This window comes from Candidatus Avedoeria danica (assembly GCA_016703025.1).
Lineage (GTDB): Bacteria > Chloroflexota > Anaerolineae > Epilineales > Epilineaceae > Avedoeria > Avedoeria danica.
In genome coordinates this window covers 115344-230686 of sequence record JADJCV010000001.1, presented here as the reverse complement: position 1 = coordinate 230686, position 115343 = coordinate 115344, and the positions used below count along the sequence as shown (strand labels likewise).

The following is a 115343-nucleotide window of genomic DNA, read 5'->3' as shown; positions in this document are numbered from 1 at the left end:
ACTATCCCTCTACTAAAGAAGTATTGGGTAGAATCATCTGGGATCTACTCACGCCAAGTGTCTCCCGGAAGTATTCGCATTGCAAGGATCGGCCATCGGCTGCATACCGAACCAAAAATAGTGACCACCGAGTGGTATCCGAAGCGATGCGCAATGGTTCGCGCGCTCGTGATGAACGTAATCTCTGTCGGCGTGGGCGCTTTTGATTACGCAGCGCAAGCCAATCTCCATACGCCGGATCACGACGGCGGAGGGCGTCCGGAAAGTTGTGTAACCGGAAGGTGGCGTAAGGTCGGAGGGAGAACGGTCTCCGGACGATGGCGAACCGGGCCAGGGCGCAAGAGCGCCCGGGCCCGGCTCCCCACCGCCCGGACTCTGGTGTAGGCTGGAGGTCCAGCAACGACCGGGGTCAGGGCGGCTTGAACCGTGAGCCGGCCGCGCAAGCGGCACAAGAAAGGACTCCCTTCGTGAGTGAAAAGACCCGACGCGAGAGCGTGGCGCAGGCCCGGGCCGCGCGGTTGGCCGAGGCCGTCGTGGAGGCGACGGCCGGGCGGCCGGGGGTGTCGATGCCGTCGGCGGAACGCGTGATGGCCGAGTTGGCAACGGCCAAGTCGGTCAACGACTTCTACGGCAAGGACGGGATCTTCGCCCGGCTGTTCGCCAAGACCATCGAGGAGATGCTCGAAGGCGAGATCACTGCGCATCTGGGCTACGAAGCGCACGAGGTCGTCGGCCGGAACTCCGGCAACAGCCGAAACGGGCGCTATCGACGCACGCTCAAGACCGAGGGCGGCGAGCAGACGATTGCGGTGCCCCGGGATCGCAACGGCTCCTTCGAGCCGCAGATCATCGGACCCTACCAGCGGCAGACCAACGAGATCGAGGAGAAGATCCTGGCGCTCTACGCCCGCGGCCAGTCGGTGCGGGACATCCAGGACGTGCTTGAGGAGCTTTACGGCATCGACGTCGCCCCGGCGACCATCAGCGCCGTCACGGACAAGATCATGCCGCTGGTGACCGCCTGGCAGACCCGGCCGCTGTCCCCGGTCTACCCCATCGTGTTCCTTGACGGGCTGCACATCAAGCTGCGCCGCGAGAACAACCGAGTCGAGACCGTCGTCGTCTACATCGTCTTTGCGATCGATACCGAAGGCCATCGCGACGTCCTGGGACATTGGGTCAGCGACGGCGCCGAGGGCGCCAACTTCTGGCTGTCGGTCCTCACCGACCTCCAGAGCCGGGGCGTCGAGGACATCCTCATCGCCTCTATCGACGGGCTGGTCGGCTTCGACGAGGCCATCCGGGCCATCTTTCCCAAGGTCTGCCTTCAGCGTTGCGTGATCCACCAGATTCGGGCCAGCCTCCGCTACGTCACTTGGAAGGATTACAAGGCCTTCATCGCCGATCTAAAGACGGTCTACCGAGCCCAACTCGGGACGAAGCAGAGCGCCAACTCTTACGCTCGAAGAGGTCTGGGGCAAGCGCTATCCCGCAGCCGTGCGCTCTTGGCTCACCCATTGGGACGACCTGGCCACCTTCTTCGACTTCCCGGCCGAGATCCGCAAACTCATCTACACGACCAACCGCATCGAGGCGTACAATCGCCAACTGCGAAAGGTGATCAAGACCAAAGGCTCCTTCCCGACCGCCGATGCCGCCAAGAAGCTCCTCTACCTGGCCCACGTGAACATCTCCAAACGCTGGACTGGAGCCATCCAAGGCTGGCCTCTCGTCCTCAATCAGCTCGCCATCCGCTTCGATGACCGCCTTCCCCTCTGACCTGTAGCCGGCTGGTTACACAAGATTCCGAATGCTCCCCGACGGCGTCAGAGAACTCATCGACGCTATAGACGCTATGTTTAAGAAGCGTGACTGGTCGTGTACTGACACCGCGTAAGCGGGCAGTATCCCCGCCTCCCTGCACGTCGAACATCGGTTCGCCTCTGCTTCCCACCCATGCGCTCCTACGTCCCGCATCCTTCCCATCCGCGGCGGCGTCCACGCCGACGACTTGGCCAGGTCGATCGTGCTGGACCACGTGACCTGCGTCGTCGACACGACTGTCGGCTGGCGGGAGCCGTGGCCGGAATGCGCATCAGAGGCAACTTGACAAGATGGCGCGGTTACCTGATGCTGCGGGCACAATGGTGTTGTCGACGCGTCGAACCTGTCCGTCGGCCGGCGGCAGTGAAGTTCTATTCGCGAGTGCCGATTGGATGTTAACGAGTGGCACTTGTCATTGGTCGCCACGGCCACAGTCACAGCCTTGGACAGACTCACGCCGCAAGCCTGATGCGCTCAGACCTGGGCCGGGGCTGAGCCGGCAGGTCGAGGTGCTCGAGAAGCCACTCGAACAAGTTGTTGGGCGACTGGCCGAAGAATCGCTCGGCGGCGGTGCTGCCGTCCGGGCGCCGGGCGTAGAAGTTGTGGATCGTGGTCAGCGCTTTCAGGCGCGGTTTGGAGAGGCGGTGGAGACCGTGGTGGTAGCGGTCGAGGTGGCCGTTTCGCCCCTCGACGCAGGCCGAGGAGCGGACGAACAGGGCGACCTGGGCGGCGGCGACGTGTTCAACGTGCTGTCGAACAGCCGGATCCAAAGCCATGAACGGACTTCCCGGTGTTCGAGCCTTGGCCAGGAGGGCTTGACTCACCGCGGTGATGGATGCGCGATCCGCCGCGGTGCGCGCGCGAGCGGCGGCGCGGGCCAGGTAGAGGCTGGGCAGGAGTTCAGTGCGCACGGCGTCCAGCACAGCAGGCGCCAGGGCCAGCCCTTCAAGGGCGCGCTCCAACTGTCCGTGGAAGAAGGCGACCGCTGCGACGAACTTGGGCAGTACGCGGCGGGCTTTGGCGATGCGTTCTCGGCAGCGCTCGGGGAGGTTGGCGCGCCCTGCGACGTCGTCGATCGTCGTGAAGGCGGTGGTGAACGCGTCGCGGATCATGTCCGCCGTTCGGAGCGCGCCGGTCGCCAGATCGTATGGATGGTAGGCGCCGCTCAGGCCGCGAACGGCAGCCTTGACGTCGTCCCTGTCGTTGCAGACCGTTTCGTAGGCAGTGCGCGGGGCGTCTTCGGCCGCCTGCGCGGCGGCGATGTAGCGGTCGTAGTTCATCGGCCGGCCGGGGCCCCGGGGACCTTTTTCGTAGTCCGCCTTGTTCGCGCGCCAGCGCGCCGTGTACGCCTCGGCCGCCTCGAGCACCTCCAGCGGCCGGTCCAATCGAGCAGCCAGCGGGCGGCTGGTCGCCTTGAACAGGTCGCGCTGCACGTGGAACAGGTCCGGTCCGTAGCCCACCCCCAGGCCGTCGCGGGCATGCGCGATCAGGCCCTTGGCCTCGTCGCCGACCACCTGAACCACGGTGACGGGCAGCCCGGTGAGCGCGTCCGCCAGCGCCTTCGTCCACGTCGCTCCGTCGCGCCGATCGCTGTACTGCTCCACGAGGATCAGCCCGCTGTCCGCATCGATCGCCACCAAGCACGTCTCGGGATGGAACGTCTCGTCCTCGCACACGACGATCATCCTCGGCGCCATGGCGGCCCCGAGTCGACGTCGTTCGGCGTCCGCGTACGCCCCCAAGAGCTCCGTCATCCGCGTCATCACTCGGTACTGGCTCCCGTGCGAGGCCCCGACAAAACGGTCCAACTCGCTGAGTTCCAAGAACTCGCCCACCCGATCGGCGCCGCAGCCGCCTGCCTGCACGAACACCAGATGGGCCGCCGTGACGATCCGGTGCAGCAACGCCAACCCCTCCGGGCTGACGAAGTAGTCCCGCGACGCCGGCGACGCGTCGATCCCCGCCTTCTGCCCCAACCAGTGGTACAGCGTGCTACTTGCCACCCCAGCCTCGGCCGCCGTGGCCCGCACCCCCCGACCCCTCGCCCGCCCTGTTTCGGCACTCTCGACAAGAGCCACCATCCGCGCCCGCTGGCGGTTCGGTGTCACTGGCGCCCGACTCTCGGCGGCGGTATCCTGTCCGGACACGGCTCGGCTCCCGGTTTTGGCAAGTCTGCAAACTCACCATACCGGCCCGAGCCGTGCTTGTCTATGCCCTCTGAGTTGCCCCTACGCTTCCGCCGTGTCCAAGGCTATGACTGTGGCCGGTCGCCACCTATGTTGACAGATGTACACTGTACGGAGTCGTGTGATGAGCGCACGGTTCTTCCGCCGCACCTTGATGGGGCTGTATGGCGCCCGTCTGCCTGGCCATTGCGAGGATGGCTCAGAACTCATTTCAGAAACCTTCTGAGGCACCAGGAGATCAAGGCTGCAGCCAGAACCCGCGGTAGTTCGCGAGCTTGCGTTCGAAGCGGATCAGGGAGTCGCCGGTGGTTGTCCATCCAGGCGTTGGCTCGTTCGACCTTCCACCTCTCACCGATGTTGGGTCCGACGACGGGCGGGCGGCCGATCCGCGGGCGCCAATGAGCAGGCCGTCGCGTCACCGGGATGGTCGGCTTGATCCCCTGTGGCGGAGCGACTGCCGAAACGGTCGGCTGTCATAGGCCTTGTCGGCGATCAGCTCGGCCACTCGGCTCCTCGGGCGACCGCGACCTGGCCTTGGAACGCGAATCGAGCTCAGCGTTGCTTCGACCATCGTCATCTCGTGTGGCGTCGCGCTGGCCACATGGAGCCCGATCGGCAGACCATTGCCCTCGGTGACGATCATGATTCTGCTGCCCTTGCCGATCTTCGTTGGGCCGACGCCGTCCCCCCCTTTTTGGCCGCTACGAAGCTGCCGTCGAGGATTCCTTTGGACCAGTCCAGCGTCCCCTGCTCATCGAGCATGCCAAGGAGTGATCGCCAGACTCGCTCCAGTGTCCCGTCCTCGGACCACTGGGCGTGGCGGCGCCAAGCTAGTTGCGTACGCCCCGTACTCTCTGGGCATGTCCATCCAAGCGCACCCCGTGTTCAGCACGTACAGCACACCGTTCAAGACGCGGCGGTTGTCGACGGGCGGCCGTCCTGTCCGCTTGCGCGGTCGCGCGACCAGCGGTCCCAGCACTTCCCACTTCTTATCGGTCGGCTCGTGTCGGCTCCTGTCGACATTTCTAGCCAGCCCTGCCTGCGGTTGTAGAAATGAGTTCTGAGTCATTCGTCAGGTGCACGACGTGTCCATCTGAGCGATTGGCCGTGCATCCACCTACCGCGTCGTCGCGCCGTACGGCAGGTACGTCGGGCGCATCGCGCGCCCACTGCGGGGTGCTCTAGGCGGAGCGTAGTGGTTGGTTGTAGGCACGTCTAGCCTCAGTGCGCGGCGGTCTGACTGAGAGCGTGGATCAAGGGTCGCCTCGAGCGTGAGTCTTCGCCTCATGGTCGCTCGTACAATTGTCCACATGTGTGCCATCAGGGTCACTTCGCGTGCACGCCAGTTCCGCCTATTGCATCGACAAGGATGGTTTGGTACGGTTGAGCCGATTCGATCACCGTTTGGTCGCAGTCAGAAAGTGAAGTTGCCGTCTCTCAAGCGAGGTCACGAGTAATGTCACTGGACACCGCGTCACAGCTTCTCAGGATGCCCCAGCGCGCTGACAGTCTCGTTCAGGCCACTACGATTCTTAAGGCGGCATTGCGCGAGTGTTCGGAGGAGGAATCGCCTAGCATACACGTAGCGATTCTAGTGGCGCGCATCAACTCGGAATTTGCGATTAACGCTCCGACGCCAAGTGAGCGAAGGACGTGGTGGTTGAAGGCGGTTGATACCCTATCGCAGGCTATTCAACTGAACATCCATTTTGAACTCGTGTCACAGTTTGCCGACACCGTTGTCGATGCATATTATGATAGTTATGCCGATATTGCAGCCTCGGTGCTGCGCACTCAACTTGCGCGCGCCAGCAGGCAAATCCATGAAATGCTTGGTCCTTCACATGTATTAAGCGATATACAGCAATCCGCACTACTGTCCAAGCTAGCCTTAGTACTGCGCGTTAAGGCAATTTCGCAGCTCTCTTTTGGGGATCGTCATGAGCCTCTTGAGCGAGCGCTGCGAACAGCTGAGAAGGCAGTTAGTCTCGATCCGAGTAATCCGGGTGCAAGGCTCGAATTCGCGAACTGCTATTGGGGACTTACCAGGTACGCAGCATCTGACACTGACTATATGCAACAAGTGTCGTTGTCTGAGGAACAATATCTGGAAGCTGTTAAGACAACCAGAAACGAAATGGCAGATCTGTCGTTAGCACGATTCTATCGTCTGACCTTTCAAACATCCAAGGCGTGCGATACCTATGCCGCGACTCGCAGCTATATATCAAATCGCCGTCTATTACTTCGAGAAGCACACATATTCGCAGAAGCATCCCAGAATCTATGGTATAGGGACTATCCAGAATCCTACTTGAACCCGTACTTGGTAGACGCTATCCGTGATACGCAGTCGGCTATCGATAGTGGATTCGGGTATGCGCGCCACATCGTCAATCTGGCTGTGTTATATGCAATGACCGGTGATATGGACGGAAGTCAGACAATTCTAGCCTCGGGAGCTGGGGCTGGAACGGTTCCCTCGACTGGAACTCACTTGCGCGCTTGGTTACAGATGATGTATTGCAGGCAAATGGCGACGACCTCGCAAACACGTGGATTAGCATTGGGACTAACGGATCCTATGGTTCTGAATCGACTGGGAACTTACATGATTGATTTCCAGGCAAAGCCGGATGTTGCGTTGGCATTCTATAATGCCGCAGAGAGACTAGCTCCTAAGAGTGCAATCATACTCACCAATAAGGCTCGGCTCTTGATCAGTGCAGGAGATCGTTCACGCGTAGACGAGGTCGAAAGGCTTCTTCAGCGCGCAAGTAGCTATGCAGATCGGCGCTTCACATGGTGGCGTGCGTACAGGAACACGGTAGCGGAATGGAGAGGCAGGTCACCACGACCCAAGGCCGGCCGTGCAAGCGTCGATCTGGGTTCGTCTTTCTTGACACGGCGCGCCGCGTTCCACCGGATTGAAGCACTTGCAAGCCCCAACGATCGCGGGCTCCAGTTTGAGCGATTTGTCGCAGCGATAATAAAGACGTCCTTCACCACGTCCAGTGGATCACATACGATCCCCGGCGCGCAGCATGACGCCTTCTTCATGCATCAGGATAAGCCATTTCTCGTCGAGGTCAAGTGGGAGTCTTCTCCAGTCGATCCTGGCACAATGAGAGAATTCATCGGTGGGTTGGATGTAGTTGGACTTAACGGAGTATTCATCTCAATGCGAGGATTTGGGGTGGAGGCAGTCAATTCTGTTAAGAAGCAGATGACCAATCGCTGCATTCTTCTAATCGATGGCGAAGAGATGAGACAGGTCGTCGAAGGTGCGATTCCCTTCAATCAGCTAGTCGACTTCAAGTACTTCCACTTCTATCGAAATAGAGATCCCTATCGAAAGCTGCCTGTAGAAAAACGAACGCTTGATGCCATGCCAAATGGTGGAAGACCGACTGACTTGCCCGCATAAGTCAGAACTCATTTCAGAGTAACCGTTCAGCCGGTTGCCCTGACCGCGTGACAGAACGTATGGTCAGCATCCGGCGGGGGTGGTAGCGGGGATCCAAGTAAAGACTCCAAAGAGCCGGAACGGGATGCCATAGGGGGCGACGGGATCGGGATCAGGGCGCGGATCAAGGCGCAAGCGAAGCCGGAGGCGGCGACCTTGGGCGAGGCAACGCTGGAAGCTACGCAAGCCGATCTGGAAGTAGCTCAGACCGCGCTCGTCGTGCGGATCGAGCACGAGACGGCGGCCATCGTCCGCCAGGAGGGTGCCCTCGGTGAGAGCGTACAAGGTCGCGGTCGCCATGACGAGGGTGAGCCGGTCGGTGTGGATGGGTTCGGTGAGTGGCGAGTCCTCCCAGTTCCAGCCACCCGATTTGTCGTCACGGATGCTCTGTCCGATGCGCATGCGACAGCGGTAATTGGCCAGGGCGGCACAGCAATCGGCTCGGTCGCTGGCAATGTACCACGGCTCGGTGGCAGGTGCCGGAGCCTGTGTGATGTGGATGTGCAGCGGCCCGACGCGTTCGCCACCGTCGCCGAGCAACCGCACATCGGCCAGATGCAGCAGCGTCTCGGGACGCGGTCGCCAGGCGTCGAGCCGGCGTCAACTGCCGTCGGGCAAGAGCACGACACTGTCGGCCTTGAGCCGCAGCAAGTAGTGCCAGCCAGAGGCCGTGCACCACTTCATGAGCCGACGATGCCCGAAGCCGCGATCACCGAGCAGTGTGGTGCTGCAGGTCGCTGGCAACAGAGCGCGCGCCTCCTCAAGCACGGCGACGTACCAGGCGTAGCGGACGCTGTGGCTGTGCGTGTCGAACGTCCGCCAGCACAACAGGAAGGCCCGCCCACGGAAGCACACCGACACTCGGCAGACCACCCACGCGCCGTTCGGATTCGTCCCGTCGAAGATCAACAGGATCTCCTTGCCGGCCCAACCGGCCAAGACGGCCCGGATGAACGGCCGGTAGTAGGCCGCCACATCCACCTGCGGATTGTTCAGCCATCGCAACAGGCGCCGCAGCTTGCTCTTGGCATTGGCCGGACCCGCGATGACCGTCAGCCACTGACTCAACAACGGACTCCAACAGATCAACAGCGCCGCCACCGCCCACGCGAACACCCGCAACCGGCGGATGTCCTCCGCGGATTCCCTTGGCGTACCACCTTGAGGACCTTAGAATGGGCAATCAGGCTGGTGGACATTGTTTCTCTCCGTCGGGTTGGTTCTTGGTCGAACCGTTACTCTACAGAGAGCGGACCGTGTCCGCCAGCCTAGCTCATATGTTCTGTCGCGCGGTCGGGTTTCGTTAGAGAAAGGTCTAGACACTCTTGCCAGGCGGCGGTGATACACTGCTGTAATGTGGAAGCGCGGGTTGACCGCACTCGGCTCGATCTTCGGGATCTTTCTGCTCCACTACGCGGCCACGATGGCGGCCATGTGGACGCAGTGGGTCCCGTGCGCGGAATATGGGATGTTTCCGGACGATCCCCGCTACTGGTGCCCCATATGGATGAGGATAAGCAGCGCTCTCCTCCTCGTGCTCCTCCAACCTATGTACGCGTGGAAGCCCATCCGCCGGGCGGTCTCGAACTACAGTGAGCCGCTTGGTATGGTGGCCAACAGCCTATTCTGTGCGGTGGCCATATACGGACTGCTCCTGCTAGCTGGCCGCATCCGTGCTCGGCGGAGGGCGCGGCTTGCCGATAGGGCCTTAATGCCCCCGTGACCGAACTGACCCATTACCCAAGCATCGGATCTTCGTGTGGCTACAGCACGAGGTGCTTGCAAATGATGCCACAATCGTATTTGCGCGTGACGACGACTATATGTTCGGTATGTTGCATTCTAGGTCACACGAGGTCTGGGCGCGCCGACTTGGTACGCAACTCCGTGAAGCGGAAAGCGGGGGCCGATACACACCTGACCTGCCCCCTTCGTTTAGTCCACTCATTATGAGAGTCCGGCGCTCGGATAGGACAGCAGGGCGAATGCCGCCGGCGACTGGTGTCCCAGCGCACTGTGCGGCCTGATGGTATTGTAGTCATGGCGCCATTCGGCGATGACGGCTCTGGCGTCGGCAAGGCTGGTGAACCAGTTCTGGTTGAGGCACTCGTCGCGGAACTTGCCGTTGAAGCTCTCGATGTGGGCGTTCTCGACCGGCTTGCCCGGTGTGATGAAGTCGAGCGTCACCTTGTGGCCGTAGGCCCAGGCGTCGAGTGCTTTGCCGGCGAACTCTGGTCCGTTGTCGACGCGGATCGAGTCGGGCACACCTCGCTCGGCAACGACGGCATCAAGAACGCGTGTAACGCGTTCGCCGGGCAGAGACGTGTCGACCTCGATGGCGAGGCACTCGCGGGTGAAGATGTCCAGCACGTTGAGCGTTCGGAACGCTCGGCCGCTGGAAAGCGTGTCGCGCACGAAGTCCATGGTCCACGTCTGTCCGGGTCGCGACGGCAAGATCTGCGGTTGTCTTGGAAGGGCCACCCGCTTGCGCTTTCGGCGCCGTACGGCCAAGTCTGCCTCTCTGTACAATCTGTACACGCGCTTGTGGTTTACCGCTCCAACCTCACGCTTGAGCAGAAGATGAAGCCGCCGATAGCCGAACCTCGGGCGCTCAAGCGCGATAGCGTGCAGCCGATCCCTCAAGGCATGATCAGTGGTCTTCCGCCCTCTGTACCGGACCGACGCACGACAGGCAGCGATCAACCGGCATGCCCGTCGCTCGGAGATGCCGTGCGTCTCAGCCGCGTAGCCTGCGGCGGTCCGGCGGGCCGCAGGCGTTACCATTTTTTTGTGGCAAGATCCTTGAGCACCGCGTTGTCCAGCGACAGGTCGGCCACTAACTGCTTGAGTCGGCGGTTCTCGTCCTCAAGCTGCCTTATCCGTCGCAGTTCGCTGGCGTCGAGCCCGCCGTACTTGGCCTTCCAGCGGTAGTACGTGCCGCCGCTGATCCCGTGCTGACGACAGACGTCGCCCACCTTCTGGCCGGCATCCGCCAGCTTGAGGATCCCGACGATCTGCTCCTCTGTGAACCGGCTCTTGCGCATGGTCCGCCTCCTTCACACCTTCAGTGTAGCCGGAGACTCTCATTATGGCTGGACTAGGTTCCGGGGAGCACGTCACACCCACCACCACCTTCGAAACCTTCCCCTTCCCTTGGCCCCCCTCCACCGAACCCCCCAACGACCCCCGCGTCATCGCCATCGCCGCTGCCGCCCGCGACCTCGTCGAACAGCGCGACCGCTGGCTCAACCCTGAGGGTGCGACGGAGGCGGAGCTGAAGAAGCGGACGCTCACGAACCTGTACAATCAGCGACCGATGTGGCTGGAGTTGGCGCATCGGCGGTTGGATGAGGCGGTGTTGGACGCGTATGGGTGGCCGCGGGACCTTGGGGACGAGGGGTGTTGGAGCGGTTGTTGAACCTCAACCTGGAACGGGCGGGGCGGCAGTAGGACTCGATTCGGAAGGTGACCGCTGCGTCACCCGCGCGCGGAAGGAATCGGACCATGACCACGCAACAACCGCACCGCATCAACCCCGACCCGGCGCGTCTCGCTACCGTGGCCGTACTGGCGCTCACCGTCATTGCCGTGTTCGGCGCCAACCAGTCAAGCCGCGCACAGCAGTCCGACATCCCCGTGCTTCCCGTCCCGGCCTACGGACAGGGGAGCAGCCCGTGGGGCAGCGAACCGGTAGGGGGTCCGGGAGGATGCCTCTCCATGTGGATGGCCGGCTGCTTCTATACGTCTCGGGCAATGGTCTTCAGCTACTACGATGGCGCGAAGCCCTCCAATCAAACGCCAGGCCACGTGAGCCGATGCTACGGCCAATGCGCTGCACCTTTCAGAGGATGCGAGCCACCAGGCGTGAAGTTCGCGGTGGCCAGTGGAGACGCAAAGGTCTGGTTGTCTTACAAGGATGCCCCCGATCCTGGCGACGTCGATGCGCGCACCTTCTGGGCCATGGTCGAATCCGAGCTCCGGGCACGCCGTCCGGTAATCCTCTCCTACACAGAGCCACAGTCGTCGTCCGGGCAGCACATGGTGGTGCTAACAGGGCGCACGGACGGCAAATGGATCATCAATGATCCGATGGCCAATGATCGCAACGGCGGGACGGTCGCATGGGCCACCAACACACGAGGCGAGTTGTGCAAGGTGGACGGCCTGAGCGACTGCCGCTCGGTGCGATTCATGGTGCCCGTGCAGGGTCCAGTGCCTGCTGGTGGCGATTGGTCACCCGTCCTGCGGGTGACACTTCCCCATGTCGAATCGACGCGGTATCCCCTCGAAGCGGATGTCTTGGTCATCAACGGCGCCGAGCGCGTCGCCCGCTTCAAAGGTCGCGTGGCGATCGCGGCGAACGGCTCGTCGACACCCGTCACCCTGACCGGTGCGCCGGACGGAACGTACGATCTGTACGTACGCATCCCAGGCTTTCTGTCGCACCACGCCACCTTCACGATCCCGCTGCCCCAAGGCTACATCGACGTGTCGCCATCGTTCGTGCCGGGCGACATCGTTCGGGACGACGTCATCAACGCGCTCGACATGTCCGTGCTGATCAGCGACTACTACTCCGATGCCGAGCGCTCGGACCTCAACGGTGACGGCAGCGTCAACGGCATCGACTATGCGATGCTTGAGGACACCTACGGCAGTTCGGGTGCCCTGCGCAACCTGCGCTATGGCCGCCCGGCCGAGCTCGATGCCGAGACCGCTGCACCGGCAAGCGATGCACAGGGGCGCGCATGGCTCGAGGCGGACCGGACGGATGTTTCCGTCGGCCAGGAGGTCAACGTACACGTGTACGCCGACCCGGCCGGGGAAGAAGCGCTCGCGGCCGACCTCATCCTGGGCTTCGACCCCGGGGCACTCGCGTACGTCAAGACGACACCCGGACCCGACTTCGTACAGGTGCAGGTCGCTCCGCCTACCGATGGCGGCCGCGGCCGCCTGGCGCTTCGCGCTTATGGCGACGTCGGCTCCGTACCGCTCGGCGCGCCGGCGCGGATCGCCACGCTCACTTTCAATGTCCTGCGCGGCGTCGAGGCCTCCACGATCGCCCTCGAACACAGCGCAGGCCGCACCACCGACAGCAACCTGGCATCCGCCGACGGCGTCGATCTCCTGGCCCAGGCAACCGGCGTGACCCTCCGGCTGCGCGGCGAACCACGGCCCGCGGCCAGCGTGGCGTTCCTGTGGCCCCTGCCCAACAAGCGAATGCTTGCGACGGAGCACACCTTCGCCGTCACGGCCGAGGACGGGTTCGGGGATATCGAGCGCGTCGAATTCGTGGTGCGTCACAACCGTGGTGCGCAGGAACTCAGCACGGACTGGGATGGCTCCGACGGCTGGACGGCACGCTGGAACCCGGTGCAGTACGAGGACGGTGACGGGCCAGCCGGAAGCCCATGGCTCCCCGAGCGGTTCCAGATCGATGCCCGTGCGTACGTGCGCGCGCAAACGATCCCAGCCGTCATCCGCAGCCCCTTGTACGAGTTCGCGTATCCCCAGTACGCCCTCGACAGCATCATCGTGGCGATCAACCCCGGCGCCGACATCGGAACCGTGGTCACCCGCCACGGAGGCACGCCCGACGACGCCAAATCGATCTTCGGTGCCGCGAACACCTTCACGGTCATGATCCCCCAGGTTATCGACTGGGAGGCCATCGAGCCGCTCGTGCGGGCGTACAACGACGATCCGGATGTGGACTACGCGGAGGTCAACGGGATCTTCAACACCTCGGAGGGCGCAGCGGCGGACCTCCTGCGCCGGGGAGCGTTACTGGCGCCGGGATGGAATCTGATCGCATTGCCCGCGGATGCCCGCCCAAGCGACGTCGCCGAACGCCTCGCCGCTTCCGGCGGGGCGCTGGATCGCGCCTACCTCTATGCCCCGCTGAGCGCCGACGGGCCGTGGCTTCGCGTTCTCTCCGGGACGGACGCGCCGTGGTCCGAACTGCCGGCCAGCCGCATCTCCGCCGCCTGGGTGCATGCACGTTACGCTGCGAACGCCGCACTTCCGGCCAGCACCGCAGCCGCCGTTCCGCTCCAACGCGGATGGAACCTCTGGGGATTCAACGGCCCAAGCCCTGTCACTCCAGCGACCGCTCTGCAGAGTATCGCCGGGCGCTACGATCGCGTCGTCGGCCTGATGAGTTCGTGGCCCGACGCGCCGTGGCTGACGCACGATCCGCGCCAATCTGCGTCCGACACGTTGCGCCACCTCATGCCCGGCCGCGCCTACTGGCTGCACGCCACGGACGACGTCACGCTGCCGAACGTGTCGATCGGCTCGATCGGCTCGATCGGCTCGATCGAAGTCGGCGACGCTCCCTTCGCCCTGGATCAAGCCGCAGGCGACGCCGCCCCCGCGCTTCCCATGACGCTCATCGGCGAGCTCTCGCTCCCGAGCGATGGGCCGTCGGGAAGCGCGCCGAACGAAGTCAGAGCGATGTTCGGCGGCCGCATGATCGCACGCAGCGCCGTCGTGCGACGAGGCAGTCGCGCCGAATTCGCGCTGGACATCCCGTCCCTCGCCGATCCATCGGAAGCTTCGCCGCTGACGGACGGTGACTTGGTGACGATCGACGCGGGCGTGTCGTTCGAGGCGCTCCGCCTCCGCTGGCGGAGCGGCAGCTTGGGCCGCGTCATGCTGGCACCCGCCCGCACGGCTCCTCTCACCCCAGCGCCGATGGCGACGGCCACCGTGCCGTCAACACGTCCGAACAACCGCTTGCACTTTCCGGTTGCGCTACGTGGAGAGCGTCTCACCGGGTTCGTCTATTTCGGAGCTGGAACAAGCCTCATGCTTCCACCGGAAGGCATCGCTACCGGCAACATCGCCCTTGACGGCATTCCCCTCTACGATACCGACCCCGACACGGAGGTCGCCCTGCTGTGCAGCCGACCGGAAGGTTGCGCGGTCCGCTTCGAAGGCGCCGGCAGGGTGCGCTACGACACCGGGATGGACGAGCTCTTGGGGCAACTCCTCGATGTGTCCGGCTGCCGATCCGTTTGCCGACGCATCCGCGCCGTCGAGGCACTGCCTGACGGACGCGCCATCGAAGAGTGGATTCCACCCGATTTCCCAAACGCCACGCCCAGGCCGCTCGTGACCCCCTCGCCGATCGCATCCGCTATGCCGCCCGCGACACCGATACCGGTCGCGACCCACCTTCCGCCGCTGTCCTTACGAGGCTCGTTGCCGACGATACGCGCGGATTGCGTGGCACACGATGATCGGTTCGCCTACGTGGGCGACTCCGGGCAGGTGTCGGTCGTAGATGTCACGTCCGCCGAAGCGCCCGTCGTGGTCCAGACGATTCCCGGCATCGGCTGCCCCTTGGCCGTTGCGAACACGCATCTGCTGGGCGCATCCGGGCGGGCGGTGCGCGTCGTCGACGTCTCGGACCTTCCGGCCGCCTATGCCGACTTGGGAATCCGACACAGCCAGGGCCTGATATCGATCTACGGCCTTTCGGCTATCGGCGTCAGCGGATCGAAGATCATCGCCTCCGAAGGCCGCAACGTTATCCGCGTGTTCGAGCGAAGCGATCCGCTCCTGACGCAGCCCTCGGGTCATACGGTGACGGGCTTCGTGAGGGAGGCCTTGTGGATGGAGCAGGCCGCCGGATTCGTGGTGGCCAACATGGACAAGGGGCTGGCCTACGTCAACGCGTCCGGCGACGTGCACACGCAGGACGTGCCGGGCACCCCGCTGGGGCTTTGCACCGACGATGGCTTCGTGGCGGATGACTCCTCGTCGTTCTACGTCGCCTCCGCCAATTACGGTGTCCTTCGCATGGTACAAGAAGCCGTGGCTGGGCAGCTCGATACCCCGGGCAGCCCGCAGGCCATCGACTGTTCTTCTGGCCGCGTCTACGTCGTCGATCGCCGGACGGACGGTCCCAGCGGCGTACTGATTCTCGACGCAGACCTCAATTCGCTGGCATCCACAACAACGGACGGAGACGCCCAAGACATCGCCGCCTTCAATGGTGTGATCCTTCTGGCCGATGGCGAAAGCGGGCTCAAAGTACTATCTGACGTTGAGGAATAATGGGGATTGCGTGCACGAATGTACCGCAACTCGAGAGCCCAAATGAACGCATTCTATCCGTCTGCGTGCCTGATCTTCATGAGATGCGCGGTGCTTCAGCGGGAGATAATGACTGCGCTCACAACGATGGGCCACGCCATCCTTGATCCCACCTCAATCCACGGATGGTCCAACGCCAGACCACAAGTGATCCAGCCCCGGATCACCCATGATCCCGCCCCGGATCACCCGTGATCTAACGCCCAACCATGCATGGTCCGGCGCCCGCCCCCACCCCCGCCCAACGAAAACGGCGGCGGCCCCATCGGACCACCGCCGCCCCATCACCCGCCGCCGACCGCCTGCGCTACACCGTCACCGCCACCACCTCGCGCCGCGCAAACGGCCGCAACGACTGCGCCAACGCCCAGACGAGCGGCGCATAGATCGCGAACATCAGCATCCAGCCAAGGACCGCTCGCCACAGATCGATGTCGTCGACCAGCTGGCGGAGCACGAACAGCGTCGGCACGATGGCCAACGCGGCCAGCGCGAACCGCACGGCGCGGTGCAGGTCCGTGCGGCCGAGGGCGAGGGCGGCCAGCAGCAGGTACGGCAGCATCGGTGCCCCGGCGGCCAACCCCATCGGGATGGTGGCGACGATCGAGAGGACGCGCATTGCGATCTGCCGGCCCATGGGCCAGGCGGAGCGCCGTGCGATCGCCGCCACGGCCTGGCCAAGGCCGAACACGGCGAAGATCCCGATGATGCCCAGCGTCCCGCCCCACGTGACCTCATGCTCCGCCGAGATCACGCGCATCCACACGCGCGCCACGACGCCCCAGATCGCCCCCGCCAGCGCACCCGCCAGGATCGCCGCCCGACGGTCTGCCGGGAGGACGAAGCGGGAAAGGACTGGGGCGATCGTGCTGAGGGAGGAAGGTGGGTACAACATCGCTCTCGGACGGTAGCGCCCTCGCGGAGCGCGGTCAATGCGCACAGCATACCCGCAGATCGGCCGCCCGGACCGCCGCGACACCGCCGCGCGGCCGTCGCGCAACCGTCGACGGGCGGGCCAGCGACCGGCGCTCGTCGGGCGCGGGACCGCCGCCGGTCCCTCACGGCCCCGCCCCACATCCGCTCCCCCTTGCTAGCCGTTGCTCGCCGCCGCTCGGTCTTTAAGATTGCTTATGTCTTGACATTGCCCTTCCGCTGTGTTACTCTAGCCCGCGGTAACCCGCAGATCGCCTCCGCCGCCGTCCCGCCGTGTCGCGGGCCCCACCACGGACCCGGGTCGAGGCGCAGAAAACAACACGCGACCGAAGGAGGTTCCGAGATGACCACGTTCGTGCGTGCCTTGGCACGCGTACGTGCCCTGACGCTGGTCGGGGTGGCAACGATGGCTGGAGCGGCGATCATCGGCCATGCCGGCACCGTGCAGGCCAGTGGTCTGCAGACGGCCCTGCAGCAGGGGACGACGGTGGCGGTTTCGCCGGCCGTCGCATCCGTAGGGTGCGGTGAGACCGTGACGGTCGACATCCAGATCAACTCCGTCACCGGCCTGTATGGCCTCGACTTCAAGCTGAGCTACGACCCCGCCGTCGTCGAGGTTGTCGACGCGAACGCGGCGGCGCCCGGCGTCCAGATCCAGTCCGGGCCGTTCCCGGACGTGACCGCTGGTCAGGGCCTCATCCAGGTGAACAACGTGGATATCGCCGGCGGCGTCATCAGCTACGCCGCCAGCCTGATCAACCCGACCCCGGCCGTCGACGGCAGCGGCGTCGCCGCGCAGGTGACGTTCCGCGGTCTGGCGGCCGGCAGCTCGCCGCTCAGCTTCGTCTCCGTCCTGCTGAGCGATCGACAGGCCAGCCCGATCACCGTCACCCCGGTGGACGGCACCGTGCGCGTCACGTGCACCGGCACCCCGCGCCCGACCGCCACGCGCCCCTCCGGCACGGCACCGCGCCCGACGGCTACCCGCCCCGGCGGCGGCCCGACGGCCGTGCCGTCGACGGACAAGTGCTACCACGTCGTCGCCAAGGGCGAGACGATGTACGGCATCGCGGCGCAGTACGGCACGACGGTTGCCGCGCTGCAGCAGTTGAACGGCATCGCCAACCCCCACTGGATCGTCGCCGGCAGCCGCCTCAAGGTCCCGTGCGGCAGCGGCCCGTGGCCGACGACGGTCCCCGGCGCCACGGCGGTACCGGGCGGTCATCCGGGCGGCGGGAATTGCTTCCGCTACGTCGTGAGGCTGGGCGACACGCTCTACCGCATCGCGGCCACCAACAATGACACGGTGTACGGCATCGCCTCGCGCAACGGCATCGCCAACCCGGACCGCATCCGCGCCGGCCAGTCGATCTCCGTCTGCCCGAGCGGCGGCGGTTCGTACCCGCCGCCCCCGACGGGGCAGTGCAAGCAGCAGCACTACGTGAAGCCTGGCGAGACGCTCTCGGGCATCGCGTGGATGTACGGCCTGAGCACGTACGTCCTCCAGCAGGCGAACGGCCTGTCGAACCCGAACCTGATCTACGCCGGCCAGACGCTCTGCATCCCGTAGGCTGACCAGCCCACGGTCTCATCTGCAGCAGTGCGGCCGCGGATGGGGAGCAGGCGGCTGCGTGATCGCCCAATGTGAGTAGACTTGCGGGGGTCGCCTTCGGGCGGCCCCCGTTCGCGTTTGGTGGAGATCGCGAACATCGTCGACCCACCGAAGGGCGGCCACAAGGGCCGCCCCTACACGGAACGACTGGACCGTGCACCGCCACTATCCCAGGAGCACCCCGCCATGACCCCCGTGGCCATCGACCTCGCCACCGGCGCCGCGCTGGCCGCGGTCGGGGCGTTCGCGGCGTATCAGATCCGTCTGCTGACCGCCGGCGGGGCCGTCGGCGCGACCGTGATCGGGGCGCTGACGTTTGGCCTCGGCGGCTGGGAATGGGCGCTGCTCCTCGTGATCTTCTTCGCCGTCTCCAGCGCCGTCACGCAGTGGCAAGCCGACGAAAAGGCCGAGGCCGGCCGCACGTTCGCCAAGGGCGGGCGGCGCGATCTCGGCCAGGTCCTGGCCAACGGCGGGCTGCCCGCGCTCCTGGCGATCCTCCACTGGCGCTGGCCCGACGCCTGGCTGTTCGCCGCCTACACCGGCGCCCTCGCCGTCGCCACCGCGGATACATGGGCCACCGAGGTCGGGCTGCTGGCCGAGGCGCCGCCCCGGCTCGTCACGTCGGGCCGGATCGTGCGCCCCGGCACATCCGGCGGCGTGACCGTCCTCGGCACCGTCGCCGCCGTCGTCGGCGCGGCGGTCGTCGGCCTGTCGGCGGCCGCCCTCTACAGCCTGCGCGACGTCGTCACGTTCGGCGGGCTGGGCATGTGGAGCGCCGACGGCCTGCCTCTTCTGCCGATCGGCGCGCTGGCCGGGCTCGTCGGGACGGCCGTCGACAGCCTTCTGGGCGCCACGCTGCAGGCGCAATACCGATCCGGGGGCGATCGGGGGGGCCGTGGGGACGTCATCGCGGATCACGACGACGGTGTGCCGCACGGCGGCACCGCCCCGTCCCCACACGGCGACACGGAGCGCTCCATTGGCCTCGACGGGACGCGGAACGAACTCGTGCGCGGATGGCGGTGGATGACGAACGACGGGGTGAACGCGGTGGCGGTGGCGGTGGGGGCGGGGGTGGCTTGGGTGTTGGTAAGCGGAGTGTAAGCGTAGGTCGTCGTCGACGCGGCTGCGGCCGAGTCCTGGCGCACTCACGGATTCGGCCTGGCCGCTCGCTACCCATGCGACGGCGAACGCATGCAGTCACCCTTGAAACGAAAGCGAATGGCCCCGCCCGTGGAGCGGGCGGGGCCATTGCGTGGTGCCGCGGGGCGATGCGCCTACGGGCAGGTCGTGCAGCACACGGTGTAATCCACGTGCTTCGGGCCGGCGCCGGGATAGCCGCCCGTGAGGTTGATCCAGCGCAGCGTGAACGTCGACGGCGGGCGCGCCGTCAGGCAGTCCAGCGATAGCTGCCACTTTTGGGTCGACCACGGAACCACCCGCTGCATCGCGTGGACTCCGGTGGGTAGGACGACCCACATGTTGGCGATCTGTCCGTCGCAGGCATCGACCGTGACGTCGAGACTGTAGAGCGCCCCCGCGTTGGGATCGCACGCCAGTGCCGGCAACGTGCCCGCCACCGTCCACTCGCACCACGATGAAGCGCAGGAGTTCGTCGGCGTGCACGCCCGGTCGGCCGAGATCGTCGCGCACGACGGTGGCGGGGGCGTGGTCGGTACCGGGGTGGTCGGTACCGGTGTCGTTGGCACCGCGGTGGTGGGCGCCGGCGTCGTCGGGCACGGGGAGCATGTGCAGTGTCGGGCGGCGATGTCCGCGAACTTGTCCGCGATGCCCTGCACGGTGTTGGACGCAAACGCGTAGTCCGAGGGCCGCGTCGACAGCGACTGCATCATCGCAACGCCGCCGCCGCCGGTGCCGTTCGAGCCGTAGGCCACGGTGTAGATCCGCGTGCCGCTCGCCTTGATCGCATCGGCGGCCTGAAGGAGGGCGGCCGGATCGCCGTTGTGCTCACCGTCGCTGAGCAGGATGATGACCGGCAGCGCCGTCCGGTTCCCCTGGCTGTCCTTGCGGCCGTTCGTATCCAGCTCGTCCTGCGCGGCCTCGAGGCCGACAACGAGATCCGTGCCGAGGCCGGTGCCGCGGCCGATGTTCCCGAGCAGCGCATCGAGCTGCGAGCGCGGATCGATCAAGTGCACCTGATCCACCACGGCATCGTCGAACGTCACCACGGCCGCACGATTCAAGCTGTCCGTTTCACCCACGTTCAGCTGGTCGAGGAGGTCGATGCCCGACTGCCCGATCAGGTCGAGATCGGCGGTGCTCATCGACAGCGACACATCGATCACGAGCACGAGGTCGAGCGCGCACGGCTTGACGAGGCGCGTCGTCTCGGTGTCGGACCGCTCCTCACCGCCGTCCCAATTCACGTAGGCGGTGTTGAATATGTCCAGCCCGTCACCCTCCGGCAGCGGCGGATCGCTGACGGGGACGACATCATCTTTCACCTGGACGTCGATCGTGATCAACAGCGATCGACCGCCCTTGATCTCGGCAAACGAGCACGAGATCGACGGGGTCCCGATGTCGATCGCACAGATCGCGCTTGGATCCGTCGTCGTCATGCCGATGTACGTGAGCTGGGACGGGAGGACATCGTTCACCGTGACGTTGCGGGCGTCCTCGGTGCCGTTGTTCGTCACCTTGATCTTGTAGCTGAACTCTTCGCCTTCGGCCACGGGGTCGAACAGGTCCGACTTGTCGATCGCCAGGTTGGCTTCGCTCGGCTGTTCGAACACCGTGAACACATGGTCCTCGACCTCGCCGGACAGCACGGTGATGCACTCCGGATCGCGCGCGCTGCTCACCGTCTCGTCCGGGGCGACGAACCGGAAGCGCGCGTACGTCGGGCCGACGACGGCATCGCACGGCACGGTGATGTCCAACACATGCTCGCCCGCAGTGAGCGCCTGGTTGAGCACCACGCGCTCGGGCGAGGCGTTCGCAAACGTGGTGTCGCCGTTGAAGTTGAACCAGGCCGAGAGTGTGCCCGCGCTAGCGGCGATCACCTTGACCTTGCCGGGCTGCCCGCCGTTCTTGCAGGCCTTGATGAGGGGCTCCTCGAGCTCGACCCCATCCTCGTCGTCCGTCGCCATCAAGTCGTCGCCGTCGGCGCCGGCGTTCGGGTGGGCGAACGGCTCGGTGTCCACCGGCCCGTTGCCCAGGTGGAGGTTGCCGACGACGTGGTGGCGCGGACCGCCCTGCCACCAAACCGCGTTGTTGCTCACCGGGCTGTCGGCGAAGTCCCATGCGCTGCCGGCAACGAGCGGCGTCTCGCGCTCGGCGTGGTTGTTCGGCAGGTAGTTCTCGGACTCGGCGATCGAGACGTCGGCGATCGACCGCATGCTGTTGCAGCCCAGCTTTCCGGTGAGGTTCAGCACAACGTTGTACCGGATCTGCGGCATCGGCAGCGGTGATGGCAGGTCGGAAAGCGCACACGTGAGGATGCGCGTGGTGGTGTTCATCGTGCAGGCGACCGTCGCGCCCGTCGGCCCTGACGTGAGGGCGGCGCTCACGAACTCCGCGCCCGGCTGAAGCTGCTGCCGGACCACGACGTTCGTCGCCGCGGCATAGCCCTTGTTGTCCACCAGCATGCCGTAGGTAAACGGCTGGCCGACGATCGCCGGGTCCCGGCTGACCGACTCGAAGTAGACGCCCACGTCCGGGCGGGCCTCGATGATGTCGATGCTGTGGTCCTCGACCTCGCCGTCCTCGGCCGGCGTCGCCGGATCGTTCAGCGGCTGGCTGGACAACCGGATTCGCATGTAGCTGAACTTGAAGTTGGGATCCTGCCAATCGTGGCAACCGGACGGATCGGTGCGGCACTCGGCCGGGTCGTAGGTGATGGCCGCATCGCTCGGCACGGTGAAGGTGAAGCCGGACCTGCCGCCTGTCGTCGGGACGTTGTTGGCCACGCGCTCTGAGCCGTTGTCCCACGTGCCGTCCAGGTTGAAGTCGATCCAGGCGTTGAGGAGGCCGGAGCCTTGCACATACGTCTCGTACGTGTTCTCGCGGCCGCGAATCACGACGTGGTGGTTGACACCGGGCGGTGGGTATGCGAACGGCACGGCGTCTTCGTCGCTCACGACGTTACCTGGGGCGTTGGGGTCCGGAATGCCCACCTTGTCGTCACCGACCGCCAGCTTGCCATCAAGACCGGTCCGAACGATCGACCCCACATCCTCGGTGTCGACGCGCGTGGCAAGCGTCAGTGTCGGCTGCAAGGTTGCTCCGGAGGCGTAGACCTTGTGCTCGGTCTGAGGAAAGGACAGCGGTGCGTCGCCGTGATCGAGGCCGATCGTCACCGACGAGCCGCCGCCGCTCCCGCCACCTTCCGAGAACATCCCGGCATCCCAGCGCGCGCTGTGCCACTCCGGAGCGCCGCTGGAGAGATAGAACGTCGGCGTCCGTCCGGTCGAGGGATCGGGGTCGCTGTCCAACAAGTCGTCCGCGGCGTCCTTGGGCGACAGCATGTAGCCGGCCGGGCGCGTGAACTGCAGGTAGTACGTGCCGACGGAGGCATCCAGCCAATAGTTGCCGTCCGCGTTCGTCCGACACTGTCCGGCCTGCTGCGTGCCCTGGCCTGTGCGGAAGAGCTTGACGGTGACGTTGGGCAACCCGACCTCGCCCGCGTCCTGAATGCCGTCCTGATCCTGATCGAGCCAGACCCGGTCGCCGATGATGTAGTGTCGGCCGCCGCCGAACGCGCACACCGGAATCTGAGCACGGGTGACTTGGGTCTGCCAGTTTGCGCCGGCAAGGCTGAGGACGAGTGCGGCGGCAAGTGCCAGACCGCGCGGTGGGCAACGATGGAGCAACCCCCTCAGAAGGGGTGGCCCAGCGATACCCTTGGACAATCGATCGTTCCTGAAAAAGCCGAACATGTGAACCTCCGTCATGGTCGTTTCTCGGCCGCCGTAAGGCGCCAGGGCACGCGGGCGAGGTAGGCGGCGGGACCACCAGCCATCGTCCTTCGGTCCTGGTTTGTGGTGTGTAATGCGATCAGCGGCTGCACGCGCTGTCCGTTGACAACGCGGCACCAGACTACGGCCCGGGGCGTTGCCGGACCGTCACTCGCGCGTTACAGCGCCGTTACATGCCCTGTGAGCGTCCGCCATTCGTGCCAGGCAGGGCCTTCGAGCATCGCACAACAGAAGGGCAGCCGGATCGAGCGATCCGGCTGCCCAGTGACCTACGCCGCGTAAACGCGCGCCGATCGCGCGTTGTGCGTCCGAAGGGGCTACGGTGAGAGGCTTGGGCAGGACAAGGCCTCATCACAGCAGCGGAACTCGACGACCATGCTCTCGATCTGCCACGCCACCGCCGGATCGTCGATACGCGCCGTCCACTACGTCACGCCCAGGTCACAGTCGGTGGTGATCGACCAGTAGTGCCCTGTAGAGTCGTACGTGAGATCCAACGTGACACCTGGCCCGCCGGGCACTTCGCCATCCACGACGAGTGTGCCTGGGGCGGTGCTGCAGTTCAGGAACGGATGACTTGGACAGGTCGCGTTGACGCGAATGAACGCGCGGAACGACGTGCAGTCACCCAGGATCTCTGTGCGCACCGGTACCGTGACGCAGTTTGGGCTCACGCAGGGCGACTGGCCGTGGGTGCTCGACGAGCTGATGGCGCAGCACGCTGCCTGCGTGGGCAGCGGCGGAGCCTCCTGGACACACATCGCGATGGCCTCCGGCGACAGCGGCTCCGGCTCCGGCGTCACTTCGACGACCGGGTTTTCGGGGCACGTCTCCAACGGCGCCGCGATCTTGTCCGCGGAGCAACAGTGCGCGCGCGCCTCCCCTTCCGGGCTGTGCACGCATTCTGGTCCGGACCGTGTCGGAATCGGGGGAGACACCTGGGGCGTGCGCCCGGCATTGCCGATCCACGTCCTCGCACGCCGCCGCGTTGTCGGTCAGCGACCAGTTGACCGCCTCGATGATGTTGCAGGCGGAACCGGGATCGTTGAGATAGCCGAGGTTCGTCGTCATGACGAATTCATGCCCCGTCTGTTCGCGAACGATCGTTCCGTCGACGGTGAAGTCGCCGACGATCTTGCATGGATCGAGCGTGACCGAGCCATCCTCGTCAACGACTGCCGGCTCGAACATGACCATGCACCCACCGTTCGTCGACTCCGAGGCTCCGACGCCGGTCTGTCCGGGCAGTCGATGGCGCATCGGCATCATGAAGTCGGTAGGCTGGGATCCCGGGTGACTGGCGAAGAAATTGCGGATGGCGTTGGCCTGGCACGGTACGCATTCCATCTGCGATGTGTCCAGCAGGACCTGGAACATGTCCTTCCCGCCGCGCGGCTCCGTGTTGCCCCACAGGAGCAGATCACGGTCGTCGCGGCCGATGGACAACAACTGGGGTCTCCGCCAGCTGCAGGTCGGGTCGCCACACGTCCATAGCCAGTAGTAGTCGACGCACTCGGTCTCGCCGCCGACCGTGCGTGTCAACGGGAAGCCGCCCGGCGCTCCGGGCTGGTTGTACAGGGACACGCCACGAAACGCGCAGTACTGGGGATCCGACCACCAATTCAGCGCCCGGAAGCCGGGTCGCTGCCCATAGTCCAGCGGATACCATTGTCGCCAGTCCAGCGTGCCGGTCTGCTCACAGGACGGCGGTTCTGCGGTTGCGGGGGGTGGCGCCGGCGTGCACGTGTTGCAGGTTGGGGTGGCCAGGGGTGAGCAGCAGCACTCGGGATCGACCGAAGCCTCGTACACAGCAACCCTCACCTGGCCCTTGAACGCCTCGACCCGCCACGCCGTGCAAGGCGTCTCGTTCTCGCACGTGGACGTGCCCTCCCACCAGAAACCCGGCGGGTTCCCGTTTGGATCCGGCTGGAGCTGGTAACTCTCACCCGATGTCACGCACGTCACACGAACGGACGTCGCGTCAACGTCACAGACCTTGGCCGTGAACCTAAGGCGTCGCTGGTCTGCATCACACTCGAGCGCGCACAGCGCGGGCATCGCGACCACGACGCCTGACGTCGATTGACATCCGCTCTGGATGTGGCCTCGGCACGCATCCGCCACCGTCGGCGGAGGTGTGGGCGGTGAACAGCAGCACTGGGCAAACACCTCGGCGGACAACACCGGAACATTGGGTATCTGCCCGTCGATGATGATGAACCACTGGCTGCAGCTCTCGGCGCCGCATTCGGTGACGCCCTCCCAGTATTGGTTGTCTGAACTGAACAAATGGACGGGCGGCCCGCCGTTCGCACAGTAGGCCGTAACGCCCGGCACCGGGAAACAGGTCTCGACGATAAACGTGTACCGTACGCCTCCCGCCCCGCACGTCGGACACGAGGACAGGTCGAGCACGATCGGCGATGAAACCCCCATGCAACCGCCGTCGTATCGTGCGCTGCACGGCTGCTCGCCGGAAACGATGTGTTGTTTTGATCCCTCCGCCCAATAGCCGGCGAGTCCGGCGACAATGGTCAGCGTGACGATCAGCGTCTGCACGCGTTGGGCGATCGTCGAGCGGTGTGGCATGACTTACCTCCCATGCAAGTGGCGTTGAAGCTACGGTGTCGCACGTGACACAGGGTGGACACGAGACCTCAGGATCGCCGAGCAGATCGTGGCGGCGAGCGTGCACGCCTGGGTGCAGGAGGCGCCGGTGTGAGCAGGGAGACGAGATGGTTCATGGCGTGCAGTCGACTCGCGGAACGCGGCGGCAGACAGGGCCGCCGTATGCCGCCAGTATCTCGATGCGCCGTTGTGCTCGCGTTACACTGCGTGATACCACTTTGTGCGATCGCGCTCGTCGGCACCCACGCCATGTCATGGCGTGTGCACCCTAGTACTCCACCACTGTGGATTCTAGGGGTTCCCTACTCTGGTGGCCGCCACGAGCATGTTCAGTGGTGGAGTACTAGTACCCTGCCCCTGCAGGATCTCTGGCCGTCGCGGCGGTCGTGGCAGCGGGTCTCTTCAAAGCAAAGTGCCTTGCGCTACTGACTGAATCCGTTCCCATCAGCATCCGCAACTCGCCGACGTCAGCCGAATCACGCATCCGAGTGTGTAGAGCGCAATGGGTCACAGTCCCTGACCCATTGGCACCCGCAGCCCCTCCACTCCCGCCGTCTCCACCGCCTCGGCATACCCCGCATCCGCGTGCCGCAGCACCCCGAGCGCCGGATCGTTCGTCAGCACGTTCCGCAGCCGCACCGCCGCCTCGGCCGTCCCATCGGCCACCGTCACCTGCCCGCTGTGCTGGCTGAAGCCGATGCCGACGCCGCCGCCGTGGTGGAAGCTGACCCACGTCGCGCCGCTGGCCACGGCCGTCATCGCGTTCAGCAGCGGCCAGTCGCTGACGGCGTCCGTGCCGTCCAGCATCGCCTCGGTCTCGCGGCGCGGGCTGGCCACCGAGCCGGTGTCGAGGTGGTCGCGGCCGATGACGATGGGCGCACGCAATCGACCATCCGCGACGGCGGCGTTGAACGCGAGGCCCGCCTTGGCGCGCTCACCCTGGCCGAGCCAGCAGATACGCGCCGGCAGTCCCTGGAACGCGATCCGCTCGCGGGCCAGCTTGAGCCAGCGCTGCAGGCCCTCGTCGTCCGGGAAGAGGTCGGCGACGATGGCGTCCGTCGTGTAGATGTCCTCCGGATCGCCGGACAGCGCGACCCAGCGGAACGGGCCACGGCCGCGGCAGAACTGCGGGCGGATGAACGCCGGGACGAAGCCCGGGAAGCTAAACGCATCCGCCACGCCGGCGTCGAACGCACGCTGGCGCAGGTTGTTGCCGTAGTCGAAGACGATGGCTCCCGCGGCCTGGAACCCCAGCATCGCCCGGACGTGCTCCGCCATGCTGGCCATCGACTCGCGCTCGTAGCCGGCAGGGTCATCGCGCCGCAGCGCGTCCGCGTGCTCGACGCTCAGGTGGTGCGGGACGTACATCGACACGTCGTGCGCCGGCGTCTGATCCGTCACGATGTCGATCTTCACGCCCGACCGCAGGATCGTGTGCAGCGCCTCGCACGCGTTGCCGAGCAGGCCGATGGACAGCGCCTGCCCCGCGTCGCGCGCCCGCTGCGCCTGGTCAAGCGCGTCCTCGACATCGGCCGTCCAGACATCCAGGTAGCGCGTCTCGATCCGCCGCTCGATCCGGTGCCGGTCCACCTCGACGACGATCGCCACGCCGTCGTTCATCGTCACCGCCAGCGGCTGCGCACCGCCCATCCCGCCCAGGCCCGCCGTGAGCGTGATCGTCCCCTTGAGCGACCCGCCGAAGTGCTGCCGCCCGCACTCGGCCAGCGTCTCGTACGTCCCCTGGACGATCCCCTGCGTGCCGATATAGATCCACGACCCTGCCGTCATCTGCCCGTACATCATCAGCCCGCGCGCGGCGAGGTCGTCGAAGTGCGCCTGCGTCGCCCAGTGCGGCACCAAGTTCGAGTTCGCGATGAGGACCCGCGGGGCATCCCGGTGCGTCGTCAGGACGCCGACGGGCTTGCCGGACTGGACGAGCAGCGTCTCGTCGTCGCCCAGCCGCTCGAGCTCACGGACGATCGCGTCGAACGCCTCCCACGACCGCGCCGCCTGCCCGCGGCCGCCGTAGACCACGAGGCGGTCCGGGTCCTCGGCCACCTCGGGGTCGAGGTTGTTCATGAGCATGCGCAGCGCGGCTTCCTGGAGCCAGCCGCGGCAGCGGAGGGTGGTGCCGCGGGGGGGCGCGGACGGGGCGGGGGGTGGGACATGGGCGGACTCCCGGTGGGGCGAAGGAATCGCGATGGTAATCCCAATTCCACGCGCGCGCCATCGCGCTGTTCGGCGGCCGTGGGCCGGCCGTCAGTTGGGGCTCGTCGGCCGGACCGTCCGTCAGGCGGCGGCATAAAGACGGACGGCTACTCGGCCGACGCCACCTCGACCCGACCGAGCATCGCCGTGCCGTGGACGATCAGGTCAACCGACGCCTCGCCCCCTGCACCGGTCGCCGCGCCCGCGGCATCTCCTCCGTACGCGCCGTCGTCACCCCGCCCATCCCACGCCTTCCCGAGCACCGGCAACACCCGCAGGTCCACCACCCAGTCGTCCGGAACCGTGAACGCCGCACGGCCGGCGATAACAAGCACGTCCACGACGATCGGCTCCGTCCCCTCGCCGCTTCGCGGAAGTCGAACCGGCAGTCGCCCGCGATCGCGATCACCTCGCCCGTCCGAAGGTGCTGGCCCGTCGTCCGGCGGTGGACCTGCGACAGGAACGCGAACGCACCGACGTGTTCGGCGGCGGTCGTCGGAGCGTCGTAGCCGTCCGCACCGCCGGCCTTCCGTCGCAGCTCGGTGGTGCGATGGAACATCCACGCGCCCAGCAGGATCAGGATCACCGGCCAGGCGTCCCAGAAGGAGTAGGACCACCAGCCGATCGCATTGAACAGCAGCCAGATGCCGGCGACGGCCAGGATGATCCCGGTCGCGCGGCTGTCGGTGCCGGGCTGGAGCCAGACGACGACGCCGAGGAGGATCACCGCCACGGGCCACATCGCCCAGCCCGAGCGGGCGTCCAGCAGGCCGAGGCCGTCGGCGAGGAAGATGGCGCCGCCGAAGAACGCCAGGACGCCGAGGAGGAGCGCGGGGGGGACGAGCGGCTTCGCGTCGGCGGCCATCGTGGCCTCGCGCGCTTCGGCGGCCATCACGAATCCCCCTGCGCCGGCGACGTCGACACCCGCCAGGGCGCACCGTCGCCGCGCCGGCCGTCGACGATCGCCTGGAAGATCAGCGCCAAGCCGACGAGCGTCACGAGCAGCGGCCACGAGTTCAGGAAATCGAACCGCCAGATCCCATAGGCGCTGATCGCCGACCAGATGCCGATCACGAGGACGAAGATGCTCGGCGATCGACCGTCGTACGGGGCAAAGAGGTCGCGAAACCCGTAGCCGATGACGACGATCGTGAGCAGGCGCGCCACGTCCGCCGGCGCCAGGATGAACCCGGCCACGCCGAGCACGATGAGCACCAGGGCGCCGGTCTCGCTGCCGATGCCGCGAAAGCTTGTGGACATGCCCGCCCCCTATTCGTCAGCCGGCGGTTCGGCGACAGCCGGCTCGGCAGCCGGCGGGTTCGGACCGCACAGCACTTCCAACTCGATGATCTTGCGCCGCTGACCGTCATCGTAGGCCCCGCCGATGATCCCGTTGCCCCGCGGACCGGCCTCGAAGCGATGGCCGTCGTTCGAGTTCCCGGTGACGCGCGTGTCGAACTTGAAGAGGCCGCGCATCTTGTCCGTCCGGTAGCCGACCTTGTCCACGTCGAACGCGCGACTGCCCGTGTAGAACACCTCCGGCCGCTCGGCCAGCGGCGAGAGCAGCGCGTAGAGGGTCGGGACCGCCCCGTTGTGCAGGAACGGCGGCGACGCCCAGATGCCGTTCAGCGGGCGTGCGGCGTAGCGCGCCGCCACGATCGCGCCCGGCGAGAGGTAGCCGTTCCAGAAGTCACGGTCGATCTTGCCGTCCTTGAGGAGCCCGTCGATGGGGCTCCCGTCGGCATCTCGGAGAGTCCGCGGCAGCGTGTCGGCGTAGGCCGCCACGCCCTCGGCCGCGATCCGCGCATCGGCCCAGTCGTAGTAGCCTTCGCTGATGGCGATCGTCACCTTCTGCAGCCCGACGCCGGCCGGCATGACCCGCTCGGGGTACTGGCGCTTCTCCACCGGAACGTCGCGCGTCGACTCGGCGCTGAACTTCGGGATCTTGGGCAGGAGGATGTGCTTCGTGTCGACGATGTTGCGGGCGAAGTTCGCCGCTTGCCCGGGGTCGGTGCCGATCGTGCCGAGATCCACGGTCCCAAGGCTCAGGAACCACTCCTGCTGCGGCCACGGCCCGGCCGCCAGGTCCTCGATCATGCCGTCCGCGTTGTTGGAGACCCAGTTGCCCGACCCGCCAGAGTCCGGTCGCGTTCCGTCCTCGCGCAGCGGGGGCAGAAGGTCGGATCGGGGCACCAGCTTGCCCGCCGCGTCGCGCTCGACGAGTTCCGCGATCGGTGGCATGTGGCAATGGGCGCACCGCTGCTCGTAGAGCGCCTTGCCGTCGCGCGCGTCCGGCCATTCGATCGAGCCGAACAACGCCTCCGGCCAGATCGGCGAGCGCAACCCGCTGAAGTAGTCGTCCTGTTCGCCGCGCAACAGGCGCTCGATGGCGAACAGCCCCGGGACGTCGACCGTTGACTGGACCTCGAACAGCCCCTCGTCCCCGGACTCGCCGGGCGCCACCTCCCAGAGCTCGTCCGTCGGCGCAAAGTGGACCTTGGCCCGCACGCCCAGCGCCTCGCCGATGTTGCGCGTCATCGGCTGCTCGATCGAGCCGTTGAACTGGGACCAGTCGAAGTACGGGGCGTCCCACAGCGCCGGGAACTTCACCGGCGCGCTGCCGACGACGAGGTTGTCGTCGATCCCCATCTCCGTGCCGAACGTGATGTTCGCGATGCGGGCCAGCGCGTCGGTGCGGCCGAACCCGCCCGGATAGTCGTCGTACAGCCCCTTGCGGGACGCCGTGATCTGCTCAGCGAACTTCTCCTTGATCCAGACGCCGAGGTCGTCGCGCAACGCGTCCCGCTTGTCGTCGAACGTGACGTCGTAGGCTTCGAGCTCCGCTTTGTAGCGCTCGAACTGCTCCTTGAAGTCCGGGCTGCCCGCTGCGGGCGGCTGCGGCTTGCCGAGGACGCGGTCCGCGAAGCGGGTCATCCGAAACGGCAGTCGCTCCGTCAGCAGCACCGCCATGCCGAGGGCGCTCTGGAAGTTCGTCGGGTCCATCAGGCTCGTGCCGCCGTCGATCCGGATCGCGTTGCCCGCGTGGTGCAGCTCGCCGGTGTGACAGGCGGCGCACGTCAAGCCGGCCGTGTCCCGATCGAGGATGCCCGGCAGCGAGAGCGCCTCTACGTCCAGCAGCGTGCGAGAAAAGCCGACCGGCAGGCCGCAGGTGTAGTCGACGTCGTTCGGATCGGCGCTCGGCGTGCAGTCCTTCGGCAGTTCGGGGCGGCCCGGGACCGGCCGGCCGGGCAGGAAGCCGAACTTCCCGACGTAGTCGTCGTCCAGAAACAGGCCGACCTCGCCGACGAACTTGATCTCCGGCTGCTCGAGCGCCATCAGCCACGGGTAAGGCATGAGGACCGAGCCCTGCGAATCGTGGTAGTACAGCATCCGCTCGTCGGGTGTCCAACTCTGGTCCAGAGCGGTCAGCTGGCGACCGTTGTCCTCGGGCAGCTGGGCCGGCGGCAGCGCACAGCCCCCAAGCGCGAACCCGAGAGCGGCGAGGATGCCGACCGCACCGATCGCCTTAGACGTCGTCTTGGAGGTCGTCTTGGAGGTCGTCTTGAAGAGATCCACGCTCATGCTCCCGCCGCCCCCGTGACCGCTGCCTCAGGCAGGTTCAACTTTTCGCGCACGTCCTTTTCCAGGTCCTTCTTGATCCGCTGCGCCTGCACCACGTGCTCGGTGATCAAGCCGAGCACGAGAACGGCGCCGCCCAGCTGCGGCTGGCCGTGTCGCACGAGCAGCAGCCAGAGGATCCCGGCCCCGCCTTCCACCAGCGTGATGAACAGGGCGTTCGGCGACGGGATGTACTCGCCGATCGGCCGGCGCGCGATCAGCGCGAAGTCCCAGGCGTGTTGCAGTTGCTCACCGATCAACAGGACCGCGAAGGACCACGGCCAGCCATACGCGTCGTAGACGAGCACGAACGTGACCCAGATCGTGATCTCGGTCGCACAGATGAGCAACAGCTTCCCGAGAATGTAGGCCTTCGACGGCGGCTTGACGTCTTCTGCGGCCGTTCCGGCGGCGGCGGCGCCGTACTTGAGCTCCATCTTGTGGCGAAAGTAGTTCGCCCACTTCATGACGGCGACACGCTCGGTGATGAACCCGGCCAGCAGGATGACGCAGGCCAGGACTGCGCTGCTCCGGTCGCCCTTGTCCCAGTAGTGAAGCCAGAAATAGAGCCCGATGAACTCGCCGGCGGTGGCGATGAGGTAGGGGAGCCGGTCCTTGACGAAAGTGTCCGGCGGGACTTTCCCGGTGGGCTGCGGCACGGACAAGGCTTCTGTCACTTGGGATCTCCTGGCGGCGGACGGAGAAGGGCACGGACGTTCAAGGCGATTGACGTTGAATCGCCACCAATCGCGGTGAATCACGTTGACTCACCGGCGGCGGAATCTATACCCTTTCGTGCGCCTGCGCCAGCCACACAATCGTAGAATCGGAGACCGCCGCGCAACCGTTGCGCGCTATGATTGCGGCGGCATTCGCGCCTGCATACCACCTGCATACCAGATGAATGGGCGATTCGCCTGATGTTTCTCTGATCGATGTCCACCTCCCACTGGCACGCCAACCTCACCCCACCCGTCGCCCCGCTGGCCGCACTCCCCGGCCACACCGATGTCCTCGTCATCGGCGCCGGCCTCACCGGCACGTGGCTCGCCCTCGCCCTCGCGGAGTCCGGCCGCCCGCCCCTCGTCCTCGAGCGCACGCACTTGGCCGCCGGCGCCTCGGGCCGCAACGGCGGACTGCTCCTGCCCGGCACGGCCGAGCTCTACCCCGCCCTCGTCGCCCGCCACGGCCCCGCCGCCGCCCGCACGCTCTGGGCGTGGGCCGTCGCCGGCGCCGCCGACGTCGTGGCCACGATCCACCGCTACGGCATCGACTGCGATTGGCGGCCGGAGGGCGCGCTGCACGCGGCGGTGAGCGAGGCGGAGGCGGCGCACCTGCGCCACGGCGCCGCGATGCTCGCCGCCGACGGCTTCCCGGGCGAGTGGCTTGCCGCAAGCGATGTCGCCGCCTGGCTCGACGTCCCGCGCCCGGACGACTTCTTCGGCGCCCTCCACCTCCCCGACGGCGGCGCGTTCCACTCCGGCCGCCTCGTCGCCGGCCTCGTCGCGGCGGCCGCATCGCGCGGCGCGAAGTTTGTCGAGGGCGTAGATGTCCGCGGCATCGAAGGCCATACCCTCCAAGGCTCCGACGACAACCACCGCCCCGGTTCACCGATCACCGTCCACACCGACCGCGGCCCGATCACCGCCGAGGTCGTCATCGTCGCCACGAACGCATGGCTGCCCGAGTTGCTGCCGCACCTGCGCGACGCCGTCGTGCCCGTCCGCGGCCAAGTCCTGTCCTCGTCGCCCCTCCCGACGCGCGCCATCCGCGGCGCCTGGAGCCTGAACGACGGTTACGAGTACCTCCAGCAGCTCTCGGACGGCCGCCTCGTCTTCGGCGGGATGCGCTGGGCCGCCCCGGACCGCGAGGTCGGCTCGCCTCACATCGTCCCAACCGTCAACGACGCGATCCACGCCGGCCTCGACCGCTGGCTGGCCGACCACTTCCCGTCGCTCCCGATCACGGTCGAGCGCCGCTGGGCCGGGCCGATGTGCTGGACGGCCGACCGGCTGCCACTCGTCGGGCCGATCTCGCCGCGTCGCGACCGGGCGGGCAACGACGATGACCACGCCGCGGACCCGATGTCCGCCCGCCTCTGGGTCGCCGGCGCCTACAGCGGGCACGGCGTCCCGGTGGCGCCGGCGGCGGCCCGGCTCGTGGCAGCGGGGTTGACGGGGGGCGGCGGCATCGGCGAGGTGGCGGACCGGGTGGATCCGAGCCGGGCGCTGGAAAGGCCGGTGGGGGTGCGAGCGCCGTAGGCACGCCGCGCCGTAGGCACGCCGATCCAGCCCCACGAATCGGTGCACGGTCAAGCCGCGGGCAGGTCGCGCGGCCAAAGCGGAATCTGGCAGCGCATCCGGCACGCCGCGGCTGAACTTTCTTGACACCTGCAAGGAGTCGTGCGAAATTGCCGGCCCGGCCCGGCCCGGCCCGGTCCGGCCCGGCCAGAGGGCCCTCGGATCAGGCGGGGATACAAATCACGTTCGGTCAACGCGCATGAGGAGCACGCTATGGGAGTGGGTCTGCCGCAGGGGCAAGTGGGGCCGCCGCCCCAGCGTCGGAACAACTTGATTATCGTGCTGCTGCTCTTGCTGCTGCTGCTCGGCGGCGCCGGCGCGGCGTGGTTCGTGCTGCGCGGCGACGGCTCCGGCTCCGGCTGGCGCTGGCCGAGGGCGAGGTCTTCATGGAGCCCGCGGCCGCCGTCGGCCCGGATCCCTTCAGCGCGCAGCCGTTGGCGCCGCCGCCGGATCCCTTGATCGCGCAGCCCGCCATCCAGGCGCCGACGCGCATCGCGGCGCCGCAGCAGGCGGCCATTCAGGCCAGCAGCGGCGCCCAGCCCGGCCTCTACGGCGGCACCCAAAGCGACAAGGCCTGCAACCAGGCGCAGATGATCGCCTTCCTCGGGGCCAACCCCGACAAGGCCGCCGCCTGGGTCGCCGCGCAGAACGCCGACCCGTCGCTGCGCTGGTCCGGGCCGTCCGGGTCCACTGCGCTCACCGTCGCGGACATCCCCGCTTACATCGGCGCCCTCACGCCGCTGGTGCTCATCGCCGACACGCGCGTGACGAACCACGGCTACGTCGCCGCGAAGGCCACGCCGCGCCAGTCGGTCATGCAGAAGGGCTCGGCGGTCCTCGTCGACACCTACGGCGTGCCCCGGGCGCGCTGCTACTGCGGCAACCCGCTCCTCCCGCCCGTGCCCGCCAAGGTACAGGTGACGTACGTCGGGAGCTCCTGGCCCGGCTTCGACCCCGGTGCCGTGGGCGTCGTGAGCCCGGCGCCGCAGCCGGTCAAGCAGTTCGAGGTCCGCATGCCCGACGGCACTCTGAAGACGATCACCGTGGGCGCGCCCGCGCCCGCGGCTTCCCCCGTCGCCGGCGCGACCGGCACCAGCTCCTCGCCGACCGCCGCCCAGCCGACCCTGGCGACCACCGCCATCGCGACCACCACCGCGCTGGTGCCTGCCACGGCCACCGTGTTGGTGCCTGCAACGGCAACCGTGTTGGTGCCCGCAACGGCGACCGTGTTGGTGCCCGCAACGGCGACGGTGCCGGCCGCGTCGGCGGCGCCCACCTCCGCGCCAGTGCCCGCAACGGCGACGCCCTGTACGGGCACCGCCAACACCGGTGGCGCTACGACCACCATCCAGTTCGTCAACAACCGGAGCGAGCCGGTTGAGTTGTACTACATCTCAGATGCTGCCTCCGGCTGCCGCGAAGACCTTGCGGGCTATACGCTGCAGCCCGGCGACGTGGACTCCGGCACCGTCAACCCCGGGGACCTCTTCCGCGCGAAGACCCTCGCGGGGGTGACCGTGGCCGAGTATCGCGTGCCCGACGGAGGCGGCACGTTCGACATCCGCTGAGCGCTCGCTCGATCGCTTGGCAGCGGGTTGGAGGAGACACGACTTCGGTCCCAACGCGGAGGAGATACGCGACGCATGGATTCGACCCAGACGCCCAACCCGGGCCAGCCTTCCGGCCCGCCGCCCGGCTCGTGGGGCCCACCACCGCGCCAGTCCAGCAATTGGCCTGTGGTGCTGCTGGCCGGCATCTTGATGCTGGTTCTCGGCGGCGGCGGCATGTGGTTCTTCCTTCAGCGCGGCGGCAGCGATGTGCCGGCGGCGGCACCGGAAGCGGCCGCGCCGGCCGTCGCGCCGACCCAGGCCGCGCCGGCGGCGGCCACCGCGCCGACGGGCTACCAGGGACAGCTCGTGATGGACCCGCTCCGGCGAATCTCCATGGCCGCTCCGCCCGCGGGCTGGCAGTTCGAGAGCGATCACGGGGCGAATGGGTCCTTCGCATTCGAGCTCTTGCGGCTTGCGCCGGACCTCGCCGTCGGCAAGCAGGAAGGAACCTCTGCCCAAGCCTACTTCGTCGCGGGTCAGTACTGGCCGACCAAGAGCGGAGGAGCGCTGGATCTGCCGGCGATCTGGGACAGCCTCAAGCCAACGGACTGCGCGACGGTCGAGAGCCCAGAACCGCACAGCCATCCGCGTCATGGCTCGGGCCAGGTCCGCCGCAGCTCCGGTTGCGGCGTGGCGAGCATCGAGCGCCGGGAGTACATCTTCCCGCAAGCTGCGGGGACGGCCGTCTACCACATCGCGGAAATCACCAGCGAAGCGGATCGCGCGTACTCCGCCACGGTGCTGGACACGCTCGAGGTCAAGCCTCCCCCGCCGTTCCCGGCGGCCGTCACGGATTGCTCGCCGGATACCGGCTCGACCACGCTCCCGTTCGTCTTGGTCAACCAAACGGCGGCACCGGTTCTGGTGTACTGGGTGGGCTATGACTGCGCGCTCGAGCTGTACGGCATCGTCGAAGCCGGCGAGACGTTGGACGACTGGACCGCGTACGTCCAGCACCGCTGGCTGGCGACCTCGTTCGATGGGGCGACCCTCGCCACGCATGTGATTCCCGCCGGAGGCGGCACCTGGACCATCGGCCCGTAAGGAACGTAGCGCCGGAACCCGCCCGGCGCTACGTCGAGGACGTGGCGGACACCACCAGCCGGAGCCCGAGGTGGTTGCGGCGGACATGAAACTCCGCCACGACACAGCGCGACGTTTCGCAGTCGACCAAGCCAATGTTCCACGCACCGGCGCCGTCGGCCAGCGCGACCGGTCAACCCCTGCTACAATCCCCCCGCAGCCCCACACGCTGCCCCCTGCCGGTCCCGCGCAGCCCGGATGCGCGCGGGGAGCGGGCTCGCCCGCCCAGGGGAAGCCGGTGCAAGTCCGGCGCTGACGCGCAACGGTAACCGCACGACCGACGACGACATCGAAACGGTCCGCGGAAGCCCGATCGCCTACCGGCAGAGGTTCCGTCCGATGGTGGGCCCCCGCGCTCGGGGCACCGGACGTGACCGCGCCCCACGCGCTCGCGCCCCTCCCGACGCCGCCCGCCCCGTCGCGTCAAACGGAGGGACCTGTGCACGTACCTCGCCGCCGCCATCCGATCCCGCAATCGATCCCGCGACGGTTCCTGCGATCGGGCCTGCGATCGGGCCTGCGACCCATCTTGCGGCCGATCGTCGTTGCCGCGACGCTCCTGTCGCTCGTGGGCATCGGACTGGGCGCGGGCGCCCCGTCGATGCTCGCCCAACCCGCCCCGTTCTTCCTCGGCACCGCCGACGTCATCGTCGACTTCGACGACGGCCGCGTCGCCGTCCACCGGATCGCGTTCGCCGAGGGTCCGACCGGCGAGGTGCTGCTGCGGAGCGCGGGCGTCGACGCCCAGCTCAGCGGCGGCGCCGTCTGCCGCATCGGCGGCGTCGGCTGCCCGCTGTCCAACTGCTTCTGCGGCCCGTACTGGGCGTACCACTGGCGCGCCGACGACGGCACGTGGGCCTACGCCGCCACCGGCGCGCCCGCGCGCACCTTGAAGGCCGGCGACGTCGACGCCTGGGTTTGGCGCGGCGCCCGCGCGCCCATCACGGCCACGGCGCAGCAGCGTACGGTCTGGCTCGGCGCCCGCTGGCTGGGCGATCAGCAGCTCCCCAACGGCGATTATCCGTCGCCCGGCCTGGCCGTGGAGGCGATTCTGGCGGCGCGGGCAGCGGGGGCGGATCCGGCGCTTTGGGTGAAGGGCGGGCGCAGCGTCGTGGACTACCTCGTCGACAACCTGTACGACTACAGCCGGCCCAGCGCCGCGCAGGCCGGCAAGGGCTTGGTGGGCATCGCCGCCGCCGGCCTCGAGACGGACGAGTTGGGCGGCTTTCATCCCGGCGCGAACCTGTCGCAGTTCTACGATCCGGCGACCGGCCGGTACGGCCTCTCGACGTGGGAGCAGGCCTGGGCGATGCTCGGCCTCGTCGCCGCCAACGGTCCGCACGGCCAGGCATCGCCGCTCGCGCGCCAGGCGCTCATCGGCGGCGCCGCCCCGACCGGCGGCTGGAGCTCCATGCTCGGCGAAGCCGAAGCGGAAACGGACGCGACCGGCCTGGCGATCCAGGCGCTCGTCGCCGCCGGCGAGCCGGTGACGTCCACGGCCATCGTGCGGGCCCTCGCCTACCTCGACACGGCCCAGCGCGCCGACGGCGGCTTCGGGCACGACGGCCACCACGAGACGACGAACGCGAACAGCACGGCCTACGCGCTGCAGGCGTTGTACGCCGCCGGCGAGGCGCCGACCGACGCGCGCTGGACGTCGACCGAAGGACACACGGCCGTCGACTACTTGATGGGCCTCCAGCGTCCCGACGGCGCCATCGAGTTCGACGCCGCGGCCGCCGGCAACGTCCTCATCGCCACCGGCCAGGCGATCCCGGCGCTCGGTGGTCGTTCGCTGGCGATCGCCGGCCGCGGTGTCGCCGCCGATCGTGCGCTTGACTGGCTGAACACTGCCCGCAGCGACGACGGCGCCTTTGCCGCCGGCGCCGCGAACCCGGGTGCGACGATCGACGCCGCCCTCGCCGCCATGGCCCACGGCGGTTGGCGCGACGGGCCGGCAGGCAGCGATGCCCGGACGGTCACCGACTACCTCGCGTCCGTCGCCGCCGACTACGGCGCCCGCGGCCCGAGCGCCGCCGGCAAGCTGCTCGCCGGCATCGCCGCCCTCGGCGCCGACCCGCGCGCCTTCGGCGGAATCGACGTCGTCGCCGTGCTCACCGCGCACCTCGACCCTGCGACCGGCGCCTTCGGCGACGGCAGCCCGTGGAACCAGGCGTGGGCGATCCTCGGCCTGTCCGCCATCGACGCCGCCGTGCCGGCCAAGGCCGTCGACGCGCTGCGCGCCGCCGCCTCGCCCGCCGGCGGCTGGGGATTCGAGTCCAAGGCCGCCACGCCCGACGCCGACTCGACCGGCCTGGCGCTCCAGGCGCTCGGCGCGGTCGGCCTGAACGCCGACGACCACGTCGTCGCAGACGGCATCGCCTTCCTCCGGAACACCCAAAACGCCACCGGCGGCTGGCCGGGCTACGGCCCGCCCGACGGCCTGAGCATCGACAGCACGTCGGCGGCGGTGCTCGGCCTCGTCGCCGTCGGCCAGTTTGTCGACCGCACCGCGTGGTACCACCCCAGCGCCGCCCACCCGCTCGGCCTCGGCCCGCTCGACGCCCTCGCCGCCCAGCCCTCGCCGTCCGGCGCCTTCCCCGGCTTCAGCGGTCCTGACGATGTCGCGGCCTCCGCCGCCGCACTGCGCGCCCTCGTCGCGCGCGTCGGGCCGCCACGGGCGCATGGGTCGATCCATCTGCCGTACGCCAGCTTGCCGCGGCGGTGAATGTGCCCGCCGACGGGGGAGCGACGGCCGGCGACAAGGGCGCACAGCCGTGCGCCCTTGTCCGCGCATCGTGTGGAAACGACGTGATCAGATGGCGGTGGATCCGCATTGTCCTGGTCGTTGGTCTCGTTGTCGGCGTCGCGCTCGACCCGCCCCCCACCACCGCCCAGCCCCCGAACCGCGCCGGCCTCGTCATCCAGCTCGGCGACGGCTCCGTCCGCACGTACTGCATCGCCTTCCCGGAGCCGACCATCACGGGCGACGCGCTCCTCCGCCGCTCCGGCCTCGAGGTGCGCGCCGACGTCAGCGCGCTCGGGACGACGGTCTGCCGGATCGACGAGACCGGCTGCGACCACCCGCGCGAGGCGTGCTGGTGCCGCTGCCGGACGCTCGGTGCCGGCTGCACGTACTGGGGCTACAACACGCTGGAGGACGATCGATGGTCCTTCAGCGTCCTCGGCGCCGCCGCCCGCGTCGTCCGCGACGGCGATGTCGACGGCTGGGCGTGGGGCCAGGGCGCGATCGTGGCCGGCGCGGCGCCGCCGGTGATGACGTTCGACGAGCTTTGTGCGTCGCCGCCCGCATCGCCGTCGATCCACCCGCCCGCCCTCGACCCCACCGCCAACCCCCCGGCCGGGGCACGGCGCGGCCGTGCCCTTCCCTCGCCAACCGGCAGCGCACCAACCCACAACATCGCACCCGCCGCCTCGAAGCCCGCCGATTCGTTCCCAACCGATGCCTCACCGAACGGCCCCGCGCCCGCTGCCGCCCGACCTCCGGCCGTCCCGCCCTCCGGCCTCGCCCCCACCGATCCCGCGCCACCGGACACCGCGCCGCGCCACAGCGCGCCCCGCGATCACGCGCCCATCAACGAGCGGCCCGCCCGCCGCCCGGCCCGGGGCATCGGACCCACCGCGCCGGCCGGCACGACGCAGCCGCCTGCCGCGCCCGCACGGACCGACGGGCGGGCCGCGGACCGCGTCGCGCTGGCGGCATATGTCGGCCTCGTCGTCGCCTTGGCCGCCACCGGACTGTGGCTGCGACGCGCGCGCTGAGCCGGGGCGCGCTGACGTCGTGCGATCCGAACGCACCGTGACCCGCCGCCTCACCGCCCTCACGATCGCGCTCGCCAGCCTCGTCGGCTGCGGTGTGCTGACGGCACCGTTGTGGCCTGGCAGCGGGGCGGTCGCGGCGCGAGCGGCCGGGGCGCCGGTGCTGTTGGGCGGCATCGTCCTGCTCTGCTTTGCCGCCGCCGCACTCGAGGCCAGCGTCGGGCTCGGGCCGAAGGCGGTGGCGATGCTCGGGGCGCTCGTGGCGTTCAACAGCGTGCTGCGGTTTGTCGAGGTCATCGTACCGGGACCGGGCGAGTTCTCGCCGATCTTCGCGCTCGTGATCCTGGCCGGCTTCGCGTACGGCGCCCGGTTCGGCTTCCTGACGGGCGCGCTGACACTCATCGTCTCGGCCCTGATCACCGGCGGCGTCGGGCCGTGGCTGCCGTATCAGATGCTCGCCGCCGGCTGGGTCGGCCTGAGCGCCGGCTGGCTGCCGGGCGCCGGCGGCGGCCGCGTGGCGCCGCGGTCCACGGTGTGGGCGCTCGCCGTCTTCGGCGCGCTGTGGGGGATCGGCTACGGCGTGATCCTGACGCTCTGGGACTGGCAGTTCCGCGAGATCGGCGCCGCCGGCCCTCCGGCCGACGCCTGGCGCCGCTTCGTCGTGTTCTACCTCGCCACCTCGCTCCCGTTCGACGCCTTCCGCGCGGCCGGCAACGCCGCCCTCGTCATCCTCGCCGGCGGACCGACGCTGACGTTGCTGGGCCGTCTCGGGCGGCCGTTCGTGGACGTGGATTTCGACCGGCCGCACCGCGACCGCGGTGGATCGTCGCGGGGCGGGGGCAAGGGCGCACAGCCGTGCGCATCCACCTTCGATCATCGCGCGGACATCGATCATCGTGCCGGCGGGGGGCCAGGTGGTGCCGTCCGTGCAGCCCACCACCACCCCCACGCCTGGCTCGCCTGGCTCGTCGCCACGCTGGCGATCGGCTCCGTGACGCGCAACCCGCTCGTGCTCGTCCTCGTTTGGCTGGCGATCGGCGTCGTGCGGGGCGCGGTGATGCGGGGTGCGGCGATGCGGGGCGGCGGGGGCAAGGCGTGGCCGGTCGGGCGATGGGCGCCGTGGATCGTCGGGAGCACGGCGGTCTACAACGCGCTGATGGCACACAGCGGCGACACCGTGCTGGCGCGCATGCCCGCTTCGTGGCCGCTCGTCGGCGGGGCGATCACGCTCGAGGCCGTTGTCCAGGGCGTCGCGAACGGGTTGGCCCTGATCGTCCTGATGGCCGCCTTCGCCGCTTTCGAGGCCGCGCTGCCGACGCGGGCGATGCTCATGCTCGTTCCGCGCGCCTTCGGTTCGCTGGCGATCGCCGTCGCCGTGTCACTGACCGGCGTGCCGTCCGTGCGGCGGCAGCTGGCCGAGGTGCGCGAGGCGCTGGCGCTCCACGGTCAGACGGCCGGCTTGCGTGGCTTCGTCGCCGCGGCCGGACCGACGCTGGCGGGCGGGCTCGAGCGGGCGGTGCGCTTGGCCGAATCCCTCACGACGCGCGGGCTCGTCGCGGCCACACCGCCCCCAACTGCTGCCCGGGCGGCCATCGGCGGCGGCTTGGCGTTGCTGGCGCTTGGCGGCACCGGACTGGCGGCAGCACCCGGCGTGCTCTGGGCGGCGACGGCCATCGCGGGCGCCGCCGCCGTCACGATCGGCCTGCATGCGGCCGGGCGGGCGCACCATCGGACGGCGTGGCGACCGGTGCCGTGGCGGGCCGGCGACACGGCGCTCGTCGCGGCCGGCGCGGCCGTCCTCGGCCTGGCGATCTGGCCGGCAGCGCGCGCCACGCTGGCCTACTCGCCCTACCCGCGCGTCGGCTGGCCGCCCCTCGACCTCGCCGTCGTCTCCGGCTGCGCGCTGTTGGCGCTGCCGGCGTGGCGGTTGGTGCGGGGGTCGGATCGCATGGCCGACCGAGCACCGGCCGGGACGGCCGAGACAGACGGGCCTGTTGCGCCGTCACCGCCGGCCGCGATCCTGTGCGACGCGTTCGGCGTTCGATTCGCGCCCGAGGCGGTCCGCGATGCCGGACCGCCGGCCCTCTCCCCGCTCGACGCCTCGTTCGCCGGCGGGATCACGCTCGTCGCCGGCCCGAGCGGCGCCGGCAAGTCGACGCTGCTGCGGGCGATGTGCGGCCTCGTGCCGCACTTCACGGGCGGGCGCGTCACCGGCCGCCTGCGTGTCGGCGACCGCGATCCGGTGGCCCTCGGGCCGGTGGCGATGGGCGGCACGGTCGGCTTCGTCAGCGACACGCCCGAGGGCGCGTTCGCCCTCGACGAGGTGGCCGACGAGGTCGCGTTCGCCCTCGAGCAGCAGGGCTGGCCGACCGACCGCATCGCTGCCGCCGTCGGCGGCGCGCTGCACGCCGCCACCGTCGGGCCGCTGGCCGATCGGGCGATCGACACGCTTTCGGGCGGCGAGGCGCAGCGGGTGGCGATCGCGACGGCGCTGGCCCGATCGCCCGCCGTCCTCATCCTGGACGAGCCGACGTCCCAGCTGGACGACGGGCACGCGGCAGCCGTGCTGGCGGTGGTCCGCGCGCTGGCCGATGCGGGCGTGACCGTCGTGCTGTCCGAGCACCGCCTCGAGCGCGTCGCGCCGCTGGCCGATCGGATGTTGTGGCTGCCCGGGGGCGGCGCGGCCGGGATCGTCGGACCGCCGGCCGAGGTGCTGGCGGGGCTGGCGCTGCCGACGCCGGCGACGCGGCCGACGCGGGCCGATCGGCCCGGCGCCGCACGGGGCGGGACGGCGGACGATGCACGTCGCGACGATGTCGGTGCGGATCGCGCTCCGATGCCGGCGCTGGCCTTCGACGGCGTCGCCTTCGCTTACGGCGAAGAGCCGTTGTTCGCCGACGTCACACTGTCCGTCGCGCCGGGCGAGCTCGTGGTGCTCATGGCGCCGAGCGGCGCCGGCAAGACGACGCTCCTGCGGCTGGCGGCGGGGCTCCGTCGTCCGACCGCCGGCCGGATTCGGGTCGCCGGACGCGATGTCGCAGGCGAGCCGCCGCACGTTGTCGCGCGGCGCCTGGCCTACGTGCCGCAGGCGGCGGGGCAGCTGCTCGTCGGCAACACCGTCGGTGCGGCGATCGGGCACGCGACGGCGGTGTGGGCCGGCGGATCGGCGACGGCTGCGACCGATGACTTCTTGGACCGGCTGGCTGTCGGTCATCTCACCGCGCGGCATCCGCTCGATCTGAGCGCCGGCGAGCGCCAGCGGATCGCGCTCGCGCTCGCCCTCGCCCCTGGCCGCCCGGCCGCGGCGCTGGACGAGCCGACGCGCGGCCTGGATGCGTGGGCGTTGGTGCGGCTCGTCGATGTGCTGCAGGGATGCCGTTCGGCGGGCGTCGGCGTGCTCGTCGCGACGCACGATCGGCGGATCGTGGGGGCGGCGGATCGGGTGGTGGGGGTGGGGTGGGCGGGCGTGGGTGGGTGAAGGAAGGCGAAGGGGTCGGCGGGGCCGACGACCTGCGGGCGACGCGTTCGCGTCGGCCCTACGGGGCGGTGTCGGCGGGGGGGACTTCGTCCTTGTCCGGGGTCGGCACGATGAGGTCGCTGGTCAGGGCTTCGTCCAGCTCGGCCAAGGACGCGTAGCCGGCGGAGAGAACGGCTTGGCGGACGAGGCCGAGCGCCTCGCCGCGGAGGTGGGGAGCCAGCTGGCCGAAGTTCTGGTAGAGGCGATGGCGACCGCTGGAAGACATGAGGGTCTTGACGGCCAACTGCTTGCGGCGCGCGTTGATCTCGACGGAGACGACGCTTTCGTGACTGGCCATTGCGGCTTTGTATCCTCTGGTGGGGTTGGGAGCACGTGTTGTCGCGGGAAGCGCACTGCTTCGGGAATCGCGCGTTGCCGCGCAGCGCACGGTGTCGGGCAGCGTGGCGTGCCTAGCATCACACTGTGCCCGGCATCACACTGTGCCTGGCATCACACTGTGCCCGGCATCGCACGGCGACAGGCATTGTACCCGCAAAAGCACGCGACGGGCGGGAAGCAGAGCCTCCCGCCCGTCGCGTCTGTGGCAGGGCTACCCCAGGCGGGTCCTGGGTGTGTCAGTTGTGGAACGTCACTCGGTGGCAGCCGTCACCGGCGCCGGCACGGCGCCGGACGGGAGCTGGACCGGGCCGATCGAAGGACCGCCGACGCCGAAGCCGTCGGTGCCGGGTGCGCTCCGCCCGGCGGCGCCGCGCAGCTCGAACCCGCCGAGCGGCAACGGGGGCGGCGGCGGGGCGGGCACGGTCGGGGTCGGGGGCGTGATGCTGCCCCCGCTGCTGCCGGCGGTGTAGCGCAGGATCTCGAACTCCCGCAGGGCAACCGTCGTCGCCGGTCCGGCGGTGGCCGAGAGGAGGAGGTAGCGGGTGTTGAACGCCCGCAGGTCGATCGTCTCGTCGCCGCCCGTCGCGTTGCGGCGCTCGTACAGGCCGGCCCAGGTGGAGCCGTTCCAGGCGTAGAGAATGTATGCGGAGGCGTGCTTGCCGGCCGCCCAGCGCAGGATCACGCGGTTGATCGTCGTCGTCGTGCCGAGGTCGACGTAGATCCAGCCCGGCAGGCGGGCCGTTTCGAACTGCGTGTTCACGTCGCCGTCCACGGCGCTGGCCGCCGGGAAGCCGGGCGTCTCGTGCTCGGCCGATACCGTCTTGCCGCGCGCCACGTTCTCCCATGTCGGGCCGCTGCCACCGGCCGTCGCGCCCGGACCCTTGAAGATCCAGTCGCGCAGCTCGTAATGGCCGCCGGACAGGTACGGGTTCGCGAGGTAGAGCATGAAGTACCGGCCGCGAACGGAACCGCCGCCGCGGATCGTCCAGGTGTCGTTGCCCGTGCCGTAGTTCGTTGACCCCATCTGGCGCCAGGCATTCGCGCTGGCGATCCACTGGTAAAGCGAGTAGCCGCGGGCATGCCGCTGCGGGCCCCAGAGCGTCTGGATGCTGGCAACATCCGTGTCGGCGCCGAGGTCGACGTAGATCCACTGGATGTTCTGGGAGCGATAGAACGGATCGCTGCCCGGCTGGCTGGACCAAGGTGTGTTCGGATCCGCGTCGACGGCGTTCTCCGGCGGGAAGCCGGGCTGGGACGACGAGGCGACGATCGTCCGGCCGAACGCCAGGTTGTCGCTCCCGCTCGCGCCGCCAACGGGCGTCGCGGTCGGCACGCCGGGCAGCGGCGTGGCCGTTGGCGGCGGCACGGCGGTTGCGGTGGCCGTCGCCTGCCCGGGGACCGTCGTGCCGTTGGGACACGGGTTCGTCTGGTTCTGGATGCTGACGACGTTCAGATACGTTCCGCCGGTGCACGCCACCCGAGTCCCCGAGACCTCGACCCACTGGCCGTAGAAGGCCGCGAACGACCCGGACCCGCCCGGACCCTTGAGCTGTTCGACGACCGCGCCGGTGCAGTCCAACAGCACGGCGTCCGGGAAGCAGACACCGACGCCGGTCGTGACGATGCCGGTGGCCTGGACGGCCTGCTGCATCGGGGCGGCCATCGGCGCATTGGCCGGCGCGGCGCCGGCGGGCGGCATGGGTGCCAGTGTTGCCAGGACCAGCCCGGCTGTTGCGGCAACGGCCGCCACGAACGATACGGAATGGATGAAACGGTTGAATCGGGACACGTCGCTCTCCTCTCCCCTTCAATAGGGCCATTCGGCCCACAATGAACGCACGGCCGATACGGCCGAGTGCGTGGGGCCGATAACGACGACCGCCGGCCTGCGTTATGCAGGCCGGCGGTCAGTTTCCGGACGAATGTCGGTCGAGCGGTCAGCCGCCCAAGGGCACCAGCTTCAGGCCGATCGGCAGGAAGATCTTGTGGCCGGTCGTCGGCGTCGTCGCGGTCGGCGTCGTCGGCGTCGGGACGGGCGTCGTGGGCGAGGGCGTCGTCGGCACGGCCGTCGGGACGCCGGACGGATCGAGCGCGCCGGCGGCGATTCGGCCGATGGTGTCCGGGCTCTGGCTGGCCCGCCCCGTGGCCGGCCCGTCGATGTCATAGGTCACGAGCACGTCGCCGCTCGGCTCGAACGCCATCGCCGTGACGGACGAAACGCTCTTCACGACCGGCATGGTCTGCACCGCCCCGCCCGTCGCGGACAGCTCGGGGACGTACGAGATTCGCCGCGCGCCGAGTTCGGCGACGTACAGCCGGCCGGCCGGGCTGTAGGCGAGCGCCGTCGGCCGATCGAGGCCGGCGACGAGCTCGTTCGTCTCGTTCTCGTCCATGACGTCCCCGTCCTTGTTCACGTCCGTCAGCCGCAGGATGCGGCCGGACGGCGCCTGGAAGCCGCCGAGGAGCGAGACGTAGGCGGTGAACGGGTCGACGGGCGAGAAGGCGAGGTCGGTCGGGATCGCCTGCTGGGCGCCGTCCTCGTACGGTTCGAGAACCGCCCAGGTCGAGAGCGCGCCGGTCGTCGGGTCCAGCTTGAGGATGTCGTTCGCGCCGGCATCGATGACGAACACGGCGTCGCCGGCGGGGCTCGGGACGAGGCGCCACGGGTTGGAATCGATGCCGCCCTGCGTCGGGTCGGCACCGTCCGGGTTGTTGGCGGTCTCGTAGGCCAGCGTGTCCGCCAGCACGGTCGGGGTGCCAAGGATCAGCCCGACCTTCAGGATCTTGGCCGCCTCGGCCGGGCGGAGCTGCCCTGGGCCGCCGGACTGGGCGATCAGCAGGTTGAGCGATGTCGGCGGCGTGTTCGGATCGAGCGGCCACGGGATCGCGTGGTTCGCGCCGACGATCCCGGCGCCCGGGTCGATGGCATTCGTCATGTTGTCCGTGATCGCCAACTGCAGCGCCGGGTTGTCGAGCCCGAGCACCTGGACGCGACCGTCGCCGTTGCCGGGCGTGAACTCGCCGGGCTTCGGCGAGCCGGTGCCGCCCTCGCTGACGATGAGCACGTCCTGCTCGACGCCCTGGAAGTTCACGCTCTGGAACCACAGGCCGTGCGGGTTCTTCAGGTCGCGGATGACGGGCGTCACCGCGCTCGTCGACGGCTCGGTCGGGACCGGCGTCGTCGGCACGGCGGTCGTCGGCGACGGCGCAGGCTCCGTCGGCACGTCGCCCGCCACGACGAGCGTGCCCTCCATGCCGTTCGCGCGGTGCATCCCGACGGAGCAGTAGTAGACGTACGAGCCCGGCGTCGCCGGTGCGTCGAAGACGAGATCCTCCGTACCGGGGGCCTGGAACCGGCTCGTCTGCAGCTTGCGGCCGCCGTCGAGTTCGAAAACGATGTCGTGGAAGCCCATGTCGTTCTTGAACTCGATCGTCACCGGTTCGGACGGCTGGACGGTCACGCTGTTCGGGTCGAACTTGAAGTTCGTGCCGGTGATCGTCACTTTGCGGCGCTCGGGCGGCGCGGCGACGACGAGCGTGCCCTCCATGCCGTTCGCGCGGTGCATGCCGACCGTGCAGTAGTAGGCGTAGGTGCCCGGCGCCACGGGCGCGTCGAACTTCACGCTCTCCGTCGCGCCGGTCTGGATGCGCGCCGACTTCGCCTGCCGCCCGCCGTCCAGGTCGAAGACGATGTCGTGCGTGCCCTGCACGTTCTTGAACTGGACGTCGAGCGCCTCGCCCGGCGTCGCGGCGATCTCACTCGGCACGTACTTGTAGTTCGATCCCTCGACCGGCACGACGCGCGCCGCCTGGCCGGGGCTGCCGACGATGAGCGTGCCGGTCATGCCGAGCTGGCGGTGGTTGCCGACGTCGCAGTAGTAGTCGTACAGGCCGGGCTCCGCCGGCACGTTGAACTTGAGCTTGTGCGACACGCCGAGGGTGGCCGGCTCGGTCCCGACCGTGTTGCCGCCGCCCAAGTCGAAGCGGATCGAGTGGGCGCTCGTGAAGCCGACGCCGACGAAGGTGATGTCCAACTCCTCACCGGGATCCGCCGTGATCTCGGTCTTGTCGAACGTGTTGTCGCTGCCGGCGATCGTGATCGCGCGCTGCGGCGCCGCAAGCGCGATCGCGCCGCCGACGAGGGCGGTAGACAGGGCGAGTGCGACGGCGCCCAATCGGGTCATGCCATGCATGCAGAGGTCCTTTCATGTCGAAACAGGGCGCATTCGAATAACGGGATTCGCTGCGGTTGGGCGGGGTCGGAAGCCAGAGGATGCACGTTTGTGGTCGTTCCGACAAGCGATAATGCCCTCAAACCCGCGCCACCCGCGCCAGGATCTGGCTGACGACCTCGTAGTTGATCGTCCCGAGCCACCCCGCCACCGTCTCGGCCGAGATCGCCTCCCGACCCTGGCGACCGATGAGGACGACCTCGTCGCCCGGCCGCACGCCCGGGATGTCCGTCACGTCGATCGCCGCCTGGTCCATCGAGACTCGGCCGACGATCGGGGCCGGCGCCTCGCGGACGAGGACGTGCTGCCAGCGCGCCGGGCCGCGGCGGAAGCCGTCGGCGTAGCCGACCGGGATCGTGGCGACGCGCGACGGGCGGGCGGCCGACCACGTCCGCCCGTAGCCGACGGTTTCGCCCACGTCGAGGTCGTGGACCTGCGCGACCTGTGTCTTCCAGCGCAGCGCCGGCCGGAGCACCGGATCGCCGACCTCACTCGACGGCGTCAGGCCGTAGAGGGCGATGCCGGGTCGGACGAGGTCGAACGCCGCATCCGGGCGGCTCAGGACGGCGGCGCTGTTGGCGGCATGCACGACGGGCGGACGCAGCTCGGCGGCCTCGAGGTCGGCGACGACGGCGCGGAAGGCGGCGAGCTGCGCATCCGTGGCGGCGTGCGATGGCGGCGCGGCCTCATCGGCCACGGCCAGGTGGGTGAATAGGCCGACGACGACGACGTGCGACAGGCCGCGGAGGTCGCGCACGAAGCCGAGCACGTCGGCGGGCGCCAAGCCGAGCCGGTGGAGCCCGGTGTCGACCTTCACGTGAACCGCCACGACGCGGTCGAGGTCGCGGCCGGCGTCGTCGAGCGCGCGGGCCGTGTCGCGGTCGTAGACGGCGAGTTCGACGTCAACCGCTGCGGCGTCGCGGGCCTGCCAGGCGGGCGTCCAGCCCAGCACGAGGACGGGCGCGTCGATTCCCTCGCGCCGGAGCGCCGCCGCTTCGGCCAGGCAGGCGACGCCGAGGCTGTCCGCGCCATTGTGGAGCACGGTGCGCGCGATGCGGACGGCGCCGTGGCCGTAAGCGTCGGCCTTGATGACGGCCATCAGCCGCGCGCCGCCGGCCAGCTCCTTGAGCCGACGCGTATTGTCGGCGACGGCTCCGAGGTCGATCTCCAGCCACGTGGGTCGGTCCGGGCGGAGGACGACGATCTGGCGCCAGGCGGCATCCTGGCGGACAAGGACATCGACGGCGCGCTCGGGGTCGGCCATCAGCCCGGTGGTGACGTGCTCCATGCGCGCGACGGCGCTGCCCTTGACGAGGACGACGGTGTCGGCGTCGAGGAGCGGTTCGACCACCGCGATGGCGTCCTGGGCGCGGTACGTGACGGTGACCCGGTCGCCCGCCAGCCCGGCCGCCCGCGCCCCGGCGGCGATCCCCTCGGCCTCGGTGCCGCGCGTGACGAGGCGGTCGACGACGCGCGCGGCGTGCGCGCCGACGTCGCGATGGGCCTCCGCCGAGGCGTCGCCCAGCTCGGCCATGTCACCGAGGACGGCGACTCGCCGGCCGGCGGGCAGCGCGGCCAGCACGTCGAGCGCGGCAGCGACGGCGGCCGGGCTGGCGTTGTAGCTGTCGTCGAGGATGGTGCTGCCGGCGCGGCCGGGGAGCGGGTTCAGCCGGCCTTTCTGCGGCGGCAGCGTCGCCAGCCGCGCCACGACCTCGTCGACGGTCAGCCCGAAGCGGCGGCCGACGGCCACGCCCATGAGGGCGGCGGTGACGAAGTGGGCGCCGAGCCACGGGATGCGGGCAGGGATCGTCACGCCGTCGCCCACCTCGCGCACGACGATGTCGAACGCCGTGCCGTCGCGCGCGAGGCGGAGGTGGGTGGCCGAGACGTCGGCCGCCGGATCGCCCGCGCTGCTGACCGTGGTCACGGACGCGCGCGTCCGATCCCGCATGCGGGCCACGCGCGGGTCGTCGGCGTTCAGGATGGCCAGGCCATCGACGGGCAGCGCCTCGACGAGCATGCCCTTCTCGCGCTCGATGCCGTCGAGGTCGCCCAGGGCGTGCAGGTGCGCGGGGGCGACGCGGGTGACGAGGGCGACGGTCGGCGGGGCGATCGCGGTGAGCTCGGCGATCTCGCCGAAGCGGTCCGTCGCCATCTCGAGGACGAGGGCATCGGGGGCGCCGGCTCGGTCGTCGATCTCACCGAGGGCGATCGGGAGACCGAACATGTCGTTGAAGTTGCCCGGGTTGCGGAAGACGTAGAGGCGCCCGCCGAGGACGTGGGCGACGAGGTCCTTGGCCGACGTCTTCCCGACGCTGCCGGTGATCCCGACGACCGGCGAGCCGAGGTCCCGAACGCGCCGCGCCGCCCAGCGCTGCAGGGCCACCCGTGTGTCCGGCACGACGACGCACGTCGCGCCCCAAGATGCGACGTCGACCGGCCGTTGGCACAGGACGCCGGTCGCACCGCCGCGCAGGGCGCTCGCGATGTGGTCGTGGCCGTCGGCCTTGGCCGTCTGGACGGCGACGAACAGCTGACCCGGGCGGATGATCCGCGAGTCGTAGGCGAAGCCCGACCAAGTATCGGCGAAGACCGGTCCGGCGACGGCGGCGGCGGGGAGGGCGGCGAGGAGGTCGGGCAGGCGGACGGTCATGGGCGGCTGGCCTGAAGGTGACGCATCGCCGGACGATCGGCCTGCATCACGCCAGCGGCCCGCGCTTCGCCCCGTGCGCGGCCATCGACCGTTCGAGGATCGTCGTCAGCAGGTCGTGCGGCAGGATGCCCTCTTCGATCGGGCCGAGGAAGATCGTCGAACTCGGGCTCGATCCGGGCAGCGTGTTCGGCTCGCCGACGATGATGCGCGGTGTCGCGCCGGCGTCGATGTCGGCGTTGGTGTCGGTGTCGGTGTCGGTGTCGGTGTCGACAACATACATGTCGATGCGGGCGAAGACGCGCAGTTGGAGGGCGGTGAACGCCCGCTCGGCCGTGTCGCGCACGGCGTCGAGGACGGCGGCCGGCAGGCGCGCCGGGGTGATGTTCTCGCCGTAGCCGGGCAGGAACTTCTCTTCGATCGTCAGGAACGCGCCCTTGGCGGGCGTCTCGGTCGGCGCGAACGCGCGCGGCCGGCCGGCCGCGTCCTCGAGGACAACGACGGTGACCTCGACGCCGCTGAGGTGCTCCTCGACGAGGGCGTGCGTGTCCCAGCGGAGCGCTTCGTCGATGCTCGTGCGGAGCGCGTCGACGTCCTGCGGTACGGCGAGGGCCGTCGAGCATCCTTCGCGACTGGGCTTGACGACGCACGGGAGGCCGGGCGCGGCGGCGATGCGCGCGACGATCGCGTCGGCGTCGGCGGCCCACGCGGCGGCCGGGACGTCGACGGTGGCCGGGACGTCGATGCCGGCCTGTCGGAGCAGATCGCGCTGGACGCGCTTGTCCATCCCGAGCGCGCTGCCGAGCACGCCCGAGCCGACGTACGGCACATCGATCAGCTCGAGCAAGCCCTGGAAGCAGCCGTCCTCGCCGTACTTGCCGTGCAGTCCGATGTACACGATGTCGAAACGCTCCGCGAGCAACTCCCACGGCAGCCGCTCGGCGTCGTGCGCCAGGCGCGCATCGATGTCGGCGCACGTGTTCTGGACGACGAGCGGCAGCGGGATGGCCCAGAGGCCGCCGCGGGCATCCATATAGACGGCGGTCGGATCCCAACGAGCGCGGTCGATGGTCTGGAAGATGTGCCGACCGCTCTCGAGCGAGATCTCGCGCTCGGAGGAGCGGCCGCCGAGGACGACGGCGACGCGGGGGCGGAGAGGGAGGGCGGTCATCGGTGGGCTGGGCTCCATCGTCGGGTTCATCGACCCTTTAGATCGCGCTGGATGATAGCGACTCGCATCAACCGGATCCCAGCCGGATCCCAGCCGGATCCCATCGACCTAGAGGTCGAAGACCTGGCCCCGCGCCGGAACCTCCACCGACCGCATCCCGCGCGCCTTCAGATCGCCCGCCAGCTTGAACGCGACGTCCTCCTCGCCGTGGACGAGGAAGGTGCGCTGCAAGGTGCCGCGCGCGTGCACGCCGTCCGCCCAGGCGATCAGCTCGTCGTGGTCGGCGTGGGCGCTGTAGCCGGTGATCTTCGTGATCTCGGCGCGGACTCCGTACGGCTCGCCGAAGACGAGGACGGGGTCGACCCCGTCGAGGATCTTGCGGCCGAGCGTCTCCTGGGCCTGGAAGCCGACGAACAGCACCGTCGTCGAGCTTTGGCCGAGGTGGTTCTTGAGGTGGTGGAGGATCCGGCCGCCCTCGCACATGCCCGAGGCGGCGATGATCACGGCCGGGCCGTCCATGAAGTTCAGCGCCTTCGACTCGTCGGCCGTCCGCAGGAATCGCAGGCCCGGGAAGCCGATCGGGTCGCCGTTGCGGTCCGCGGCCAGGGCGCGGGCCATCTCGTCGTCGTAGCACTCCGGGTGGCGGCGGAGGACCTCCGTGACGTTGATCGCCAGCGGGCTGTCGACGAAGACCGGGACGCGGGGCAGCTCGCCGGCCTCGAAGATCTGGTTGAGGCGGTACAACAGCTCCTGCGTCCGCCCGACGGCGAAGGCGGGGATGAGGAGCTTGCCGCCGTCGTGGATCTTGTCGGCCACGATCCGGCGGAGCGCCTCCTTGGCCTCGCCGGTGCCCTCGTGGCGGCGGTCGCCGTACGTGCTCTCCATGATCAGGACCTCGGCGCCGTCCGGCACCTCGGGATCGGGGACGATCGGCATCCCGGTGCGCCCGATGTCTCCGCTGAAGACGAGGCGGCGGCGAACCTCGGGCGCGTGTAGGCCGAGGCCGGGCTCGGACAGGTCCAGGATCACGCTGGCGGCGCCGATGATGTGCCCCGCGAAGATGAGCCGGGCCTCGACGCCCGGGATCGGGCTGAAGGTCTGGCCGAACGGCACGGACTGCATGAGCGACAGCGTCGCCTCGACATCGTCCGATGTGTAGAGCGGCTCGAACGGCCGCTGGCGCTTGGCCTCGCGGCGGCGGTTGACGTACTTGACGTCGCTTTCCTGGATGTGGGCCGAGTCCAACAGCATCGGCCGGCAGAGGTCCTGCGTGGCGGCCGAGGTGTAGATCGGCCCGCGGAAGCCGCCCTTCACGAGCGAGGCCAGGTTGCCGCTGTGGTCGATATGGGCGTGGGACAGGATCACGGCATCGATCGATCGCGGGTCGAACGGCAATACGCGGTTGCGCTCGAACGCGATCTTGCGCGGGCCCTGGAACAGGCCGCAGTCCAGCAGGAGGCGCCGGCCGCCGACGTGCACGAGGTGCATCGAGCCGGTGACGGTGCGGGCGGCGCCCCAGAACTGGAGTTGCATGGGTGGGGGGTCCTTGGGGGGCGGGGGCGATGGACTGCGGAGAGGGGCGGATGGTGGGGGCAATGGTAACACGGGGTGGGTGGCCTGCGGCCCTCTCCCCCCGACCCCCTCCCCCAAGTCTGGGGGAGGGGGAGGATGGTTGGCGGGCGATCCATGGGGCGGCGTGGGCGAAACGGTGAGCCGGTAACCTGCGATTTGGCCCGATTCGCGTTCGCGATGCGCCGTGCCCAGGGCGCGACGACGTTCATGCGCGATCCATGCCGCTGAGACATGCGGCCACTTCAAGTCGCCAGAACCACGTCGGGATCGACCGCCATGCTCACGGCATATCTCAACGCCGTCATGCACGCTGCGCACCACGAGTTGATCGAGGGCGATACGGCGTTCTACGCCGAGATCCCGGGCTTCCAGGGCGTGTATGCGAACGCGGCGACCCTCGAGGCGTGCCGTGCCCCTCCACCCAGGACAGGTGCTAGAATCGCCATCCGAGCGCCGCTTCGGCGCGCCGCGTGCGAACGATCACGCGCGAACCATGACTGCAGTCTCCTCGCTCAAGCTCGAGCATCCACTCGGCGCGTTCCGAGCGTGGTGCGTGAGGCGGGGAAGATCAAATGACGATCAGCAGCGCGCCGTCCCCAGCCTTGCTGGCCGCGGCGCCGGTGTCCATGGCGGAGGCGATCCGCGTCCGCCGCACGTTCGCCATCCTGTCGCATCCGGATGCCGGCAAGACCACGCTCACCGAGCGGCTGCTCCTGCACGGGGGCGCCGTACAGGAGGCCGGGCTGGTCAAGGCGCGTCGTGGCCAACGGCGGGCGACCTCGGATTGGATGAAGATCGAGCAAGAGCGCGGGATCTCGGTCACGTCCACCGTGCTGCAGTTCAACTACGGTGGCTACGCGCTCAACTTGCTGGACACGCCGGGGCACGAGGACTTCTCGGAGGACACGTACCGCACGCTCCTGGCGGCGGACAGCGCCATCATGGTCATCGACGCGGCCAAGGGCATCGAGGATCAGACCCGGAAGCTGTTCCGCGTCTGTCGCCAGCGCGGCATCCCGATCGTCACGTTCATCAACAAGATGGACCGCCCGACCCGGGACGTGTTCGGGCTGCTGGACCAGATCGAGCGCGAGCTGGCGATCCGCACCGTGCCGATGAACTGGCCGATCCGCCACCACGAGACGCTGCTGGGCGTCTGCGATCGAGCGACGGGCTTGGCGCACCTGTTCCCAGCCGGCCTGCCCCGGCACGCCGAACTTCAATCGCCGGACAGCACGCAGCCCATCGATTCGCTGGCCGGCCAACTGGATCCGGCGGCATACGCGCAGCTGGCGGAGGACTTGGCCCTGCTCGATGCGGCCAGCGAACCGTTCGATCGCGGGCGCTACCTGACCGGCCAGCAGACCCCCGTGTTCTTCGGCAGCGCGCTGACCGGCTTGGGCGTGCAGCTCTTCCTGGACGCGTTCGTGGCCCTCGCGCCGCCGCCCAGCGCGCGCCATGCCGATGTCGGCGCCGTCCCCCCGGATCGGGACGGGTTCGCGGGCTTCGTCTTCAAGATCCAATCGAACATGGACCCCAAACATCGCGACAGCGTCGCCTTCGTTCGCGTCTGCGCCGGGCGCTTCGAGCGGGACATGTGGGTCGATCATGCCCGCACCGGCAAGCGGATCCGCCTCAGCCGACCGCACCGCACGTTCGCCCAATCGCGTGAGATCATGGAAGAGGCGTATCCCGGCGACGTCGTCGGGCTCGTCAACCCCGGCGTGTTCGCGGTGGGCGACTCCATCTCCGCTGGGCCGCCGGTCTGCTTCGACGCCCTTGGCCGCTTCGCGCCCGAACTGTTCGCTCGCCTGCACAACACGGACACCGCGCGCTACAAGCAGTTCCAGACAGGCATGCGCCAACTCGAGGCCGAGGGCGCGGTGCAGGTGTTCGTGACGACGGATACGATCCGGCGCGAACCGATCGTCGGCGCGGTCGGCCGGCTGCAGTTCGACGTCCTGCAATTCCGCCTCGAGAGCGAGTACGGGGCGCGGACGCGCCTCGAGTGGCTGCCGCACACCACGGCCCGTGTCGTGACGGGTGAGGCGCCCGGCCTGGCCATGCTCCCGCGGTCGAGCGTGATGCAGCTCGTCGATGCGGACGGAGCGACGGTGCTGCTCTTCCCGTCGAGCCGCGACGCCACGTTCTGGCAGGAGCGGCTGAAGTTGCCGCTGCGCGAGATCGGCGAGGAGGCCGGCGCGTTGCAGACCTGGTAGGTCGCGCCCGGCTCAGATGAAGGCCACGGCCGCTTGCTGAGGAGCCATCTCCAGCCGCGCCACTTCGAGTGTGAGCGTGCCGATCAAGGACTGGCCCGAGCCGCCCACCCGCTCACCGCGCCCGCCGCGCGATCGGCAGCCACAGACGCGGCGGCGCGGCGGCCGTCCACGTCGCCGCCGGGGCAGACGCGGTCGGGGCGCTCGTCGGCGTCGGCGTCGGCGTCGGCGTCGGCGTGGCGTCGGCGTGGATGATCCGATGGCCGTCGCCGTCGTGCCCACCGATGCCGTCGCACTCGCTGTCGCCGGCGCGTCCACTTCCGGCACATCGAACCCCACGGCCCGCCCCGGCCCCCACGCCCCGTTGTTCCCACGCGCCGCGACGACGGCGTAGTACGTGCCGGGCGGGAGGTCGGCGATGTCGACGACGAGGCTCGCCGCCTCGTCCCGGCTGTCGAACGCCCCGTCGCCGGCAACCAGCGCCGCACCGCCGCCGCTCGGCGACGTGGACGGAGGGAGAGATGCCGGCCAGTCGGCCCCCGGCCCGCCCGCGCGGCCGAAGAGCACCTCGGCACCTGCCGCCCAGCGCGCCGGCGTGCCTGCCACGTCGAGGTGAGCGTCGAGGCGGAGCGCGCGACCGTCGCCGCCGGGGGCCGGGACGATCGAGGCGGTCAGCGCCGCGACCTCGGGACCGCGGATGCGCGCATACGGCCGGTCGGCGAGGGCAAGCGTGAGGTCGAGCGCGGCGGCGTGGGGGTCGAGGGTCGCGTCGAGGTCGGTGCATCGCGGGAAGAAGTCGTCGCCGCGCAGCTCGATGACGTAGGCCGGGATCCCGAGCTCGCCGTAGGCCCAGTCGCGCGTGTTGCCGCTCACGGCGTAGAGCGCGGACTGCCGGGCGTAGTCGACGCGCGCGGCATAGCGATCGCCGATCGCGATCAGGCCGTCGGCGTTCGGCGGCGCGGCGGTCGTCCAGCCCCACGGCGTCAGCACCGTGCCGCGGTTCGTGAAGCTGTGGAAGTTGATGAGCACGCCCGTCGTGTCGTCGGGGGCGGCGTCGATGTCGGCGGGGGGCCGTTGGTCGGGCATGACCGCGCGCACGGCGGCCTCGTAGGCCGCGATCTCGGGCTCGGAGCCCGCGCTCCGGCCGCGATAGGTCTCGGCGCAGGCATCGTTCGAGCCGCCGCTGGCCGTCCACTTGAAGATGTGGTTGCGGTTCAGGTCGACGCCGTCGTGCTGGCCGGTCGTCGGCGGCCAGGCGCACGGCGTCGGCCGTGTTCCTGGCCGGGCGTTCTTGCGCCAGTACCACGGCGTCCCGCCGTACCGCCCGGTTGCGCCGAGCTCGACGAGCCGCCGGCCGTCCGGGTTCATCGCGATGCCGACGTAGACCTCGCGATGGTCGAGCAGCCACGTCACGTTCGGGTCGACGCCGTAGCCGGCGACGAGCCGCTCGATCGTCCGCCGCATCAGCTCCGTCGTCGCGAGCTCGCGCGCGTGGAGGCCGCCGTCGATCCAAAGGCGGCCCGTCTTCGGAGCGGTCGAGGCGGCGGCGGTGACGCGCGCCACGAGCACGTCGTCGCCGGGCAGCCGGTCGCCGCCGGGCGTCGTGCAGCCGCCGGCGGCCTTGCAGTAGCTGTCGCCGATGTCGAGCACCGTGACGAGGTCGGGTCGGGCCGCCGCGAGGTCGTTAAGCCAGGCCCCGAGGTCGTCCAGCGACGTGATGCACACCGGCCACGCCGCCAGCGCCGCCCGCCCCGCCCCGACGACACGCACCGGCAGCCCGGCGGCCACGGCCCGCGCGGCGGCGGCGCGGTCGACGGTCAGGCGCGTGGCACCGGCGTTGATCGCCTCCTCCCACGCCGGCAGCAGGCCTGCGATCGCCATCGCCTCGGCACCCGTCGGCGCGTCGAGATCGACGACGACGGGCTCGGCGTCGGCGGTGGTCGCCGACGTTGCCTTCATTGCCGACGTCGCCTTGGCACCGCGGGGCGGGTGGGCGACGGCCGACGCCGCGGCGACGGCGAACGCCACGGCGATCGTGGCGATCACCAGGCGGTGGGCGGCTGACATCGATTCGTGAGCGCTGCCTGAGGAATTGCTCATATCACTTGCCGTGCGAGTATCGTCATACACATTCGCAGCGCCCGCCGGCCGCGATCTTTGCCCTTACCCCACTCCAGCGGCCGGACCTGCCCCGATCGACGGGATCCCCCACCCCTGATTCGAGAGGCGCCTGTGCACAGTGTGACGTCCGAGAGCAGTGTGAAGTTCAAGCGGGAGCGCTTGGTTGCGCCCCCCGCGAGCACGATGGGTCCCGTGACCCCGGAGGCGAGGCGATGAGCCTCGAGAGCATCCGTAACACCGGTTCGCCGCCCCGCGTTATGACCGACAAGCCGGAGGATGGCGACGCCGCACCCAACCTGGATGCCGAGCGACAGCTGGCAGCCAAGGCATGCGGCGGCGACCGAGCCGCGTTCGGCACATTGTACGAGCGTTACGTCGACCGGATCTATCGCTATGTCTACTTCAAGGTGGGCAACCGGGCGCAAGCGGAGGACCTGACGAGTCAGACCTTCCTCAAAGCCTGGGATGCCATCGGCGACTACGAGTGGCGCGATCACCCGTTCGGGGCCTGGCTCTTCCGGATCGCCCACAATCTGGTCGTCGACTACCATCGCTCCCGCCGCGAGGTGTTGGGTCTGGACGACGCGACGCGACAGCTGGAGGCCAAGGCCAGCCGGGACGACGCTCGCCCCGAACGGATGCTGGCCGAACTGATCTCGATGGAGCGGGTCCGCCACGCCATCGGCCGCCTGACCGAGGAGCAGCAGCAAGTGCTCGTACTGAGGTTCTTCGAAGGACTGGACACCGGCGAGGTGGCCGATCTGATGGGCAAGCGCCGCGGCGCGATCCGCGGCCTGCAGTTCCGCGCCCTCTCGGCGCTGCGCGAGCTGCTGCACCGCGAACAAGACGAGCTCGTCCTGAGCTAGCGCGAACAGATATCGGACGCCGACCGTGGACCCCTCTTCCCTCGCCCGGGCGCTCGATGCCCGCATCGACGGCCAACGCCGCGCCGGCCGCGCCGCGCTTGGCAAGGCCGATGCCATGCCTGCGGGCGAGGCCGACACGGCGGGATACGAGACGCTGGCCGAGCTGACCGAGCTCGCCGCTGCGCTCGATGAGCTCCCCAAGATGCCCGCCCCCGAGGCCGCGTTCCGCGCGTCCCTCGCCGAGCGCTTGGCCCATGCCCCGGCGCCGTCGACCGTGCATGCGCCGGCGGCGCCCGAGTCATCGCCGCGCGCGACGGCCACGGCATCGGCCGCCGTTGAGCCGGGCTGGGTGCTCTCGACCGGGCAACTCTCCCAAGCCTTCGACGCCTCGCTCGTCGCCTTGTCCGCCGGCGTGGCGCGCGAGGACGTGCTGGCGATGTTGGGCGAGGCAGCCGGCGACGGGGACCTGACGGATCTCGTCGGGCTGGCCGCCACACTGTACGAGCTGCCGGACGTGCCGTCACCCCGCGCGTCGTTCCGCATGCAGCTGCGCGATGTGCTGGCCGCGGCGCCCGAGCCGCGCAGCCTGCGCCATGCGGCTCGACCGACGCTCTGGTCGCGCCTCGGGCTGCACGTCTGGCAGAGCACCAAAGCCATGGCCGGCGTGGCGGCCGCTTTCATCCTGTTCGCCGGCGCCGGTGTCACGTTTGCGTCCGCCAACGCGCTGCCGGGCGACGCGCTCTACCCCGTGAAGCGGACGACGGAGCGCGCCCAGCTCTGGCTCGGCGGCCCGGCCGACGCGCTGCACCATCACTTGTCCTTCGCCGACCGCCGGCTGGACGAAGCCGTCGCCCGGCCGCCGCTGGCCGGCATGACGCTGGCCGAGTTCAACCGCGAGGTTACCGCCGCGCTCGCGTCGGCCGACGAGGCCGTCGCCCGCCAGGTGCCGCGCGACCGCGTGATCGAGCCCCTCCTCCGGTGGCTGCTCGGCGCCCGGCACGACCTCGTCGTCGGCCGTCCCGTCCTGCCGCCGATGGCCTGGCGCGGCGCCCGCGCCCTCGTCGACGAGGCGATCCTCGCCCTCGACGGCGGCCGCCCGCTGGCCGAACGCGCCGTCCCGCGCCTGGCGCACGCCGACGCGGTGCTGGCGCTGCGGGCGGACGACGCGCAGCCGTGGACACGCCTCTTGCCCGCGACGACCGATCTCGGCGTCGGTGCGGCGTTGCCCGCCACGCTGCCCGCGAAATCGCCCGCCGTGCCCGACGTCCGCGTCCGAGCCGTCGGCTCGGGGTCGGGCGCAGCTGCGCCGCGGGCGCCCTCCGCCCTCGTGGCATCGGCGCCGCCGACCGGTCCCGGCGCCGCGACCGGACCGAGCAGCGGCACCGTCCTCGTCGAGCCGCGCGACACGATACCGCTCGATACGACGCCGCGCGACACGAACCCGCGCCCGACGTCCCGACCATCCAAGCCGACGGCCACGGAGCGCAGCGCGACCGCCGAACCGACGATCGAACGCCCTTCGCCGACGCGCGACGTCCCGACCGAGCCGCCCCCGGCGCCGACCGAGCCGCCGGCCGTAGACCCGACGCCCACCGCGGTGACACCGGCGCCGACCGAGCCGCCGGCCGCCACACCGACGTCGCAGCCGGCGCTGCCGGCCGACCTCGTGCTTTCATGCGGCCGGGGCGGGGGCGAGGTCGTCGTCGAGGTCTTCCAGACGGTGGCGTGCACGCTCCGGCTGCCCGACGGCTGGACGCTGCCCGAGGGCTGGGTGATCCGCTGGACGACGACGAGCCTGAACCCGCCCGAGGATCCCGAACTCGAGCAGGACGACGAGCGATCGCCGAGCGCACGCTACACGCCCAAGATCGCGCTGGCCGGGCTGATCAAGATGGTCGTGCACCTCGACGCCACGGTGCGCGACGGCGAGGATCGGCCCCAGGCGGTTGGCAAGGCCACGCTGTTCGTCGTGCCGCGCAACCACGGCACGAACGATGCCGCCCCATCCGAGGCCAGGCCGTGAACGGTCCCGACAGCTCTTCGGCGCGGGTGGACACGGTCACGCTGCCGTCCGCTCTTGGCCGCACGGCGGCCCGACGACGTCGATCGCACATCGTCGCCCATGGCGCGGCGCTGGCGCTCGTGTTCGCGCTGTCGGTCGTATCGCCGACCCAACCTGCGGTGGGCGCGCCCGCACAGCAACAGACACCGACGCCGGTGACGCTGGAAGGCATCCTGAGACCGTACTCGTCGGCGAGCTGTCCGTCCGTCCAATATCGGCTCGAGCCGTGCGACGGTGGCGCGCCGGTCCTCATCGGGTCGTCGCTCTCCCTCGCCAACTATGCCAACCTGGCGGTGGCGATCAACGGCCGATCGCGCAGCTGCCCGGGCGGCGGCAGCTATGTGGACGTCACCGGCATCTCGCCCCACCCGTGCGCATCCCCGACGTCCGTGGCATCCGATCCGAACCTGGCGCTCGGCAAGCCGGTCCAAATCCCGCCCGCCAATCCCGACCAGAACGGCGGCCGCGTCAACGACGGGGACACCGCGTCGCTATGGCGCGCAACGGGCGGCGCCAGTTGGCTGTACATCGACCTGCAGTCGGAGCAGAACGTCCACAAGTTCGTCTTCCGCTGGGGAGCGGCGTACGCCAAGCGCTTCGGCGTCTACATGTGGGATCCCGGCAACGGTCCGTCCGGCGACTGGTCGGCGCTGTACTACACGCCCGAGGGCAAGGGTGGGGACGAGACCGTGGTCGTGCCGCTCGTTCGGGCGCAGGTGTTCCTGCTCTACCTCGTCGAGCCCTCGAATCCCGACGTCGGGTTCGAGCTGGGCGAGTGGGAGGTATACGGCAGCGCGGTGACGAACCTGGCCCGCGGGCACCACATCGAGGCCTCGACGGAGCGGCCGCTCAACCCGGCGCGGCATGCCGTCGACGGCGACGAATCGACGGCGTGGCACGGCGAGGCGGCGCGGCGCATGACGCAGCCGACGTGGCTCCGCGTGATCTACGCGCCGCTCCGGGCCGACATCTCGGCCGTCCGCATCCTCTGGGCCGGCGGCTATGCCCTCAAGTACCGCGTTCACTTCCGGGTGGACGGGGAGTGGCTCAAGGCCCAGTTCTCGCTCGAGAACGACCGGCCCGACTTCCCGAACGTCGTGTCGTGGCGCTTCCCCCTCAGCGTCGACGAGGTCTGGGTCGTCGTCGACGAGTCCGACCCCAACCACGACTACGTCGGCATTCGCGAGCTCGAGCTCTATGCCCAGCCGCCGAGCGAACAGGCGCTTCAGTTCGCCACGTCGTTCGATCCGGGCCGCGCGCTGACCGGCGATGTCATCGTCCAAGGCGCCCGGCTGCGCGCATCGGGCGCGACGTTCGACGGCCTTGGCGCCTACGACGCGCCAGCCGCGGACACGCCTCCCGGCACTCCCTCCGACGCCTCCGCCGGCAGCGTGAAGTAGAACGCGTTTCCGCCCGACGCCCCGGCCGCGTGCCACAACCGCCCGCCGTGCGCCTCGACGATGCCCCGCGCCACGGCCAACCCGAGGCCGGTGCCCCGCGTTCCGCGCACCGCCGGCGACGGCCGCCGAACGAACGGCTCGAAGATCCGCGTGGCGTCGTCCGCGCGGATCGTCTCGCCCAGATCGATCACCGCCATCCGGACGCCGGTGGAATCGCCCGTCAGCTCGATCGTGATCGGCCGATCGATCGGGCCGTACTTGACGGCGTTGCCGACGAGATTGGCGAGCACCTGGGCGATCCGATCGGGGTCGGCGTCGACGCGGAGAGCGCGCCGCGGCAGCAGCAGCGTGATCTCGGCCGACGGGACGGCGGTCTGCACGTCGGCGACGACGGCGCGGATCACGTCCGCCGGGTCGAAGGCGCGCCGTTTGAGCGTGAACGACAGGCTGCCGAGCCGCGCCAATTCCGTGATCTCATCCACCTGCCGCGAGAGCACCCGCGCCTTGTCGATGACCAGTGAAGCCCATTCCGCCCGACGCTCGGCGTCGGCGTCCGGCCGGTCGTGCAGCAGGTGGGCGTAGCCGAGGACGCTCGTCAGCGGGGTCCGAAGCTCGTGGCTGACGACCTCGATCACCGCCCGCAGCCGCTCGCGCGCCTCGTTCGCCTCGCTGCTCTGCTGCCGGAGCTCGTTCTCGAGGCGGGCGCGCGCCGTCGCGTCCTGCAGCGCCATCAGGATGCCGCCGCCCGCGTCGCCCCCCCGTTCGCCCGTGCCGCCGAGCGGGTCGGCCAGCGGGATGAGCGTGACGCTGTACACCTCGCGCGTCGGCCGGCCGGCACGGTCGGTCAGCCGGATGTTCGCCAGGTGCCCGGGCACGCCGCGGAGCGCAGCCTGCAGCGCGTCGCCGGCCCGCGACCGGCCGAGGAACGGCAGCACCGTCAGCGCGGGCCGGCCGATGAGCGCCTCGACGGCCTGGCCGGTGAGCAGGCAGAACGTCTGGCTGGCGCTCGTGAACAACAGCCGGCGGTTCAGCGTGGCGATGCCGAGCGGGTCGCCGCCGCCGAGGCTGACCGGCTCGTCGTCCCGCGTCGCCAGCGGCGTCAGCTCGGCCAGCCGCGTCTGCTCGATGAGCAGCGCCGCTGCGTCGGCCAGGATGGACGCCTGCCCGCGCGCGTCCGGCGAGAACGCGCCCGGCTGTCGGCTCGTCAGCTCGAGGACGCCGAGGACCGGCACGCCCGCCCGCAGCGGCAGACCGAGGAAGGCATGTACGGGCGGCGGCGTCTCCCAGTCCGCCCGCTGGTGGAGGGCGCGGGGGTCAGCCCCGACGTCGTCGCTCACCAAGCTGCGCGCCTCCGCCGCGACGCGCCCGACGAGCCCCTCGCCAACGGCCAGCCGATGCCCGACGGCCGACGGCGGCAGGCCGTGCCCCGCCGCGAGCACGAGATCCCCCTCCGCCGCATCCACGAGGTAGATCCCCGCCGCATCGGCGTCGAACGCGCGGACGGCGGTGCCCAACAGGCCGGCCAGCGTCGCGGCGAGCGGGCGGCGGGGCGGGGCGGTCGGGTCGGCATCGGCGAGGCTGTGGCCGTCGAGGGACATGGCGGGATGGTAGCCGACGCGGCGGTCGATGGAAATCGGATCCCCGCCGTCCTCCAATCGCCCGCCCACCGTCAGCGATCGGCCAGCCACCATGGCCCCCGCCGGCCGGTATAATCCGCGCCACCACGGGGGCATGCAATGAGCCACAACGGCCTGGGCGACACGATCCTGATCGTCGACGACGACGCCGCCATCCGCGAGCTGGTGCGCGAGTACGTGGCCGACCTGGCGCCCGACATCGCCGTCGTGACCGCCGAGACCGGCGCCGAGGCGCAGGCGCAGTTCGACGCCGCCAAGCCGGACGTCGTCCTGCTGGACATGCACCTGCCGGACACGGACGGCTTGGACGTCCTGGCCCGCTTCCGGTCGGCCGCGGACGTACCGATCGTCGTGATCACCGCGGACTCGAGTTCGTCGCGGACGATCCGTGCGATACAGGCCGGCGCGTACGACTACCTCGTCAAGCCGCTCGAGCCCGAGACCGTGCGCCACGTCGTCCAGCGGGCCCTCGACCATCGCCGCCTGGCGGCGTCCGTGCGCGCCCTCCCCGAGGTCGGCGCGCGCGACGCGCGTGAACGGATCGTCGGCGCAAGCGGGCCGATGCAGGCGGTCTACAAGCTGATCGGGCGGGTGGCCGGCAGCGACATCCCGGTGCTCATCACCGGCGAGACCGGCACGGGCAAGGAGCTCGTGACGGAGACGCTGCACGCCAACTCGGCCCGGCGGCGCGGGCCGCTCATCCGGGTGAACTGCGCTGCGCTGCCCGAGTCGCTCCTCGAGAGCGAGCTCTTCGGCCACGAGAAGGGCGCCTTTACCGGTGCCCTCGAGCGCCGCAAGGGCCGCTTCGAGCTGGCGGACGGCGGCACGATCTTCCTCGACGAGATCGGCGACATCGCTCCGTCCGTGCAGAAGAAGCTGCTGCGCGTCCTGCAGTTCGGCGAGTTCGAGCGCGTCGGCGGCCAGGTGACGGTGAAGTCCGACGTGCGCGTCGTGGCTGCGACGAACGTCGACTTGGAGGCTGCCGTGGCTGCCGGGCGGTTCCGCGAGGACCTCTACTATCGCCTGAACGTCATCCGGATCGACATGCCCCCCTTGCGCGCCCGCACGGACGACGTGCCGGCGCTCGTCGCCCACTTCCTCGACCGCTACCGCAGCCGCCCCGGCGCGGCGCCGACCAAGATCAGCGCCGAGGCGATGCAGGCGCTGCTGGCCCACGACTGGCCGGGCAATGTGCGCGAGCTCGAGAACGCGATCCAGCGCGCCGTCGTGCTGGCGAACGACCGGCTGATCACGCCGGAGACGCTCGAGCTCGGCACACCGCATACCCGCATCGCCTTGGACGTCGATGCGCTCGTGCGGGACGGCGCGACGCTGGCCGGCGTCGTGCGGGATGTCGAGCGGGCGATGGCCGAGGCGGCGCTGCGGCGCGCCCACGGCGACGCGAACGAGGCGGCGCGGCTCCTCGACATCGCACCCGATCGCCTCGGCGGCCTCGTCGGCAAGCGGGAGGCGGCGCGATGACGATGGGGATGCGCTTCGATCAGGGCCAGCACATGAGCATGCGGCCCTCGCCGAGCCTGATCGCGTTCACCGAGATCCTGCAGCTCACCGGCCAGGAACTCGACACGCTGATCCAAGATGAGCTGGCCGCCAACCCGGCGCTCGAGCTGCGCGACGTCGAGCGCTGCCCGGCGTGCGGCGACGCGCTCCTGTCCAACGGCACGTGCTACCGCTGCGCCCGCGGCGAGACGCTGTCCAGGGACGCGGCGCGGGACGCGGCCGATTTCGACGACGTGGATCTGGACGTCTTCCGCACCGTCGCCGACCAGCGGTCGATGACCGAGCACCTCCTGATCGAGCTGGCCGCCGTCCTGTCGGACGACGACCTCGAGATCGCCGAGTTCCTCATCGGCGAGCTCGACGACCGCGGCATGATCCAGATGCCGCTGGCCACCGTCGCCGCGTCGCTGCGCGTCGGTATCGAGCGGGTCGAGCACGTGCTCCAGGCGCTGCAGTCCGTCGGCCCGCTCGGCCTTGGCGCGCGCTCGGTGGCGGAGTGCCTGCACCTCCAGCTCGCGCGCTGGGCGGAGGTCGGCGCGACGCACCCGCTGGCGGAGGACCTCGTCACCCACCACCTGGACGATCTGGCGCATGGCCGCTTCAGCGCGATCGCCGCCGCCCTCGGCGCCACGACGGAGGACGTGATCGCCGGCCGCGACTTCATCCGAACCCATCTCCGACCCTACCCGGTGGCCGAGCTGATCGACCTCCAGCCGTGGGACCGTCAGACCGGCCCCGGCAGCGTCGCCCCGGACGTCGTCCTGCGCCACGGCCGCGACGGCGGGATCGAAATCGAGATCGTCGGCTCGCTGCGCACGGGGTTGGCGATCGACCCGCTGTACCGGAGCCTCGGCGGGGCGGCGACGTCCGCGTCGTCGGCGGCCGCTTCAACCACCGGAGCGGCCGACACGATGTCCGCCACGGACCGGGCCCACATCGCCGACCACGTCGAGCGCGCCCGGCGCTTCCTGAACTACATCGACGAGCGCCGGGCGACGATGTTGCGGGTGACGACGTACGTCGTGCGCGTCCAGGAAGCGTACGTCCGCCACGGCCCGCGCCACGTCGTGCCGCTCACGCGCAGCGAGGTCGCCGAGGCGCTCGACCTGCACGAATCCACGATCAGCCGCGCGACAGCCGGCAAACACGTCATGCTGCCGAACCGCCACGTGATCCCCTACGCCTCGTTCTTCCGCGCCGCGCTGTCCGTCCAGGATGTCCTGCGCGAGCTCGTCGACAACGAGCCCGCGCCGCTGACGGACACCGAACTCGCCGCGCTGCTGAGCGAGCGCGGCTTCAAGATCGCACGGCGGACGGTGGCGAAGTATCGGGAGCAGATGGGGATCCTGCCGTCGGCGCTGCGCTGACGATCGGCCCGATCGTCCTTCGACGTCGATCCGTTACCCTTCCACGATCCACCGATCCACATCCCGCCGATACTCGATGACCTCGCCTTTCCCGAACCACAGCGACAGCTCGCGCTCGGCGTCGGCCGCGTTCGCCGAGGCGTGGATGAGGTTGCGGCCGATGTCGACTCCGTAGTCGGCGCGGATCGTGCCGGGCGCGGCCTCGGCGGGCTTCGTCACGCCGACCGTCGTGCGGACGAGGGCGATGGCCCCAGGGCCGTCGACGGCCATCACGACGACGGGGGCGGAGGTAATGTAGGCGACGAGGCCGGGGAAGAAGCCCTTGCCGACGTGCTCCTGGTAGTGCTCGCCGGCGAGGGCCTCGGTCACGTGGATGAGCTTCAGGCCGCTGATCCGCAGGCCGCGGCGCTCGAGCCGCGTGATCAGCTCGCCGACGAGGGCGCGCTGGACGGCATCGGGCTTGAGGATGATGAGCGTGCGTTCCATGACAAGGCTCCATTGCGTCGGTATCGGGGCGGCGGGCGCGACGCGGGATGGTACCACCTACCCGTTTGCAGGGGGCATTTGGCCCGTTTGCAGAGGGCATTTGGCAGCGGCGCAAACACGCCTATCCTCCTATCCATCTCTCCGATACGAAGGGGGGATATCCGGGACTGGGGTGATGTTGGGGAGCGAAGCCTCAGTCCCGGACTTGTCACCATCGCGCGGTCGGCCAGGCGCTTGGGACCGAGGCGCGGGATCTGTTGGACATGTGAGGGGCGTTCCGCGCGGCGCGCGGGGCGCCCCTCACGCATTCCCGGCGGCGGCCGCTGGCGCTGCCCGAGCGCTCGCGATATCCTTGCGCCGGCGCCGTCGCTCCCGCCGGATCCGCACCGTGGAGGCCCGCATGACCGCCGATCGTCCCGTTCCGACCTTGCGCCATCGAGCCGTCATCGGCGCGAGCGGCATTGTCGCCGCTGCGGCCGTCTTGTCAGCGGCGTCCAGGCACGACGTCGTGCTCCAGGCAAGCGTCGTGCTGTCGCCTGCCGCCCAGGCCTGTCCGATCCGGCCGCTCTCAGCGCCGGTCGCCCCGTTCTTCGAGGACGTTTCGGTCGCCAGCGGCATCAAGCCGGCCGCGCTGCCCGCCGGCACGCGCGCCCACCCGCGCGTGCGCTGGGCGGACATCGACGGGGACGGCTGGGACGACATCGCGGCGCCGACGATGTTCCCGGGCACGCGCGTCGGCGACGCGAACCCGCAGCCGTTCGACTGGCTGATCTGGCGGAACAACCGGGACGGAACGTTCAGTGATGTCTCGGTCGAGAGCGGGCTGAAAGGCGTGCAGGCCGGCTTCTTTGCGTTCGGGGACTTCGACAACGACGGCGACCAGGATGTGTTCGCCGGGCTGGACATCCACAATCACTACGACACTTCCGTGCCGCACACCCACCAGATCCTGCTGAACGATGGCGAGGGGCACTTTACGGTCAAGGCGCGCAGCGGCGTCGAGGTCGCGGCCGGGGTCGACCAGGCCGGCGTGATCTACTGGGGCGCCGGCAACGCCGCGCTGGGTGACTACAACGCCGACGGCAACCTGGACATCTACGTCGGCAACGGCCAGACCGGCTACGCGCTGCCCGATCAGCTCTTCTTCGGCCGCGGCAACGGCACGTTTACGGACGCGACGCCCAACCTCGCCGGCAACCCGCAGCGCCAGTCCAACGGCTCGACGACGTGTGATGTGGACGACGACGGCGACCTCGACATCTTCGTCAGCACGTACGGCGTGTCGGTGGAGCGGGGCCACAAGATCCTGTGGATCAACGATGGCAAGGGTCGCTTCACGAACGAGGCCCGCGCCCGCGGCATCGAGGCGTTCGAGGGCGGGAACACGTGGCGGGCCGACATGGAGTACGGCAAGAAACCGCAGGGCGGGCCGCGGGAGGAATGGGTCGGCTCGAACGGCTTCGGCGTGGACTGCGAGGACGCGGACGGCGACGGCGACATGGACATCCTGATGGCCACGATCGCCCACTCCACCGAGATCCCGCCCGGCTACCGCGGCTGGCCGCAGTCCGAGATCGACGCCCTGAACTTCACCCGCCGCTGGGCCGATCCGTCGCAGCTCCTCGTGAACCAGGGCGCCGCGGGCGGCTGGTCGTTCAAGAACGAGTGGCAGACGCGCAAGCTGCCGTACAACGAAGGCGACATCGACGCCGCGTACGCCGACTTCGACAACGACGGGCGTCTGGACGTCGGCGTTTCGCGTGACCGGAAGTACGACGCGAACCCGACGTTCATCGAGCCCGACCAGAAGGGCTGGTTCGGCCTCTATCACCAGCAGCCGGACGGCACGTTCGGCACCGTCGGCTACACGAGTGGCATCAATGTCCCGACCGACCCCGAGGCCGCCGCCCGGATGCGCGGCTCCGGCAACATCAACTGGTCGGACTACGACCGCGACGGCGACCTCGACCTCCTGCTGGGCGGCGGCCCGGGCGCGTCAAGCGGCCACCTGTTCAGGAACACGATCGGCCAATCGAACGATTGGCTCCAGGTCCGCGTCGTCGGCGACGGCGCGACCGTGAACCGCGACGCGATCGGCGCGCGCGTCACGCTGCGCTGGGCGGCGGACGGTGCGGCGACGATCGGCAGCCCGGCGGGCGAACAGATCACCCGCCAGGTGAAGGCCGGCCGCGGGACGTACAACTCCACGGACACCCGCGTCCTCCACTTCGGCCTCGGCGCGCGCGACTGCGCCTACACGCTGACCGTCACGTTCCCGGACGGCACCGCGCACACGTTCGACGGCGAGACGGTCGGCCGCAACCGCCACGTCCGGGTGGGCTACGACGGCGCGCTCGCGGACGACGTCGTCGACGGGCCGGTGCCGGTGGTGCCGACGGCCGAGCCGACCGCCGAGCCGACGCCCGGACGGTCGACGGTGTACTTGCCGAAGGCGGTGCGGGAGTAGGCGGGGCAGGCATGGGGATCCGATGACCCGTCGGCGTCCTTCTCGGCGGCCGCTCCAGCGAGCGCGAGGTCTCGCTGGCCAGCGGACGGCAGGTGATCTTCAACCTCGACCGCGCGCGGTTCACCGCCGTGCCGCTGTTCATGGACGGCGGCGGGCGCTTGTGGCGCCTGCCGGACAAGCTCGTCGTCCAGAACGCGTGCGCCGACATCGAATCGCGGTTGGAGGCCGACGCCGAGCGCGTGCCGTATGAGGCGCTGCCCGACCTCATCGACATCGCCTTCATCGCCCTGCACGGCAAGTACGGCGACGACGGCTGCGTGCAGGGGATGCTGGAGCTTTGCGGCATGCCGTACACCGGCTCCGGCGTCCTGGCCGCCGCGCTGTCCCTCGACAAGCCGATGGCCCACCGGCTGCTCAGCGCGCACGGCTTCGACGTGCCGCGCGAGGTCGTGATCACGGCGGACGCATGGGCGGCGGATCGGGACGGGTGCGTGGCGCGGATCGCCGCCGAGGTCGGCGCACCGCTCGTCGTGCTGCCGGTACGCGAGGGGTCGAGCATCGGGGTGAGCGTCGTCGCCGACATCGAGGACGTCGGGAACGGCGCAGACGTGGCGGACGGCGACAGTGCCCGCGGCCTGGCCGCCGCGATCGACGAAGCGCTTTCGTGGGACACGGCGGCGCTCGTCGAGACGTTCCTGGACGGGATGGAGTTCAGCGTGATCGTGCTGGGCACGGACGACGGCGGTGCCGAGGCCCTCCTCCCGACGGAGACCGTCAGCCCAAACCCGTTCATGACGTACGACGACAAGTACATGCCCGGTCGCTCGCAGAAGATCACGCCGGCGCGGGTCGATCCGGCAACGCTCGCCCGGATTCAGCGCGAGGCGGAGCGGCTGTTCGTCGCCTTCGGATTCAAGGGTTACGCCCGCCTCGACGGCTTCTTGATGGCCGACGGACGGCTGCTGTTCACCGATCCGAACAGCACATCCGGCATGTCGCCGAGCAGCTTCATGTTCCACCAGGCCGCGGAGGCGGGGCTGACGGCGGGGATGGTGGTGGAGCGGCTGTTGGGACAGGCGCTCATCGACCATGCGGCAAAGCGAGGGCCGCTGTAGCGGGCCGCCGTTCTGTAGCGGGCCCCTGTAGCGGGCCGCCGTAACGGGCCGCCGTGACGGGCCCTGTAACAGCCGTTGCAGCGGCCGTTGTATCGGATGCTATACTGGCCGCACAACTCAGCCTTCAGGGCAGGGTGAGACGACGGGCACGCTTCGCGCCCATCGTCAATTCCCGACCGGCGGTAGGGGCCGCAAGGCCCGAGCCCGCGAGCCGCAAGGCAGATCTGGTTCGATGCCAGAGCCGACGGTACAGTCCGGATGAAAGAAGGCTGACGAGCTCGCGCCACCGCGCGCCGGGCCGGCCTTGGCCGTCCGCGCCGGGCGGTCGTTCCGTGTGGGACGACGGCCTGCGCGACAGCCGCAGGCCGACTCCACGTGCCGGCGCGGCCCGTCGTGCCCCGATGCCCTGCAGGTTGTTGCCTGGAGGGCGATTTCTTTGTCGATCCGACGTCCTGGTGCGCAACCTGGCATGCGCGGGCCGAGGCCCGCATCCCCGGCCGACGCGGCCTTCATGGCCCGCGCCCTCGCGCTGGCGGAACGCGGCATCGGCCGCACGAGCCCGAACCCGTCTGTCGGCGCGGTTCTCGTCCAAGGCGACGCCGTCGTCGGCGAGGGCCGGACGGCGCCGGCCGGCGGACCGCACGCCGAGGCCGCCGCGCTCGCGGCAGCCGGCGCGGCGGCGGCCGGCGCGACGGCGTACGTAACGCTCGAGCCCTGCGCGCACCACGGCCGGACGCCGCCGTGCGCCGACGCCCTCATCGCCGCCGGCGTGTCGCGGGTCGTATACGCGCTCCGCGACCCCAACCCGAGCGTCGACGGCGCCGGCGCTGCACGGCTGCTGGCCGCGGGCCTCGACGTCGTCGAGGGCGTCGGCGCGGATGCGGCACGCACGCTCTACGCGCCCTTCGCCCGCTGGATCACGACCGGTCGCCCGTTCGTCACCGCCAAGTGGGCGATGACGCTCGACGGCCGGATCGCCAGCCGCACCGGCGACAGCCGCTGGATCAGCGGCCCGCCCGCTCGCGCCGAAGCCCACCGTCTGCGTGACCGCGTCGACGCGGTCGTCGTCGGCAGCGGCACCGTTGTTCGCGACGATCCGGCGCTGACGGTGCGCCTTGATCGCGCCGACACCCGCGACGGCGATGCAGGCCGCGCCGACTCGGATCGCGATGCCCGCCAGCCCCTGCGCGTCGTCCTCGACAGCACCGGCCTCGTACCCCTCTGGTCCCGCGTGTTCGACGTCACCGAGGCCCCGACACTCGTCGCGACCGTGGCGATGCCCGCCGGCCGCGCGGCCGAACTGCGCGAGCGGGGCGTCGAGGTCGTCGCGGTGGCGGGCGATGCCGAAGGTCGCGTCGACATCGCGGCACTCCTCGACATCCTTGGCCGCCGCGGCGCGCTTCACGTTCTCGTCGAAGGCGGCGCCGCGGTGCACGGCAGCTTCGTCGCCGCGCGCGCGGTCGATGCCGTGTGGGCCGTCGTCGCGCCGGTGATCGTCGGCGGGCGTGAAGCGCCGGGGCCGGTGGGCGGGCACGGCGTGGCGCGGATGGCGGATGCGGTGCGGCTCACGAACATCGCCTTCGCGCCGCTGAACGACGACATCGTCGTCACCGGAACGCCGACGTGGCCGACCAACGACGCGTCGTCGCTTCCACCCATGGACGACGACACGTCAGCCAGCGCGCACCGCGCACCGGCGACGATGTCGCCATCGGCCCGCTGACGATGTTCACCGGCATCGTCGAGACCCTCGGCCACCTCGCCGCCGTCCGCACACGCGATGGCGTGCGCATCTTCGACGTCGCCGCGCCCGCCATCGCGGACGGCATCGCCGTCGGCGACAGCATCAGCGTGAACGGCGCCTGCCTGACCGCCGTCACGGTCGATCCGGACGGCTTCACGGTCGAGCTCGTGCCCGAGACGCTGGCCAAGACGGCGCTCGGTGCGCTCGCCGTCGGTGACGCGGTGAACCTCGAGCGGTCCGTGACGCCGAGCACGCGACTGGGCGGCCATATCGTCCAGGGCCATGTCGAAGCCGTCGGCAAGGTCGTCGCCGTCGAGGACGAGGGCGGCGGCGCGCGGCGCGTTCGGGTCCGTGCGCCGGAAGACGTCCTGCGCTATGTCGTGCGCAAAGGCTTCATCGCCGTCGACGGCGCCAGCCTCACCGTCGTCGATGTCGACGCGACGACGTTCTCGATCGCCTTCATCCCGCACACCCTCGCCGTCACGGTCGCCGGCGGGTACCGCGTCGGCACGCATGTCCAGCTCGAGAGCGACATCCTCGGGCGATACGTCGAGCGCCTGTTGGGCGCCGGCACGGCGCAGCCGGGACAGCCACAGACGATCGAGCCACAGGCTGCCGAGCCACAGACTACAGAGCCACGAGCTATCGAGCCACAAGCTGTCGAGCCACAAGCTGTCGAAAGGGAGGAACACCGATGAGCCTGATCTCCATGCCCGAAGCCGTCGCCGAGGTGCGCGCCGGGCGGCCGCTGATCGTCGTCGACGACCCGCACCGCGAGAACGAGGGCGACCTGATCGTCGCCGCTTCGTGCGTGACCCCGGATCACATCAACTTCATGGTCACGCACGCCCGCGGCCTCGTCTGCGTGCCGATGACGGCCGGCCGACTGGCCGAGCTCGATCTGCCGCTCATGGTCGAGCGCAACACGACACCGACCGGCACGGCCTTCACCGTTCCGGTCGACGCCCGCCACGGCACGACGACCGGCATCTCGGCCTTCGAGCGATCGAACACGATCCGCGTCCTCATCGACCCTGCCACCCGGCCGGTCGACCTGCTGCGCCCCGGCCACATCTTCCCGCTGCAGGCCGCCGACGGCGGCGTGCTCGCCCGCCCCGGCCACACCGAGGCGGCGGTCGACCTGGCGCGGTTGGCCGGCCACTACCCGGCCGGCGTGGTGTGCGAGATCCTCGACGACGACGGCCACATGGCCCGCGGCGCGCAGCTCGTCTCGTTCGCGCTGCGGCACGGTCTCGGGATGCTGGCGATCGCCGATCTGATCGCCTGGCGCGCCGCGAACGATCCGGCCGGGTCGTCCACGCAGTCGTCGTCCACGCAGTCGTCGGCCGCGCAGCCCGGCCTCACGCTCGTCGAAACCATCCGCTCCTCCGTCGCCCCTGCCGGCATCGCCGCCCCGCCGGCGCTGGCGATCGTGCGCCACCCGTCGTGAGCGTCGATCTGGGCGCGGCGCGTGCGGCCGACGGCGACAAGGCGGTCGTCCGTGCCGCCGCGAACACGGTCGACGTCCCCCCCGACGGCACGGGCCTCAGGATCGCGCTCGTCGTCGCACGGTTCAACGAGCTGATCACGCGCGAGCTGCTGCGCGGGGCGGAGGCCGCGTTGCTCCGCGCGGGCGTCGCCGCCGCCGACACCACGACGGTCTGGGTCCCCGGCGCCTGGGAGCTTCCCGTCGCGGCCTTGTGGCTGGCCGAGAGCGGGCGCTGCGACGCCGTCGTGTGCATCGGCGCCGTGATCCGCGGCGACACGGATCACTACACGCACATCGCTACCGCGGCGACGAACGGTGCGGCCCACGTCGCGCTCGCCACGGGCGTGCCGGTGGCCAACGCGATCCTCACGGTGGACACGGCCGAGCAGGCGCTCGCGCGGTGCGGGATCAAGCACGGGAACAAGGGGGGGGAGGCGGCGCTGGCGGCCGTCGAGATGGTGGGGGTGCGGCGCGTCGTGGGAGGGTCGTAATACCAGTCCGACGCATTGCAGCCGTGTGATGATGCCCCCTGTAGGGGCACCCACAAGGGGTGGTGCCCCTACAGGGGGTTGTCGTCGTGCGTCGCGGGGCGATCCAAGGCCCTCGCCTCTGCGTCGCCGTCCTGATCCTTCCGCCCGCGGACCCGATCGACGACGGATTCGGCCAGCCCGCGCGCGCCGGCCGTCGCCTCCGTCAGGAGCGCGCGGACCTCGCTGCCCTCGATGCGGCGCCCCTCGAGCGCCCACCGCTCGACGACGAGGCCGATCACGCGCGTGCCGCCATAGGCCACGGCCACCTTGGGGACGATGCCGACGACCGGGATGAGCCCGACGAGCTCCCGGGCGATCTGGCGCATCAACAGCCCGCCGCCGAGCACGCTGACGATCTCGCCGATCACATCGCGTGGCTGACCGTTCTTGCCGGCGGCGAGGGCGATTTTGTAGGCCATGATCAGCTGGTTCTTCGTCAGCACGATGACGTCGGCGGCGTTCAGCGGCAGGTTGAGGATCGGCACCCACTCGGCCAGGCCCGTCGTCGCGGCATACATCGCGTTCGCGCGCGCCGTCGGGTCGATAAGGGAGGCGATGACGTTGCGGCGCAGCGCCGGCAGCTGGCGGGCCAGGGCGACGCGGGCACCGTCGTCGGCCGGGAGGCGCTCGAAAAGGGCGGGCGCCAACTGGGCGACCAGCTCATCCCCCGGCAATCCCGCCGGCAGCACGACGCGGGCGGTCTCGCCCGGCCGCGGCGTCGCGGCGCCGACGAGGTCGACGGCATCATCGTTCTGCACGACGCTCAGAGACGGGATGCGCAGCGCCCGCAGCCGCGAAAGCGCGGCGCGCGCGTTGGTGTCGGGGTCGACGCCGTCGTTGAGGACGAGGGCCACCGTGAACCCGTCATTCGGTCCGGGCGCCGAAAGCCCGTCCGGCGCCGCGAGCGGCAGCGGCACGACGCGCACCCAGGGGTGGATGCCGTGCTTGCCCGGCGCGGCCGACAGGGCCTCGGCCAGCCGCGTCGCCGCGCCGACCTCGCCCAAAATGTGCAGCGTGAACGGCTGGTCCGCCTCGCGCTTGATCTCGCGCAGGTTCACCTCGCGCAACAGGTTGAACACGACCATACCGCTGCCCAGCGCGCCCATCGACTGCTCCTCTGACAAAGGACGGCGTCGCCCGCCCTGTCGACAACGCGGAAGCCGCGTCGGCGGGCGAAGTATACGCGGGCGGCCGGCGGGCCGTTGCGTGCGGCTTCGCGCGGGTCGAATGGCACCGGCCGCCACTCGCGAACGGTTGTTCGCCCTCGCCCTCGCTGCTACACTCGACCCCCCTATGGCTGAAGCTCTCTACCGCCGCTGGCGGCCGAAGACGTTCGACGACGTCGTCGGGCAGGACCACATCACCGGCACGCTGCGCAACGCGCTGGCTGCCGGGCGGCTGGCGCATGCCTATCTGTTCACCGGCGTCCGCGGCACCGGCAAGACCACCGTCGCGCGCCTGCTGGCCAAGGCCGTCAACTGCACGGGCGACGACCCCGGGGGCCCGCCGTGCAATGCCTGCCCGACGTGCCTGAGCATCGGCGAGGGCCGCTCGCTCGACCTCATCGAGATCGATGCGGCGTCGAACACCGGCGTCGACGATGTGCGTGACCTGCGCGACAAGATCGGCTACAGCCCGGCCGAGGCGCGCTACAAGGTCTACATCATCGACGAGGTCCACATGCTCTCGACGGCAGCGTTCAACGCGCTCCTCAAGACGCTGGAGGAGCCGCCGCCGCATGCCTTGTTCATCCTGGCCACCACCGAAGCGCACAAGGTCCCCGAGACGATCCAGTCGCGCTGCCAGCGCCACGACTTCCGACGCGTCGCGCCCGCGCTGGTGGCGGGCAAGCTGACGCGCATCTGCGCGGCGGAAGGGCTCACCGCCGAACCGGCCGCGCTGGACCTGCTGGCCCGCTACGCCACCGGCAGCCTCCGCGATGCCGAGAGCCTGCTCGACCAGGTCAGTGCCGCCGACGGCGCCGTGACGGTCGCCAGCGTGCACGCCGCGCTCGGCACGCCGGACGCGGCGGCCGTGGCCGCCATCGTCGCCGCGCTGGCCGACCGCGACGCGGCCGCCGGCCTGCGGGCGATCAACGCCTGCCTGGACGAAGGCACGGACGCGCGTCAGCTTCAAGCGAGCATCCTCGATGCGCTGCGCCGGCTGCTGCTCATCCAGACCGGCATCTCCGACACGCTGATCGACGCCGATCCCGAGGACCTGCCGGCGCTCCGCGGCTTGGCGGAACGGATCCCGACGCCGCTGCTCGTCGGTGCGATGCACCGCTTCGGCGACGCCCGCCCGTCCGCCGAGCACCACCAGCCGGCGCTGGCCATGGAGCTGGCGCTCGTCGAGTCGCTGCTCTCCTCGGCGTCGGCAGCCACCGCAACACCCCAGCCCGCGGCGCAAGGCGCGGTGGGACAACCATCGTCGTCGACCGCCGCGCCGCAGCGGCCGGCATCTCACGCGACCGCGCCACCGTCGTCCCCGTCGCCGGTGTCGTCCCCTGTCGCCGAATCGCCTGCTGCCACCGGATCGCCTGCTGCCACCGGATCACCCGCTGCCGCCGGATCGCCCCCGCCATCGACCGCCCGCGAGGCCCAGCCGGCCGACGCGCCGAGCCCGGGTCCGCTCACCCCCTCCGGCGACGCTTCGACCCTCGCCACGCTGCGCGACCGCTGGTCGGCGATCGTCGACTCCGTGGCGCGGGCGGACCGGAACACGGCCGCGCTGCTGAAGGACTGTCGGCCGGTGGATGCCGACGAGACATCGATCACGCTCGGCTTCTTCTACGAGTTCCACTGCCGCCGCGCCGCCGAGCCCGCCCGCCGCGCCGCCATCGCCACCGCGGTCGGTGCGTCGATCGGCGGGACGCGCGAGGTGCGCTGCACGGTCGTGCCCGCGGGCGAGGCCGACGCGGCGCGACCGCGAACGAAGGCCGACCACGCCAAGAACGACCCTGTCGTCCGCCACGCGATCGACGCGCTCGGCGCGCGCGTGGCGGGCATGAAGCCCGAATCCGAAGACCCGTAACCGCGTACGGCGGCCACGATCGCCGCCCACCACCCATCGTCCCGTAGGGGCGGGTCCCCGTGCCCGCCCTCCACTCCACCCAAGGAGCCCCCAATGCCCCGAGGCATGCCCCCCCCCGCCATGAACCCCCGCGGCGGCCAGAGCCAGAACATGATGCGCCAGATCCAGGAAATGCAGGAGCGCATGCTCCTCGAACAGCAGGCGCTCGGTGCCGCCACGGTCGAAGTGTCCGTCGGCGGCGGCGCCGTGACCGTGGTCATGAACGGGCACCAGAAGGTGCAGGAGATCCAACTCGATCCCCAGCTGCTCGATCCGGGCGAGGTCGACATGCTGCGCGACCTGCTGATCACGGCGATGAACCAGGCCGTCGAGCGTTCACAAGCGCTGGCGCACGCCCGGATGAGCGACGTGACAAAGGGCCTGCAGCTGCCGCCGGGGCTGGGGTTCTAGCTTGAGCAGCGCGCTCCCGCGCCCGGTCGCCCGCCTCATCGACGCGTTCGCGCGCCTGCCGGGCATCGGCCCCAAGACCGCGTCGCGTCTGGCGTTCCATCTGCTGCGGATGCCGGACGACCACGCGCTGCAGCTGTCCGAGGCCCTCCGCGCCCTCAAGGAGAGCGTCGTCCACTGTCAACGCTGCTACAACATCGCCGAGACGAGCCCGTGCGAGGTATGCGCCGATCCGTCCCGCGACAGCGGAACGGTCTGTGTCGTCGAGGAGCCGCTCGACGTGATCGCGCTCGAGCGGACCGGTGAGTACAAGGGCCTCTACCACGTGCTGCACGGCGCCATTTCGCCCGTCGACGGCATCGGCCCGACGGACCTGCGGATCGACGAGCTCGTCCGCCGGATGGCTGTCGAGCCGATCCGCGAGATCATCCTGGCCACGAATCCATCCCTCGAGGGCGATGCGACGGCCATGTTCATCGAGCGCGCCCTGCGCGCGAACGGCGTCGAAGTGCGCCTGACGCGTCTCGCCCGCGGCCTGCCGGTCGGCGGCGACATCGAGTATGCCGACGAGGTGACGCTGGGTCGGGCGATGACGGGGCGGAGCGAGGTTCGATAGCGGGAATCCATCGGGCGCGGCGGTCGGTGCGTTCGCGTCGCTCCTACACCATCCGTCCGGTTGCCCTTATAATCGCGCGGTTGGCGCGGCCCGTGGTCGAGCCCAGCAAAGATCCGCCCCCCGGTCGCCTATCCAAGGAGTTGCGCCATGGCGCGTCACCCATTGCGAGCCGCGCTGTTCATGACCTGCGTGGCCGTCACACTGGCCGCGTGCGGCAAGAAGTCGCCGGACGACCTCGGCACGCCGACGGCAGCGGCGCCCGTCGCCGCCGGCCCGTCGCTGGCCGCCGTCGCGCCCAAGGTCGAGTACAAGGTCAGCGAGACGGACCCGGCCACCGAGATCGCCGCCGGCGAGTCGGTGACGGTCACGCCGGGCGCGAACATCCTCATCGGCGAGAACGGCCACGGCGCCCTCGCCTGGCCCGACTTCCTGACGAACGACCTGTACAGCGGCACGGATTCGCTGATCAGCCTGAGCGTGCCTGAGCGCCGCCAGGCATTCCTGGACCAAGCGTCCGGCACCGCGCGCTACCAGGTGTCCGGCGACGAGGCCGCCGAGGTGAAGGTCCGGGCGAACTGGATCGAGGTCAAGGTCGCCAGCGGCCCCGCAGACTTCGTGATCAGCTACATCCCCGGCGCCGACCCAACCGCGTGGGTCGTCATGTTGGACGGCACGGCAACGGTCGATCCCGTCCGGGCGGAGGGCGGCGGCGCATCCGCCACCACCGCCACCACGGTCACGCTTCGAACGGGCGAGGCGGCGGCATACACGGCCACGGCCTTCACCGCCGAGGGTGCGTTGCCCAAACCGCTCGGCATCGACCCCACCCAGGTCAAGGCCTGGCTGGAGCGATTGGGCACCGGCAGCGCCAAGACTTCGATCGCCGGTGTCGCCTTCCGCTGCGAGGTCAAGGGTGACGACGTCGGCCTGCGCGACAGGCCGTCCGAGGACGCCGAGGCAGGCGAGGCGATCCCGGCCGGCACCGTCGTCGTCGTCACCGAGCGCGACGACACCGCCAGCTGGCTCAAGGTGCGCCTGCTGGACGGCACCGAAGAGGGCTGGCTCCCGGTGGACGCGTTGACGTGCCTCGCCCCGCCGGCGGACGCACCTGTCGCGAGCGAAGAGGGCGTCGCGACGCCGACCCAGCGCCCCCTCCCGACGCGCAATCCGTTCGTCGTGCCGATCACCACGCCGCTCCCCACCCCGACCTACCTTGGTACACCATCCCCGACGCCCACCGTCGCCCTGAACATCAAGTTCAGCGCCGACAAGACCCGCATCACGGCCGGCGAGTGCGTGAACTTCAGCTGGGAAGTCGAGAACATCGACGCCGTATACTTCAACGGCAAGGCAGCCACCGGCAAGGGCTCCTCCAAGGAGTGCCCGCCGACCTCGGCCACCTACACGCTGCGCGTCATCCTGCGCGGCGGCGCCGAAGAGAAGCGCTCGATCGAGATCAAGGTCGTGGCCAAGGATGCAACGTCCACGCAGGCCGTCCCACCGACGAAGACGAACCCGCCTCCGCCGGCGACGAACACGCCTGTGCCACCGCCGGCGACGGAGACGGACGAGCCGCCGACCAGCGTGCCGCCCGCTCCGGCGACGAGCACACCCGTTCCCGCAACACCCGTCCCCGCAACGCCCGAGCCGGCAACACCCGAGCCGGCGACACCCGAGCCCCAGCCCACAACGCCGTAGCACAACGGCGCGCACCGTCCGACGCCGTACGCCGTTGAGTTGCGGTGTCGGACGGTGCGCTTTTCGGGGCGGGGGACACGGCGGCGGGCGTGGCGCGATTCGGTGCGCGTCACCGACAGCCGACGTCGCCGGCGATCTCCCGATAGACCGTTCCCAACTCCCCTGCTGACGGCGCGAAGCGGTACAGGGAAGGGTCCGTCGCCACCTTGGCCAGCAGCTCTCCTGCCGCGTCGTTGCCCAGGCCCACGGCGAACACCGCCACACCGCTTGCCCGCGCTCGCGCAGCCGTCGCCAGGACTTCGGTCTCCGATCCGCCGTCCGGACGGCCGTCCGTCAGCAGCACCACGATCTGGCGCACACCCGGCCTCACCGTCGCCTCGAGCAGTCCAAGCGCCGTCCCGACCCCGAGATCGATCCGCGTACCGACGCCTGTCGTCAGGTCCGACAGGCTGGACCGCAAGCGCGCCCGGCTCGCGCTGAGCGGCTGGACGACGCGGGCGGCGCTGTCGAACGTCACCACCGCCGCCTGATCGCGCGGCAGGTTGATCAGGTCGATGAAGCTCCGTCCCGCCTCCGTCGCCGCCGCCAGCTTGTCGCCGGCCATGGACGACGACGTGTCGATCGCCAGGACGACGTGCACCACCGGGCGGCGCGCCGGATCGCAGTAGAAGCGCTCGGCGATCGGAAGGAACAGTTGAACGCGCGGGTTTGGCGCCGTCGCCGTCGCGGGCCGCCCTGTCGCCGAGGCCGTCGGCCATGCGACAATCGTGGCGCTGGCCGTCGCGGTCGTCGGCGCGATGGTTGGCGTGGTCGTATCCGTCGGCAGCAGCGTGGGCACTTCGGTCGCGCCGTCCGTCGGCGTGGGTTCGACCCCCGGCGTGGCCCTCGGGCCGCACACCGACCGCCAGGACAGGCGCACCGGCTGCGACGCGTACCGCGCCCCGTCCGCCAGCGCGTGCAGCGTCAGGTGGTACGTGCCGTCCGGCGTCAGGGGCGGCGGTGCGACCGTGACGTCGAACGTCCTTGCGATCCCTTCCGGCGGCACCGCCACGTCGAGATACTCCGGCGGCGACCACATCACCCACGGCGCCAGGACGACCGGCTCGACATCGCCCGCCAACCGCCGCACCTGCCGTCCCGTGGAGCCGACCAGCGCCGTCAACGCCGCGGGCAACTCGCTGGCGGCGCCGACCTCCACCGCACCGCCCCCCGGCGCCGTGCGCAGCGCCCAATCGCGCCAGTACGCCGTCAGCCGATCCGGCCGCCCGCGCACCCCCGCCGGGGCCGTGCCCGTCACGCCGACGACGAGCGTGATCCCGGCGTCCGCCAAGTCCAGCAGCACCGACTGCCAATCCAGATCATCCGCCGAGTACGGCGCCATGTCCGGACCGCTGTCCCGCCAGCGCGCCGGCGATCCGGGCGCCCAGATCCCCGGCACGAACCCGCCGACGACACCCGCGTTCAGATCCTCGTCCCGCGGCACCGAATCCCCGAACAGGGCGATCACCTTCCTCGCCCCCGCCCGCCAGCCCATCCGCGGATCGTCGATCACCCCGCGCAGGGCAGCCGCGTACGCCTCCGGCTCGTCCCCACCCCCACCCGCCCAGAGCTCCCCCGCCGCCGCCGCCAGGTCCGCCGGCTCCGTCGACAGCGCTCCGCGCAGCCGCCAGGGCCAGTCCGTCGCCTGCCCGGCCGCGCCGTACGGGACATCGCGCACGTCGACGACCGCCACCGCGACATCGGGCGCCAAGTCCTCCAGGCGCGCCGCCAGCTCGATCGCCCGCGCCTTGGCGGTGGACACGACGGCTTCCATGCTGCCCGTCGTGTCGAACACCAGCACCACGTCCGTCCGCGGCGCAACAGGCGGTAGTTCGACCGCCAGCGCCAACCGTGCCGGCTCGCCCGGGCAGGCCGCGACGTCGACGACGTCGCGGAGCGTGGCCGGCGTCGACGTCGGCGGCGGCGAACCCGCCGTCACGGTCGCCCCGGCCCCCTTGGGCGCGAAGATCGCCACGCGCCGGTTGCCCCGGTCCGAGACCCAGACCCGCCCGTCCGGCCCAACCGCCATGTCGCTCGCCATCCGCAGCTGGCCGGCGCCGCGGCCAAAGCCGCCGAAGCGGGCGATCGGCGTCCCTCTCCGATCGAGCACGAAGATTGTGTCGTCCGCCAGCAGAGCCAGCACGGCATCGTCGGCCCCGCGCGCCACGGCAACGGGCCGATCGGGCAGCGGCCAGCGGGCCACCGGGTTGCCGTCGCCGTCGAAGAACGCCAGGCGCCGGTTGCCGAAGTCGGCCACCACACGGCGGCCGTCGCCCAGAACGTCGACGTCGAGCGGCGCCAGGAAGCTGCCGGGTCCCGTGCCGGCCGTGCCGAGTCGCTGCCGCAGCACGCCGGTTCCCGCCTCGTAGCCCAGCAGCCGCGCGTTCGCGACGTCCACTCCGGATATCCGATCGCCCGCCGCCGCCAGCCCGCGCGCTGCCGGCCCGAAGTCGGGATGGCCGTCCCCGGCCGGACGATCGAACCACACGCCGCCGGCCGCATCGTACCCGACCAGCCGATCGGCGGTGCCCACGACGAGAGCGCCGTTGGCCAACGGCGCGACGGCCAGCGGCAGCAGCTCGCGCCCCTGGCTGTCGCGCGGCACGCGGCCGATGATGAGGGCGCCGGCCGCGTCGAAGAAGCGCAGCGACTGGAAGGCGGCCGGGTGGGCCACGATGGGGGCGACGGCGATGACGGCGCTGCCGTCCGGAGCGACGGCGAGCGCGACGGGCTCGCCGTCGGGGATCGGGATCTCGGAGGCGAACGTGAAGTCGCCGGGACCGAGCTGGAGCTCGGCCCGCCCAGGGGAGGTCGGCGCAAGGCCGACGGTGGCGCAGAGCGACAGCGCCGCCGCCACAGGAAGAGCGATCCAACCTCGACCGGCCACGCCGCTCATCGACACGGCAGCTCCGCCGCGACCCGTCGGTAGATCTGCTCGAGGTCGGACGGATTGGGGGCGTGGAAGTAGTGGCGGCTGCTCGTCGCGACGGCGATCAGGAAGGCGGCATCGGCGTCGCCGAGCCCGATGGCGAAGACCGTCGCACCCGTCCGCCGGACGTCCGCCGCGGTGCGCAGCGCGGCGTCGCGCGTCCCGGACGTCGGCTGGCCGTCCGACATGAAGATGAGCACGCGCTGGCTGCCGTTGCGGGCGCGAAGGCGAAGCTCGTCGGCGCCCTTGGCCAGACCGAGATCGACGCGCGTGCCGGCAGTGGTCGTCATCTCGTCGAGCGCCGTCTTGACGAGCACGGCGTTGGCCGTCAACGGCTGGGCGAGCCGCGCCTGGCCGTCGAACGTCACCAGCGCCGAGCGGTCACGGCGACGGTCGAGCAGATCGACGAACTGCCGGCCGGCCGCCTTGGCCGCCGCCAACTTGTCGCCCGCCATCGACGATGACGTGTCGATGACGAGGACGATCTCGGCGCCGAGGCGTGCGTCATCCGGCTGGCAGTGATTCCGTTGCGTGATCGGCAGGTAGACCTCGGACGGCCCGGTGACCCTCGGCGTCGGCGTCGGCGTCGGAGCGGGCAGGACCTCGACCTCGGGCACCGGGAACTCGAACGTGAAACGCCGGCCGTCCGCGGTGTAGCTGGCCGTGGCAAGCGTGTTCGTCGGGATGCGGCCGACGCGGCCCGGCGTCACCCGCATGCTCACGGTGGCCTTGCCGCTCGGCAACGCGCCGAGCGTCCAGACGACGTCCGTCCCGATCAGCGTCCCGCCGCGCGTCGCCGAGCCCGGGACGAACGTCACGTCGGGGCCGAGGCCGTCGACGATCCGCACGTCGGTGGCGGCGACGCCGCCGACGGTCTGCGAAAGCTCGGCGTAGATGGACGCCAGCTGATCGGGCCGCGGCGCGGCGAAGTAGCGGCTCGAGGCGCCGGCGACGGTGACCAGGAGGTCGGTCTCGATCGTGTCGCCCAGGCCGATCGCGTAGACGAGCGCGCCGTGCGCCTTGGCGCGGGCCGCCTCGATGACCGTGTCCACATAGGGCTGGCCGATCCGGCTCGGCTTGCCGTCCGTCATCAGGATCAGCACCGGCCGTGCGCCCGGCCTGGCCGCCTCCAGGACGTGATCCGTCGCCCGGCGCAGGGCGGTGGCGATGTCCGTGTTGCCGGTGTGCTGGATGTCGGCGACGGCGGCACGGACGGCGGCACGGTCGTGGGTCAGCGGCTGGTCGAGCGAGATGAGGTCGGAGAACGAGACGAGGCCGACACGGTTCGTCGTCAGGTCGAGGCTTGGCGAGGCGACGAAGCTGTCGGCCGCGGCCTTGGCGGCAGCCAGCTTCACCCCGGCCATCGAGTTCGAGCGATCGATGATCAGCATGATCTCGCTGGCCGGCGCCGTGCCGCCGCGGCACTGGATGTCGAGGAGGAGGTTGATCGTCACCGGCCGGCCGAGGACGACCTGCGCCGGCGCGGCCGTCTTGTCGCCCGTGACGGTGCACGGCGGGTCGGGGGTCGGCGTCGGCGTCGGCTGTGTGCCGGGACCCGGCTCGAAGACGAGCACCGCCCGCGAGGTGCTGTCCAGGACGTACAGTCGGCCGTTCGGGCCGGCGGCGAGGTCGGACGGCACACCCCGGGGGTAGGTCGCGACCGCCTCGATGGGCCAGGCGGCCAGCGGTTGGCCGTCGGACGCCCAAGCGGCGACCGTGCCGTCGAAGCGCAGCGTGAAGACGGTGCCGTCCGGCCCGACGCTGATCCGGTGCGGGCCGCCGCCGCCGGTCGGCCAGCTGGCGAGGACCTGTCCCGTGGTCGGGTCGAGAACACGAACGTCGCCCTGCTCACCGCCGGCGGCGTACAAACGGCCGTCCGGACCGCGGTCGATGTCGAGCGGCCAGGCGTAGCCGCTCTGGGTCGGGGTGAAGCGGCCGAGCGGCTCCCTGCCGCTCGGATCGTATGCCAACACCGTGCCCGACAGCGCCGACGTGGCGTAGACGCGGTCGTTCGAGGCGGCGAGGCCGAAGCCGTTCAGGCAATCGCACGTCCAACGCCAGCTCTCCCGCCCGGTGACGGGGTCGATCCGGGTGGCGTACGAGACGCTGCTGATCCCGAGCAACAGCCCGCCGTCCGGTGTCGTGGCCACCTCGTCGGCGCCGAGGCTGGGCAGTGCGCGTTCGAAGCCGCCGTCATGGCGAAAGATCCTTACGATGCCCAGGTCGCGCTCGGCGACGACGAGCTGCCCGTCGGGCAGCGTGTCGAGGGCGATCGGATCGAGGGCCGTCGGTGCGGCCAGCGGGTCAAGCAGCGTCGCGGCGGTCAGGACGGGCAAGCCCGCGCCGGTGGCATACAGTCGCAACCCCTGCGTCGGGCGGCCGGGATCGCCGGTCGGGCCGGAGGCGAGGGCCAGGCGGCCGCCGGTGTTCAGGGCCAGGCGCTCGGCCGGCGCGAAGCGGGCGGTTTCGGGCAGCATGTCGCTCGTGATCGCGTCCGTCTGCGCCAGCGCGCTGTCGAGGACCTTGATCTCATCGCGGTCGCCCGAAGGGCCGTTCAGCAGGACGTAGACGGCGCCGGTGTCCGGGTGGACCGCGACGTCGCGGATGCCCTTGAACGCATGGCGGTCGATGAAGGCGCCGGTGCTCGCGAAGACCGAAAGGCGCCCGAGCGGCTCCGTGCGATCATCGCTTGGCGCGCCGGCGGTATCGGCGACGAGGATCCGGCCGTCGGAGGTCACGGCCAGCTCGTTCGGCCCGGCCAGCTGGTCGGCCGCGCCGCCGGCCCCGCCAAAGCCGCTCAACCACGTGCCGTCCCATGTGAAGCGCTCGACACGCCGGGAGCCATCGGACAGCACGAGGACATCGCCGTTCGGGGCGAGGGCGACGGCGTGCGGGACGAAGGCTTGGAAGTCGGCGGCGGCCATCCACTGCGCCACGGGTTCGCCGGTGAGCGTGAACACGGAGAGACGCCGGTTCGCGCGGTCGGCCACGTAGACGCGGTCGCGCGCGGCGTTCACCGCCACGTCGCGCGGCTGGTTCAACTCCGCCGGCCCGTTGCCGAACCGGCCGAACGCACGTTCCACCCGGCCATCCGCACCGACGACGGCGATCCGGTGGTGGCCGCTGTCGGCGACGTAGAACAGGCCGCCCGGCGCGGCGGCGACCCCGCCTGGGAGATAGAGGCTGCCGGTATCGAAGGCGGCCATGCGCGTCTCGACGAGCGACCACTGGCGCAGCGGCTGCGCGCGGGCGGTATCGGCATCGGGTTGAGAAGGCGTTCGCAGCGTCAGCAGCAGGGCGGCTATTAAGGCGCCCGCCATGCAGGTCCGCAGCCGGTGGGGGGGCAGGAACGGCACGGGCATGTCTCACCTATCGCGTTGGCGGTCGGTCGACGGGCGCACGGGCGGTGCGCGCCGGATATCCCGGCAGCGGGGGGTCGTCGGCCGGTGGGGGGGAGGGATTGGGCGCCAAGCTTAGCGCCGTGGGCGGGGCATCGCCAGCCCTGGGCGGTCCAATCGGCCTCCGCGGGGTTAGACGCGGAAGGGGGGGTCTGGGTTATGGGGGATGCGTTGGAATGGAACGCGTCGTGGGCTGAAACGACATCGCTTGGTCGTACGCACGCTCCAGAGACATGGCCCGCGTCGACCAGACGTATGCCTCGGAAACCCGCGTCCGTGCCCCGTCACCGAGGCGTGCGTGAAGCGATCCATCGCGCAACAGGGCCACGACGGCCTCGGCCATCGCGCCGTCGTCGCCCGCGGCGACGACGCGCCCGCTCACGCCGTCGACGATCACCTCGCGCAGCTCTCCGACGGCGTCGGCGACGATCGGGAGACCGGCGCTCATCAGCTCGAGGAGCTTGAACGGCGATTTCGTGCGGTTGACGAGGGTGTCATCGAAGGGGTAGAGGGCGATGTCAGCCTCGGCGAACGTCGCGGCGGCGGCCTGCGGGTCGAGCCAGCCGCGCATCTCGACGGCATCGGCCAGACCGCGACGCGCCGCCAGTTCCGCGAAGCGTCGCTCCTCGCCGAACAAGCCCGTGCCGGCGACGATCAGTCGCGTGTCCGGCACGGCAGCGCGGACGCGGGCGAGAACGTCGAGCGGGCGGTCGAGGGCGAACTCGAAGAAGCGGGTGTAGAGGAGGAGCGTGGGCGGGCGAGGCGATGTGGATCGTCCGTGGTTCGCCGACGTCGCGGCGACGGGGTCGCCGCCGTCGATTCCCAGACTGTCGTCCATCGCGTTCGGCAGGTACATCACCCGCGCCGGCGGCACGCCCATCGCCCACGCCAATCCCTCGAGCGCCCGGCTGGCGACGGTCACGTGATCGGCATGGGTCAGTCCCCAGCGCTCCTGCCACGCGAAGACGGCGCGCTGGGCGCGGCTGTAGCGTTCGAGGTCGTTCCAGCCGCCGGCGCCCTCCCAGTCGTCCGTGTCGACGATCAGGCGGAAGGGGCGGGCGGCATCGCGACGCGACGGGCTTAGCGGCCACAATCGCAGCATTCGTGATTGCCGCCCGAGCCACAACATCGTCGCCGCCAGGCCGCTGTAGGCCTTGGGCTTGAAGGCGTGAACGATGTCGGGTTCGAGCGCGAGGGCCATGCGGGCCATGCGGGCCGCGACGATGGCGTGGCCGACGATCGGTATGCGCAGGCCGGCCAGCGCGACGTGGACGATCCGCACGCCCGGGACGTCGTCGTCCCAGGCGCGGTCGGCCTCGGCGGGTGTGTGCCACGGCGGCAGGAGGAGCGTGACGGCGTGGCCGCGCGCAGCGAGCGCCCGGGCGGCGGGCAGGGCGCGGCGGCGGATCGTCATCTTGGGGCCGAGACCGAAGGGGCCCAGCATGACGATTCGCAGCCCGCGGCCCGGGTGCTCAGCGTTCATCGCGAATCGCCTAGCGCCGGCCGGTCATCGCGTCGTCGATCCCGTTCATTCCACCGTCACGCTCTTGGCCAGGTTGCGCGGCTGATCGACGTCGCAGCCGCGGGCGACGGCGGCGTGGTAGCTGAGGAGTTGAACGGCGATGACGTCGACGAGGGGGGACAGCTCCTCGCGGACGGTCGGCACGGTGAGGAGGTGGTCGGCGACGGCGGCCGAGGCGGCGTCGCCCGGGGCGGCGAGGACGATCGTGCGGGCGCCGCGGGCGCGGACCTCCTCGATGTTCGAGAGGATCTTCTCGTGGACGGGGCTGGGTGTGGCGATGGCCAGGACCGGGATGGCGGGGTCGAGCATCGCGATCGGGCCGTGCTTCAGCTCGCCGGCGGGGTAGCCCTCGGCGTGGATGTAGCTGATCTCCTTGAGCTTCAGCGCGCCTTCGAGCGCGATGGGGTAGCCGAAGCCGCGGCCGATGAAGAACATCGACCGGACGTCCGTGATGTCGAGCGCGTCGACGAGGGCCTCGACGGCGGGCTCGACGGCGAGGGCGGCGCGGATCGCGTCCGGGATCGCGACGAGGTCGCGGAGGATCGAGGACCCCTCGTCGCCGTCGAGCGCACCGCGCTTCGTCGCCAGCGCGACGCTGACGAGCGTGAGGAGCGCGAGCTGGGCGGTGAACGTCTTCGTGGCGACGACGCCGATCTCCGGGCCGACCTGGAGGAACAGCGTGGCGTCGACGAGCCGCGTCACCGAGCTGCCGACGATGTTGCACAGCGCCAGCGTCGGCGCGCCGGCGGCCTTGGCGCGGCGCAGCGCGGCCAGCGTGTCGGCCGTCTCGCCGCTCTGCGTGATGCCGATCACGAGCGTGTCGGGGCCGACGAGGGCGTCGCCGTAGCGGTACTCGCTCGCGATGGCGACGTCCGTCGGCAGCTTGGCCCAGCGCTCGAGCAGGCGCGCGCCGACGAGGCCGGCGTAGGCCGATGTGCCGCAGGCGACGATCGTCACCCTTCGAATCGCGTCGAGGTCGAGCGCGTCGAGCTCGGGCAGGACGACGCGGCCGCCCGCGATCCGCCCGCGTAGCGTATCGGCGAGCGCGCGCGGTTGCTCGTCGATCTCCTTGCGCACGAAGTGGCGGTAGCCGCCGCGCTCGGCGGCCTCGACGCTCCAGTCGATGATCATCGGCGCGCGTTCGACGGGCGTCCCGTCGAGCGTCGACAGCCGGACGCCGTCGGCCGTCAATTCGACGAACTCGCCGTCCTCGACGATCAGGATGCGGCGGGTGTAGGGCAGCAGGGCCGGGATGTCGCTGGCCAGGAAGTTCTCGCCGTCGCCGAGCCCGACGACGAGCGGGCTGAACTTGCGCGCGGCGACGATCAGGCCGGGGGCGTCGGGCGACAGGGCGGCGATGGCGTAGGCGCCCTCGACTTGGGCGAGGGCGGTGCGGACGGCGGAGGCGAAGCGGGCGCGTCGCGTGTCGACGTCGCCCGATATCCATCCATCGACCGATCCATGCGACTCATGCGACCCATGTGACCCATTCGCCGTCGGCGAGGCTGCCGCTTCCGCGATCAGGTGCGCCAACACCTCGGTGTCCGTTTCGGAGGCGAAGGCGTGCCCCTCGCCGACGAGGCGGGCCTTCACGACGGCGTGGTTCTCGAAGATGCCGTTGTGGATCACGGCGATCCGCCCGTCGGCCGCGGTGTGCGGGTGGGCGTTGGGCGTGGTCGGCGCGCCGTGGGTGGCCCAGCGGGTGTGGCCGATGCCGTGGTGGCCGCCGGGGGCGTCGAGGGCGAGGATGTCGCGCAGGGCCGACAGCTTGCCGGCGGCCTTGCGGACGGCAAGCTGGCTGGTGTCGTCGATGATCGCGACGCCCGCCGAGTCGTAGCCGCGGTACTCGAGGCGGGACAGGCCGTCGAGGAGGATCGGCAGGGCATCGCGCCCGCCGACGTAGCCGACGATTCCGCACATGGGGACTCTCCTGATTCGTTTCAACGTCGGGGGCACTGCCGGCCGCGTTGTCCCGCCGGTCACCCGGTGGTTTTGGCGGCGGCTTGTTGGGTTCAGGAGAGCAGACCTTGGGCTGTGCCGGCCCAGGAGGCATCCACCGATCTGTCGAATGTTCCCCGTTCTCGGCCGCTTGCGACGACGATTCGTCGCCCGTTGCCGCGGGTTAGCCCGGCGCGTCCGGGAACCTCCACCTCGTCGACTCTGCCCGCCCCGGCGTCGGCCGCTACCCGCCGCGGGGTGCCCGTCGCACGGCGGGCGCCTCGTCGATCGTCGTCGAACGGCGGCGCACTGGGTGCGGTGCGGGCGATGGGGGAGTCCTGGTGCTTGGCTGCTCGGGGTCGGTCGGCGCGGGACCGGGGGCGGGGTGGGTGGCGCGGCTTGGGCCTTTCGAGGGAGGGTCGGCAGGAATGGGCGCGAACGTGTGCCATCGAGCGTCACGGGGTCACGATGGGAACGGCGGCACTATAGCGCAGAGGGTGGGCGGGGGGTCAAGCCGCCCATGTAGCACCATTGTGCTACACTCGGAGCTTCTCATCATGGAGGATGCGCATGGTACGGGAGATCACGTTGCGGCAGGCTGGCGGGTCGGTTACGGCCACGCTTCCCAAGGACATGGCGGATCGACTTCACGTTAAGCCTGGAGACACCATCTTCGCGATCGAGACGGATGGAGGCGTCCTCCTCACTCCATACGACCCTGCGTTCAGCGACGCAATCAAGGCGTTCGATCACGTTCGGCGGCAATACAGGAACACGTTGAAGCGCCTTGCGGAGTAGCCCGTGAGCGAACCCCGATGGTTGTCGCGTAGGCTCGTGGACGTGATGCATGAGGAAATGCTTCGCGAGCATGGCGGCTCACCCGGTGTTCGCGCTGGCGGCGATGACTTGATCGAGTCCGCGCTCATGCGCCCGCAACAACGTCTCGCGTACGAACCGGACTCCGATCTTCCGGCCCTGGCCGCCTCTTACTTGTTTGGCCTCGCCATGAATCACGGCTATGTCGACGGAAACAAGCGGGTGGCTTTCGCCGCGGCGGCGACGTTTCTCGTCTGGAACGGTCTGCAGCTCACGGCGTCGGAACCGGATGCGTATGACATCGTCATCGGGATGATCGATGGACAATACTCCGAAGGCGCCATCGCCGACTGGTTCCGGTTGAACTCGGAGTCGCGGAGTTGATCATCCGCAAGGCCGTCGTCTACATCACCCGCCTCGACGGCCCGGCGGCGACGCCCCAGTTGCTCGTCTTCGACCATGTCGATCACCCGGCCGCCGGCACCCAGGTGCCCGCCGGGACGGTCGACGACGGCGAGGCCGTGGCGGCCGCCGCGCTGCGTGAGGCGTACGAAGAGACCGGGCTGGAGGGCATTCGGCTCGTCGCCGCGCTGGGCATCGAGGACGTGGACCTGCGGCCCTACGGCGTCGAGGCGACGGCGCGGCGACACTTCTTCCACGCGGTTGTCGATGCAGGCGATGGGGTCGATGCGGTCGATGCGGTCGACGGCGCCCGTCGCGAACGCTGGCGCCATGTCGAGGCGCATCGCTCGGACGGCGGGCCGCCGGTGGCGTTCGAACTGTATTGGGTGCCGCTCGCCGCACCGCCGGCGTTGGCGGGCGAGCTCGGGGCGCGGTTGCCGCTCGTTCGAGCGTGGTTCGGGCTCTGATCACCATTGGATTCGCCAGCCGCCTTGGCTCGGCTTCGGCGAGCGCGTACCATGCTCGTCGTGGACTTGTGCTTGCTCACCCCGCTACAGATGGAGTTGCCGCCGATGCATGGGCGAGCCTTGACCAAGTACGTGATGGCCCCATCAACCCCGGACGCATGATCCTCCTTCACGACTTCCAGGGCCTGGCTATCCGCTTCACGGATGAGCGACGCGCCCATATTCTCGACCACCCCGAGATGGTGTCGATGGAAGCGGCCATCGAGGAAGACCCTCGAACATGATGCGTTTGTCCTAACCGCCTATCTGACCGACCGGGTCAAGCAAGGAGTGCCGATATGGCCCTCGCCAAACGAAAAGTGAAGATCTGGTATGACGCGGAGGGTGACTTCCTTGAGGTGATCTTCGATAACAGGCCAGGGTTCTTTCGGGAGACAACGAATGATCAGGTGATGGAGAAGGTTGACGAGGAGGGCAATGTGCTCGGCTTTTCCGTGTTACGTGTCAGCGCCGTGAAGCAGGCACCGCTAGACGTTGCGTTGTAGCATCTTTGGGCGCTCGCCCATCGCACGACACTTTGCATGAACGTCAGAACACCATGCGCCTAGCCATCCTCACCGACGCCCACGCCAACCTCCCCGCCCTCCGCGCCGCCCTCGCCGCCGTCGACCGCTTTGCCCCCGACCTCACCGTCCACACCGGCGACGCGATCGGCACCGGCCCCTACCCGCGCGAGTGCCTCGAGCTCCTCCTCGCCCGCCCCGCCACGCGCTGCCTGATGGGCAACCACGACGCCTGGTACGCCTTCGGCCTGCCCGACCCGCGGCCGGACTGGATGAGCGTCGGCGAGCGGGCGCACCAAGTCTGGACGCACGCCCAGCTGGGCGACGAGCTGCGCGGCGTCGTCGCCGCCTGGCCGTACAACCTGCGGCTCGAGACGCCGGCCGGCGCGATCGAACTCCTGCACTTCCCGCTCCGGCCGAACGACGAGTTCCTCTCGGCTCGATTTGCGCCGCGGACGGGCGAGGAGGCCGACGCGTTGTTCGGGGGCGGGGCGTGGATGACGTTCTACGGGCACGATCACACCGCCGCCGACCTGACGGGCGCCGCGACGCGCTACGTGAACCCAGGTTCGGTCGGCTGCGCGCCGACACCGGTGGCGCGGGTCGCATTCCTGGACGTCCGGGCCGCCGACGATTGGGAACTATCGATCGCTTCGGAACCCTACGACCCGACCGACCTTCTGCGCGCGTTCGACGACCGCGAGGTTCCCGAGCGCGACTTCATTCGGCAGGTGTTCATGCCCTTCAGCGCGTGATCAGAAACGGCGAGGCACGATGGCGATTGACGTCCGAACCGCGCACGTAGTGCCACATCCACTCGCCGTCATCCGCCGCCAGGCGAGCACGCGGGAGCTGGCGACGGTGGTTCCCGCAGCGTGCGGCGTCGCCCCCCCCCCCCCCCCCCCCCCCCCCCCGCCCCCCCCCCCCCCCCCCCCCCCCCCCCCCCGGCGCCCCCCCCCGCACCACCCCCCCCCCCGGGGCAACCCCCCCGGGCCCCCCCCCCCGGGGGCGTGAACGACGCTCAGGCGTTCGACACCGCGCTACTCCACTGCAGCCGCGTCCAACCAATCGGCAAATGCCGCCAACTGGGCCGTCACCATCGCCATCGTGACTCCAACGTCCGTAACCAGCACATCGATTTGCCCGGCATCGAGGTTGTAGGTGTAGGCGTTGCGCACTACGTGCCGAAAGCCGCGGTAGCGATCGAGCGTGGCGTGTAGGTCGGAAGTGATGACCGGCGGCCGGACGTCCGTGACCGGGGCGGCCATTTGGGCCAGGAGTTCGGCGTGCCAACTCGGCCCTTCGGGCAAGGTGTCGTCCACCTGCCGCGCCACTTGCTCGAACAGCCGCTCGACGCCTGAATAGAATGCGTGGAGGTTGAGCGCTGCCGCGTCGACGTAGCGATCGTCATCAGCGTGCCGTGCCGCCGCCAGCGATCCTGCAGCGCGCTGGGTCACACGCGCCAGGGCGGGCATCTCCTGCCTGATGCGGCCGGCCAGCGTCCGGTAGCTTGGCCTCACAGCGCCACCCCGTATTCCTCGACCGTCGCCCTCAGATGATCCGGGCAGCGCTCCATGGCCACGAGGTCGACTCCGAACTCGGCGGCGACGCCCTGCAACTGACCTACCGCCGTGAAGTAGTCGTCGTCCCGAATGCCCCACGCGGCAAGGTCGATGTCGGAGCGGGTGCCAAACCAGCGCCCCTCGTTCTCGATCAGAGACCCGAACACCACGATACGCTCGGCGCCGAAGCGCTCGCGGAGGAGCGCCGCGCAGGAGCGTGCGGCCGACCATGCGCGATCGCGCTTGGCGGCGCGGGCGGCGGCGTCTTCGGCGTTGCGGCGGCGGACGGTGGCGCGGTGGGCTGCGGTTACCGTGGGTGGTGGAAGGGGCGGTGGGGTCAACATAGAGGCAGTTTATCAGAGGGTGGCAAGCGTGACCACAGCCGCGGTGGCGTGCTAGATTTCCCTGCGGATCCATGCGACGTGTTAGACCCGACGGGCGCGTGAGTGCATCCGGACAAGTCGCGACGGACTTCGGCCCGCCATGTCGATTTCGCGTCGCGCCGTTCGACGCTGGTGTAGAGGCCGGTCAAGCGGGCCTCGCAACCAGAACTCGAACCAGTAACCAGCGACAAGGAGAGCGAACGATGCGCGTCATGGTGATCGTGAAGGCCACCGCGGATTCCGAAGCCGGCGTCATGCCGAGCGAGCAGCGGATGACCGAGATGGGCGCCTACAACGAGCAGCTCGTAAACGCCGGCATCATGCTGGCCGGCGAGGGCCTCCATCCGAGCACGAAGGGCGCCCGCGTCCAGTTCGCGGGCACGAACCGCACCGTCGTCGACGGCCCGTTCGCCGAGACCAAGGAGCTTGTCGCAGGCTTCTGGCTCTGGCAGGTGCGGTCGATGGACGAGGCGATCGAGTGGGTGAAGCGCTGCCCGAACCCGATGCTCGGGCCGTCCGAGATCGAGATCCGGCCGGTGTTCGAGGCCGAGGACTTCGGCGCCGAGTACACGCCGGAGCTGCGTGAGCAGGAGGATCGGCTGCGGGCGAAGGTGGAGGCGCAGCAGGCGTCGTAGGCGGTCGCCGCGCTGCTCGGCGGCCTGCTCATCGCAGACGCCCGCCGAAGCCTGACGGTTACCCGGGTGAATCGCGACGGTCACTCAGGCGAGTCGCGACGGTCACCCGGGTGAATCGTGACGATCGCCCAGGTGAAACATGACCGTCGCGGTGGGATATGTGATGATCGAACCATGCCGACGTCCGCCACCCACCGCGCCATCGACGCCGTCTGGCGGATCGAGTCCGCGCGCCTGATCGCCGGCCTCACCCGCATCGTCCGCGATGTCGGCCTGGCCGAGGACCTCGCCCAAGACGCGCTCGTCAGCGCGCTCAAGCAGTGGCCTGAGTCAGGCGTCCCGGACAACCCGGGCGCCTGGCTCATGGCCGCGGCCAAGCACCGGGCGATCGACCAGTTCCGGCGCGCCGAGCGGCTCGACGTGAAGTACGCGGCCATCGCGCACACCCTCGAGGCCGAGCACGACGACGCCGCGGCGGACCGCGACGCGGCGCTCGACGGGGTCGGGGTCGATGCCGATGACGACGTCGGCGACGACCTGCTGCGGCTCGTCTTCATCGCCTGCCACCCCGTCCTGTCCACGGAAGCGCGTGTCGCGCTCACGCTCCGCCTCCTCGGCGGCCTGACGACGGACGAGATCGCCCGCGCCTTCCTCGTCGCCGAAGCGACCGTCGCGCAGCGGATCGTCCGCGCCAAGCGGACCCTTGCCGAGGCGCGCGTCCCGTTCGAGGTCCCGCGCGGCGCCGACCGTGCCGCCCGCCTTTCGTCCGTCCTCGAGGTCATCTACCTGATCTTCAACGAAGGCTACTCGACCACCGCCGGGGACGACTGGCTCCGGCCGGCGCTGTGCGACGAGGCGCTCCGCCTGGCCCGCATCCTGGCCGGCCTCGCGCCCGGCGAGCCCGAAGTGCACGGCCTCGTCGCCCTTCTCGAGATCCAGGCATCCCGTACGCACGCGCGCGTCGGCCCGTCCGGCGAGCCGATCCTCCTGCTCGACCAGAACCGTAGCCGCTGGGACCAGCTCCTCATCCGCCGCGGCCTGGCAGCCCTCGACCGTGCGGCAGCGCTCGCCGCCGCACAGGGCGGTGCGCTCGGCCCGTACGCCCTCCAGGCCGCGATCGCCGCTTGCCACGCTCGGGCGCGAACCGCCACGGATACGGATTGGGGCCGCATCGCCGCGCAGTACGACGCGCTCGCCCAACTCGCCCCGTCCCCCGTCGTCGAGCTGAACCGCGCCGTGGCCGTGGCGATGGCGTTCGGTCCGGCGGAGGGCCTCGCGATCGTCGACGGGCTCGTCGCGGAGCCGGCGCTCAAGGCATACCACCTGCTGCCGAGCGTGCGGGGCGACTTGCTGGCCAAGCTCGGGCGCTCCGACGAGGCGCGCGCGGAGTTCGAGCGGGCGGCGGGGATGACGCGCAACGGGCGGGAGCGGGCGTTGTTGCTGGGGCGGGCGGGGGAGTGCGGGTCCAGATCCGTTTCCACCACGCAGTAGAATCGGTCCCGTCCAGCCGCCTCCCCATCTGCAGGAGGGCCGACCATGTCCTGGCAATCCCGTATCGCCCCCCTCGCCGAAGCCGCCCTACACAACCGCGCCGTCCCCGGCCTCGTCCTTGCCGTGGCGCGCGGCCACGACGTGCCCGAATACCTCGTGCTCGGCACCGACGCCGCCGGCCGCGCCTTGACGACGGACTCGCTGTTCCCGGTGGCCTCGATCACCAAGCTGGCGACGGCGCTGGCGGTCCTGCGCCTCGTCGCTGACGGGATGCTCGAGCTCGACGATCCGCTGGCCAAGCACCTGCCCGATGCCGCCGCCGCTCAGGACGGCGTGACCCTTCGCACCATGCTCAGCCACACGGCGGGCCTGCCGATCGACCTCGCACCCGAGGCTGCTCCGTACGCGCCGGGGCTCGACTGGCCGGCTCTCGTCCGCGCCTGCCTCGCGACCCCGCCGGCGGCTGCGCCCCTGATCGAAGTCCAGTACAGCAACGTCGGCTCCGGCCTGCTGGCCATCGTCGTCGAGCGGCGGACCGGACTGCCGATCCGCGAGGCGCTCGAAACCCACGTGCTGTCGCCGCTCGGCATCGAAGGCACCCTCGGCAGCGAGCCGCCGCGCCCGCCGGCCGTGCTGACGGGCGAGCTCGGCGACCATGCCGGCACCGCGCTCGAGCCCTTCAACTCGCCCTTCTGGCGATCGCTCGGCATGCCGTGGGGCGGCCTGCTGACGACGGCCGCCGGTGCGCTCGCGCTGGTACGGGCGTACGCCGGTGTGCCCGCCGGCTTCCTGCCCGCCGACATCCTCGCCGACGCCACCCGCGACCAGACCGGCGGGCTCGGCGGCGGCCTCTTCGGGTCGCTGCGTTGGCCGCGCTGCCCATGGGGCCTCGGCGCCGAGCTGCGCGGCGACAAGGCGCCCCATTGGACGCCGGCCGAGGCCTCGCCCGACTCCTTCGGCCACGTCGGCGCCAGCGGCTGCCTGGCCTGGTGCGACCCGGCGGCGGACGTGGCCTGGGCGATCCTGGGCACGCGCACCTTCGAGCGGTGGTGGCGGGCATGGCCCTCGATCGGGGCGGCGGTATTGGCGACCGGCGGGCCGGCGGGCTCGGTCAGCGCGTGATGACGCTGACCTTGGTCATCATCGCCAGCCGCCCGACCGGAACGTCACCGGCAGCCAAGCGCGCGCCACGATCGTCGCCGACCACTCCGAACCGTCGCTGAGCCGGAACCGCGCCACCGCCGGCCGCTCGCCCACCATGCTGACGGCCTCGGCGATGTAGAGACCGTCGCCGTCCAGGGCCAGCCCGACCGCGCGCCGGGGCAGCGGCGCGCGCAGCGCGAGGGCGGGGCGGAGGGGATCGCTCACGTCGAACACGGCCAGTCCATCGGCGGTAAGCGCGAGCCAGCGTTCGTTCGCATCGACCATGATCGGGCCGAAGTCGGCGATGACGCCGTCGCCGAAGTCGCGCAGGCCCGGCAACGTCGTCGATGCGGCGGGCACGGGGTGCAGTGGATCGGCCAGATCGAAGCCGATGATCTTTCCATCCGCGACGAACGCACGCTGCCATTCCTCGTCGACCACCCAGAGAATGCGTCCGTCGGGCGAAACTGCGAGGCCGCGTCCGCGCCGCAGCCCCGGCAGCGTGCCCGCTCGGCGCGGCTTGACCATGTCGCGCGTGTCGACGACGTCCACTCGATCTTCGTACAACAGATAGACCGCGCCGCCGGGACCCGCGGCGATCTCGTCCGGGCGGCTCCCGACATTCCATCGGCCCGACGCGCGCGGCCGTGCGGGATCGGACAGGTCGATGACCCGAAGGTCGTGCCGGTCCTCGAGCGTGTACGCCCGGTCGCCGAAGACCTCGATCTTGGAAGGCCAACCGTCGATGTCGACCGCGCCGACGCCGCTGACCGTGCCGTCGTCGACCACGCCGTAGACGCCGATCGTCACCGGACGGTCGCGGTTGACGCCCGTCGCGCGCTGGCCGGCGACGACGATCCGTTGGCCGTCGGTGCGGACGGCCCAGGCGCCGAGGCCGAGCGTCCACCGAGCTGTTGCCGGCCAGCCGTCGGAGGCGCCTACTTCGACGACCGGCGTGCCGGACGCCCCCTCGGGATCCGTCGACTGCTCGGGCGCGTAGGGCAGCCATGCGACCCGGCCCGCGGCCGCGTCGAGTCCGGCCGAGCGGCTGTCGAGCACCGCCGGACCGCCGATGACCGAGGCATCCCACCGCCGCCCGTCGAGCACGAGGCGCAGCGGGCGATCGAGCGCGGCACGCGCCGTCGAGACCGCGCCGACAGCGCCGATCGTGGCGACTGCGCCGGCTGCGACGATCGCACCGGCCGCAACGATCGCACGGGGGCCACCCATCGCACCCACGAAGACCGACGCACGCGTGGTCCAGGTGCATGTAGAAGGGACAACTCGCTGGCGCATTCGCATTGTTGCACGTCCAATCCCGGTTCGTTGTCCGTACAGTCGCGTGGCGGCGGGGCATCGTCTAGGCTGCCCGCACAATACCGCACGCCACGGATCGAGGCGAAACGGATTGGAGCACGTTCGCACGATCCACGCGACCCAGCGAGCCCGCGACGTCGGCACCCAATAACCGAACGGTAGGGTCAAACAGCATGCCGTGCCCCTGCCGTTCGGTTGACCCGTGACCGTTCGGTCACATATGATCCCCCCATGACGGACGACGACCGTGTTTTCAAGGCGCTCGCCGACCCGACGCGTCGCATCCTGCTCGACCGGCTCTTCGAGCGTGACGGCCGCACGCTGACCGAGCTCGAGTCCACGCTGGAGATGACGCGATTCGGGGTGATGAAGCACCTGCGCGTGCTCGAGGAGGCGAACCTCATCGTCACGCGCCGGTCCGGCCGGGAGAAGCTGCACTACCTGAACCCCGTGCCGATCCGGCTGATCCACGACCGGTGGATCGACAAGTTCACCGAGCGTCGGATCACGGCGCTCACCGACCTCAAGAAGGAACTGGAGGACACATAGATCATGACAGCTTCGGACATGACCGGCCCCGACACCGCCCCGCCGACGAAGGCGGCCGCGACCACCCAGGTCCACCGCGTCTACATCCAGGCCACGCCGCAGCAGGTCTGGGATGCCATCACCCAGCCCGAGTGGAACGCGCGCTACGGCTACCCCGGCCACAGCGAGTACGACCTCCGACCCGGCGGCGCCTACCGCGGTATCGCCGACGCCAACATGATGGCGATGGGCCTCCCGGAGCTTCTCGTGGACGGCGAGGTCCTCGAGGCGGACCCGCCGCGGCGGCTCGTCCAGACGTGGCGCTTCAACTGGAGCCCGGAGATCATCGCCGAAGGCTACACGCGCCTCACGTGGGAGACGGCGGAGGAGATCGGCGGGATCACGCGCCTCACCGTGACGCACGAGCTCGAGGGCGCGCCGCTCACGGCCGAGCAGGTCGGCGGGTCGGCCCCGATGGTCGAAGGCGGCGGCGGCTGGGCGATGATCTTGAGCGGGCTGAAGACGCTGCTCGAGACCGGGAAGGATCTCGGGATCCACGACGCCTGATCGATCGCGGCGCGGGCTCTGGTCGGCCGGGGCCCGCGCCGCTTGGCGTGGCACAATCCCGCCATGGTCTTTCTCGCCATCGCCCGCCAGAGCTTCCGCCGCCACCTCACGTACCGCGCCGCCGCCGCCGCCGGCCTGCTGACGAACTTCTTTTTCGGTATGGTCCGCGTCGCCGTGATCACCGCGCTCTACGACGGCCGGTCGGAGGCCGCCGGCATCACGCTGCCCGCCGCCATCACGTTCACCGCGCTCAGCCAGGCCGTCATCGGCCCGCTGGCGGCGTTCAGCTGGTTCGACGTGATGCGCAGCGTCCACTCGGGCGAGATCGCGGGCGACCTGCTCCGTCCGATCGGCTACCTGACGTACTGGCTGGCCAACGACTTCGGCCGCGCGCTCACGCAGTTCCTGCTGCGCGGCGTGCCGATGCTCATCGGCTACGTCCTCCTGTTCCCGTGGATCGCCCCCGCCGGCACGCACTTCGTGTGGCCGCAGGGCGGCGCGATGTGGGCGGCCACAGGCCTGTGCGCCGTGCTGGCGTGGCTGATCAGCTTCGGCTGGCGCTTCCTGTCGAACCTCAGCGCCTTCTGGTCGCCCGACGCGCGAGGGATCATCCGCTTCGTCTTTTCGCTCAGCTGGTTCGCATCGGGGTTCCTGTTCCCGCTGCGCTACTTCCCGGACTGGCTGCAACGGCTCTGCGCACTGACGCCGTTCGCCTACACCGTCAACGCGATCACGGAGGTGTATCTGGGCTTACAGCAGGGAGACAATGTGGTGCGCCTCCTCGCGATCCAGGCCGCCTGGGCCGCCGCGCTCCTCGTCGCCGGCGCCCTCGTCCTGCGCGCCGGCGTGCGTCGCCTCGTCATCCTCGGCGGTTGAGGGCAACGACGATGTCGACGATGGATGCGCGCGACGACGTCCTGTCCGGACTGCGCCACCACCTTGGCCTGCTCATCCGGCTCGTCCGCGCGCAGGTGCGCTCACAGCTCCAGTACCGCGTCTCGTTCACGATGGACGTCGTCTCGTCGTTCCTCATGTTCGGATTCGAGTTCGGTGCGCTGGCCGCGCTGTTCGTCCGCTTCGAGACGCTCGGAGGCTGGACGCTGGGCGAGGTCGCGTTCATGGGCGGCCTGACCGCCGTTTCCTTCAAGACGATGGACATGCTCTTCAGCGGCTTCGACCCACCGGCATTCGGCGAACACGTCCGCAAAGGCACGTTCGACGCGATCCTGCTCCGGCCGGCGCCGCTCACCCTTCAGGTCCTCGGCTCGCGCTTCGTCCTCATGCGCGTTGGGGCGATCGCCGAGGGCGTCGCGGTCTTCGGCCTGGCGCTGTGGCTTGTCGACGTCCAATGGACCGCCGCCAAGCTCGCCTTCCTGCCGCTCGTCGTCCTCGGCCAGCTGGCCTTCTTCGCCGCCCTCTTCGTCATCGGTTCGACCGTCACGTTCTGGACCGTCGATTCGATCGAGGCGATGAACATCCTGACCTACGGCGGCCACGAGCTGAACCAATACCCGGCCCACATCTACCCGCTCGGGCTGCGGCGCTTCTTCACCTACATCGTCCCGACGCTTTTCCTGGCCTACTACCCGACGCTCTACGTGCTCGACAAGCCCGACCCGACCGGCATGCCGCCGTGGGTGCGCTTCATCGGCCCGCTCATCGGCCTGGGCGCGTTCGCCGGCGCGATGGCGATCTGGCGAATCGGCATCCGCCACTACCGGAGCACGGGCACATGAACGAACGGTTCGGCGAATTGGGGCGCGACGAGCCGCTCATCGCCGTCAGCGAGCTCGCCAAGCACTTCGCCGTGCGCCGGCGGCCGACGGTCCGCGCCGTCGACGGCGTCACGTTCAGCGTCGCGCCCGGCGAGCTCGTCGGTTACCTGGGCCCGAACGGCGCCGGCAAGTCGACGACGCTGAAGATGCTCACCGGCCTGCTCGTGCCGACGTCGGGCGACGTCACCGTCGCCGGCCGCATCCCGTGGCGGGAGCGGCGCGCCCACGTGGCCACGATCGGCGCCGTGTTCGGCCAGCGCACGTCGCTATGGTGGGACCTGCCGGTCATCGAGTCGTTCGACCTACTGCGCTACATCTACCGCATCCCGCCCGAACGATATCGAGCGAACCTCGACGCTTTCCGCGACCTGCTCGACCTCGACGCGTTCCTCCAATCACCCGTTCGCTCCCTGTCCCTTGGCCAGCGCATGCGCGCCGACTTCGCCGCGGCCATGCTGCACGATCCGGACGTCCTGTTCCTGGACGAGCCCACGATCGGCCTCGACGTCGTCGCCAAGGAGCGCGTCCGCCGCTTCATCCGCCACCTGAACGCCGAGCGCGGCACGACCGTTCTCCTCACGACGCACGATCTGGCCGATGTCGAGCGCTTGTGCGACCGTGTCCTGATCATCGACGGTGGCCGGCTGCTCTACGACGGCAACCTGACCGAGCTCCAGCGGCGCTTCGGCGGCCGCCGCGAGCTCGTCGTCGACTTGGCCGAGGATGTCGACGGTGCGGCGGACGCCGGCGGCGACGTTCGGCTGGACGACGCCCGCCTCGCCGTCCATGGCGCCGAGGTCATCGCCCGCGACGGCCCGCGGATCACCTATGCCTTCGATCGTGATGCGACGACGGCCGCCGACCTCATCGCCCGCGTGACGCAGCGGTTGAAGGTCGTCGACCTCGCGCTGAAGGAGCCTGACATCGAGACGACCGTTCGGCGGATCTATGAGGAGAGGCTGCTGGACGCATAGCGACCACCCGGCCGGTTCGGGCTACTTCCACCGCACCTCGATCTGATCCACCCACGCCTCGAAATCGTGCCCCGACGCCTTGATCTCGAGCCGCTTCAGCCGCACCGGCGCCGCCGACCACCCCGCGAAGCCGCGGCGGTTCGCGGCGTCGAGCAGGTTGCCGCTGTCGAAAGCGGTCCACTCGCGCGGCGTGACCTGGACGTCGCGCCCCTCGATCACGCGCGCGCCGGCGAACTCACTGCCGCTCGGGTCGGGCGCCAGACTGTAGAAGCCGGTGAACCAGCGCTGCTCGTTTCCCGCCGCGTCCCCGACGACGAGCGTCACGATCAGCGGGAACTCCTCGGCGCGGTCCCCCCCGCCCGGCAGCGACTGGCGGTCGATTCGCACCGTGGCGGCGACGCTCAGCCACGTGGCGTCCGTGAGGTCGAACGCCTCGAAGTCGCGTGCCAGCACGAGGTCGGCCGGCGTCTTGTTCGAGCCCTCGCGCGCGAATCGCATCGCCGTCCGGCCGCCCGGCGTGAGCACGTGTGTCAGCTGCGGTGGGGCCGCGGTGTCGGCGACGACAGGCGAAGCCACCCAGCCCTCGTCCTCGACGGGCGGCCGGTCGAAGTCGGAGTCCGGCAGGACGTTCTCGGGGCGATCGGTGGCCGCCGAAGGCCACGCACCCCGCCGGATCACCGTCCGCTCACCGCGCCGGACGACGACCATGCGGGTCGCGGCGGAAGGAGCCGGCGGCGCATCGTTCGTTTCGGCATTCGCCGTGACGGACGCCTGCCCCATCGCGACGGCCACCCGCAGCACGTCGTCGTCCAGCCGCAGCTGCACGTGCGTCTCGGGCGCAAGCGAAACGCGACCGTGGGGCGTATCGATGTGGTAGTCCGGCGCGCGGTCGGGCGGGCCGTCGTAGAAGCGAGCGCCGGCGCGCAGCAGCGCCGTTCCGGCCGGCACGGGCTCGAGGGTCAGCGCGATCGTCGGGCGGCGGATGCCGAACGGGAACAGGGGGCGGCGCAGACGCGTGAGGCGGAGGCGCCCGAAGCGTTCGATCTGGGCGGTCGACCCGTCGACGAAGCGCAGGAAGGCGGCCGCGTTCCCACCCCCGGCGAGCTCGAGCGTAGCATTCTCCGGCGCCTGCCATGACTCGTCCTCGCGCAGCGACGGCAAGCAGTCCGATCCCAGGCAGCGATCCAAGCCGCCGGCGGTCACCCGGACCTCGGCGTTCGCACGGCGGGTGGCCAAGTGAGCCCATCGCCAGCCGGCCCATGGTCCGCCGACGGCCAGTGCGACGAAGATGGTGAACGCGACGAGCAGGATCGACCAGCACAGCACCTGGATGCGTCTTGGGTCGAGCCCTTCGATCGCGCTCTCGCCGCGCGCCGACATCGGCGGGCCCGTTGCGATTTCCGTCGGTGTGCGCGGGAGGCTAATCGCGCCGACCGGTCAGCAGCGAGACCCAGTACAGCAGCTGGAGCACAGCCCCGGCCGCCGCCGCCACATAGGTCAGCGCCGCGGCGTCGAGGACGGCGTTGACGCCCTGCGCGTCGCTCCCCGACACCAAGCCGAGTTCGCCCAGCGTGCGCTTGGCCCGCCGGCTGGCGTCGAACTCGACGGGCAGCGTGACGAGCGTGAAGAGGACGGCCGCGCTGAACATCAGCACGCCGGTCCAAGCGACAAGGCCGCCGAGCCCGATTGAGCCCATCGACTGCAAGGCGAAGCCGCCGATCAACAACCACATCGCCAGCCCCGACCCCAGGTTTGCCGCCGGAACGAGCGCCGCGCGAAGGTTCAGCATCGCGTCGCCCACCTTGTCCTGCTCGGCGTGGCCGAGTTCATGGGCCACGATCGCCATCGCGGCGACGGAGGGCTGGACGCTGGACTCGGACAGCCGGATGACCTTGCCGCGCGGGTCGTAGTGATCCGTCATCACGCCTTGGATGCTCTCGATTCCAACGTGGGTGAGGCCCCGTGCCTCCATGATCGCACGCGCCACAGCGGCGCCATTCAGGCCGCGGGCGTTCACGACGCGCGACCAACGGCCATAGGCGCTCTTCACGCGCCACTGCGCGTACAGCGAGAGGGCGAGGCTGGGCAACAGTACCCAGAGCATGTATGACCCTGAGCCAAACATCGATGGAACTCCCTGTCGTCAGGCAGACGAGGAGACAAACAGGAGCCTCGCCGCTGCGTGATATTATAGCGTCGCCGAAAACCCATGGATGCCAACGCCCCGTCGCTACCCGCGACGATGTTGGGAGGGTACTGTGCTCCGCCTCCGATTGACCTCCTCCCGCCGCTTGCCCCGCCTGCCCGCCGGACCGGGTCGACGAACGGTTGCGTTCGTCGCGGGCGCCGCGCTCGGCGGAATCGCCCTCGCGCGCGGGCTCGGCGCGCAGGACGCACCGGCGCTGCCGACGCCGCCCACCAGCTGCTTCGACCCCAACCCGTTCATCGCCACGACGTGCTTCGCGCGCGGAACGACGTTCGAGGACGAGCCGGCGGTCGTCCTCTTCCGCGACTCACCCGACGACACCGCCCACTACCCGGTGGCCACGATCGGACAGGTCGGGTCGCTGTGGGGCCTGGCGTACGATGCCCAGCGCGACGTGCTGTACGCCGCGGCATACCACAAGCGGAACACGCACTACGGACCGCTCGGCCCAGGGGGGATCTACGGCATCCACGTGGCCCGCTCCGACGTCACGCCGCTGTGGACGGTGCCGAATGCCGGGAGCAACATCCACGACGACACGAACAACTACCAGCCGGACGACCGCGGACGCAATCCGGTGTCGGAGACGAGCCTCGGCGACATCGACCTGTCCGACGACGGCAAGACGCTGTTCGTCATGAACCTGTACGACAAGAAGATCTATCGCTACGACGTGGGCACCGGCAAGCTGCTCGGCAGCTTCTTCAGCGGCGGCGACAGCCAGGCCTGGCGCCGTGAGGCGCGTCCGTTCGCGCTGGCCGTGCGCGATGGTTGGCTGTTCCACGGCGTGGTGAACAGCCAGCGCAAAGGGCAGAGCGATACCGCGCTCTGGGCGTATGTCTTCGCTTCCAAGCCCGACGGCACGGCGATGCGGAAGGTGGCCAGCCTGTTCATGGGCTACGACCGCGGCCCGAACACCCAGGGCTGGCGCCCGTGGCCCGAAGACGACGATCAGGGCTGGCGGCGCCAGGAATATCCGCTGCCCCTGCTGACGGACATCGAGTTCAACCGGGCCGGCGACATGATCCTTGGGTTCCGCGACCGCTACATCGACACCGGGCCGTCGCTGACCGAGGTCTATCGGCGGGCGTCCGGCGACGTCGTCCTGGCGCGCAAGACGGGCGCGCTCACCTGGGAGGTCGAGGACCTGACCAAGGGCGAGTTCTACACGGGCGACGACCTGGCCCAGCCCGGCGCGAACAACGACTTCGCCGAGATCACCGACGGCGGCCTGACGCAGCTGATGGGCCGCGACGTCGTCGTCTCGACGGCCATCAACCCGTTCCGCGGCTACTCGGACGGCGCCGTGTGGTTCGACAACGCGACGGGGGGCGACATCGCCCGCGAGGAGCTGCTCTACAACCGCCTGCGCCACGAGGGTCCGCAGGGCAAGATGCAGGGCCTCGGCGACGCCGAGCAGGTCTGCTTCACGCCGCCGACGCCGACGCCGACGAACACCGCGCCGACGGAGACCCCGACGCCCACCGAGACGCCGTCCCCGTCGGTCGTGCCGAGCGCGACCCCGACGGAGACGCCGACACGCACGTCGACGCCGGACCGCTACCGGATCTACCTCCCGCAGGGCGAGACGATCTGCCTGCCCAAGCGCCAGTACGTCGACGTCGTCCTCGTGCTGGACCGCTCGACGTCGATGCTGCGGCCCGTCGTGCCGGGCGGCGTGCCGAAGAACGAGGCGGCGATCGACGCGGCCAAGGTGTTCGTCGACCTGCTCGAGCTGACGCCCGACGCGCTCGGGCGGCACGACAACGTGGCGGTCGTCGGCTTCAACGACACGGCGTGGACGGAGGCGGGGCTGACGAACGATCGGGACGAGGTGCTGGCGGTGCTCGAGGGTTTGCGGTCCAAGACCGCCGAGGGGACACGCCTCGACCTCGCGCTGACCGAGGGCCAGCGGCCGCTGGAGGGGCCGGGGCGGGTGAAGGCGAACCTGCCGGTCATGATCCTCCTGACGGACGGCCTGCCCAACCGCGTCCCGACGCCGACGGCGGGCGGGCGGCAGGAGGACACCGTGCTGGCGGCGGCGACGGCGGCCAAGGATCGGGGGACGATGCTCTTCACGATCGGCCTCGGCACGACGCGGGACATCTACCCGCGGCTGATGATCGCCGCCGCCTCCGAGCCGTGGGCCTACCACTATGCGCCGCAGCCCGAGGACCTGGCCGGGATCTACGCCCAGATCGCGGACGTGTTCATCTACTGCGACCGCCCGAAGGCACCGCGGCCGACGCCCTGCGTGCCCGAGTTCGTCCACACGGACGTCGTGCTCGCCCTGGACATGAGCACGTCGATGTACCGCACGACGCGCGCCGGGCGCACGAAGCACGCGGCGGCGATCGAGGCCGCCAAGGCGTTCGTCCGCCAACTGGACTTCGAGCCGGACGGCTGGGCGCGCGAGGACACGGCGGCGGTCGTCGGCTTCAACGACACGGCGTGGACGTCGCTGGCGTTCAGCGACCGGCCGGCGGACGTCGAGACGGCGCTGGACCGGCTGTTGGACAAGATCGCCGAGGGAACGCGCCTCGACCTCGCGCTGGCGGAAGCCGGGGCGGCGATGGCGCGCGGGCCGCGGACACCCGAGAACCACGGCACGGTGATCCTCCTGACGGACGGCCTGCCCAACCGCGTCCCGACGCCCGAGGGGGGAGGCAAACAGGAGGACACCGTGCTCGCGGCCGCCGCGGCGCTGAAGGCCACCGGCGCACGGCTGTTCACGATCGGGCTCGGCGAGGAGGACGACGTGTTCAAGCAGCTGCTCCGGGATGCCGCTTCGTCGCCGGAGGACTTCTTCTTCGCGCCGGACGGGGAGGATCTGGAGGGGATTTATCGGCAGATTGCGGGGCGGATTCGGCCTTGTCCGTAGCGGGAATGGTGCCGTTGTCGCACTTGACCGCATCGGCGCGTTAGGAAGGGGTAGAAGCGGGGAACAACGAATCGACTGGGGGCGCACGATGAAGGCCGATCGGTCCCGTCCGTTCACGGCCCGCGGCGGGCTGAGCGCCGCGTCTCTCGTCGGCGTGGTCATCGTCGGTACCACCGCCCTCGGCGCGCCCGCGCGCCCGACGGTCGCGCCGCACGACGCCTTGCCGCCCCGCGACTGCGCGTCCCCCGACCCGTGGCTCGTCACGACGCTGTTCGCGCGCGGGCAGACGTTCGACGCCGAGCCGGCCGTCGTCGCGTTTCACGACACGCCGAACGATGATTCGGACGCACACGTCGAGCTGACGGACATGCGCAAGGTCGGCACGACGTACGGCGTGGCGTACGATCCGTACCGTGCCAGCGTCTACGTCGGGGCGTTCCACAAGCGCAACACGGCGCTGGGTCCGCTGGGTCCCGGCGGCATCTACCGTGTGCCGCTGGACGGCGGGGACGCCGAGCCGCTCGGTCGCGTGCCGGATGCGGGACGCGACATGCACGATCGGGACGGCAACTACCAGCCCGACGAGCGGGGCCGCGCGTACGCGGGCAAGACCGGCCTCGGCGACATCGACCTGAGCCCGGACGGCGCCGTGCTCTTTGCAGCGAACCTCGCCGAGCGGCGGATCGACCGACTGGACGTGGCCACGGGCCGGCCGATCGACCACTTCGCCCACGGCGCCGCGGCCGAGCCGTGGGCCGACGACGCCCGCCCGTTCGGGTTGGCCGTGCACGACGGCGCGCTCTACCACGGTGTCGTCCACTCCGCGGAACGCAGCCGGAGCGCCGTCGATCTGGCGGCGTACGTCTACCGCTCCGCGTTCGACGGCAGCGGGATGACCCTCGTCGCCCGTGTGCCGCTCGACTACCCGCGCGGCAAGCACCCCGACTGGAACCCGTGGCCGCAGAACGACGATCGCGGGCGCGAGACGAAGGAGTACCCGCACCCGCTGGTCAGTGACATCGAGTTCGACGCCGACGGTCGGATGATCCTGGGACTGCGCGACCGGTGGGTCGACACGGGCCCGTCGCTGACCGAGTACTACCGCGTGGCCGCCGGGGACGTGCTGCGCCTCGAGCCCGACGGCGCCGGCGGCTGGCTGCTCCCGCCGGGCACACACGACGCCTACGCGCACGACGACCTCGCGCCGATCCACGACGAGATCGTGCTGGGCGGTCTCGCCCAGCTTATCAGCCGGGACGTCGTCGTCTCCACGGCCATCGATCCCATTCGGGGCAACCCGTTCGGGACGAACATCGGCGCCGTATCCGCCGGCGCGGTCTGGTTCGACAACGGCACCGGCCGCGACGTGGCGCGCGAGGAGATCGTCTACAACGCGCGGACGCACAGCGGGCCGCACGGCAAGGCCATGGGGCTGGGCGACCTCGAGTTGCTGTGCGCGGAGCGCATCGCCACACCGACGACGACGCCGACGTCGGGAATAACGCCGGATGGAACCCCGACGCCGACCGAGACCCCCGCCCCGTCCGACACCCCGTCGCCGTCCGCCGTGCCGAGCGCAACGCCCACGTCAACGCCCACAGGCACCTCGACACCGGACCGCTACCGGATCTACCTCCCGCAAGGCGAGACGATCTGCCTGCCCAAGCGCCAGTACGTCGACGTCGTCCTCGTGCTCGACCGATCGACGTCGATGCTGCGGCCCGTCGTGCCGGGCGGCGTGCCGAAGAACGAGGCGGCGATCGATGCGGCCAAGACGTTCGTCGACCTGCTCGAGCTGACACCCGACGCGCTCGGGCGGCACGACAACGTGGCGGTCGTCGGCTTCAACGACACGGCGTGGACGGAGGCGGGGCTGACGAACGATCGGGACGAGGTGCTGGCGGTGCTCGAGGGATTGCGAACGAAGACCGCCGAGGGGACACGGCTCGACCTCGCGCTGACCGAGGGCCAGCGGCCGCTGGAGGGGCCGGGGCGGGTGAAGGCGAACCTGCCGGTCATGATCCTCCTGACGGACGGCCTGCCGAACAGGGTGCCGACGCCTCCGTCCGGCGGCCGCCAGGAGGACACCGTCCTCGCGGCGGCGACGGCGGCCAAGGATCGGGGGACGATGCTCTTCACGATCGGCCTCGGCACGACGCGGGACATCTACCCGCGGCTGATGATCGCCGCCGCCTCCGAGCCGTGGGCCTACCACTATGCGCCGCAGCCCGAGGACCTGGCCGGGATCTACGCCCAGATCGCGGACGTGTTCATCTACTGCGACCGCCCGAAGGCGCCCCGGCCGACGCCGTGCGTGCCCGAGTTCGTCCACACGGACGTCGTGCTCGCCCTGGACATGAGCACCTCGATGTACCGCACGACGCGCGCCGGGCGCACGAAGCACGCGGCGGCGATCGAGGCCGCCAAGACGTTCGTCCGCCAGCTGGACTTCGAGCCGGACGGCTGGGCGCGCGAGGACACGGCGGCGGTCGTCGGCTTCAACGACACGGCGTGGACGTCGCTGGCGTTCAGCGACCGGCCGGCGGACGTCGAGACGGCGCTGGACCGGCTGTTGGACAAGATCGCCGAGGGAACGCGCCTCGACCTCGCGCTGGCGGAAGCCGGGGCGGCGATGGCGCGCGGGCCGCGGACACCCGAGAACCACGGCACGGTGATCCTCCTGACGGACGGCCTGCCCAACCGCGTCCCGACGCCCGAGGGGGGAGGCAAACAGGAGGACACCGTGCTCGCGGCCGCCGCGGCGCTGAAGGCCACCGGCGCACGGCTGTTCACGATCGGGCTCGGCGAGGAGGACGACGTGTTCAAGCAGCTGCTCCGGGACGCGGCTTCGTCGCCGGAGGACTTCTTCTTCGCGCCGGACGGGGAGGATCTGGAGGGGATCTATCGGCAGATCGCGGGGCGGATTCGGCCTTGTCCGTAGCGGGAACCAGGGTACGTTACGGGAGGGAGAGTGCCAGGCGGAAGCCCTGATTGTCACCATATGCCGCGGGCAACTCACCAATTCGGCGCCAGGTCTGCAGTTGATTCTGGTCTTGGCCCCATGAACCGCCTCGGATCACCCGCCTCTGTGATGAGGTCTCCGAACGAGTCGTGTGGCCAAGATCTGCCCGACGAGCTTCGACCTGCACGTGTCGATCCACAGCTGCAAACAAGGTATCCGTCCATTCGAAGACGTTGCCTGTCAGGTCCAAGATACCCTCGGGTGTCCCGCCACCAGGAAACGCACCCACGGGTGTGGTACGTCGAACGTGGGTCTCCACGGCATTGCATCGATTGATGTCAAATGTGTCGCCCCAGGCGTAGCATCTACCTTCTGGTCCTCGAGCAGCAGCCTCCCACTCGACCTCGGAGGGTAACCTGAACGGCACCCCCGAACACTTGGCCAGCCAAGCGCAATACGCCAGAGCCTCGTAATAGGTGACGCCGATCACCGGTTGGAATGCGGCACTGAGTCCATCATCTTCCCAGCGAAACGGCACACGAATCGGGCGGTCAGGGTACATTTCCTCCATCTCGGTGCGGAACGCGGGCTCATCGAGCGTCAACCATCGTTGCCAACGTTCGTAGAACGGCTGGGTCACGTAGCCGGCGCGGTAGAATCCCTGCAAGACTTCCGAATCCGAGTGAAACCAAGTGAAGAACTGCCATTCACGTTGTCGGGCAGGTTCTCCTGTACCTTCGCCGCGATGCCATGCCTTGGCCTCGTCGGATACCCACCAGCGGTCATCCTCGTAGCCACCGGCGCTGATGAACAAGGCATACTCGGCATTCGTTACGGGGTAGCACCCGAGAGAGAAAGCCGGCAGTTCAATCTTCTGCACAGGTAGCGCCTCGCCGGGAGGTTGCCCGTCGTGTCCGACGGTGTACATGGTCGCAGGAACAGTGATCATAGGCGGAAGAACGAACCGTCCGTCAGGGCTGCGGTGGGGTTCGAACATCGGATCGCCGAGTTCACCCAGACGCAACGCCACCTCAATCCGAGCACGGAGATCGGTCGTGGGGTCATCTCGTCGACGTCGCAGGGTCTGCGCGACGAGAGTCCGCGTTTCTGTTGTGAGCACAGCCTCGCCCGCTCCTGCGCAGCGGCCAGCCAATGCAAGGTTGACGCCCAATAGTTCTCGGATGAAGGCGTCCGGATCAACCGCCATCGGACACGCCATCAACATGACCTCATCCCACCGACTTCCGGGAAGCAGCGGCAACGGGTCGGCGGGCGCCAGCTCGTCGATCGCATCGCGCAACGGCACCGCTACTGAATCGGCGCGCCACTCCGTCCATGCCAACTGGACATCTGGCTCACGTGCAACCTGACGAGCGGCGAAGTACTCCTGCAGCAATTGATGGACGAACGAGACTTCGTCGCGCGCCGTGACCTCGCCGAGCAACCCGAGCGCCTCGGCCGCCTCGAGAATGTGTGGCCCGTCAGGACTGTCGATGAGGCGGCAAGCCGTGTCGAGGTCAACCACCACTTGCGATGCCTCGACATCCGAGGTGCGGGCATGAATGGTGAAGGCCAAGCGACTCAGCGCCTCGAGCAGCCGGCCACGAACGGGCAGCGCATACGGCGATTCCCATGGTCCACCTTGCACGATCTGGCGATGGTCGCGCTCCGTGAGCAGTTCGTTCGGCCCAAGCAGCGGGTTGACGAGCATGATCTCACGCTCGAGGGCGAGTCGGACGAAGCCGGTGAAGAGGGCTGCCCGGCCGCGAGGGATCTCGCCGGTCATCTCGACCTGATCAACGAGCATACGCAGCAGATAGGGCGTGCAGAGCGACTCCACCTGCGGCGTCGTTCGCAGCACCTCCCAAAGCTGTGTTGCATGCTGGGGGCAATACCGCTCCAGAAACTCCTGAATCCGCTCGCTGTCCAATGCTTCGATGACGACCTGCGGCACACGCAACGTCGGGCTGGACAGCGGCGCGCTGTAGTCGAGGCCGCGGCAGCTGAACACGGCGCGGTTCCCCGGCCGGCCGCCGAGGATCACATGGACGAAGTGGCGCCACGCGATGACCAGACGGCGGTACTCGGCCGCATCCTTGTGCGGGATTTCGTTCAAGCCGTCCAGCAGCAGAACCAGCCGCCCTTGGCGGCGGATCTCGGCCAACGGCGGGAGGGCAGGGTATCGATCGCGCCACCGTGCCTCGAACCACCGCTCGATCGCCTCCGGTTCCGGATCCTCGCCGGACAATCGGAACTGGTTGAGCGGGACGTACCACGTCACCACATCCGTCTCGTCCCGCAGCGCGCGCGCGTTCAGAGTCAGCTCAAGGTGACGCAACAGCGTGCTCTTGCCGCCGCCCGGAGCTCCGAGGACGACGAACGCCGGATGGAGGGTCGTGTCGAGGATGTCGGCAAGATCGTCGAAGCGCTGAGGCTCGGCCAGCCAGCGCATTCCCCGTGACTCCTCCCCGAGATCAACGAGGAGCGACAGCGAAACGAAGCGGCGGTCGAGTTGATACTGCGGCAATGACCACTCGGCCAGCCGGGTCAACCGGTAGGCGGTGAGGTTGTGGGGTACATGATGGGCCAACATGTGGGCCTCGGCCTGGGACAAGCCCAACGCCGCGCCGTTGGCGTCGGACCCCCTGATTCCGTGTAGCAGGCGCGCGATGATCGTCGGCGCGTCCATCGCGTCGCGGTCGGCCGAGGGCTCGTCCGAGGAAGTCACAATCAGTGGGTTGTCACGCGGCTCGGCGTCCGCAACGCGTAGCGGGCGCTGTTCGCGCGGCAGGCCGGCGACGACGATCTCGAAGATGTGCTCGCTGTACCGTAGATCACGGAGCGAGTGGTGACCGTGATCCACCAGCTCGAGACCATCCCCGAGCCGCCCACGGATCATCTGCTGTGCAACGAGCGATGTCAGGATCTGCCCGCCGTGGCCGGCGCCCAGGAGCCGTGCCGTCTGGTTCAGCGTTGGCCCATACAGGTCGCCCGCACGCTCGATGGCCGGGCCAACGTGGATGGCCATCCGCACTCGCAGCGGCCCGATCCGCGCATCAAGCGCCTGCCAGGGCTCGGCCTGCAGCGCCCGCTGCGCTGCTGCAGCCGCCTCGGCTGCGTCCCTCGCGTCACCGAAGACGCTGCAAAAGCCGTCGCCGACGGTCTTGAACACCTTGCCGCCATGCGACTCTATTGCGTCACGCACGATCGCGTCGTGCCTGTCGAGAGCGCGCGCCATGGCCTCGGCCAAGTGCTCCCACAGACCGGTGCTGCCTTCAATATCGGTGAACAGAAAGGCGAATGTGGTGCTCTGGAACAGCGACATGGACGGCTTGCCTAGTCCGAGAACCGTGGAATACTGACCGGGGTCGCTGCTTGCACTATAGGGAGGAACTTCAGACATGACAAAGCCGATGCGCCCGTCGCTTCCTGCCGTGGTGTGGCTCACCTGCGGCCTTGTTGCAGGCAGCCTCGTCCTCGCCTTGCGGCTCCCGCCGGGATCCGCATCCAACGCCGTACCAGACCGCATGCGGGGAGTAGCGCGGACTCTCGGGACAGGAGGGTCGTTCTCAAACCACACGGTATTGAACACCCTGCCCAACGGGCTGGGCGGGACCGGGTGGACGTACAGGCTCTACAAGGTCAGCGCGGGTCAGGTCATTGAGGCCTACAACGGCGAGGACAATCCGTTCACTACGGATACCAGTAATTTGCCTGTCCCTGCAGGCTATGCCATGCCTGTCTGCCCGCCAGCTGATACGTGCAACGACACCATCATTGCCTGGAACAACAGTGCAACCGGGCGAACCGTCCTATCCAATACGACGGCTCACTTTGGCTACAAGTTGGCCCCGAACTATCAGCCGAACGAGGTTAGGGGCAAATGGACCGGCGTCGACAGTGCGGGAGCAACTGTCGAGGCCACCATTGAGGCGTCCACCCTTGCACAGTGGCTCACGCCTGCATACACGCCTACCGCCACTCCCACGCGCACGCCACGGCTGCCGCTTGAGATCGTTCCGGCGATCTCATTGCCGCTTGCGGCGCAACAAGGCCCCGATTCCGACCCGCCGACCATTCTCGCCCGAATTCAGAACATGTCCATGGAAGAGGTAATCATCCAGCGATTCTATAAGCTCGTCCCAAGAGGTGCCGGGATCAAGCTAGAGGACCTGACGAACGACGCCGACAGGATCCCAGGGGCAATGCAGGAAGTCCCTGGGCGGGCCGCACTGAGGCCTTTCGAGTATCTAGACCT

At 69.9% G+C, this 115343-nt stretch carries 76 protein-coding genes, 2 pseudogenes and 2 riboswitches (1 of these 80 only partly in view); of the genes and pseudogenes, 44 read left to right on the top strand and 34 right to left on the bottom strand.

Annotation, left to right across the window (positions count from 1 at the left end; all coding sequences use genetic code 11):
• Window positions 1-467 precede the first annotated feature (467 nt).
• Window positions 468-1763 (top strand): IS256 family transposase, encoded by a 1296-nt coding sequence (locus IPG72_00885; GenBank protein MBK6767598.1) that lies wholly within the window; start codon window positions 468-470, stop codon window positions 1761-1763.
• 513 nt (window positions 1764-2276) lie between these two features.
• Here IPG72_00885 and IPG72_00880 read toward each other — a convergent pair.
• The 3 genes from IPG72_00880 to IPG72_00870 form a co-directional block, all read right to left on the bottom strand.
• Window positions 2277-3827, bottom strand: a complete 1551-nt coding sequence (locus IPG72_00880) for a hypothetical protein (protein MBK6767597.1) — start codon at window positions 3825-3827, stop codon at window positions 2277-2279.
• 598 nt (window positions 3828-4425) lie between these two features.
• Window positions 4426-4653 (bottom strand): transposase, encoded by a 228-nt coding sequence (locus IPG72_00875; protein ID MBK6767596.1) that lies wholly within the window; start codon window positions 4651-4653, stop codon window positions 4426-4428.
• Between the two features lie 108 nt (window positions 4654-4761).
• Window positions 4762-4989: a transposase gene (locus IPG72_00870; GenBank protein MBK6767595.1), complete on the bottom strand. Its 228-nt coding sequence runs from the start codon at window positions 4987-4989 to the stop codon at window positions 4762-4764.
• Window positions 4990-5670: 681 nt separating this feature from the next.
• Between IPG72_00870 and IPG72_00865 the strand changes: the two genes are divergently transcribed.
• Complete coding sequence (locus IPG72_00865; GenBank protein ID MBK6767594.1) at window positions 5671-7437, top strand: restriction endonuclease; 1767 nt, start codon at window positions 5671-5673, stop codon at window positions 7435-7437.
• A gap of 63 nt (window positions 7438-7500) precedes the next feature.
• On the opposite strand, the gene IPG72_00860 is transcribed toward IPG72_00865, so the two are convergent.
• From IPG72_00860 to IPG72_00850, 3 genes are all read right to left on the bottom strand, one after another.
• Complete coding sequence (locus tag IPG72_00860) at window positions 7501-8016, bottom strand: hypothetical protein (GenBank protein ID MBK6767593.1); 516 nt, start codon at window positions 8014-8016, stop codon at window positions 7501-7503.
• Between the two features lie 60 nt (window positions 8017-8076).
• Complete coding sequence (locus IPG72_00855) at window positions 8077-8577, bottom strand: transposase (GenBank protein ID MBK6767592.1); 501 nt, start codon at window positions 8575-8577, stop codon at window positions 8077-8079.
• Window positions 8578-9423: 846 nt separating this feature from the next.
• Window positions 9424-10520 (bottom strand): IS3 family transposase gene (locus tag IPG72_00850; GenBank protein MBK6767591.1). Its coding sequence is split into 2 segments (ribosomal slippage): window positions 9424-10259 and window positions 10259-10520, totalling 1098 coding nucleotides; the frame shifts between segments, so codons are not numbered across the junction.
• Window positions 10521-10594: 74 nt separating this feature from the next.
• Between IPG72_00850 and IPG72_00845 the strand changes: the two are divergent.
• Together IPG72_00845 and IPG72_00840 are read left to right on the top strand one after the other, a co-directional pair.
• A pseudogene (locus IPG72_00845) lies at window positions 10595-10926 on the top strand (class I SAM-dependent DNA methyltransferase).
• A 54-nt stretch (window positions 10927-10980) separates the two neighbouring features.
• Window positions 10981-15540, top strand: a complete 4560-nt coding sequence (locus IPG72_00840; GenBank protein MBK6767590.1) for a hypothetical protein — start codon at window positions 10981-10983, stop codon at window positions 15538-15540.
• A gap of 346 nt (window positions 15541-15886) precedes the next feature.
• On the opposite strand, the gene IPG72_00835 is transcribed toward IPG72_00840, so the two are convergent.
• Window positions 15887-16474, bottom strand: coding sequence for a hypothetical protein (locus IPG72_00835; protein ID MBK6767589.1), 588 nt, complete (start codon window positions 16472-16474; stop codon window positions 15887-15889).
• A 381-nt stretch (window positions 16475-16855) separates the two neighbouring features.
• On the opposite strand from IPG72_00835, the gene IPG72_00830 reads away from it, so the two are divergent.
• Both IPG72_00830 and IPG72_00825 read left to right on the top strand, forming a co-directional pair.
• Window positions 16856-18082, top strand: coding sequence for a LysM peptidoglycan-binding domain-containing protein (locus IPG72_00830; GenBank protein MBK6767588.1), 1227 nt, complete (start codon window positions 16856-16858; stop codon window positions 18080-18082).
• A 228-nt stretch (window positions 18083-18310) separates the two neighbouring features.
• Window positions 18311-19228, top strand: coding sequence for a DUF92 domain-containing protein (locus tag IPG72_00825; GenBank protein MBK6767587.1), 918 nt, complete (start codon window positions 18311-18313; stop codon window positions 19226-19228).
• A 173-nt stretch (window positions 19229-19401) separates the two neighbouring features.
• Here IPG72_00825 and IPG72_00820 read toward each other — a convergent pair whose 3' ends face one another.
• From IPG72_00820 to IPG72_00790, 7 genes are all read right to left on the bottom strand, one after another.
• On the bottom strand, window positions 19402-22959 hold the full coding sequence (locus tag IPG72_00820) for a VWA domain-containing protein (protein MBK6767586.1): 3558 nt from the start codon (window positions 22957-22959) through the stop codon (window positions 19402-19404).
• Between the two features lie 729 nt (window positions 22960-23688).
• Window positions 23689-25653: a hypothetical protein gene (locus tag IPG72_00815; GenBank protein ID MBK6767585.1), complete on the bottom strand. Its 1965-nt coding sequence runs from the start codon at window positions 25651-25653 to the stop codon at window positions 23689-23691.
• Between the two features lie 546 nt (window positions 25654-26199).
• On the bottom strand, window positions 26200-27888 hold the full coding sequence (gene hutU, locus IPG72_00810; protein ID MBK6767584.1) for a urocanate hydratase: 1689 nt from the start codon (window positions 27886-27888) through the stop codon (window positions 26200-26202).
• Between the two features lie 172 nt (window positions 27889-28060).
• Window positions 28061-28792: a hypothetical protein gene (locus IPG72_00805; GenBank protein ID MBK6767583.1), complete on the bottom strand. Its 732-nt coding sequence runs from the start codon at window positions 28790-28792 to the stop codon at window positions 28061-28063.
• The gene (locus tag IPG72_00800; protein ID MBK6767582.1) at window positions 28792-29160 is read right to left on the bottom strand and encodes a hypothetical protein; all 369 of its coding nucleotides are present in this window, start codon (window positions 29158-29160) and stop codon (window positions 28792-28794) included. Before IPG72_00800 ends, IPG72_00805 begins: the two co-directional genes overlap by 1 nt.
• A 9-nt stretch (window positions 29161-29169) precedes the next feature.
• Window positions 29170-31482, bottom strand: a complete 2313-nt coding sequence (locus IPG72_00795; protein MBK6767581.1) for a cytochrome c — start codon at window positions 31480-31482, stop codon at window positions 29170-29172.
• The gene (locus IPG72_00790; protein ID MBK6767580.1) at window positions 31479-32195 is read right to left on the bottom strand and encodes a hypothetical protein; all 717 of its coding nucleotides are present in this window, start codon (window positions 32193-32195) and stop codon (window positions 31479-31481) included. The genes IPG72_00795 and IPG72_00790 overlap by 4 nt, the downstream gene beginning before the upstream one ends.
• Window positions 32196-32453: 258 nt before the next feature.
• Here IPG72_00790 and IPG72_00785 point away from each other — a divergent pair, with 258 nt between their 5' ends.
• The 6 genes from IPG72_00785 (at window position 32454) to IPG72_00760 (ending at window position 43769) form a co-directional block, all read left to right on the top strand.
• A complete protein-coding gene (locus IPG72_00785) occupies window positions 32454-33779 on the top strand; it encodes an FAD-binding oxidoreductase (protein MBK6767579.1) in 1326 nt (441 codons plus the stop codon).
• Window positions 33780-34141: 362 nt separating this feature from the next.
• Window positions 34142-35386, top strand: coding sequence for a hypothetical protein (locus IPG72_00780; protein MBK6767578.1), 1245 nt, complete (start codon window positions 34142-34144; stop codon window positions 35384-35386).
• A gap of 75 nt (window positions 35387-35461) precedes the next feature.
• On the top strand, window positions 35462-36472 hold the full coding sequence (locus tag IPG72_00775; protein MBK6767577.1) for a hypothetical protein: 1011 nt from the start codon (window positions 35462-35464) through the stop codon (window positions 36470-36472).
• A 268-nt stretch (window positions 36473-36740) separates the two neighbouring features.
• A riboswitch (cobalamin riboswitch) is annotated at window positions 36741-36829 on the top strand.
• A 211-nt stretch (window positions 36830-37040) separates the two neighbouring features.
• The gene (locus IPG72_00770; GenBank protein ID MBK6767576.1) at window positions 37041-39239 is read left to right on the top strand and encodes a hypothetical protein; all 2199 of its coding nucleotides are present in this window, start codon (window positions 37041-37043) and stop codon (window positions 39237-39239) included.
• An 83-nt stretch (window positions 39240-39322) separates the two neighbouring features.
• A complete protein-coding gene (locus IPG72_00765; protein MBK6767575.1) occupies window positions 39323-40294 on the top strand; it encodes a hypothetical protein in 972 nt (323 codons plus the stop codon).
• 37 nt (window positions 40295-40331) lie between these two features.
• Window positions 40332-43769, top strand: a complete 3438-nt coding sequence (locus IPG72_00760; GenBank protein MBK6767574.1) for an ATP-binding cassette domain-containing protein — start codon at window positions 40332-40334, stop codon at window positions 43767-43769.
• Between the two features lie 58 nt (window positions 43770-43827).
• Here the strand turns inward: IPG72_00760 and IPG72_00755 are convergent, their stop codons facing one another.
• The 6 genes from IPG72_00755 to IPG72_00730 form a co-directional block, all read right to left on the bottom strand.
• The gene (locus tag IPG72_00755) at window positions 43828-44106 is read right to left on the bottom strand and encodes a hypothetical protein (GenBank protein MBK6767573.1); all 279 of its coding nucleotides are present in this window, start codon (window positions 44104-44106) and stop codon (window positions 43828-43830) included.
• Window positions 44107-44397: 291 nt separating this feature from the next.
• Window positions 44398-45936 carry a discoidin domain-containing protein gene (locus IPG72_00750; GenBank protein MBK6767572.1) on the bottom strand — a complete coding sequence of 513 codons (1539 nt, stop codon included), beginning with the start codon at window positions 45934-45936 and terminating at the stop codon, window positions 44398-44400.
• A gap of 148 nt (window positions 45937-46084) precedes the next feature.
• Window positions 46085-48340 carry a ScyD/ScyE family protein gene (locus IPG72_00745; GenBank protein MBK6767571.1) on the bottom strand — a complete coding sequence of 752 codons (2256 nt, stop codon included), beginning with the start codon at window positions 48338-48340 and terminating at the stop codon, window positions 46085-46087.
• A 118-nt stretch (window positions 48341-48458) separates the two neighbouring features.
• Window positions 48459-51032, bottom strand: coding sequence for an alanine racemase (gene alr, locus IPG72_00740; protein MBK6767570.1), 2574 nt, complete (start codon window positions 51030-51032; stop codon window positions 48459-48461).
• Window positions 51033-51078: 46 nt separating this feature from the next.
• Window positions 51079-52200, bottom strand: coding sequence for a hypothetical protein (locus IPG72_00735; protein ID MBK6767569.1), 1122 nt, complete (start codon window positions 52198-52200; stop codon window positions 51079-51081).
• A 108-nt stretch (window positions 52201-52308) separates the two neighbouring features.
• Window positions 52309-53733: an MBL fold metallo-hydrolase gene (locus tag IPG72_00730; protein MBK6767568.1), complete on the bottom strand. Its 1425-nt coding sequence runs from the start codon at window positions 53731-53733 to the stop codon at window positions 52309-52311.
• Window positions 53734-54398: 665 nt separating this feature from the next.
• Here IPG72_00730 and IPG72_00725 point away from each other — a divergent pair.
• Complete coding sequence (locus IPG72_00725; protein MBK6767567.1) at window positions 54399-55991, top strand: peptide chain release factor 3; 1593 nt, start codon at window positions 54399-54401, stop codon at window positions 55989-55991.
• A 12-nt stretch (window positions 55992-56003) separates the two neighbouring features.
• Here IPG72_00725 and IPG72_00720 read toward each other — a convergent pair whose 3' ends face one another.
• Window positions 56004-58055: a hypothetical protein gene (locus IPG72_00720; GenBank protein ID MBK6767566.1), complete on the bottom strand. Its 2052-nt coding sequence runs from the start codon at window positions 58053-58055 to the stop codon at window positions 56004-56006.
• 266 nt (window positions 58056-58321) lie between these two features.
• Here IPG72_00720 and IPG72_00715 point away from each other — a divergent pair, with 266 nt between their 5' ends.
• From IPG72_00715 to IPG72_00705, 3 genes are read left to right on the top strand one after another with little or no spacing between them, the layout of a single operon-like run.
• Window positions 58322-58975, top strand: a complete 654-nt coding sequence (locus IPG72_00715) for a sigma-70 family RNA polymerase sigma factor (protein MBK6767565.1) — start codon at window positions 58322-58324, stop codon at window positions 58973-58975.
• A gap of 25 nt (window positions 58976-59000) precedes the next feature.
• Window positions 59001-60998, top strand: coding sequence for a hypothetical protein (locus tag IPG72_00710; protein ID MBK6767564.1), 1998 nt, complete (start codon window positions 59001-59003; stop codon window positions 60996-60998).
• Window positions 60995-62437 (top strand): discoidin domain-containing protein, encoded by a 1443-nt coding sequence (locus IPG72_00705; protein MBK6767563.1) that lies wholly within the window; start codon window positions 60995-60997, stop codon window positions 62435-62437. Before IPG72_00710 ends, IPG72_00705 begins: the two co-directional genes overlap by 4 nt.
• Here the strand turns inward: IPG72_00705 and IPG72_00700 are convergent.
• Window positions 62368-64128 carry a GAF domain-containing protein gene (locus IPG72_00700; protein MBK6767562.1) on the bottom strand — a complete coding sequence of 587 codons (1761 nt, stop codon included), beginning with the start codon at window positions 64126-64128 and terminating at the stop codon, window positions 62368-62370. The two genes, IPG72_00705 and IPG72_00700, sit on opposite strands and share 70 nt — an antisense overlap.
• A 45-nt stretch (window positions 64129-64173) precedes the next feature.
• On the opposite strand from IPG72_00700, the gene IPG72_00695 reads away from it, so the two are divergent.
• Both IPG72_00695 and IPG72_00690 read left to right on the top strand, forming a co-directional pair.
• Entirely contained in the window at window positions 64174-65556 is a 1383-nt protein-coding gene (locus tag IPG72_00695) for a sigma-54-dependent Fis family transcriptional regulator (protein ID MBK6767561.1), read from the top strand.
• Entirely contained in the window at window positions 65553-66962 is a 1410-nt protein-coding gene (locus IPG72_00690) for a hypothetical protein (GenBank protein ID MBK6767560.1), read from the top strand. The genes IPG72_00695 and IPG72_00690 overlap by 4 nt, the downstream gene beginning before the upstream one ends.
• Window positions 66963-66995: 33 nt before the next feature.
• Here IPG72_00690 and ndk read toward each other — a convergent pair whose 3' ends face one another.
• Entirely contained in the window at window positions 66996-67448 is a 453-nt protein-coding gene (ndk, locus tag IPG72_00685; protein ID MBK6767559.1) for a nucleoside-diphosphate kinase, read from the bottom strand.
• Window positions 67449-67848: 400 nt separating this feature from the next.
• Between ndk and IPG72_00680 the strand changes: the two genes are divergently transcribed.
• From IPG72_00680 to IPG72_00655, 6 genes and pseudogenes are all read left to right on the top strand, one after another.
• Window positions 67849-69915, top strand: coding sequence for a CRTAC1 family protein (locus IPG72_00680; GenBank protein MBK6767558.1), 2067 nt, complete (start codon window positions 67849-67851; stop codon window positions 69913-69915).
• Between the two features lie 92 nt (window positions 69916-70007).
• A complete protein-coding gene (locus IPG72_00675; GenBank protein ID MBK6767557.1) occupies window positions 70008-71030 on the top strand; it encodes a hypothetical protein in 1023 nt (340 codons plus the stop codon).
• A gap of 116 nt (window positions 71031-71146) precedes the next feature.
• A riboswitch (FMN riboswitch) is annotated at window positions 71147-71304 on the top strand.
• Window positions 71305-71499: 195 nt separating this feature from the next.
• Window positions 71500-72753 (top strand): bifunctional diaminohydroxyphosphoribosylaminopyrimidine deaminase/5-amino-6-(5-phosphoribosylamino)uracil reductase RibD, encoded by a 1254-nt coding sequence (gene ribD / locus IPG72_00670; GenBank protein ID MBK6767556.1) that lies wholly within the window; start codon window positions 71500-71502, stop codon window positions 72751-72753.
• Between the two features lie 2 nt (window positions 72754-72755).
• Complete coding sequence (locus IPG72_00665) at window positions 72756-73472, top strand: riboflavin synthase (GenBank protein ID MBK6767555.1); 717 nt, start codon at window positions 72756-72758, stop codon at window positions 73470-73472.
• Window positions 73469-74065: pseudogene (ribB, locus tag IPG72_00660) on the top strand (3,4-dihydroxy-2-butanone-4-phosphate synthase). Before IPG72_00665 ends, ribB begins: the two are co-directional and overlap by 4 nt.
• Window positions 74066-74232: 167 nt before the next feature.
• Window positions 74233-74754 (top strand): 6,7-dimethyl-8-ribityllumazine synthase, encoded by a 522-nt coding sequence (locus IPG72_00655; GenBank protein MBK6767554.1) that lies wholly within the window; start codon window positions 74233-74235, stop codon window positions 74752-74754.
• Between the two features lie 68 nt (window positions 74755-74822).
• Here the strand turns inward: IPG72_00655 and IPG72_00650 are convergent, their stop codons facing one another.
• Entirely contained in the window at window positions 74823-75899 is a 1077-nt protein-coding gene (locus IPG72_00650; protein ID MBK6767553.1) for a hypothetical protein, read from the bottom strand.
• A 187-nt stretch (window positions 75900-76086) separates the two neighbouring features.
• Here IPG72_00650 and dnaX point away from each other — a divergent pair, with 187 nt between their 5' ends.
• The 4 genes from dnaX to IPG72_00630 all read left to right on the top strand — a co-directional run bounded on the left by dnaX (window position 76087) and on the right by IPG72_00630 (window position 80587).
• Window positions 76087-77826, top strand: a complete 1740-nt coding sequence (gene dnaX / locus IPG72_00645; GenBank protein MBK6767552.1) for a DNA polymerase III subunit gamma/tau — start codon at window positions 76087-76089, stop codon at window positions 77824-77826.
• A gap of 105 nt (window positions 77827-77931) precedes the next feature.
• On the top strand, window positions 77932-78276 hold the full coding sequence (locus IPG72_00640) for a YbaB/EbfC family nucleoid-associated protein (protein ID MBK6767551.1): 345 nt from the start codon (window positions 77932-77934) through the stop codon (window positions 78274-78276).
• Between the two features lies 1 nt (window position 78277).
• Window positions 78278-78889 (top strand): recombination protein RecR, encoded by a 612-nt coding sequence (recR, locus tag IPG72_00635; protein MBK6767550.1) that lies wholly within the window; start codon window positions 78278-78280, stop codon window positions 78887-78889.
• 147 nt (window positions 78890-79036) lie between these two features.
• Complete coding sequence (locus IPG72_00630) at window positions 79037-80587, top strand: SH3 domain-containing protein (protein ID MBK6767549.1); 1551 nt, start codon at window positions 79037-79039, stop codon at window positions 80585-80587.
• A gap of 109 nt (window positions 80588-80696) precedes the next feature.
• On the opposite strand, the gene IPG72_00625 is transcribed toward IPG72_00630, so the two are convergent.
• The 4 genes from IPG72_00625 to glmS all read right to left on the bottom strand — a co-directional run bounded on the left by IPG72_00625 (window position 80697) and on the right by glmS (window position 90395).
• Window positions 80697-83522 (bottom strand): VWA domain-containing protein, encoded by a 2826-nt coding sequence (locus IPG72_00625; GenBank protein MBK6767548.1) that lies wholly within the window; start codon window positions 83520-83522, stop codon window positions 80697-80699.
• On the bottom strand, window positions 83519-86917 hold the full coding sequence (locus IPG72_00620; protein ID MBK6767547.1) for a VWA domain-containing protein: 3399 nt from the start codon (window positions 86915-86917) through the stop codon (window positions 83519-83521). Before IPG72_00620 ends, IPG72_00625 begins: the two co-directional genes overlap by 4 nt.
• 193 nt (window positions 86918-87110) lie before the next feature.
• Window positions 87111-88409, bottom strand: coding sequence for a glycosyltransferase (locus tag IPG72_00615; GenBank protein ID MBK6767546.1), 1299 nt, complete (start codon window positions 88407-88409; stop codon window positions 87111-87113).
• Between the two features lie 72 nt (window positions 88410-88481).
• The gene (gene glmS, locus IPG72_00610; GenBank protein MBK6767545.1) at window positions 88482-90395 is read right to left on the bottom strand and encodes a glutamine--fructose-6-phosphate transaminase (isomerizing); all 1914 of its coding nucleotides are present in this window, start codon (window positions 90393-90395) and stop codon (window positions 88482-88484) included.
• A gap of 588 nt (window positions 90396-90983) precedes the next feature.
• On the opposite strand from glmS, the gene IPG72_00605 reads away from it, so the two are divergent.
• The 5 genes from IPG72_00605 (at window position 90984) to IPG72_00585 (ending at window position 93416) form a co-directional block, all read left to right on the top strand.
• Complete coding sequence (locus IPG72_00605) at window positions 90984-91211, top strand: AbrB/MazE/SpoVT family DNA-binding domain-containing protein (protein ID MBK6767544.1); 228 nt, start codon at window positions 90984-90986, stop codon at window positions 91209-91211.
• Between the two features lie 45 nt (window positions 91212-91256).
• Window positions 91257-91613, top strand: a complete 357-nt coding sequence (locus tag IPG72_00600) for a type II toxin-antitoxin system death-on-curing family toxin (GenBank protein ID MBK6767543.1) — start codon at window positions 91257-91259, stop codon at window positions 91611-91613.
• Between the two features lie 23 nt (window positions 91614-91636).
• The gene (locus tag IPG72_00595) at window positions 91637-92098 is read left to right on the top strand and encodes an NUDIX domain-containing protein (protein ID MBK6767542.1); all 462 of its coding nucleotides are present in this window, start codon (window positions 91637-91639) and stop codon (window positions 92096-92098) included.
• Window positions 92099-92436: 338 nt separating this feature from the next.
• Window positions 92437-92643, top strand: coding sequence for a DUF2283 domain-containing protein (locus tag IPG72_00590; GenBank protein ID MBK6767541.1), 207 nt, complete (start codon window positions 92437-92439; stop codon window positions 92641-92643).
• 53 nt (window positions 92644-92696) lie between these two features.
• Complete coding sequence (locus IPG72_00585) at window positions 92697-93416, top strand: metallophosphoesterase family protein (protein ID MBK6767540.1); 720 nt, start codon at window positions 92697-92699, stop codon at window positions 93414-93416.
• A gap of 285 nt (window positions 93417-93701) precedes the next feature.
• Here the strand turns inward: IPG72_00585 and IPG72_00580 are convergent, their stop codons facing one another.
• Window positions 93702-94136 carry a hypothetical protein gene (locus tag IPG72_00580; GenBank protein MBK6767539.1) on the bottom strand — a complete coding sequence of 145 codons (435 nt, stop codon included), beginning with the start codon at window positions 94134-94136 and terminating at the stop codon, window positions 93702-93704.
• 41 nt (window positions 94137-94177) lie between these two features.
• The gene (locus tag IPG72_00575) at window positions 94178-94567 is read right to left on the bottom strand and encodes a nucleotidyltransferase domain-containing protein (protein MBK6767538.1); all 390 of its coding nucleotides are present in this window, start codon (window positions 94565-94567) and stop codon (window positions 94178-94180) included.
• A 242-nt stretch (window positions 94568-94809) separates the two neighbouring features.
• Here IPG72_00575 and IPG72_00570 point away from each other — a divergent pair, with 242 nt between their 5' ends.
• The 3 genes from IPG72_00570 to IPG72_00560 all read left to right on the top strand — a co-directional run bounded on the left by IPG72_00570 (window position 94810) and on the right by IPG72_00560 (window position 97854).
• Window positions 94810-95241: a YciI family protein gene (locus IPG72_00570; protein ID MBK6767537.1), complete on the top strand. Its 432-nt coding sequence runs from the start codon at window positions 94810-94812 to the stop codon at window positions 95239-95241.
• Window positions 95242-95415: 174 nt separating this feature from the next.
• Complete coding sequence (locus IPG72_00565) at window positions 95416-96732, top strand: RNA polymerase sigma factor (GenBank protein MBK6767536.1); 1317 nt, start codon at window positions 95416-95418, stop codon at window positions 96730-96732.
• A 45-nt stretch (window positions 96733-96777) separates the two neighbouring features.
• The gene (locus IPG72_00560; protein MBK6767535.1) at window positions 96778-97854 is read left to right on the top strand and encodes a beta-lactamase family protein; all 1077 of its coding nucleotides are present in this window, start codon (window positions 96778-96780) and stop codon (window positions 97852-97854) included.
• A gap of 18 nt (window positions 97855-97872) precedes the next feature.
• Here the strand turns inward: IPG72_00560 and IPG72_00555 are convergent, their stop codons facing one another.
• Window positions 97873-99105 (bottom strand): hypothetical protein, encoded by a 1233-nt coding sequence (locus tag IPG72_00555; GenBank protein ID MBK6767534.1) that lies wholly within the window; start codon window positions 99103-99105, stop codon window positions 97873-97875.
• A 318-nt stretch (window positions 99106-99423) separates the two neighbouring features.
• Between IPG72_00555 and IPG72_00550 the strand changes: the two genes are divergently transcribed.
• The 5 genes from IPG72_00550 to IPG72_00530 all read left to right on the top strand — a co-directional run bounded on the left by IPG72_00550 (window position 99424) and on the right by IPG72_00530 (window position 103036).
• Window positions 99424-99741: a helix-turn-helix transcriptional regulator gene (locus IPG72_00550; GenBank protein MBK6767533.1), complete on the top strand. Its 318-nt coding sequence runs from the start codon at window positions 99424-99426 to the stop codon at window positions 99739-99741.
• Window positions 99742-99759: 18 nt separating this feature from the next.
• Complete coding sequence (locus tag IPG72_00545; GenBank protein ID MBK6767532.1) at window positions 99760-100287, top strand: SRPBCC family protein; 528 nt, start codon at window positions 99760-99762, stop codon at window positions 100285-100287.
• A 63-nt stretch (window positions 100288-100350) separates the two neighbouring features.
• Window positions 100351-101163 carry an ABC-2 family transporter protein gene (locus IPG72_00540; protein ID MBK6767531.1) on the top strand — a complete coding sequence of 271 codons (813 nt, stop codon included), beginning with the start codon at window positions 100351-100353 and terminating at the stop codon, window positions 101161-101163.
• A 20-nt stretch (window positions 101164-101183) separates the two neighbouring features.
• Window positions 101184-102023 carry an ABC-2 family transporter protein gene (locus IPG72_00535; GenBank protein ID MBK6767530.1) on the top strand — a complete coding sequence of 280 codons (840 nt, stop codon included), beginning with the start codon at window positions 101184-101186 and terminating at the stop codon, window positions 102021-102023.
• Entirely contained in the window at window positions 102020-103036 is a 1017-nt protein-coding gene (locus tag IPG72_00530) for an ATP-binding cassette domain-containing protein (protein ID MBK6767529.1), read from the top strand. The genes IPG72_00535 and IPG72_00530 overlap by 4 nt, the downstream gene beginning before the upstream one ends.
• A 21-nt stretch (window positions 103037-103057) precedes the next feature.
• Here IPG72_00530 and IPG72_00525 read toward each other — a convergent pair whose 3' ends face one another.
• Window positions 103058-104416 carry a hypothetical protein gene (locus IPG72_00525; GenBank protein MBK6767528.1) on the bottom strand — a complete coding sequence of 453 codons (1359 nt, stop codon included), beginning with the start codon at window positions 104414-104416 and terminating at the stop codon, window positions 103058-103060.
• A gap of 40 nt (window positions 104417-104456) precedes the next feature.
• Entirely contained in the window at window positions 104457-105161 is a 705-nt protein-coding gene (locus tag IPG72_00520) for a zinc metallopeptidase (GenBank protein ID MBK6767527.1), read from the bottom strand.
• Window positions 105162-105294: 133 nt separating this feature from the next.
• On the opposite strand from IPG72_00520, the gene IPG72_00515 reads away from it, so the two are divergent.
• On the top strand, window positions 105295-108123 hold the full coding sequence (locus IPG72_00515) for a VWA domain-containing protein (GenBank protein ID MBK6767526.1): 2829 nt from the start codon (window positions 105295-105297) through the stop codon (window positions 108121-108123).
• A gap of 88 nt (window positions 108124-108211) precedes the next feature.
• Entirely contained in the window at window positions 108212-111064 is a 2853-nt protein-coding gene (locus IPG72_00510; protein ID MBK6767525.1) for a VWA domain-containing protein, read from the top strand.
• Window positions 111065-111080: 16 nt separating this feature from the next.
• On the opposite strand, the gene IPG72_00505 is transcribed toward IPG72_00510, so the two are convergent.
• Entirely contained in the window at window positions 111081-114533 is a 3453-nt protein-coding gene (locus tag IPG72_00505; GenBank protein ID MBK6767524.1) for an SUMF1/EgtB/PvdO family nonheme iron enzyme, read from the bottom strand.
• On the opposite strand from IPG72_00505, the gene IPG72_00500 reads away from it, so the two are divergent.
• Window positions 114487-115343, top strand: the 5' portion of a protein-coding gene (locus IPG72_00500; GenBank protein ID MBK6767523.1) for a hypothetical protein. Its footprint extends 289 nt past the window's final position; 857 of the gene's 1146 nt are visible here — the first part of the coding sequence; its start codon is at window positions 114487-114489; the stop codon falls past the right edge of the window. The genes IPG72_00505 and IPG72_00500 overlap by 47 nt on opposite strands.

What these genes read in the sequence shown, in the direction of transcription:
- IPG72_00875 (MBK6767596.1), bottom strand. Translation starts at nt 4,653, where the DNA reads ATGATCGTCACCGAGGGCAATGGTCTGCCGATCGGGCTCCATGTGGCC.
- IPG72_00840 (MBK6767590.1), top strand. Translation starts at nt 10,981, where the DNA reads ATGACCACGCAACAACCGCACCGCATCAACCCCGACCCGGCGCGTCTC.
- IPG72_00835 (MBK6767589.1), bottom strand. Translation starts at nt 16,474, where the DNA reads ATGTTGTACCCACCTTCCTCCCTCAGCACGATCGCCCCAGTCCTTTCC.
- IPG72_00830 (MBK6767588.1), top strand. Translation starts at nt 16,856, where the DNA reads ATGACCACGTTCGTGCGTGCCTTGGCACGCGTACGTGCCCTGACGCTG.
- IPG72_00825 (MBK6767587.1), top strand. Translation starts at nt 18,311, where the DNA reads ATGACCCCCGTGGCCATCGACCTCGCCACCGGCGCCGCGCTGGCCGCG.
- IPG72_00815 (MBK6767585.1), bottom strand. Translation starts at nt 25,653, where the DNA reads ATGCCACACCGCTCGACGATCGCCCAACGCGTGCAGACGCTGATCGTC.
- IPG72_00805 (MBK6767583.1), bottom strand. Translation starts at nt 28,792, where the DNA reads ATGGCCGCCGAAGCGCGCGAGGCCACGATGGCCGCCGACGCGAAGCCG.
- IPG72_00800 (MBK6767582.1), bottom strand. Translation starts at nt 29,160, where the DNA reads ATGTCCACAAGCTTTCGCGGCATCGGCAGCGAGACCGGCGCCCTGGTG.
- IPG72_00795 (MBK6767581.1), bottom strand. Translation starts at nt 31,482, where the DNA reads ATGAGCGTGGATCTCTTCAAGACGACCTCCAAGACGACCTCCAAGACG.
- IPG72_00785 (MBK6767579.1), top strand. Translation starts at nt 32,454, where the DNA reads ATGTCCACCTCCCACTGGCACGCCAACCTCACCCCACCCGTCGCCCCG.
- IPG72_00775 (MBK6767577.1), top strand. Translation starts at nt 35,462, where the DNA reads ATGGATTCGACCCAGACGCCCAACCCGGGCCAGCCTTCCGGCCCGCCG.
- IPG72_00755 (MBK6767573.1), bottom strand. Translation starts at nt 44,106, where the DNA reads ATGGCCAGTCACGAAAGCGTCGTCTCCGTCGAGATCAACGCGCGCCGC.
- IPG72_00745 (MBK6767571.1), bottom strand. Translation starts at nt 48,340, where the DNA reads ATGCATGGCATGACCCGATTGGGCGCCGTCGCACTCGCCCTGTCTACC.
- alr (MBK6767570.1), bottom strand. Translation starts at nt 51,032, where the DNA reads ATGACCGTCCGCCTGCCCGACCTCCTCGCCGCCCTCCCCGCCGCCGCC.
- IPG72_00735 (MBK6767569.1), bottom strand. Translation starts at nt 52,200, where the DNA reads ATGACCGCCCTCCCTCTCCGCCCCCGCGTCGCCGTCGTCCTCGGCGGC.
- IPG72_00730 (MBK6767568.1), bottom strand. Translation starts at nt 53,733, where the DNA reads ATGCAACTCCAGTTCTGGGGCGCCGCCCGCACCGTCACCGGCTCGATG.
- IPG72_00725 (MBK6767567.1), top strand. Translation starts at nt 54,399, where the DNA reads ATGGCGGAGGCGATCCGCGTCCGCCGCACGTTCGCCATCCTGTCGCAT.
- IPG72_00720 (MBK6767566.1), bottom strand. Translation starts at nt 58,055, where the DNA reads ATGTCAGCCGCCCACCGCCTGGTGATCGCCACGATCGCCGTGGCGTTC.
- IPG72_00715 (MBK6767565.1), top strand. Translation starts at nt 58,322, where the DNA reads ATGAGCCTCGAGAGCATCCGTAACACCGGTTCGCCGCCCCGCGTTATG.
- IPG72_00700 (MBK6767562.1), bottom strand. Translation starts at nt 64,128, where the DNA reads ATGGTGGCTGGCCGATCGCTGACGGTGGGCGGGCGATTGGAGGACGGC.
- IPG72_00695 (MBK6767561.1), top strand. Translation starts at nt 64,174, where the DNA reads ATGAGCCACAACGGCCTGGGCGACACGATCCTGATCGTCGACGACGAC.
- IPG72_00690 (MBK6767560.1), top strand. Translation starts at nt 65,553, where the DNA reads ATGACGATGGGGATGCGCTTCGATCAGGGCCAGCACATGAGCATGCGG.
- ndk (MBK6767559.1), bottom strand. Translation starts at nt 67,448, where the DNA reads ATGGAACGCACGCTCATCATCCTCAAGCCCGATGCCGTCCAGCGCGCC.
- IPG72_00680 (MBK6767558.1), top strand. Translation starts at nt 67,849, where the DNA reads ATGACCGCCGATCGTCCCGTTCCGACCTTGCGCCATCGAGCCGTCATC.
- ribD (MBK6767556.1), top strand. Translation starts at nt 71,500, where the DNA reads ATGCGCGGGCCGAGGCCCGCATCCCCGGCCGACGCGGCCTTCATGGCC.
- IPG72_00665 (MBK6767555.1), top strand. Translation starts at nt 72,756, where the DNA reads ATGTTCACCGGCATCGTCGAGACCCTCGGCCACCTCGCCGCCGTCCGC.
- IPG72_00650 (MBK6767553.1), bottom strand. Translation starts at nt 75,899, where the DNA reads ATGGGCGCGCTGGGCAGCGGTATGGTCGTGTTCAACCTGTTGCGCGAG.
- dnaX (MBK6767552.1), top strand. Translation starts at nt 76,087, where the DNA reads ATGGCTGAAGCTCTCTACCGCCGCTGGCGGCCGAAGACGTTCGACGAC.
- IPG72_00640 (MBK6767551.1), top strand. Translation starts at nt 77,932, where the DNA reads ATGCCCCCCCCCGCCATGAACCCCCGCGGCGGCCAGAGCCAGAACATG.
- IPG72_00630 (MBK6767549.1), top strand. Translation starts at nt 79,037, where the DNA reads ATGGCGCGTCACCCATTGCGAGCCGCGCTGTTCATGACCTGCGTGGCC.
- IPG72_00625 (MBK6767548.1), bottom strand. Translation starts at nt 83,522, where the DNA reads ATGAGCGGCGTGGCCGGTCGAGGTTGGATCGCTCTTCCTGTGGCGGCG.
- IPG72_00620 (MBK6767547.1), bottom strand. Translation starts at nt 86,917, where the DNA reads ATGCCCGTGCCGTTCCTGCCCCCCCACCGGCTGCGGACCTGCATGGCG.
- glmS (MBK6767545.1), bottom strand. Translation starts at nt 90,395, where the DNA reads ATGTGCGGAATCGTCGGCTACGTCGGCGGGCGCGATGCCCTGCCGATC.
- IPG72_00605 (MBK6767544.1), top strand. Translation starts at nt 90,984, where the DNA reads ATGGTACGGGAGATCACGTTGCGGCAGGCTGGCGGGTCGGTTACGGCC.
- IPG72_00600 (MBK6767543.1), top strand. Translation starts at nt 91,257, where the DNA reads ATGCATGAGGAAATGCTTCGCGAGCATGGCGGCTCACCCGGTGTTCGC.
- IPG72_00590 (MBK6767541.1), top strand. Translation starts at nt 92,437, where the DNA reads ATGGCCCTCGCCAAACGAAAAGTGAAGATCTGGTATGACGCGGAGGGT.
- IPG72_00585 (MBK6767540.1), top strand. Translation starts at nt 92,697, where the DNA reads ATGCGCCTAGCCATCCTCACCGACGCCCACGCCAACCTCCCCGCCCTC.
- IPG72_00580 (MBK6767539.1), bottom strand. Translation starts at nt 94,136, where the DNA reads ATGCCCGCCCTGGCGCGTGTGACCCAGCGCGCTGCAGGATCGCTGGCG.
- IPG72_00575 (MBK6767538.1), bottom strand. Translation starts at nt 94,567, where the DNA reads ATGTTGACCCCACCGCCCCTTCCACCACCCACGGTAACCGCAGCCCAC.
- IPG72_00570 (MBK6767537.1), top strand. Translation starts at nt 94,810, where the DNA reads ATGCGCGTCATGGTGATCGTGAAGGCCACCGCGGATTCCGAAGCCGGC.
- IPG72_00565 (MBK6767536.1), top strand. Translation starts at nt 95,416, where the DNA reads ATGCCGACGTCCGCCACCCACCGCGCCATCGACGCCGTCTGGCGGATC.
- IPG72_00560 (MBK6767535.1), top strand. Translation starts at nt 96,778, where the DNA reads ATGTCCTGGCAATCCCGTATCGCCCCCCTCGCCGAAGCCGCCCTACAC.
- IPG72_00555 (MBK6767534.1), bottom strand. Translation starts at nt 99,105, where the DNA reads ATGGGTGGCCCCCGTGCGATCGTTGCGGCCGGTGCGATCGTCGCAGCC.
- IPG72_00550 (MBK6767533.1), top strand. Translation starts at nt 99,424, where the DNA reads ATGACGGACGACGACCGTGTTTTCAAGGCGCTCGCCGACCCGACGCGT.
- IPG72_00545 (MBK6767532.1), top strand. Translation starts at nt 99,760, where the DNA reads ATGACCGGCCCCGACACCGCCCCGCCGACGAAGGCGGCCGCGACCACC.
- IPG72_00540 (MBK6767531.1), top strand. Translation starts at nt 100,351, where the DNA reads ATGGTCTTTCTCGCCATCGCCCGCCAGAGCTTCCGCCGCCACCTCACG.
- IPG72_00535 (MBK6767530.1), top strand. Translation starts at nt 101,184, where the DNA reads ATGGATGCGCGCGACGACGTCCTGTCCGGACTGCGCCACCACCTTGGC.
- IPG72_00530 (MBK6767529.1), top strand. Translation starts at nt 102,020, where the DNA reads ATGAACGAACGGTTCGGCGAATTGGGGCGCGACGAGCCGCTCATCGCC.
- IPG72_00525 (MBK6767528.1), bottom strand. Translation starts at nt 104,416, where the DNA reads ATGTCGGCGCGCGGCGAGAGCGCGATCGAAGGGCTCGACCCAAGACGC.
- IPG72_00520 (MBK6767527.1), bottom strand. Translation starts at nt 105,161, where the DNA reads ATGTTTGGCTCAGGGTCATACATGCTCTGGGTACTGTTGCCCAGCCTC.
- IPG72_00510 (MBK6767525.1), top strand. Translation starts at nt 108,212, where the DNA reads ATGAAGGCCGATCGGTCCCGTCCGTTCACGGCCCGCGGCGGGCTGAGC.